At 67.0% G+C, this 112,412-nt stretch carries 106 protein-coding genes and 1 other RNA gene (2 of these 107 running past the window's edge); 65 read left to right on the top strand and 42 right to left on the bottom strand.

Annotated features, from left to right (window positions below):
* The 5 genes from ACAM55_RS20980 to ACAM55_RS20960 all read right to left on the bottom strand — a co-directional run.
* Positions 1-916, bottom strand: partial view of a UxaA family hydrolase gene (locus tag ACAM55_RS20980; RefSeq protein ID WP_369653379.1) — the 5' portion only. Its footprint begins 623 nt before the window's first position; the window shows 916 of its 1,539 coding nt (coding positions 1-916); the start codon lies at positions 914-916; its stop codon lies off the left edge, out of view.
* A 25-nt stretch (positions 917-941) separates the two neighbouring features.
* Entirely contained in the window at positions 942-2,336 is a 1,395-nt protein-coding gene (locus tag ACAM55_RS20975; RefSeq protein ID WP_369653378.1) for a TRAP transporter large permease, read from the bottom strand.
* 19 nt (positions 2,337-2,355) lie between these two features.
* Positions 2,356-2,913: a TRAP transporter small permease gene (locus ACAM55_RS20970; RefSeq protein WP_369653377.1), complete on the bottom strand. Its 558-nt coding sequence runs from the start codon at positions 2,911-2,913 to the stop codon at positions 2,356-2,358.
* A gap of 126 nt (positions 2,914-3,039) precedes the next feature.
* Positions 3,040-4,035 carry a sialic acid TRAP transporter substrate-binding protein SiaP gene (locus ACAM55_RS20965; RefSeq protein ID WP_369653376.1) on the bottom strand — a complete coding sequence of 332 codons (996 nt, stop codon included), beginning with the start codon at positions 4,033-4,035 and terminating at the stop codon, positions 3,040-3,042.
* 44 nt (positions 4,036-4,079) lie between these two features.
* Positions 4,080-4,787 (bottom strand): FadR/GntR family transcriptional regulator, encoded by a 708-nt coding sequence (locus tag ACAM55_RS20960; RefSeq protein ID WP_369653375.1) that lies wholly within the window; start codon positions 4,785-4,787, stop codon positions 4,080-4,082.
* Between the two features lie 131 nt (positions 4,788-4,918).
* Between ACAM55_RS20960 and ACAM55_RS20955 the strand changes: the two genes are divergently transcribed.
* Genes ACAM55_RS20955 through ACAM55_RS20945 form a run of 3 tightly spaced genes read left to right on the top strand, consistent with a single transcriptional unit; the run spans position 4,919 to position 7,268 of the window.
* Positions 4,919-5,653, top strand: coding sequence for an SDR family oxidoreductase (locus ACAM55_RS20955; protein WP_369653374.1), 735 nt, complete (start codon positions 4,919-4,921; stop codon positions 5,651-5,653).
* Positions 5,650-6,396 carry an SDR family NAD(P)-dependent oxidoreductase gene (locus ACAM55_RS20950; protein WP_369653373.1) on the top strand — a complete coding sequence of 249 codons (747 nt, stop codon included), beginning with the start codon at positions 5,650-5,652 and terminating at the stop codon, positions 6,394-6,396. The genes ACAM55_RS20955 and ACAM55_RS20950 overlap by 4 nt, the downstream gene beginning before the upstream one ends.
* Positions 6,397-6,419: 23 nt before the next feature.
* Complete coding sequence (locus ACAM55_RS20945) at positions 6,420-7,268, top strand: fumarylacetoacetate hydrolase family protein (protein ID WP_369653372.1); 849 nt, start codon at positions 6,420-6,422, stop codon at positions 7,266-7,268.
* Positions 7,269-7,343: 75 nt separating this feature from the next.
* Here the strand turns inward: ACAM55_RS20945 and ACAM55_RS20940 are convergent, their stop codons facing one another.
* Positions 7,344-8,228: a LysR substrate-binding domain-containing protein gene (locus ACAM55_RS20940; protein WP_369656445.1), complete on the bottom strand. Its 885-nt coding sequence runs from the start codon at positions 8,226-8,228 to the stop codon at positions 7,344-7,346.
* Positions 8,229-8,354: 126 nt separating this feature from the next.
* Here ACAM55_RS20940 and ACAM55_RS20935 point away from each other — a divergent pair, with 126 nt between their 5' ends.
* The 12 genes from ACAM55_RS20935 (at position 8,355) to ACAM55_RS20880 (ending at position 21,472) form a co-directional block, all read left to right on the top strand.
* A complete protein-coding gene (locus ACAM55_RS20935; protein ID WP_369653371.1) occupies positions 8,355-9,113 on the top strand; it encodes an SDR family oxidoreductase in 759 nt (252 codons plus the stop codon).
* Positions 9,114-9,240: 127 nt separating this feature from the next.
* Positions 9,241-9,942: a TetR/AcrR family transcriptional regulator gene (locus tag ACAM55_RS20930; RefSeq protein ID WP_369653370.1), complete on the top strand. Its 702-nt coding sequence runs from the start codon at positions 9,241-9,243 to the stop codon at positions 9,940-9,942.
* Positions 9,943-10,003: 61 nt separating this feature from the next.
* A complete protein-coding gene (locus ACAM55_RS20925; protein WP_369653369.1) occupies positions 10,004-11,800 on the top strand; it encodes an acyl-CoA dehydrogenase C-terminal domain-containing protein in 1,797 nt (598 codons plus the stop codon).
* 40 nt (positions 11,801-11,840) lie between these two features.
* Entirely contained in the window at positions 11,841-12,284 is a 444-nt protein-coding gene (locus ACAM55_RS20920; protein ID WP_369653368.1) for a DUF2147 domain-containing protein, read from the top strand.
* A gap of 37 nt (positions 12,285-12,321) precedes the next feature.
* On the top strand, positions 12,322-14,721 hold the full coding sequence (locus ACAM55_RS20915) for a 3-hydroxyacyl-CoA dehydrogenase/enoyl-CoA hydratase family protein (RefSeq protein WP_369653367.1): 2,400 nt from the start codon (positions 12,322-12,324) through the stop codon (positions 14,719-14,721).
* 131 nt (positions 14,722-14,852) lie between these two features.
* Positions 14,853-16,049 (top strand): acetyl-CoA C-acyltransferase, encoded by a 1,197-nt coding sequence (locus ACAM55_RS20910; RefSeq protein ID WP_369653366.1) that lies wholly within the window; start codon positions 14,853-14,855, stop codon positions 16,047-16,049.
* Positions 16,050-16,218: 169 nt separating this feature from the next.
* Positions 16,219-17,115 carry an alpha/beta fold hydrolase gene (locus ACAM55_RS20905; RefSeq protein ID WP_369653365.1) on the top strand — a complete coding sequence of 299 codons (897 nt, stop codon included), beginning with the start codon at positions 16,219-16,221 and terminating at the stop codon, positions 17,113-17,115.
* Between the two features lie 28 nt (positions 17,116-17,143).
* The gene (locus tag ACAM55_RS20900; protein ID WP_369653364.1) at positions 17,144-17,974 is read left to right on the top strand and encodes an acyl-CoA thioesterase; all 831 of its coding nucleotides are present in this window, start codon (positions 17,144-17,146) and stop codon (positions 17,972-17,974) included.
* An 11-nt stretch (positions 17,975-17,985) separates the two neighbouring features.
* Complete coding sequence (locus ACAM55_RS20895; protein ID WP_369653363.1) at positions 17,986-18,726, top strand: SDR family oxidoreductase; 741 nt, start codon at positions 17,986-17,988, stop codon at positions 18,724-18,726.
* 40 nt (positions 18,727-18,766) lie between these two features.
* Positions 18,767-19,360, top strand: coding sequence for a 2-hydroxychromene-2-carboxylate isomerase (locus tag ACAM55_RS20890; RefSeq protein WP_369653362.1), 594 nt, complete (start codon positions 18,767-18,769; stop codon positions 19,358-19,360).
* A 37-nt stretch (positions 19,361-19,397) separates the two neighbouring features.
* Positions 19,398-20,162, top strand: a complete 765-nt coding sequence (locus ACAM55_RS20885; protein ID WP_369653361.1) for an enoyl-CoA hydratase — start codon at positions 19,398-19,400, stop codon at positions 20,160-20,162.
* Positions 20,163-20,320: 158 nt separating this feature from the next.
* Positions 20,321-21,472, top strand: coding sequence for an ABC transporter substrate-binding protein (locus tag ACAM55_RS20880; RefSeq protein WP_369653360.1), 1,152 nt, complete (start codon positions 20,321-20,323; stop codon positions 21,470-21,472).
* Positions 21,473-21,482: 10 nt separating this feature from the next.
* Here the strand turns inward: ACAM55_RS20880 and ACAM55_RS20875 are convergent, their stop codons facing one another.
* Positions 21,483-21,908: an acyl-CoA thioesterase gene (locus ACAM55_RS20875; RefSeq protein ID WP_012745975.1), complete on the bottom strand. Its 426-nt coding sequence runs from the start codon at positions 21,906-21,908 to the stop codon at positions 21,483-21,485.
* A 42-nt stretch (positions 21,909-21,950) separates the two neighbouring features.
* Between ACAM55_RS20875 and ACAM55_RS20870 the strand changes: the two genes are divergently transcribed.
* Both ACAM55_RS20870 and ACAM55_RS20865 read left to right on the top strand, forming a co-directional pair.
* Positions 21,951-23,786 (top strand): ABC transporter ATP-binding protein/permease, encoded by a 1,836-nt coding sequence (locus tag ACAM55_RS20870; protein ID WP_369656444.1) that lies wholly within the window; start codon positions 21,951-21,953, stop codon positions 23,784-23,786.
* A 44-nt stretch (positions 23,787-23,830) separates the two neighbouring features.
* Positions 23,831-24,769, top strand: coding sequence for a 2-hydroxyacid dehydrogenase (locus ACAM55_RS20865; RefSeq protein WP_369653359.1), 939 nt, complete (start codon positions 23,831-23,833; stop codon positions 24,767-24,769).
* Between the two features lie 114 nt (positions 24,770-24,883).
* Here ACAM55_RS20865 and ACAM55_RS20860 read toward each other — a convergent pair whose 3' ends face one another.
* Entirely contained in the window at positions 24,884-26,326 is a 1,443-nt protein-coding gene (locus ACAM55_RS20860; RefSeq protein WP_369653358.1) for an amidase, read from the bottom strand.
* Between the two features lie 61 nt (positions 26,327-26,387).
* Between ACAM55_RS20860 and ACAM55_RS20855 the strand changes: the two genes are divergently transcribed.
* The 6 genes from ACAM55_RS20855 (at position 26,388) to ACAM55_RS20830 (ending at position 32,421) form a co-directional block, all read left to right on the top strand.
* The gene (locus ACAM55_RS20855; RefSeq protein ID WP_369653357.1) at positions 26,388-27,374 is read left to right on the top strand and encodes a LysR substrate-binding domain-containing protein; all 987 of its coding nucleotides are present in this window, start codon (positions 26,388-26,390) and stop codon (positions 27,372-27,374) included.
* 189 nt (positions 27,375-27,563) lie between these two features.
* Positions 27,564-29,015 carry an aspartate ammonia-lyase gene (locus ACAM55_RS20850; RefSeq protein WP_369653356.1) on the top strand — a complete coding sequence of 484 codons (1,452 nt, stop codon included), beginning with the start codon at positions 27,564-27,566 and terminating at the stop codon, positions 29,013-29,015.
* A gap of 173 nt (positions 29,016-29,188) precedes the next feature.
* Entirely contained in the window at positions 29,189-30,091 is a 903-nt protein-coding gene (locus tag ACAM55_RS20845; protein ID WP_369653355.1) for an amino acid ABC transporter substrate-binding protein, read from the top strand.
* A gap of 132 nt (positions 30,092-30,223) precedes the next feature.
* A complete protein-coding gene (locus ACAM55_RS20840; protein WP_369653354.1) occupies positions 30,224-30,955 on the top strand; it encodes an amino acid ABC transporter permease in 732 nt (243 codons plus the stop codon).
* Between the two features lies 1 nt (position 30,956).
* Positions 30,957-31,646, top strand: coding sequence for an amino acid ABC transporter permease (locus ACAM55_RS20835; protein ID WP_369653353.1), 690 nt, complete (start codon positions 30,957-30,959; stop codon positions 31,644-31,646).
* A gap of 37 nt (positions 31,647-31,683) precedes the next feature.
* On the top strand, positions 31,684-32,421 hold the full coding sequence (locus ACAM55_RS20830; RefSeq protein WP_018903696.1) for an amino acid ABC transporter ATP-binding protein: 738 nt from the start codon (positions 31,684-31,686) through the stop codon (positions 32,419-32,421).
* A 59-nt stretch (positions 32,422-32,480) separates the two neighbouring features.
* Here ACAM55_RS20830 and ACAM55_RS20825 read toward each other — a convergent pair whose 3' ends face one another.
* From ACAM55_RS20825 to ACAM55_RS20765, 13 genes are all read right to left on the bottom strand, one after another.
* Positions 32,481-33,419 (bottom strand): nucleoside hydrolase, encoded by a 939-nt coding sequence (locus ACAM55_RS20825; protein WP_369653352.1) that lies wholly within the window; start codon positions 33,417-33,419, stop codon positions 32,481-32,483.
* Between the two features lie 47 nt (positions 33,420-33,466).
* Entirely contained in the window at positions 33,467-34,504 is a 1,038-nt protein-coding gene (locus tag ACAM55_RS20820; protein WP_369653351.1) for a DctP family TRAP transporter solute-binding subunit, read from the bottom strand.
* A 34-nt stretch (positions 34,505-34,538) separates the two neighbouring features.
* Positions 34,539-35,837, bottom strand: a complete 1,299-nt coding sequence (locus tag ACAM55_RS20815) for a TRAP transporter large permease (RefSeq protein WP_369653350.1) — start codon at positions 35,835-35,837, stop codon at positions 34,539-34,541.
* Positions 35,834-36,415 carry a TRAP transporter small permease gene (locus ACAM55_RS20810; RefSeq protein ID WP_369653349.1) on the bottom strand — a complete coding sequence of 194 codons (582 nt, stop codon included), beginning with the start codon at positions 36,413-36,415 and terminating at the stop codon, positions 35,834-35,836. The genes ACAM55_RS20815 and ACAM55_RS20810 overlap by 4 nt, the downstream gene beginning before the upstream one ends.
* A gap of 119 nt (positions 36,416-36,534) precedes the next feature.
* The gene (locus ACAM55_RS20805) at positions 36,535-37,539 is read right to left on the bottom strand and encodes a Bug family tripartite tricarboxylate transporter substrate binding protein (RefSeq protein ID WP_369653348.1); all 1,005 of its coding nucleotides are present in this window, start codon (positions 37,537-37,539) and stop codon (positions 36,535-36,537) included.
* A 55-nt stretch (positions 37,540-37,594) separates the two neighbouring features.
* Entirely contained in the window at positions 37,595-39,550 is a 1,956-nt protein-coding gene (locus ACAM55_RS20800; protein WP_369653347.1) for an acyl-CoA synthetase, read from the bottom strand.
* Positions 39,551-39,597: 47 nt separating this feature from the next.
* Positions 39,598-40,599 carry a Bug family tripartite tricarboxylate transporter substrate binding protein gene (locus tag ACAM55_RS20795; RefSeq protein ID WP_369656443.1) on the bottom strand — a complete coding sequence of 334 codons (1,002 nt, stop codon included), beginning with the start codon at positions 40,597-40,599 and terminating at the stop codon, positions 39,598-39,600.
* A 33-nt stretch (positions 40,600-40,632) separates the two neighbouring features.
* Positions 40,633-41,841, bottom strand: a complete 1,209-nt coding sequence (locus ACAM55_RS20790) for a CaiB/BaiF CoA transferase family protein (protein WP_369653346.1) — start codon at positions 41,839-41,841, stop codon at positions 40,633-40,635.
* Between the two features lie 76 nt (positions 41,842-41,917).
* Positions 41,918-42,733, bottom strand: a complete 816-nt coding sequence (locus tag ACAM55_RS20785; protein ID WP_369653345.1) for an oxepin-CoA hydrolase, alternative type — start codon at positions 42,731-42,733, stop codon at positions 41,918-41,920.
* Positions 42,730-43,872: an acyl-CoA dehydrogenase family protein gene (locus ACAM55_RS20780; RefSeq protein WP_369653344.1), complete on the bottom strand. Its 1,143-nt coding sequence runs from the start codon at positions 43,870-43,872 to the stop codon at positions 42,730-42,732. Before ACAM55_RS20780 ends, ACAM55_RS20785 begins: the two co-directional genes overlap by 4 nt.
* Positions 43,873-43,885: 13 nt before the next feature.
* On the bottom strand, positions 43,886-45,094 hold the full coding sequence (locus ACAM55_RS20775) for an acyl-CoA dehydrogenase family protein (protein WP_369653343.1): 1,209 nt from the start codon (positions 45,092-45,094) through the stop codon (positions 43,886-43,888).
* Between the two features lie 10 nt (positions 45,095-45,104).
* On the bottom strand, positions 45,105-46,295 hold the full coding sequence (locus ACAM55_RS20770; RefSeq protein ID WP_369653342.1) for an acetyl-CoA C-acyltransferase: 1,191 nt from the start codon (positions 46,293-46,295) through the stop codon (positions 45,105-45,107).
* A 41-nt stretch (positions 46,296-46,336) separates the two neighbouring features.
* Positions 46,337-48,472, bottom strand: a complete 2,136-nt coding sequence (locus tag ACAM55_RS20765) for a 3-hydroxyacyl-CoA dehydrogenase NAD-binding domain-containing protein (protein ID WP_369653341.1) — start codon at positions 48,470-48,472, stop codon at positions 46,337-46,339.
* A 145-nt stretch (positions 48,473-48,617) separates the two neighbouring features.
* Between ACAM55_RS20765 and ACAM55_RS20760 the strand changes: the two genes are divergently transcribed.
* On the top strand, positions 48,618-49,550 hold the full coding sequence (locus tag ACAM55_RS20760; RefSeq protein WP_369653340.1) for a LysR family transcriptional regulator: 933 nt from the start codon (positions 48,618-48,620) through the stop codon (positions 49,548-49,550).
* Here the strand turns inward: ACAM55_RS20760 and ACAM55_RS20755 are convergent.
* Entirely contained in the window at positions 49,535-49,759 is a 225-nt protein-coding gene (locus ACAM55_RS20755; RefSeq protein ID WP_369653339.1) for a hypothetical protein, read from the bottom strand. The genes ACAM55_RS20760 and ACAM55_RS20755 overlap by 16 nt on opposite strands.
* Positions 49,760-49,873: 114 nt before the next feature.
* Here ACAM55_RS20755 and ACAM55_RS20750 point away from each other — a divergent pair, with 114 nt between their 5' ends.
* Entirely contained in the window at positions 49,874-50,491 is a 618-nt protein-coding gene (locus ACAM55_RS20750) for an ureidoglycolate lyase (RefSeq protein WP_369653338.1), read from the top strand.
* Here ACAM55_RS20750 and ACAM55_RS20745 read toward each other — a convergent pair.
* The 7 genes from ACAM55_RS20745 to ACAM55_RS20715 all read right to left on the bottom strand — a co-directional run bounded on the left by ACAM55_RS20745 (position 50,415) and on the right by ACAM55_RS20715 (position 57,640).
* Positions 50,415-50,756 carry a TfoX/Sxy family protein gene (locus ACAM55_RS20745; RefSeq protein WP_369653337.1) on the bottom strand — a complete coding sequence of 114 codons (342 nt, stop codon included), beginning with the start codon at positions 50,754-50,756 and terminating at the stop codon, positions 50,415-50,417. The two genes, ACAM55_RS20750 and ACAM55_RS20745, sit on opposite strands and share 77 nt — an antisense overlap.
* Before the next feature lie 63 nt (positions 50,757-50,819).
* A complete protein-coding gene (locus ACAM55_RS20740) occupies positions 50,820-52,001 on the bottom strand; it encodes an amidase (protein ID WP_369653336.1) in 1,182 nt (393 codons plus the stop codon).
* A 28-nt stretch (positions 52,002-52,029) separates the two neighbouring features.
* The gene (locus tag ACAM55_RS20735; RefSeq protein WP_369656442.1) at positions 52,030-53,019 is read right to left on the bottom strand and encodes an ABC transporter ATP-binding protein; all 990 of its coding nucleotides are present in this window, start codon (positions 53,017-53,019) and stop codon (positions 52,030-52,032) included.
* A 35-nt stretch (positions 53,020-53,054) separates the two neighbouring features.
* A complete protein-coding gene (locus tag ACAM55_RS20730; protein WP_369653335.1) occupies positions 53,055-54,095 on the bottom strand; it encodes an ABC transporter ATP-binding protein in 1,041 nt (346 codons plus the stop codon).
* A gap of 2 nt (positions 54,096-54,097) precedes the next feature.
* On the bottom strand, positions 54,098-55,003 hold the full coding sequence (locus ACAM55_RS20725) for an ABC transporter permease (protein ID WP_369653334.1): 906 nt from the start codon (positions 55,001-55,003) through the stop codon (positions 54,098-54,100).
* Positions 55,004-55,022: 19 nt separating this feature from the next.
* Positions 55,023-55,976, bottom strand: a complete 954-nt coding sequence (locus tag ACAM55_RS20720; protein ID WP_369653333.1) for an ABC transporter permease — start codon at positions 55,974-55,976, stop codon at positions 55,023-55,025.
* A complete protein-coding gene (locus ACAM55_RS20715) occupies positions 55,976-57,640 on the bottom strand; it encodes an ABC transporter substrate-binding protein (RefSeq protein ID WP_369653332.1) in 1,665 nt (554 codons plus the stop codon). Before ACAM55_RS20715 ends, ACAM55_RS20720 begins: the two co-directional genes overlap by 1 nt.
* Positions 57,641-57,824: 184 nt before the next feature.
* On the opposite strand from ACAM55_RS20715, the gene pyrC reads away from it, so the two are divergent.
* From pyrC to htpX, 4 genes are all read left to right on the top strand, one after another.
* On the top strand, positions 57,825-58,856 hold the full coding sequence (gene pyrC / locus ACAM55_RS20710; RefSeq protein ID WP_369653331.1) for a dihydroorotase: 1,032 nt from the start codon (positions 57,825-57,827) through the stop codon (positions 58,854-58,856).
* Between the two features lie 160 nt (positions 58,857-59,016).
* Positions 59,017-59,814, top strand: a complete 798-nt coding sequence (locus ACAM55_RS20705; protein ID WP_369653330.1) for an NYN domain-containing protein — start codon at positions 59,017-59,019, stop codon at positions 59,812-59,814.
* Positions 59,811-60,551 carry a DUF3025 domain-containing protein gene (locus tag ACAM55_RS20700; RefSeq protein ID WP_369653329.1) on the top strand — a complete coding sequence of 247 codons (741 nt, stop codon included), beginning with the start codon at positions 59,811-59,813 and terminating at the stop codon, positions 60,549-60,551. The genes ACAM55_RS20705 and ACAM55_RS20700 overlap by 4 nt, the downstream gene beginning before the upstream one ends.
* A 153-nt stretch (positions 60,552-60,704) precedes the next feature.
* Positions 60,705-61,577 (top strand): protease HtpX, encoded by an 873-nt coding sequence (htpX, locus tag ACAM55_RS20695; RefSeq protein ID WP_369653328.1) that lies wholly within the window; start codon positions 60,705-60,707, stop codon positions 61,575-61,577.
* A gap of 79 nt (positions 61,578-61,656) precedes the next feature.
* On the opposite strand, the gene ACAM55_RS20690 is transcribed toward htpX, so the two are convergent.
* From ACAM55_RS20690 to cysK, 6 genes are all read right to left on the bottom strand, one after another.
* Positions 61,657-62,202, bottom strand: a complete 546-nt coding sequence (locus ACAM55_RS20690; RefSeq protein ID WP_369653327.1) for a hypothetical protein — start codon at positions 62,200-62,202, stop codon at positions 61,657-61,659.
* Positions 62,199-62,642: a hypothetical protein gene (locus ACAM55_RS20685; protein WP_369653326.1), complete on the bottom strand. Its 444-nt coding sequence runs from the start codon at positions 62,640-62,642 to the stop codon at positions 62,199-62,201. The genes ACAM55_RS20690 and ACAM55_RS20685 overlap by 4 nt, the downstream gene beginning before the upstream one ends.
* A gap of 145 nt (positions 62,643-62,787) precedes the next feature.
* Positions 62,788-63,666 (bottom strand): ProQ/FINO family protein, encoded by an 879-nt coding sequence (locus ACAM55_RS20680; RefSeq protein WP_369653325.1) that lies wholly within the window; start codon positions 63,664-63,666, stop codon positions 62,788-62,790.
* 51 nt (positions 63,667-63,717) lie between these two features.
* Positions 63,718-64,341: a flavin reductase family protein gene (locus ACAM55_RS20675; protein ID WP_369653324.1), complete on the bottom strand. Its 624-nt coding sequence runs from the start codon at positions 64,339-64,341 to the stop codon at positions 63,718-63,720.
* 12 nt (positions 64,342-64,353) lie between these two features.
* The gene (locus ACAM55_RS20670) at positions 64,354-65,994 is read right to left on the bottom strand and encodes an NAD(P)/FAD-dependent oxidoreductase (RefSeq protein WP_369653323.1); all 1,641 of its coding nucleotides are present in this window, start codon (positions 65,992-65,994) and stop codon (positions 64,354-64,356) included.
* Between the two features lie 84 nt (positions 65,995-66,078).
* On the bottom strand, positions 66,079-66,999 hold the full coding sequence (gene cysK / locus ACAM55_RS20665) for a cysteine synthase A (RefSeq protein ID WP_369653322.1): 921 nt from the start codon (positions 66,997-66,999) through the stop codon (positions 66,079-66,081).
* Between the two features lie 105 nt (positions 67,000-67,104).
* Here cysK and rnpB point away from each other — a divergent pair.
* Positions 67,105-67,452: RNase P RNA component class A (gene rnpB / locus ACAM55_RS20660), an RNA gene on the top strand.
* 37 nt (positions 67,453-67,489) lie between these two features.
* On the opposite strand, the gene ACAM55_RS20655 is transcribed toward rnpB, so the two are convergent.
* From ACAM55_RS20655 to ACAM55_RS20645, 3 genes are read right to left on the bottom strand one after another with little or no spacing between them, the layout of a single operon-like run.
* On the bottom strand, positions 67,490-68,038 hold the full coding sequence (locus ACAM55_RS20655) for a hypothetical protein (RefSeq protein WP_369653321.1): 549 nt from the start codon (positions 68,036-68,038) through the stop codon (positions 67,490-67,492).
* Positions 68,039-68,083: 45 nt separating this feature from the next.
* Entirely contained in the window at positions 68,084-68,794 is a 711-nt protein-coding gene (locus ACAM55_RS20650; protein WP_369653320.1) for an RNA pseudouridine synthase, read from the bottom strand.
* Entirely contained in the window at positions 68,791-70,467 is a 1,677-nt protein-coding gene (locus ACAM55_RS20645) for an MBL fold metallo-hydrolase (RefSeq protein ID WP_369653319.1), read from the bottom strand. Before ACAM55_RS20645 ends, ACAM55_RS20650 begins: the two co-directional genes overlap by 4 nt.
* A 119-nt stretch (positions 70,468-70,586) precedes the next feature.
* On the opposite strand from ACAM55_RS20645, the gene ACAM55_RS20640 reads away from it, so the two are divergent.
* Together ACAM55_RS20640 and ACAM55_RS20635 are read left to right on the top strand one after the other, a co-directional pair.
* The gene (locus ACAM55_RS20640) at positions 70,587-71,597 is read left to right on the top strand and encodes a Bug family tripartite tricarboxylate transporter substrate binding protein (RefSeq protein WP_369653318.1); all 1,011 of its coding nucleotides are present in this window, start codon (positions 70,587-70,589) and stop codon (positions 71,595-71,597) included.
* Positions 71,598-71,736: 139 nt separating this feature from the next.
* Positions 71,737-71,970: a hypothetical protein gene (locus ACAM55_RS20635; RefSeq protein WP_369653317.1), complete on the top strand. Its 234-nt coding sequence runs from the start codon at positions 71,737-71,739 to the stop codon at positions 71,968-71,970.
* 71 nt (positions 71,971-72,041) lie between these two features.
* Here the strand turns inward: ACAM55_RS20635 and ACAM55_RS20630 are convergent, their stop codons facing one another.
* Positions 72,042-72,566, bottom strand: a complete 525-nt coding sequence (locus ACAM55_RS20630) for a glycine zipper domain-containing protein (RefSeq protein ID WP_369653316.1) — start codon at positions 72,564-72,566, stop codon at positions 72,042-72,044.
* A gap of 171 nt (positions 72,567-72,737) precedes the next feature.
* Between ACAM55_RS20630 and ACAM55_RS20625 the strand changes: the two genes are divergently transcribed.
* From ACAM55_RS20625 to ACAM55_RS20575, 11 genes are all read left to right on the top strand, one after another.
* Positions 72,738-73,481: a hypothetical protein gene (locus ACAM55_RS20625; protein ID WP_369653315.1), complete on the top strand. Its 744-nt coding sequence runs from the start codon at positions 72,738-72,740 to the stop codon at positions 73,479-73,481.
* Positions 73,482-73,666: 185 nt separating this feature from the next.
* Positions 73,667-75,295 carry a methyl-accepting chemotaxis protein gene (locus ACAM55_RS20620; protein WP_369653314.1) on the top strand — a complete coding sequence of 543 codons (1,629 nt, stop codon included), beginning with the start codon at positions 73,667-73,669 and terminating at the stop codon, positions 75,293-75,295.
* A gap of 19 nt (positions 75,296-75,314) precedes the next feature.
* Positions 75,315-75,779 carry a chemotaxis protein CheW gene (locus ACAM55_RS20615; RefSeq protein WP_369653313.1) on the top strand — a complete coding sequence of 155 codons (465 nt, stop codon included), beginning with the start codon at positions 75,315-75,317 and terminating at the stop codon, positions 75,777-75,779.
* Positions 75,779-77,017: a CheR family methyltransferase gene (locus ACAM55_RS20610; protein ID WP_369653312.1), complete on the top strand. Its 1,239-nt coding sequence runs from the start codon at positions 75,779-75,781 to the stop codon at positions 77,015-77,017. Before ACAM55_RS20615 ends, ACAM55_RS20610 begins: the two co-directional genes overlap by 1 nt.
* Positions 77,018-77,035: 18 nt before the next feature.
* Positions 77,036-77,719, top strand: a complete 684-nt coding sequence (locus tag ACAM55_RS20605) for a chemotaxis protein CheW (RefSeq protein WP_369653311.1) — start codon at positions 77,036-77,038, stop codon at positions 77,717-77,719.
* Positions 77,716-79,953 (top strand): hybrid sensor histidine kinase/response regulator, encoded by a 2,238-nt coding sequence (locus ACAM55_RS20600; protein WP_369653310.1) that lies wholly within the window; start codon positions 77,716-77,718, stop codon positions 79,951-79,953. Before ACAM55_RS20605 ends, ACAM55_RS20600 begins: the two co-directional genes overlap by 4 nt.
* The gene (locus tag ACAM55_RS20595; protein WP_369653309.1) at positions 79,950-80,990 is read left to right on the top strand and encodes a chemotaxis response regulator protein-glutamate methylesterase; all 1,041 of its coding nucleotides are present in this window, start codon (positions 79,950-79,952) and stop codon (positions 80,988-80,990) included. Before ACAM55_RS20600 ends, ACAM55_RS20595 begins: the two co-directional genes overlap by 4 nt.
* Before the next feature lie 62 nt (positions 80,991-81,052).
* The gene (locus tag ACAM55_RS20590; protein ID WP_369656441.1) at positions 81,053-82,024 is read left to right on the top strand and encodes a diguanylate cyclase; all 972 of its coding nucleotides are present in this window, start codon (positions 81,053-81,055) and stop codon (positions 82,022-82,024) included.
* Between the two features lie 77 nt (positions 82,025-82,101).
* The gene (locus ACAM55_RS20585; RefSeq protein WP_369653308.1) at positions 82,102-84,453 is read left to right on the top strand and encodes a phosphocholine-specific phospholipase C; all 2,352 of its coding nucleotides are present in this window, start codon (positions 82,102-82,104) and stop codon (positions 84,451-84,453) included.
* Positions 84,454-84,660: 207 nt separating this feature from the next.
* Entirely contained in the window at positions 84,661-85,605 is a 945-nt protein-coding gene (locus tag ACAM55_RS20580; protein ID WP_369653307.1) for an AraC family transcriptional regulator N-terminal domain-containing protein, read from the top strand.
* A 136-nt stretch (positions 85,606-85,741) separates the two neighbouring features.
* Positions 85,742-86,032, top strand: a complete 291-nt coding sequence (locus tag ACAM55_RS20575; RefSeq protein WP_369653306.1) for a putative quinol monooxygenase — start codon at positions 85,742-85,744, stop codon at positions 86,030-86,032.
* Positions 86,033-86,048: 16 nt separating this feature from the next.
* On the opposite strand, the gene ACAM55_RS20570 is transcribed toward ACAM55_RS20575, so the two are convergent.
* Complete coding sequence (locus ACAM55_RS20570) at positions 86,049-86,615, bottom strand: hypothetical protein (RefSeq protein ID WP_369653305.1); 567 nt, start codon at positions 86,613-86,615, stop codon at positions 86,049-86,051.
* Positions 86,616-86,846: 231 nt separating this feature from the next.
* Here ACAM55_RS20570 and ACAM55_RS20565 point away from each other — a divergent pair, with 231 nt between their 5' ends.
* The 8 genes from ACAM55_RS20565 (at position 86,847) to ACAM55_RS20530 (ending at position 93,478) form a co-directional block, all read left to right on the top strand.
* Positions 86,847-87,221, top strand: a complete 375-nt coding sequence (locus tag ACAM55_RS20565) for an I78 family peptidase inhibitor (RefSeq protein WP_369653304.1) — start codon at positions 86,847-86,849, stop codon at positions 87,219-87,221.
* A 22-nt stretch (positions 87,222-87,243) separates the two neighbouring features.
* A complete protein-coding gene (locus tag ACAM55_RS20560) occupies positions 87,244-87,903 on the top strand; it encodes a 2-hydroxychromene-2-carboxylate isomerase (RefSeq protein WP_369653303.1) in 660 nt (219 codons plus the stop codon).
* Positions 87,904-87,910: 7 nt separating this feature from the next.
* A complete protein-coding gene (gene dapF, locus ACAM55_RS20555) occupies positions 87,911-88,795 on the top strand; it encodes a diaminopimelate epimerase (RefSeq protein ID WP_369653302.1) in 885 nt (294 codons plus the stop codon).
* Positions 88,792-89,490 carry a DUF484 family protein gene (locus ACAM55_RS20550; protein ID WP_369653301.1) on the top strand — a complete coding sequence of 233 codons (699 nt, stop codon included), beginning with the start codon at positions 88,792-88,794 and terminating at the stop codon, positions 89,488-89,490. Before dapF ends, ACAM55_RS20550 begins: the two co-directional genes overlap by 4 nt.
* Complete coding sequence (locus tag ACAM55_RS20545; RefSeq protein WP_369653300.1) at positions 89,487-90,122, top strand: YdcF family protein; 636 nt, start codon at positions 89,487-89,489, stop codon at positions 90,120-90,122. The genes ACAM55_RS20550 and ACAM55_RS20545 overlap by 4 nt, the downstream gene beginning before the upstream one ends.
* Positions 90,106-91,131 (top strand): tyrosine recombinase XerC, encoded by a 1,026-nt coding sequence (locus tag ACAM55_RS20540; RefSeq protein ID WP_369653299.1) that lies wholly within the window; start codon positions 90,106-90,108, stop codon positions 91,129-91,131. The genes ACAM55_RS20545 and ACAM55_RS20540 overlap by 17 nt, the downstream gene beginning before the upstream one ends.
* The gene (locus ACAM55_RS20535; RefSeq protein WP_369653298.1) at positions 91,128-92,348 is read left to right on the top strand and encodes a class I SAM-dependent rRNA methyltransferase; all 1,221 of its coding nucleotides are present in this window, start codon (positions 91,128-91,130) and stop codon (positions 92,346-92,348) included. Before ACAM55_RS20540 ends, ACAM55_RS20535 begins: the two co-directional genes overlap by 4 nt.
* Positions 92,349-92,431: 83 nt before the next feature.
* Positions 92,432-93,478 carry a GTP-binding protein gene (locus ACAM55_RS20530; protein WP_369653297.1) on the top strand — a complete coding sequence of 349 codons (1,047 nt, stop codon included), beginning with the start codon at positions 92,432-92,434 and terminating at the stop codon, positions 93,476-93,478.
* 48 nt (positions 93,479-93,526) lie between these two features.
* Here the strand turns inward: ACAM55_RS20530 and ACAM55_RS20525 are convergent, their stop codons facing one another.
* Both ACAM55_RS20525 and ACAM55_RS20520 read right to left on the bottom strand, forming a co-directional pair.
* Positions 93,527-94,996: a YdgA family protein gene (locus ACAM55_RS20525; RefSeq protein WP_369653296.1), complete on the bottom strand. Its 1,470-nt coding sequence runs from the start codon at positions 94,994-94,996 to the stop codon at positions 93,527-93,529.
* Positions 94,997-95,261: 265 nt separating this feature from the next.
* A complete protein-coding gene (locus ACAM55_RS20520) occupies positions 95,262-95,738 on the bottom strand; it encodes a hypothetical protein (RefSeq protein WP_369653295.1) in 477 nt (158 codons plus the stop codon).
* Positions 95,739-95,751: 13 nt separating this feature from the next.
* Between ACAM55_RS20520 and dksA the strand changes: the two genes are divergently transcribed.
* The 14 genes from dksA to murG form a co-directional block, all read left to right on the top strand.
* A complete protein-coding gene (gene dksA, locus ACAM55_RS20515) occupies positions 95,752-96,375 on the top strand; it encodes an RNA polymerase-binding protein DksA (protein ID WP_369653294.1) in 624 nt (207 codons plus the stop codon).
* Positions 96,376-96,423: 48 nt separating this feature from the next.
* Positions 96,424-98,124 (top strand): STAS domain-containing protein, encoded by a 1,701-nt coding sequence (locus ACAM55_RS20510; protein WP_369653293.1) that lies wholly within the window; start codon positions 96,424-96,426, stop codon positions 98,122-98,124.
* 59 nt (positions 98,125-98,183) lie between these two features.
* On the top strand, positions 98,184-98,729 hold the full coding sequence (hslV, locus tag ACAM55_RS20505; RefSeq protein ID WP_026283873.1) for an ATP-dependent protease subunit HslV: 546 nt from the start codon (positions 98,184-98,186) through the stop codon (positions 98,727-98,729).
* 2 nt (positions 98,730-98,731) lie between these two features.
* Positions 98,732-100,060, top strand: a complete 1,329-nt coding sequence (gene hslU, locus ACAM55_RS20500) for an ATP-dependent protease ATPase subunit HslU (RefSeq protein WP_369653292.1) — start codon at positions 98,732-98,734, stop codon at positions 100,058-100,060.
* Positions 100,061-100,328: 268 nt separating this feature from the next.
* A complete protein-coding gene (gene mraZ, locus ACAM55_RS20495) occupies positions 100,329-100,757 on the top strand; it encodes a division/cell wall cluster transcriptional repressor MraZ (RefSeq protein WP_281147916.1) in 429 nt (142 codons plus the stop codon).
* Positions 100,758-100,765: 8 nt separating this feature from the next.
* On the top strand, positions 100,766-101,689 hold the full coding sequence (rsmH, locus tag ACAM55_RS20490) for a 16S rRNA (cytosine(1402)-N(4))-methyltransferase RsmH (RefSeq protein ID WP_369653291.1): 924 nt from the start codon (positions 100,766-100,768) through the stop codon (positions 101,687-101,689).
* Between the two features lies 1 nt (position 101,690).
* On the top strand, positions 101,691-102,038 hold the full coding sequence (ftsL, locus tag ACAM55_RS20485; RefSeq protein ID WP_369653290.1) for a cell division protein FtsL: 348 nt from the start codon (positions 101,691-101,693) through the stop codon (positions 102,036-102,038).
* Entirely contained in the window at positions 102,035-103,783 is a 1,749-nt protein-coding gene (locus tag ACAM55_RS20480; RefSeq protein WP_369653289.1) for a peptidoglycan D,D-transpeptidase FtsI family protein, read from the top strand. Before ftsL ends, ACAM55_RS20480 begins: the two co-directional genes overlap by 4 nt.
* 2 nt (positions 103,784-103,785) lie before the next feature.
* Entirely contained in the window at positions 103,786-105,339 is a 1,554-nt protein-coding gene (locus ACAM55_RS20475; protein ID WP_369653288.1) for a Mur ligase family protein, read from the top strand.
* Positions 105,336-106,790 (top strand): UDP-N-acetylmuramoyl-tripeptide--D-alanyl-D-alanine ligase, encoded by a 1,455-nt coding sequence (murF, locus tag ACAM55_RS20470; RefSeq protein WP_369653287.1) that lies wholly within the window; start codon positions 105,336-105,338, stop codon positions 106,788-106,790. Before ACAM55_RS20475 ends, murF begins: the two co-directional genes overlap by 4 nt.
* A gap of 15 nt (positions 106,791-106,805) precedes the next feature.
* On the top strand, positions 106,806-107,984 hold the full coding sequence (gene mraY / locus ACAM55_RS20465) for a phospho-N-acetylmuramoyl-pentapeptide-transferase (RefSeq protein ID WP_093021885.1): 1,179 nt from the start codon (positions 106,806-106,808) through the stop codon (positions 107,982-107,984).
* Between the two features lie 7 nt (positions 107,985-107,991).
* Positions 107,992-110,112 (top strand): UDP-N-acetylmuramoyl-L-alanine--D-glutamate ligase, encoded by a 2,121-nt coding sequence (murD, locus tag ACAM55_RS20460; protein ID WP_369653286.1) that lies wholly within the window; start codon positions 107,992-107,994, stop codon positions 110,110-110,112.
* Complete coding sequence (gene ftsW / locus ACAM55_RS20455) at positions 110,109-111,407, top strand: putative lipid II flippase FtsW (RefSeq protein ID WP_369653285.1); 1,299 nt, start codon at positions 110,109-110,111, stop codon at positions 111,405-111,407. Before murD ends, ftsW begins: the two co-directional genes overlap by 4 nt.
* Positions 111,404-112,412, top strand: partial view of an undecaprenyldiphospho-muramoylpentapeptide beta-N-acetylglucosaminyltransferase gene (gene murG / locus ACAM55_RS20450; protein ID WP_369653284.1) — the 5' portion only. Its footprint extends 56 nt past the window's final position; 1,009 of the gene's 1,065 nt are visible here — the first part of the coding sequence; the start codon lies at positions 111,404-111,406; its stop codon lies off the right edge, out of view. The genes ftsW and murG overlap by 4 nt, the downstream gene beginning before the upstream one ends.

Below are 112,412 nucleotides of genomic sequence, written 5' to 3'. Positions count from 1 at the left end.
CCGTGCCGCCATGCGCCACCAGCAGGTCGACCGCCGCGCCCAGCGCCGGATTGGCGCTGATGCCGGAGTACCCGTCCGAGCCGCCGCACTGCAGCCCGATCGTGATGTGCGCCGCGCTGCACGGCTCGCGCTTCACCGCATTGGCGCGCGGCAGCATCTCGTTGATCAGCGCGATGCCTTTCTCCACCGTCTTGCGCGTGCCGCCGGTGTCCTGGATGTTGAAGGTGCGGAAGTTCTCGCCCTCGGCCAGGTGGCCGGTTGCGAGCCAGGCATTGATCTGGTTCGCCTCGCAGCCCAGGCCCACCACCAGCACGCCCGCGAAGTTCGGGTGCGTGGCGTAGCCCGTGAGCGTGCGCTCCAGGATCTGCATGCCCATGCCCTGCGTGTCCATGCCGCAGCCCGTGCCGTGGGTGAGCGCCACGATGCCGTCGACGTTCGGGTAGGCCGCCAGTGCCGATGGATTGGTCTTGCGCGAGAAATGGTCGGCAATGGCGCGCGCCGCGGTGGCCGAGCAATTCACGCTGGTGAGCACGCCGATGTAGTTGCGCGTCGCCACGCGGCCGTCGGCGCGCCTGATGCCCATGAACGTGGCCTCGCGCTTCGCGGGCGCCGGCTTCACGTCGGCGCCGAACGCGTAGTCGCGCACAAAACCTTCCGTGACGGCGCCCTTGTCCGGGCCCATGTCGAGGTTGTGCGTGTGCACGTGCTCGCCGGCCGCGATGGCCTTGCTCGCAAAGCCGATGATCTGGTTGTAGCGGCGCACCGGTTCGCCGGCGGCAATGTCATGCGTCGCCACCTTGTGCCCGGCGGGAATCAGGCCGCGCACGGCGAAGTCTTCGACCTTGGCGCCGCCGACCAGCTGGCTGCGCGCGATCACGACATCGTCGGCCGGATGCAGGCGAATGAAGGGATTCATCGTGGAACTCGTGTTGTGTTGGGGATTAGAAGAACATTCTGGGCAACCAGAGTACCAATGACGGTACGTAGGTGATCACGACCAATGCCAGCAGCAGCGGAATCAGCCACGGCAGGATCGCCATCGTCGTGCGCTCGAAGCTCAGGCCCGCCACGCGCGCCAGCACGAACAGCACCATGCCCATCGGCGGATGCAGCAGCCCGATCATGAGGTTCAGCACCATCACCAGGCCGAAGTGGATCGGGTTCACGCCCAGCTGGGTTGCAATCGGCAGCAGGATCGGAACCAGGATGGTGATGGCGGCCGTGGGCTCCAGGAAGCAGCCCACGAACAGCATCAGCAGGTTGGCCAGCAGCAGGAACACCCAGGCTTCCTTGGTGAAGCCCAGCACCCAGCTCGCAATGTCGGTGGTCACGCCGGTGGCGGTGAGCATCCAGCCGAAGATGGACGCGGCGGCCACGATGAAAAGCACGGTGGACGTGGTCTCGATGGTGTCGAGGCAGACCTTGACGAACATCTTCCACGACAGCGTCTTGTACCAGCCGAAGCCGAGAATCATGGCCCACACGCACGCGGCAATGGCGCCCTCGGTGGGCGTGAACAGGCCGGTGCTCATGCCGCCGATCAGCAGCACCGGCGTCATGATGGGCAGCAGCGCTTCGAACTTGAAGATCTTGTCGAGCACGAACAGCGACGCCAGGCCCGCAAACACGGTGAGCTGCGGCGGCGTGCCCAGCTTGGCCACCAGGAGCCACAGCAGGAGCGGCCAGGCGATCACCACGGCCAGCTCGCACATGGCCTTGAAGAAGCGCGTGCTCGAAAACTTGACGTCGCCGCCCCAGCCGTTGCGATGGGCGAAGTAGGCCACCGTCAGCATCATCAGGATGGCCAGCAGCGCGCCGGGCAGGACCCCCGCAAGGAACAGCGCCCCCACCGACACGTTGGCCATCATCCCGTAGATCACGAACGGCAAACTGGGCGGAATGATCGGGCCCAGCGTGGCCGAGGCGGCCGTCACGCCGACCGCGAACTCGGTCGAATAGCCGTGCTCCTTCATGGCCTTGATCTCGATCGTGCCCAGGCCCGCGGCATCGGCAATGGCCGTGCCGCTCATGCCCGCGAAGATCACCGAGCCGAGCACGTTCACATGCCCCAGCCCGCCCTTGAGCCAACCGACCAGCGCCAGCGCGAAGTTGTAGATGCGGGTGGTGATGCCCGCGTTGTTCATCAGGTTGCCCGCAAGGATGAAGAAGGGCACCGCCAGCAAAGGGAAGCTGTCGATCCCGCTCACCATGCGGTGGATGACCACGAACGGCGGCAGGCTGCCGCTCGCCAGGATGTAGGCCAGCGAGGCGCCGGCCATGGCCACGGCCACCGGAATGCCGCCCGCCATGAAGACCAGGAAGAATATTTTCAGCATGCGGATGTTCTCGGGGGGCTCAGCGGTCGGCGAGGGTGGATTCGGGGCGTTCGAGCACGCTGTAGTTGCGCTTCCAGTGAGTGCGCGCCACCTGGATCGAGCGCCAGGTCATTGCCACGAAGCCCAGAAGGCACAGGCCGTAGACGATGTTCATCGGTGCGTCGACGATGGTCATGCGCGTGGTGTTGCCGATCTTCAGCATCATCTGCACGGTCATGACCACGGCGGCGGCGAAGAAGGCGGTGCGCAGCACGTCGACCGCACGCGACATCCATCGGCCCATGGCCGCCGGCATGTGGCGATAGAAGAAATCGACCTGGATCTGGTTGTTCTTCGCCACGCCGATGGCCGCGCCGATGAAGACCACGGCAATCAGCATGTAGCGCGCAACCTCCTCGGTCCACGCGGCCGAGTCGTTCATCACGTAGCGCGTGACGAACTGGTAGAACACCGTGAGCCCGAGCATCCAGAAGATCGCGAGCGCGATCCAGCCTTCGGCGATGGTCGGCGAAAGGTCGACCACCTCGTCTTCCGCGTGGAAGTGACCTTCGTCGTCAATGATTTTTTGTTCGGTCATGCCAAGTCTCGTGAAAGGGTGCGGGCCCATTCCAGGAACACCGCGGAACCGGCTTTGCCGGGCCGCTGGTGTTGCCCCCTGCAAGGGGGTGGGCGAAGCGACACGAAGTGCGCGCAGACTGGGGGTTTACTTGATGCTCACGATGCGGTCGTAATCCTGCTGGCGGTAGCCGTGATCCGTCGGCTTGGTGTTCTTCAGCACCGCTTCGCGGAACGCGGCCTTGTCCACCGTGATCACGTTGTTGCCCTTCTTCTTGAATTCTTCGGTCAGGCGGGCCTCCGAGGCGATGATGTCGCGGCCGGTCTTTTCGGCGGCTTCCTGCATCACCTCGGTGAAGATCTTCTTCTCGTCGGCCGACAGCTTGCCCCACAGCTGGCCGGAGGTCACCGTCAGCAGCGAGTCGATGATGTGGCCCGTGAGCGAGATGTTCTTCTGCACCTCGAAGAACTTCTTGGCCTCGATGGTGGGCAGCGGGTTTTCTTGCGCATCGACCGTGTTGTTCTGCAGCGCAAGGTAGACCTCGGCGAACGCGATGGGCGTGGCGTTGGCGCCCAGCGCCTTGGGAAAGGCCAGGTAAGCGGGTGCGTCGGGCACGCGGATCTTCAAGCCCTTCATGTCTTCGGGCTTGGTCACCGGCTTGGCGGCGCTCGACGTGACATGGCGCGCACCGTAGTAGTTGAGCGCCGTGATGTGGTTGCCGCTCTTCTCGTCGTAGCCCTTGGCAAGCTCCTGGAACACGTCGCTCCTGGCGTACTTCAGCAGGTGCTCCGAGTCGCGGAAGATGAACGGAAAGTAGGTCACGGCCAGCGGCTTGTAGGTGTTGCCCGCGAAGCTGGCGCCGGTCAGGACGATGTCGACCGTGCCGAGCGTGAGGCCCTGGTTGATGTCCGACTCCTTGCCGAGGCTCGATGCCGGGAACACCTGGATGTCGTACCTGCCATTGGTGCGCTTCTTGATCTCTTCCGCGGCCCACACCGAGTACTTGTGGAACGGCTCCGAGGTTTCGTACACATGCGCCCACTTGAGCTTGGTCTGCGCGCCGGCGATGCCCGTGGCGCCCAGCGCCGTTGCGGCCAGCGCGCAGGCGGCAATGGCCTTGAGGGTGTTGCGTTTGCTGTTCATCGATTTGTCTCCGTTGTATTGATTTGAAGAAGGATGCTGGCGATTCAGGACGCTTTTGCGCGGCGCCAGCTCGCGCTGAATCGTTGGTGCGAGTTGTCCATGTGGGCGTGCATCGCGGCACGCGCGGCCTCGGCGTCGTGCGCGGCCACCGCGTCGCGAATGGCCTCGTGCTCGGCAATGGCCGAGCGCCAGGAGGCCACCGTTTCGAAGTAGCCGCCCAGCCGCGTGAAGATCGGTCCGTTGCGGGAGTCCCAGAAGTTCTGCACCGTTTCCACCAGCACCATGTTGCCGCTGGCGTTGACGATGGCCAGGTGAAACGCGCGGTCGCCTTCCAGCGGCAGAATTTCGCGGTCGGCAAGGGCGCGCATCGTCTCGATGGCGCGCGTCATCGCATCGACGTCCTTGCGCTTGCCGATGGTGGCTGCAATGGCGGCGGTTTCGCCCTCGATCACGCGGCGCGCGCGAATCAGCTCCAGCGGGCCCCATTCGGTGGGCGCCACCGGCTTGCTCACGCGATGCGACCGGTCGAGCACGTACACGCCCGAACCCGTTCGAACCTCGACCCAGCCCTCGACCTCGAGCGCGATCAGCGCCTCGCGTACCGAAGGCCGGCTCACGCCAAGCTGCTTGGCCAGGTCGCGTTCGGCTGGCAGCCGCGCACCGACCGCGAATTCGCCCTTGCCGATCAGACCTCGGAGCTGGTCGGCAATCTGGCGGTACAGGCGCTGGGGTTCGACGGTCTGGAGCGGCACGGGACGGGCAGGTGTTAAGGGTTGTCCTGAATTGGACAAGTGGTAAGGCCAATTCAGAATACGATCCGTACCGCGCCGTCGCCATCGGGCCAAACCCTGAACGGCCGCTTCCACCTTTCAAGGAGACATGCATGAGACTCAAGGGCAAGACCGCGCTCGTCACGGCGGCCGGACAAGGTATCGGCCACGCGAGCGTGCTCGCCATGGCCGCCGAGGGCGCCCAGGTGTGGGCCACCGACGTCAACGAGAAGCTGCTCGAGCGCTACGCCGGCGTCGCCAACGTGCGCACGGCGAAGCTCGACGTGCTCGACAAGGATGCGATCGGCGCGTTTTTCAAGACTCTTCCCGCGCTCGACGTGCTGTTCAACTGCGCCGGCGTGGTGCACAACGGCACCGCGCTCGACGCCACCGACAAGGACCTGGAGTTCGCGTTCAACCTCAATGTGCGCGCGCAGTTCTGGACCATCCAGGCCGCGCTGCCCGGCATGCTGGCGGCCGGGCGCGGCAGCATCATCAACATGGCGAGCGTCTGCTCGAGCATGAAGGGGCTGCCCAACCGCTTCGTGTACGGCACCACCAAGGCGGCGGTGCTCGGCCTCACCAAGAGCGTGGCGGCCGACTTCGTGACGCGTGGCATCCGCTGCAATGCCGTCTGCCCCGGCACGGTCGATACGCCTTCCCTCGGCGAACGAATCAACGCCAACGAGGACCCCGAGGCGGCGCGCAAGGCGTTCATCGCGCGCCAACCCATGGGGCGGCTCGCGCAGGCCGAAGAAATTGCACCCGTGGTGGTGTTCCTCGCGAGCGACGAATCGGTGTTCGCTACCGGCCAGGCCTTCACGGTCGACGGCGGCCTCACCATATGAACCAGCTCGACTTCGCCGGCCGCCATGCCGTGGTGACCGGTGGCGCGGCGGGCCTGGGCTACGGCATCGCCGAACGGCTGCTGGCCTCGGGCGGCAGCGTCACGCTCTGGGACCGCGACGAGGCCGCGGCCGCCAAGGCCTGCGCGGCGCTGGGTGCCAAGGCCTTCGCGGTGAAGGTCGACGTGGCGCAGCAGCCTTCGGTCGCCGCTGCCGTGGCGGCCACGCTGGCGCATGCGCCGCGCATCGATGCGCTGGTCAACAGCGCCGGCATCACCGGCCCCAACGTCAAGCTGTGGGACTACCCGTTGGAGGACTGGCGGCAGGTGATGGACGTCAACATCAACGGCGTCTTCCTGTGCTGCCGCGAAGTGGTGGCGCAGATGCGAAAGCAAGGCTACGGCCGCATCGTGAACATCGCGTCCGTGGCCGGAAAAGAAGGCAACCCGAACGCCAGCGCCTACAGTGCGAGCAAGGCCGCCGTGATTGCGCTCACCAAGTCGCTGGGCAAGGAGCTGGCCGATACCGGCATCCGCGTCAACTGCGTGACGCCCGCGGCGGTGAAGACCGCCATCTTCGACCAGATGACACCCGAGCACATCGCGTTCATGCTCTCGAAAATTCCCATGGGCCGCTTCGGCACGGTGGAAGAGGTGGCCGCGATGGTCGGCTGGCTCTGCACCGAAGATTGCTCGTTCTCCACCGGCGCCGTGTTCGACCTCTCCGGCGGCCGCTCCACTTACTAACCAGTCTCCCAAGAAAGGACAACATGAAACTCGTTCGCTATGGCAATCCCGGCAAGGAAAAGCCCGGCCTCATCGACGACAACGGCCAGCTGCGCGACCTGAGCGCGCTGGTCAAGGACATCGGGCCCGAGCAGCTCGGCGACGCCGCCATTGCCAAGCTGCGCAAGCAGAAGGTCGATAAGCTGCCGCTGGTCAAGGGCAAGCCGCGCTTCGGCAGCCCGGTGGCCAACGTCGGCAAGTTCATCGCCATCGGCCTGAACTACGCCGACCATGCGGCCGAGTCCGGCCTGCCGATTCCGAAGGAGCCGGTGGTCTTCATGAAGGCGACCAGCTGCATCCAGGGCCCGAACGATCCCGTCATGCTGCCCAAGAACTCGGTCAAGAGCGACTGGGAAGTCGAACTCGGCGTGGTCATTGGCACGCGCGCGCGCTACGTCTCGCAAAAGGATGCGCTCAACTTCGTGGCCGGCTACTGCACCATCAACGACGTGAGCGAGCGCGAGTTCCAGATCGAGCGCGGCGGCACCTGGGACAAGGGCAAGGGCTGCGACACCTTCGGCCCCATCGGCCCCTGGCTGGTGACGCGCGACGAAGTGCCCAATCCGCAGAAGCTGTCGATGTGGCTCGACCTCAACGGCAAGCGCATGCAGACCGGCAGCACCAAGACCATGATCTTCAGCATCGCCAAGATCGTGAGCTACCTGAGCCAGTTCATGACGCTCTTGCCCGGCGACGTCATCACCACCGGCACGCCGCCCGGCGTCGGCCTTGGCATGAAGCCGCCGCTCTACCTGAAGAAGGGCGACGTGATGACGCTGGGCATCGAAGGCCTGGGCGAGCAGCGCCAGGAAGTGGTGCCTTTCAAGCTTTAAGCCAAATAGGCACACAAGAAACGGCGTGGTGGGCGGGAGCCCGCCGCGCCGTTTTTGTTGCGCGCCATGACGCGCTCAGCGCAGGACCCGGATCAGCTCGTCGTACACCAGCCGCACGCGCGCGGGCACCGGCGCGCGCTGCGGGCGGTAGACGTTGATCGGCCATGGCTCCGGTGCGTCGGCCTCCAGCACGGCCACCAGCGCGCCCGTTTGCAGCCATGGTTCGGCCAGCGGCGCAATGAGCTGGCCGAAGCCCACACCGGCCAGCACGGCGGCACATTCGGCATCGATGTCGTCAGTCACGAATGCCGGTGACGTCACGGTGACGACTCGCCGCTTGCTGAACGCCCACGGCCAGGGACGGCCCGAGCTCAGGTCGATCAGCGCGGTGAGTGGCAGCGCCGAAAGCGCATCCAGGCTCTGGGGCGTGCCGACCCTTTCGATGAGCGCCGGTGCGGCCACCACATGCAGCGGCATTTTTCCGACGGCCCGCGCGACGAAGCGCGCGTCGCGCATCGGGCCGACGCGCACTCCGATGTCGATCTGCTCGTCCACCACGTCGGCATGCTGCTCGGACAGGCGCAGGTCGAGCACCAGCCCGGGGTGCGTTGCCAGCAGCGGAGCGAGCGCTTGCGGTATGAGCCGCGCATACATGTGCGGGGCCGTGACCCGCACCGTGCCCGCATGCTGCGACAGCGTGCGCCGGTCTATCTGATGAAACAGCTCGTCGACGCCGCCCACTGCCGTGCGCGCACGCTCCGCCAGCTGCCGCCCGAAGTCGGTGAGCTGCACGCCGCGCGTGCTGCGGTGGAACAGCGGCTCGCCCAGTTCTTCCTCGAGCTCGCGCACCGCGCGCGTCACCACCTGCGGCGAGACGGACAGGCGCGCGGCTGCTTCGCGGAAGTTGGCGGCAGCGGCGGCGGTACAGAACACGCGCAGGGCTTCGAGACGGTTGGCCATGGGTGCTTTCAAGAGGGGGCTTATTCCAGTTTAAGGAATTCTGAAGTCGCAAGAGTTTCATTTACGGGAACGTGTGGATTTTCCACACTGCATGCACTTCTTCTTCAACACCCGAAAGGAATTCCCATGACATCCATTCAAGACAACATCCGCGGCAAGGTTGCCATCGTCACCGGCGCGAGCAGTGGGCTTGGCGAATCGACCGCGCGCCACCTGGCCGCGCGCGGCGCAAAGGTGGTGCTCGCGGCACGCCGCACCGACCGGCTCGACAAGGTGGTCGCCGAAATCCGCGAAGCCGGCGGCGAAGCCATTGCCGTCGCCACCGACGTGGCGAAGCGCGCCGATCTGGACAAACTCGCGGCCGCCACTGTGGAAGCTTTCGGCCGCATCGACGTGCTGGTCAACAACGCCGGCGTGATGCCGCTGTCGCCGATCGAGAAGCTCAAGGTCGACGAGTGGGACCGCACCATCGACGTCAACATCAAGGGCGTGCTCTACGGCATTGCCGCGGTGCTGCCGCGCATGCAGGCGCAGGGCAGCGGTCACATCGTCAACGTGGCGTCCATCGCAGGGCTGAAGGTGTTCACGCCGATCGGCACCGTCTACAGCGCGACCAAGCACGCGGTGCGCGCCATTTCCGAAGGGCTGCGCGTTGAAATGGGCAACAGCGGCGTGCGCGTGACCATCGTGTCCCCCGGCGCGATCGAATCGGAACTGAAGTTCGGCAGCAGCGACGCCGAAAGCGCGGCCGGCGTGAAGGCGTTCTACGAGGCCAACCAGATTCCCGCGGACTCGGTGGCGCGCGCCGTGGTCTACGCTGTGGAGCAGCCTGCGGACGTGGACATCAACGAGGTGGTGCTCCGGCCCGTTTCGCAGGAGTTCTGATCCGGGCGGGGCAGTGGCGGCCCCGCCCCGCATCGATTAACCTTCAACTGCAGAAGGACATTGACAGCCAAAATCGCAAAGCGCCTGCAAAATAGAACGACCGTTCGTTTTATTCGGAGCTTCAACGATGTCCGTCAATGCCGTTCCCGCCAAGCCGGTCCGCGCCGCCCAGAAGGGCCAGCAGACCAAGGCCGTCATCGTCGACGCGGCGCTGGCGCTGGCAGCGCAGATCGGGCTCGAAGGCCTGTCGATCGGCGCCGTGGCCGAAATCACGAAGATGAGCAAGTCGGGCGTGTTCGCCCACTTCGGCTCGCGCGAGGAACTGCAGATCTCGGTGGTGCGCGAGTATCACGCTCGCTTCGAGCAAGAGGTGTTTTTTCCGGCCCTCGAGGCGCCGCGCGGCCTGCCGCGGTTGCGCGCCATGTTCGCCAATTGGATGAAGCGCACCTCGGCTGAAATCGACTCGGGCTGCATCTACATCAGCGGCGCTTCCGAATTCGACGACCGTCCCGGCCCGGTGCGCGATGCGCTGGTGGAGTCGGTCAGCATCTGGCAGGCGGCCGTCCTGCGCGCCATCGTGCAGTCCAAGAGTGAAGGCCATCTGCGCGCCGACGCCGACGAGCGCCAACTCGCTTTCGAGATCCACGGTCTGATCCTCGCGCTGCACTACGAAGCGCGCTTTCTGCAGGTGCCGGGTTCCATTGGCCGCGCCAACGTCGGCTTCGACAACATCCTCGCGCGCAGCGCCACACCTGAAGCGCCGCCGGCCGAAGCAGCCGCCGCCAAGGCCAAGCCTTCCGCTTCCCGCCGGCTCAAGCCGGTGCGCTGAGCCCCCTTTTTTTCGTTCTTCCCTTTTCTTTTTTTCCAGTTTTCGACCAGGAGAGTTCCGGATGCCTACTTACAACCCACCCGTACGCGACATGCAGTTCGTGCTGCACGAAGTGCTCAACGTCGCCGATGAACTCAAGGCGCTTCCGGCCCATGCCGAGACCGATGCCGACACCATCAACGCTGTGATCGAAGAGGCCGGCAAGTTCGCCGCCGAGGTGACTTTTCCGCTCAACATCAGCGGCGACGAAGAGGGCTGCAAGCTCGACAAGACCACGCACGAAGTCAAGACGCCGAAGGGCTTCAAGGACGCCTACGCCAAGTACGTCGAAGGCGGCTGGCCCGCGCTGTCGTGCGACCCGGCCTTCGGCGGCCAGGGCTTGCCTTTCGTGGTGAACCAGTGCCTGTTCGAAATGCTCAACAGCGCCAACCAGGCCTGGACCATGTACCCGGGCCTGTCGCACGGCGCGTACGAAGCCCTGGCGGCTCACGGCACCGACGAACAGAAGAAGACCTACCTGCCCAAGCTCACGAGCGGCGAATGGACCGGCACCATGTGCCTGACCGAACCGCACTGCGGCACCGACCTGGGCCTCTTGCGCACCAAGGCCGAGCCGCAGCCTGACGGCACCTATCGCATCACCGGCAGCAAGATCTTCATCTCGGCCGGCGAGCACGACATGACGAGCAACATCATTCACCTGGTGCTGGCCCGCCTGCCCGATGCGCCCAAGGGCAGCAAGGGCATCAGCCTGTTCGTGGTGCCGAAGTTCAAGGTCAAGGCCGACGGCTCGCTCGGCGAGCGCAACCCGATCTTCTGCGCCGGCCTGGAGCACAAGATGGGCATCCACGGCAACGCCACCGCGCAGATCGTGATCGAAGGCGCCACCGGCACGCTGGTGGGCGAGCCCAACAAGGGCCTGGCCGCGATGTTCGTGATGATGAACGCCGCGCGCCTGGGCGTGGGCAACCAGTCGCTCGGCCTGACCGAAGTGGCCTACCAGAATGCGCTGGCCTACGCCAAGGACCGCACGCAGATGCGTTCGCTCTCCGGCGTCAAGGCCAAGGACAAGGAAGCCGACCCGATCATCGTGCACCCCGACGTGCGCAAGATGCTGCTCACCGCCAAGGCTTACGCAGAAGGCGGCCGCGCGCTGCAGATCTTCTGCACGCTGCTGCTCGACAAGGAACACAACCACCCCGACGAGAAGGTGCGCAAGGACTCGGGCGAACTGGTTGCGCTGCTCACGCCCATCGTCAAAGCCTTCATCACCGACAACGGCCACATCGCGACCAATTCGTGCATGCAGGTGTTCGGCGGCCACGGCTTCATCAAGGAATGGGGCATGGAGCAGTTCGTGCGCGACAACCGCATCAACATGATCTATGAAGGCACCAACACCATCCAGTCGCTGGACCTGCTGGGCCGCAAGGTGCTGGGCAACAACGGCGCGTCGCTCAAGAAGTTCGGCAAGCTCGTGGCCAAGCTGGTGGAAGAAGAAGGCGTGAACGAGAAGATGGCCGAGTTCATCAACCCGATCGCGATGCTGGGCGACCAGCTCACCAAGTTCACGACCGAAATCGGCTTCAAGGGCTTCCAGAACCCCGACGAGGTGGGCGCCGCCGCAGTGGACTACCTGCGCGTGGCCGGCCACTTCGTGTTCGGCTACCTGTTCGCCCGCATGGCCCAGGTGGCGCTGCGCGAAATTGCCGCCGGCAACACCGACCCGTTCTATGTTGCCAAGCTGCAGACCGCGCGCTTCTATTTCGCCAAGCTGTTCCCCGAGACCGCGACGCTGATGCGCACCGCGCGAGCCGGCAGCAAGGTGTTGATGGACACCGATGCAGCGCTGGCTTGAGGCCGCTGTCTTCTTTCATCGTCCAACCGGGAGCCCGTTCATGAAATCGATGCTTGCAGCCATCGTCCTCGCCGCCGCCTCGGTCACGGCCATGGCCCAGGGCACGGCCCTGACCCCGGTGGGGCTGTGGCGCAACGTCGACGACAAGACCGGCGAGGCCAAGGCGGAGATCCGCATCGGCGAAGCCAACGGCGCGCTCATCGGCCGCATCGAAAAGTCGCTGAAGAAGGACGGCAAGCCCGACGCGATCTGCGATGAATGCAGCGACGACCGCAAGGGCAAGCCCATCACCGGGCTCGACATCATCCGCGGCGGCAAGAAGGCCGAAGGCAAGGACGTCTGGGAAGGCGGAAAGATCCTCGACCCCGAGAACGGCAAGGAATACCGCGCGAGCTTCACGCCCATCGACGGCGGCAAGAGGCTCGAAGTGCGCGGCTACCTGGGCCCTTTCTGGCGGACCCAGACCTGGAATCGTGTCCAGTAGGCCGCCCGCGTTTTCAATCCAAGAAATACCAATCAACATGTCCCGATTTCAAGTGAAAAAGGTCGCCGTGCTCGGCGCCGGCGTGATGGGCGCGCAGATTGCTGCCCATCTCGTGAACGTGCGCGTGCCGGTGGTGCTGTTCGACCTGGCCGCAAAAGAAGGCCCGAAGAACGGCATCGTCACGCGCGCCATCGACAATCTCAAAAAGCTCAAGCCCGCGCCGCTCGGCGACGTGGCCGACGCGGTGTTGATCGAGCAGGCCAACTACGACGACGATCTTGCCAAGCTCGGCGAATGCGACCTCATCATCGAAGCCATCGCAGAGCGCATGGACTGGAAGCTCGATCTGTACAAGAAGATCGCGCCGCACGTTTCGAAGCACTCGATCCTGGCGTCCAACACCTCGGGCCTGTCGATCACCAAGCTCAGCGAGGCACTGCCCGAAGCGCTGAAGCCGCGCTTCTGCGGCATTCATTTTTTCAACCCGCCGCGCTACATGTTCCTGGTGGAGCTGATCAACACGCCCACCACCGAGCCGCAGGTGCTCGACGACCTCGAGGCTTTTGTCACCAGCACCCTCGGCAAGGGCGTGGTGCGCGCGCACGACACGCCCAACTTCATCGCCAACCGCGTCGGCATCGCCGGCATGCTGGCCACGCTGAAGGAGGTCGAGAAGTTCGGCCTCACGCCCGACGTGGTGGACGACCTCACCGGCAAGAAGCTGGGCCGCGCGAGCTCGGGCACCTTCCGCACCGCCGACGTGGTGGGCCTCGACACCATGGCTCACGTCGTGAAGACGCTGCAGGACAACCTCGACGCCGAGACCGATCCGTTCTACGCCAACTTCGCGACGCCGCCGGTGCTCGCGAAGCTGCTCGAGCTGGGCAACCTGGGCCAGAAGACCAAGGCCGGCTTCTTCAAGAAGGTGGGCCGCGACATCCTGCGTTTCGACCTCCAGAGCGGCGACTACGTGCCGGCCGGCGCCAAGGCCGACGAGGTGTATGGCCGCATGCTCAAGAAGCCCGCGGGCGAACGCCTGAAGCTGCTGCGCGAGAGCGAGGGACCGCAGGGCCAGTTCCTCTGGGCCATCTTGCGCGACAGCTTTCACTACGCCGCCGTGCACCTGGCCAGCATTGCCGAGAGCGCGCGCGACATCGACTTTGCGATGCGCTGGGGCTTCGGCATGAAGCAGGGCCCATTCGAGCTCTGGCAGGAGGCCGGCTGGGCGCAGGTCGCCAAGTGGGTACAGGAAGACATCGACGCCGGCAAGGCGCTGAGCACCGCGCCGCTGCCGAAGTGGGTGTTCGAAGGCCCGGTGGCCAAGGCCGGCGGTGTGCACACGGCCGAAGGCTCATGGAGCGCCTCGCAGAACAAGTTCGTGCCGCAGCGCAGGCTGCCGGTGCACGACCGCCAGCTGTTCCCCGAGAGCGTGCTTGGTGCCAACGCGACCGATGCCAACACCGCCGGCATCACGATCAGCGACGAAGGCGACGTGCGCGTCTGGACGCTCGACGGCGAGGTGCTCATCGCGAGCATCCATTCGAAGATGCATGCCATCAGCCCCGATGTGGCCGAAGCGCTGGGAGCCGCGGTCGACCTGGCCGAAGCCGAATACAAGGGCCTGGTGATCTGGTCGCCCGACGAGATGTTCTCGGTCGGCGCCGATCTGCAGGCGATGCTGCCGGCCTTCGTGGTCGCGGGCATCGGCGCGGTCGAAGGCGCGGAAGAAGAGCTGCAGAACGTGATGCTCAAGATCCGCTACGCCAGCGTGCCCGTGGTGTCGGCCGTGCGCGGCATGGCGCTGGGCGGCGGTTGCGAACTGGCCGTGTATTCGGCCAAGCGCGTGGCGGCGATGGAAAGCTACATCGGCCTGGTCGAAGTGGGCGTGGGCCTGATCCCGGGCGCGGGCGGCCTGACGTACATCGCACGCCGTGCGGCCGAGAACGCAGCGGCCTCCACCGGCACCGACCTGCTGCCGTTCCTGACCGAAGGCTTCACCGCCGCGGCGATGGCCAAGGTCGGTACCGGCGCGCTCGACTCGAAGAAGCTCGGCTACCTGCTCGATAGCGACGTGATCGTGCCGAACAAGGACGAGCTGCTCTACGTAGCGCTGCAGCAGGCCAAGGCGATGGCCGATGCCGGCTACCGTGCACCGCTGCGCCGCAGCTTCCGTGTGGCGGGCCGAAGTGGCGCCGCGACCATCAAGGGGCAACTCGTCAACATGCGCGACGGCGGTTTCATCAGCGCGCACGACTTCCATATCGCGAGCCTGATCGCCAACGTGGTGACCGGCGGCGACGTGGACGCGGGCTCGCTCGTGACCGAGGAATACCTGATGGCGCTGGAACGCAAGGCGTTCTGCTCGCTCATCGTGCATCCGAAGACGCAGGAGCGGATCATGGGGATGCTGAGCACGGGGAAGCCGGTGCGGAACTGATCAGGCCCAGACCATGAAAGAGGACGCTGGCATGTCTGCTCCCCTCTCCCGCGAGTGGGAGAGGGAGCAAGACAGCCAACCATCGTCGCATCGGACGAATGAGCAAGACAAGATACAAGGACTGAAGAGCCATGAAACAAATCCAAGACGCCTACATCGTCTCCGCCACCCGCACCCCGATCGGCAAGTCGCACCGCGGCTACTTCCGCAACTACCGCCCCGACGACCTGCTCGCGACCACGCTGAAGGCTGCACTCGCCGCCGTGCCTGGCCTCGACCCCAAGGCCATTGAAGACATCATCTGCGGCTGCGCGATTCCCGAATCGCAGCAGGGCCTGAACGTCGCGCGCATCGGCGCGGTGCTGGCGGGCTTGCCCACGAGCATTGGCGGCATCACCGTGAACCGCTTCTGCGCCTCGGGTCTTTCGGCCGTGCAGATGGCGGCGGACCGCATCCGCGTCGGCGAGGCCGACGTGATGATCGCGGCCGGGGTCGAAAGCATGAGCATGGTGCCGATGATGGGCAACTCGCCGTCGCTGTCGCCCTCGATCTTCGAGCGTGAAGGCGACGTGGGCATTGCCTACGGCATGGGCCTCACGGCCGAAAAAGTCGCGCAGCAGTGGAAGGTGAGCCGCGAGGCGCAGGACGAATTTGCGCTCGCCTCGCACAAGAAGGCGCTGGCCGCGCAGAAGGCCGGCAAGTTCACGGACGAGATCACCCCCATCGAAGTGACCGACCGCACGCCGAACCTCGAGACCGGCGAGTCGATCGCGAAGACGCGCACGGTGAATCTCGACGAAGGCGCGCGCCCCGACACCAGCCTCGAAGGCCTGGCCAAGCTGCGTACCGTGTTCGCCGCGCGCGGCACCGTCACGGCTGGCAACAGCTCGCAGACTTCCGACGGCGCGGGCGCGCTCATCCTCGCAAGCGAGAAGGCGGTCAAGCAATACGGCCTCACGCCGCTCGCGCGCTTCGTGAGCTTTGCGAGCAAGGGCGTGCCGCCGCACATCATGGGCATCGGTCCTATCGAGGCCATTCCGGCCGCGCTGCGCTATGCGGGGCTCAAGCACGAGGACATCGACTGGTTCGAACTCAACGAAGCCTTCGCCGCGCAATCGCTCGCCGTCATCAACACGCTGGGACTCGACCCGAGCAAGGTCAACCCGATGGGCGGCGCGATTGCGCTGGGCCATCCGCTCGGCGCCACCGGCGCCATTCGCACGGCCACGGTGGTACATGCGCTGCGGCGCGAGAACCTGAAGTACGGCATGGTCACGATGTGCGTGGGCATGGGGCAGGGAGCAGCGGGCATCTTCGAACGCGTGTAGGGACGCGGCTACTGCGCGGGCGGTCTGCGGCGTTGCGGAGCCCGTCGGAAAATCCTCACGACCCTGAAGGCCGCTCCGGTTTTCCGCCACCCGCGCCTTGCATCTCATCCCGCTCGCTACGCCGGAAAGGTTGCGGTCGATGGTTCGAAAAACGAAGGAGACAACTTCAATGCAGATGCAGCAGCTCCCAGTCGACGATAGCGTGCAATTGGCCGTGCGCCGCTACGAGCCGGCCGGCGAAGCCCGCGCCAGCATCGTCATCGGCGGTGCCATGGGCGTGCGGCAGTCGTTCTACGAACCCTTCGCGCAATGGCTCGCCCATCAGGGCCTGAGCGTCTGGACGTTCGACTACCGCGGCTCGGGCGATTCGCGCAACGGTGCCTCGTTGCGTGGTTTCGAGGCCGACCTGTTCGACTGGGCGCGCGACTATGAAGCAGTGATCGATGCCGCGAAAGCTGCGTTGTCCGGACAGCCGCTCTACCTGCTGGGCCACAGCCTCGGTGCGCAGCTGCCGGGGTTCCTGCAGCGGCCCGAGCAGGTCGACGGCCTCGTCAGCATCGCCGCTGGCAGCGGCTACTGGCGCGAGAACGCGCCAAAGCTCAAGCGCAGCATCCTCTACTTCTGGTTCGTGCTGGTGCCGCTGGTCACTCGGCTGTGCGGCTACTTTCCGGGCCGCAGGCTCAAGAAGGTCGGCGACCTGCCGCGCGGCGTGATCCTGCAGTGGCGGCGCTGGTGCCTGAACCCGCGCTACAGCCTCGGCGCCGAAGGCGAGCGGGCCTTGCAGAGCTACGGGCGCGTGCGCTTTCCGGTGCTCGCGCTGTCGATCACCGACGACGAACTCATGACGCTCGCGGGCACCGAAAGCCTCGTGAGCTTCTACGCGGGCGCGCCGAGCGCGGTCGAGCGCATCGCGCCGGCCGACGTGCAGGCGCGGCGCATCGGCCACTTCGGCTTCTTCCGCGAACAGTTCAAGAGCAGCCTCTGGCCAAGCATGCTTGACAAGCTGCACCGGCTGGCGGCACTTACTGCGGTGCAGCAAGCCAGCGTCCCGCACACGACTGCGTGATGCCATTCACCGGAGGCACACTGCAACCATGAGCACGCACCCATTCGACAAAGCCATCGCGCTGCAACACAGCGACATCCGCGTCGGCCACTTCACCGGCGCCACCAGTCCGGACTACTGGAACATGGTCGGACCCTTTGGCGGCGCCACCGCGGCCATTGCACTGCAGGCGGTGTTGCGGCATCCGGACCTGCTGGGCACGCCCATTGCGCTGACCGTGAACTTTGCGGCCGCGCTCGAAGCCGGTCCGTTCGACGTGCAGGCCACGGCCGTGCGCACCAACCGTTCGACCCAGCACTGGACCGTGCAGATCACACAGGGCAACGCGGGCGGGATGCCGAACATGACGACCACCGCCACCGTGGTCACGGCCGCGCGGCGCGACACCTGGGGCGCAAGCGACATGCCGATGCCCGAGGCGCCCAACCCCGAAACGGTCGAGCGTCTCAGCATCGGGCCGTCGGGCGTCGCCTGGCTCGACCGGTACGAGATGCGGCCGTTCAGCGGCGGCATTCCCGCGAAGTGGGACGACAGCCTGCATCACAGCGAGTCCCGGCTCTGGCTGCGCGACGCGCAGGCGCGGCCGCTCGACTTTTGCTCGCTGGCCGCGATGAGCGACACGTTCTATCCGCGCGTCTGGCTGCGCCGCGCCAAGCATGTGCCGGCGGGCACGGTGTCGATCACCACCTACTTCCATGCCGGGCCGGCGCAGCTGGCCGAGGTCGGCACGGGTTACCTGCTCGGCCGGGCGGTGGGGCAGCAGTTCTTCAACGGCTTCTTCGACCAGACGGCGCATCTGTGGAGCGAGAAGGGCACGTTGCTCGCGACTTCCAATCAGATCGTCTACTACAAAGAATAGCGAGACGCCCCATGCAAAAGACCGCACTCATCGTCGGAGCGGGCGACGCCACCGGCGGGGCCATTGCACGCCGCTTCGCGCGCGAGGGGTTCGCCGCCTGCGTCACGCGGCGCAGCCTCGACAAGCTGCAGCCGCTGATCGCGCAGATCGAGGCCGACGGCGGCCGCGGCCATGCCTTTGCCTGCGACGCGCGCAAGGAAGAAGAAGTGGTCGCGCTCGTCGAGCAGATCGAATCGACCGTGGGCCCGATCGAGGTGATGGTGTTCAACATCGGCGCCAACGTGCCCGAGAGCATCCTGACCGAGACCGCGCGCAAGTACTTCAAGGTGTGGGAGATGGCCTGCTTCTCGGGTTTTCTCAACGGGCGCGAAGTGGGAAAGCGCATGGTGGCGCGAGAACTGCCAAAGGGCGGGCATCGCGGCACGATCATCTTCACCGGCGCCACGGCATCTCTGCGCGGCGCGGCCAACTTCGGCGCCTTCTCGGGCGCGAAGATGGCACTGCGCGCATTGGCGCAGTCGATGGCGCGCGAGCTGGGCCCGCAGGGCATTCACGTGGCGCACGTGGTGGTCGACGGCGCCATCGACACCGAGTTCATCCGCAGCAACTTTCCCGAGCGCTACGCACTGAAGGAAAGCGACGGCATCCTGAACCCCGAGCACATTGCCGACAGCTACTGGATGCTGCATTCGCAGCCGCGCGACGCCTGGACGCACGAGCTGGACCTGCGTCCCTGGTCCGAGAAGTTCTGAGATGCCGGCTCGTTGCCTTGTGCGCAACAAGGAGACACCCATGACCCAATCCGTCGACTTCTATTTCGACTTCGGCAGCCCCGCCGCCTACCTGGCCGCCACGCAACTGCCGCACATATGCGCCGACACCGGCGCGCAACTGGTCTGGAAGCCCATGCTGCTTGGCGGCGTGTTCCAGGCCACGGGCAACCGTTCGCCGGCGGAGATCGTGCTCAAGGCGCCGTACATGACCATCGACCTGCAGCGTTTTGCCAGGCGCTACGGCGTGCCCTTCGTGCACAACCCGCATTTCCCCATCAACACGCTGCTGCTGATGCGCGGCGCCACGGGCATCCAGATGAAGGAGCCGGCGCGCTTCGGCGTTTACGTCGACGCCATTTTCGATGCGATGTGGGTCGAACCGAAGAACATGAACGACCCCGCCATCGTTGGCGCCGTGCTTCAAAATGCGGGCTTCGACGCTGCCGCCTTGCTGGCGCTGGCCGGCTCGCAGGAAGTGAAAGACCGCCTGAAAGCCGTCACGCAAGAGGCGGTGGAGCGCGGCGTGTTCGGCGCGCCCACCATGTTCGTCGGCGACCAGATGTTCTGGGGCCAGGACCGCCTGGATTTCGTGCGCGAAGCCCTCGACGCCTGATCGCTGCCATCACCCGTTTTATCCAAGGACCATTCCCATGACCGACATCCTCGTCCACACCGAAGCCGGTGTGATGACCCTGACCTTCAACCGCGTCGACAAGAAGAACTCGATCACCAGCAGCATGTACGCCGAACTGGCCGACGCACTGGCTGCGGCCGAGAGCGATGCGGCCGTGCGCTGCGTGCTGATCCAGGGCGACCCGACGATCTTCAGCGCGGGCAACGACATCGGCGACTTTCTCAATGCGCCGCCCGCCGGCCAGGATTCGCCGGTGTTCCGCTTCCTGCGCGGCATCGCGACCTTCCCCAAGCCCATCGTCGCGGCCGTCTGCGGCCCGGCCGTGGGCATCGGCACCACGATGCTGTTCCATTGCGACCTGGTCTACGCGGGCGACAACGCGGCCTTCTCGATGCCCTTCGTGAACCTGGGCCTGTGCCCCGAAGCGGCGTCGAGCCTGCTGGTGCCGCAGATGCTGGGCTACCATCGTGCGGCCGAGGCGCTGCTGCTGGGCGAGCCCTTCATGGCCGAGGCCGCGCTCGAAGTGGGCCTGGTCAACCGCATCGTGCCGCCGACCGAAGCCAATGCCATCGCGCAGGTGCAGGCCCGCAAGCTCGCGGCCAAGCCGCTGAGCGCGCTGGTCGAGACCAAGCGCCTGCTGAAGAAGGCCCAGATGCCCGCCGTGCTCGAGCGCATGGGCGAAGAGGGCGCGAGCTTCGGCCGCATGCTGCGCGAACCCGCTGCCAAGGAGGCTTTCGGCGCCTTCATGGAGAAGCGCAAGCCGGATTTCTCGAAGGTCTGATGGATGAGGGGCTCTCCGCGTTGGCCCGAAGACAGTGCCCGCGTACACTGTCCCGCGTGCAAGTCTTCGAGAAAAGATCGCTTGAAACGCCCGTCCAGCCGGCGTGTGAAGCTACTGAAAAAGTAGCAATCGACCTTGCGCGCCGGCGTACGTTGGGGATGCTCGCGGGCACCCTGGCGGCGCCTTCCCTGGCCTTGGCGCGCGTGCGCCCCCTGCGCATCGGGCTCATCGGCTCCTGGTCCGGCCCCTATGCGGGCGGCGGCCGCCAGTTCGATGCCGGCATGTCGGTCTGGCTTGCCGCACACAACCAGCAGATCGCAGGGCGCCCGGTCGAGCTGCTGCGCCGCGACGTGCCGGGCAGTGCGCCCGAGCAGGCACGCCGCCATGCGCAAGACCTGGTCGAGAGCGAACGGGTCGACCTGCTGGCGGGGCTGGACTTCAGCTCCAACGCCTATGCCGTCGGCGCCGTGGCCACGCAGGCCAAGGTGCCTTTGCTCGTGATGAATGCGGCCTCTTCGGGCCTCACGGCGCGCTGTCCTTTTGCGGTGCGGGTGTCGTTCACCATCGCCCAGGTCACGCTGCCGCTGGCAAGCTGGGCGCTCCAGCAAGGCCTGCGCAACGTCTGCACCGTGGTGGCCGACTACGCCTCGGGCGTCGATGCGGAAAGCACCTTTGTCGCGGGCATCACCGCTGGCGGCGGCCAGGTCGGCGCCATGCTCCGGGTGCCGCTCGCTACGCTCGACTATTCGGCCTACATGCTGCGCCTGCGCGAGCTCAAGCCGCAGGCGGTGTTCTTCTTCCTGCCTTCGGGGCAGATGCCGACGACCTTTCTCAAGTTCTGGCGCGACCGCGGCATGGCCGATACCGGCATCCGCCTGCTCGCCACCGGCGACGCCACCGACGACCACTACCTCGAAGGCATCGGCGAACTGGCCGATGGCCTGGTGACCAGCCACCACTATTCATTCGCCCACGAGTCCGCGGCCAACCGCCGCTTCACCGGGGTTTTCGAAACCGAATACGGCAGCCATCTGCGGCCCGGCTATTTCGCCGTGGCAGCCCACGATGCGCTCGCCGCCACCGACGCCGCGATGAGTTCGCCCGCCGCGCGCGGCGGCCTCGGCGGCGAACGGCTGGTGGATGCTTTCCGGGGCCTGAAGCTCGAGAGCCCGCGCGGCCCGATCGAGATCGATGCCTACACCCGGGACATCGTGCAGGCCGTCTATATCCGCCGCACCGAGCGGCGCGACGGGCGCTGGATCAACCGCGAGTTCGAGCGCTTCGAGCGGGTGCGCGACCCGGCGCTGTGAGCCATCGCGCTCAGGGCTGTTGTTCGATGGGCCGCGGCCGGCCGTTGTCGTCGATGGCCACGTAGGTGAAGGTGGCCTGCGTCACCTTGATGTACTCGCCCTGGGCCCGGAAGCGCTCGGCAAAGACCTCGACCGTGACCGTGACCGAGGTGCGCCCGATGCGCACCAGCTTCGAATAGAACGAAAGAATGTCGCCCAGCCGCACCGGCTGCTTGAAGATGAATTCGTTGACAGCCACCGTGGCCTGGCGCCCCTTGGCATAGCGCGCAGGGATGACCGAGCCGGCCAGGTCGCACTGCGCCATGACCCAGCCGCCGAAGATGTCGCCGTTGGCGTTGCAGTCGGCCGGCATGGGGATGACCTTGAGCACCAGCTCCATGTCGGTGGGCAGGCTCTTGAGGGTCGCGGCGGCGGCGGTGCTGGAAATATCGGACATGGGCACAATCTGGAACAAACAAAGCAACCACGATTGTCCCCCATGCGCCGCAGCGGCGAAGCCCTACCTCCTCCTTCCCACCCCGTCGCCGGCCATGCGCCGGCGCGCAGCGACCGCTCCGACTGGGCGACGCTGCGCCGCCTCTTTCCCTATCTCTGGCAATACAAGTGGCGGGTGATCGCCGCGCTCGGCTTCATGGTGGGCGCCAAGGTGGCCAACGTGGGCGTGCCGGTGCTGCTGAAGAACCTGATCGACACGATGACGCCCAAGCCTGACATGGCCCAGGCGCTGCTGATCGTGCCCATCGGGCTGTTGCTGGCCTACGGTCTGCTGCGGTTCTCGACCGCGCTCTTCGGCGAATTGCGCGAGCTGATCTTCGCCAAGGCCACCGAGGGCACGGCGCGGCAGATCGCGCTGGAAGTGTTCGGCCATCTGCATTCGCTGAGCCTGCGCTTCCACCTGGAGCGCCAGACCGGCGGCATGACGCGCGACATCGAGCGCGGCACGCGCGGCGTGCACTCGCTCATCTCGATGTCGCTCTACAGCATCGTGCCGACCCTCATCGAGCTGACGCTGGTGCTGACCATCCTGGGCGTGAAGTTCGATTCGCTGTTCGTCTGGATCACGGCTGCGGCGCTGGTGCTGTACATCACCTTCACGGTGACGGTGACCGAGTGGCGCACCCAGTTCCGCAAGACCATGAACGAGCTCGACTCGATGGCCCAGAGTCGCGCGGTCGATTCGCTCTTGAACTACGAGACGGTCAAGTACTTCAACAACGAGGAGTTCGAGGCGAAGCGCTACGACGCCAGCCTTGACCGCTACCGCAAGGCCGCCATCAAGAGCCAGCGCACGCTGAGCATGCTCAACGCCGGGCAGCAGCTGATCATCGCAATCAGCCTGGTGCTGATGCTGTGGCGCGCCACCTCGGGCGTGGTCGATGGGCGCATGACGCTCGGCGACCTGGTGATGGTCAACGCCTTCATGATCCAGCTCTACATTCCGCTCAACTTCCTGGGCGTGATCTACCGCGAGATCAAGCAGAGCCTGACCGACCTGGACAAGATGTTCGTGCTGATGGAAAAAGAGCGGGAGGTGCGCGATGCGCCCGGTGCGCAGCCCCTGGCAGGCGTCGACTCCACCGTGCGCTTCGAAGACGTGAGCTTTGCGTACGAGCCCGCGCGGCCTATCCTCAAGCACGTGAGCTTCGAGATTCCCGCGGGCAAGACGGTGGCCGTGGTCGGCCCTTCGGGCTCGGGCAAGTCCACGCTGGCGCGGCTGCTCTACCGTTTCTACGACGTGCAGCAGGGCCGCATCACCATCGGCGGCCAGGATATCCGCGAGGTGCAGCAATCGAGCGTGCGGCGCGCCATCGGCATCGTGCCGCAGGACACGGTGCTGTTCAACGACACCGTCGAATACAACATTGCCTACGGCCGCCCCGGTGCGACCCGCGAAGAGGTCGAAGGCGCCGCGCGTGCGGCGCGCATCCACGACTTCATCTCGGCCACGCCCAAGGGCTATGAGACGACCGTGGGCGAGCGCGGCCTCAAGCTCTCGGGCGGAGAAAAGCAACGCGTGGCCATTGCACGCACGCTGCTCAAGAACCCTCCGATCGTGATCTTCGACGAGGCCACCTCGGCGCTCGATTCGGCCAACGAGCGCGCCATTCAATCCGAACTCAAGAGCGCGGCGCAGGGCAAGACCACGCTGGTCATTGCGCACCGCCTGTCGACGGTGGTCGATGCGCACGAGATCCTGGTGCTGGAGTCGGGCGTGATCGTCGAGCGCGGCACGCATGCCGAATTGCTCGCCAGGCAGGGCCCCTACGCGCAGATGTGGGCTTTGCAGAAGAGCGAAGCAGCGGTGCTGCTCTAGCCCGATCATTCGTCCTTTGTTTTTTCCGATCCAGGAGTTCCGACGTGTCGACCAAGATTCCCCTGCTGGTGCTCAGCAGCCTCTCGAGCGCCCACCAGGCCCAGATTGCCGAGGTCTACGACATGACCTATGCCTTCGACGCCACCGCGCGCGCCACCGCAATTGCCGAGCACGGCAAGAAATTCCGCGCGGTGCTGACCATCGGCGTGATCGGCATCACGCCCGAAGAGATCGCGTCCATGCCGTCGCTCGAGCTGATCTGCTGCATGGGCGCGGGCTACGAGGGCATTCCGCTCGAAGTGACGCGTGCACGCGGCATCGTCACGGCCAATGGCGCCGGCACCAACGACGACTGCGTGGCCGACCATGCCTTCGGCATGCTGATCAGCATCGTTCGCGGCTTTCGCCAGCTCGACCGGCTGTGCCGCGAAGGCGTGTGGCGCGAGCAAATCCCGCAGCCGCCGAACGTGTCGGGCAAGAAGCTCGGCATCCTGGGGCTCGGCACCATCGGCCAGAAGATCGCCAGGCGCGCGGCTGCGTTCGACATGGAGATCGGCTATCACAACCGCAAGCCGCGCGAAGGCGCGGCGCACCGCTATTTCGACGACCTGAAGTCGCTCGCCACCTGGGCCGACTTCCTGGTGCTGGCCGCGCCGGGCGGCCCGGCCACGCGCCACCTCGTGAATGCCGAGGTGCTCGACGCGCTCGGCCCGCAGGGCTTTCTGGTCAGCATCGGGCGCGGCAGCGTGGTCGATACCGGGGCGCTGGCCGCTGCGCTGCGCCAGAACCGCATCGCGGGCGCGGGCCTCGACGTGTACGAAAGCGAGCCCAAGCGGCCCGAGCCGCTGGTCGGCCTGGACAACGTGCTGCTCACGCCGCACATGGCGGGCTGGTCGCCGGAGGCCACGCAAAAGTCGGTGGACCGCTTTCTTTCGAATGCCGAAGGGCACTTTGCAGGACGCGGCGTCGTGTCGCCGATCTGAAGGTCTTGCTCCTTCCTCCGCTGGGGGAAGGTTGGGATGGGGCCGGGGCAGGGCGCCCGATGGATGCGCCGCTTGCCCCCACCCCTGCCCTCCCCCGGGAGGGGAGGGAGTCAATCAAGCCAGGGCTGACGGGCGATGAGATGCCCAGCCGCACGCCTGGTCATACGCATGCCCGAGCCGCAGCACGTCGAAGTCCGCATGAATCGGCCCCGCAAGCTGCAGCCCCATCGGCAACCCACCCTCGCCGAAGCCCGCGCGCACGTTCAGCGTCGGCAACCCCGCCAGCGTGAACGGCGTGACGATCTCCATCCAGCGGTGGTACGTGTCGCTCTTCACGCCATCCACTTCGTCGGGCCAATGCAGTTCGGCATCGAACGGAAACACCTGCGCCGTTGGCGCCAGCACGAAATCGAAGCGCTCGAAGAGCTTGAGAAACGCTCGGTACACATTGGAGCGGTAGAGCGAAGCCTGGTACAGCGAGGCCGCGTCGAGATGGCGGCTTTGTTCGATTTCCCATTGCGCCTCGGGCTTGAGCTGCGCAAACAGCTTCGGGTCGCTCAGGTAGGCGCCGAGCTTGCCGCCGACCAGCAATTGGCGCAGCCGCAGCCAGGCGCTCCAGTTGTGCTCGCGCGGCACGTCGAGCGTGCAGGGTTCGACCTCGCAGCCAAGGGTGCGAAAAGTACCCAGCGCGCGTTCGCCCAGTTCGCGGATGCCGGGTGCGAGCGGCAGGCCGGGCCAGATGCTGCCGAGCCAGCCGATGCGCAGGCCCTTCACGTCGGCATCGAGCTGTAGTGCATCGGGCGAGGGCAGCGGCTGCGGCGACGACAGCGGCACGCGCGTGTCGAAGCCCGCCTGCACCGCAAGCAGCCGCGCCGTGTCTTCCACCGTCCGGCCCATCGGGCCTTCGATGCCCAGTTGCTGAAAGAAGAGCTCCTGCTCGGGATCGCCGGGCACGCGTCCGCGCGAGGGCCGCATGCCGATGACGTTGTTGAATGCGGCCGGGTTGCGCAGCGACCCCATCATGTCGCTGCCGTCGGCCACCGGCAGCATGCCAAGGGCCAGCGCCACGGCTGCGCCGCCGCTGCTGCCGCCGGCGCTGCGCTCGGGCGCATAGGCGTTGCGGGTGATGCCGAACACCGTGTTGTAGGTATGCGAACCAAGGCCGAATTCGGGCGTGTTGGTCTTGCCGATCACGATGGCGCCGGCCTGGCGCATGCGCGCGACGTGCAGGCTGTCGGCCCGTGCCGGGGAGCGCGGCGAAAGCGGCGAGCCCATGGAGGTCGGCAGGCCGGCCGCGTGGCTCAGGTCCTTTACCGCCAGGGGAAAACCATGCATCCAGCCGCGCCGTTCGCCACGCGCCAGTTCGGCGTCGCGCTCGCTTGCTTCGGCCAGCAGGGCCTCGGGTTCGCGCAGCGAAACAATGGCGTTGAAGCGCGGATTGAGCGCCTCGATGCGGGCCAGCGAGACCTGCATCAATTGGTGGCAGGACACGCTGCGGGCCGCGATGCGGCGCGAAAGTTCGGTAGCGCTGAGGTCGAGCAGATCGGCTGGAGACATGGCGAATGCGGGAAAAGGAGGGGGAGCCCAGTATGGCGCGACGCTCGCATAATCGCCGCGTATGGAAACAAAGTGGCTAGAAGACTTCATCAGCCTGGCGGAAACGCGCAGCTTCAGCCGCTCGGCCCAACTGAGGCACGTGACGCAGCCCGCGTTCTCCCGCCGCATCCAGGCGCTCGAGGGCTGGGCCGGCACCGACCTGGTCGACCGGAGTTCCTATCCCACGCGCCTCACGCCCGCGGGCCAGACGCTCTACAGCCAGGCGATCGAGATGCTGCAATCGCTGCAGAGCACCCGCGCCATGCTGCGCGGCCATTCGGCGGCCGGGCAGGACGTGATCGAGATCGCGGTGCCCCATACCCTGGCGTTTACCTTCTTCCCGTCGTGGGTGACCAGCCTGCGCGAGCATTTCGGACCCATCAAGAGCCGGCTCATCGCGCTCAACGTGCACGACGCCGTGCTGCGCCTGGTCGAAGGCAGCTGCGACCTCCTGATTGCCTACCACCACCCCTCCCAGCCGCTGCAGCTGGACGCCAACAAGTACGAGATGGTCAGCCTGGGCGAGGAAACCGTGGCGCCCTGGGTCAAGGCCGATGCCGAAGGCGCGCCGCGCTTCCGCCTGCCCGGCCGGCCCGGCCAGCCGCTGCCTTACCTGGGCTACGCGCCCGGCGCCTACCTGGGCCGCGTGGTCGACCAGTTGCTGAAGGAGTCGGGCACCGCCATCCACCTCGACCGGGTCTATGAAACCGATATGGCCGAAGGCCTGAAGGTCATGGCGCTCGAAGGCCATGGCATCGCCTTTCTGCCCCAGAGCGCGGTACGCAAGGAAATCAAGTCGCGCAAGCTCGTGAGCGCGCTGCCGCCCGAAATCGACAGCCTGGAGGCGACGATGGAGATCCGCGCCTACCGCGAGCGGCCTGGCGCACCGGCACCCGTGAAGACCGGTGGCGGCCGCTCCGCGAAGGCTCTGCCCTCCGACAGCTTGCAGCCCAAGCGCACGGCCGACGCGCTGTGGTCGTACCTGGTCAGCGCCCAGCCGCCGCGCTGAGGTCCGATCGATTGACGCGCTGGATTTGTGCGCTGCACAATCTATAAATGCCGCGCATGGCAGCCCCCGCAAACGGCATTGGCGTTGTGGACCGGGCCCAACTACAGTCGCGGCAGTTTTTTGCCGCTGTCACACAGCAATCTTCCGGCACGCGCCACACGCGTGCTTTTTTTTAGCCGAGGAATCTGTATGAGCCCCAATTTCAGGACCGAACACGACTTTCTCGGCGAGAAGCAGATTCCTGCCGTTGCCTACTGGGGCGTGCACACGGCGCGCGCCGTCGAGAACTTCGCCATTTCCGGGACGCGCGTCTCGGCCATGCCCGAGCTGGTGCGCGCGCTGGCCTTCGTCAAGAAGGCGGCCACGCGCGCCAATGCCGACCTCGGCGCCATCGACCGCGACCGCGCGGCCGCGATCATCCTGGCCTGCGAGGACCTCATCGAGGGCAAGCTGCTGGACGAATTCGTGGTCGACGTGATCCAGGGCGGCGCGGGCACGTCGACCAACATGAACGCCAACGAGGTGATCTGCAACCTCGCGCTCGAAAAGCTCGGCCACGAAAAAGGCCGCTACGACGTGCTGCACCCCAACGACCACGTCAATGCCTCGCAGAGCACCAACGACGTCTACCCGACGGCGGTGCGGCTGGCGCTGTGGTTTGCCATTGGCCGGCTGCTCGAATCCATGGCCGCGCTGCGCAAGAGCTTCGAGGCCAAGGCGCTCGAGTTCAAGGATATCCTCAAGATCGGGCGCACCCAGCTGCAGGACGCCGTGCCCATGACGCTGGGCCAGGAGTTTTTGACCTACGCCATCATGATCGGCGAAGACGAGGCCCGGCTCGGCGAGGCGCGCGCGCTCATCGAGGAAATCAACCTCGGCGCCACCGCCATCGGTACCGGCATCAACGCGCCCCACGGCTATGCCAACCTCGCCTGCCAGTACCTGGCCGAGCAGACCGGCGTGCCGCTCAAGCAGTCGGCCAACCTCATCGAGGCCACGCAGGACACCGGCGCCTTCGTGCAGCTGTCGGGCGTGCTCAAGCGCGTGGCCACCAAGCTCAGCAAGACCTGCAACGACCTGCGCCTGCTGTCGAGCGGGCCGCAGGCGGGTTTCGGCGAGATCCGCCTGCCGGCGCGCCAGGCTGGCTCGTCGATCATGCCGGGCAAGGTCAATCCGGTGATCCCGGAGGTGATGAACCAGGTGGCGTTCGAGGTCATTGGCAACGACATCACCGTCACCATGGCGTCCGAGGCCGGCCAGCTGCAGCTCAATGCCTTCGAGCCGATCATGGGATGGAGCCTGTTCAAGAGCATCCAGCACCTGAGCAATGCCTGCACCACGCTGCGCAAGAACTGCATCGACGGCATCGAGGCGAACCGCGAGTTCCTGGCCAAGCGGGTGCGGGAGTCGGTCACGCTCGTCACCGCGCTCAATCCGCTGATCGGCTATGAAAAGGCGGCGCTGATTGCCAAGACCGCGCTGGCCACCGGCGGGCCCATCGATCTGGTGGCCGAATCGCTCGGCATCATGACGCGCGCCGAGATGGAGGCGCTGCTCGTGCCCGAAAACCTGACCCAGCCCGTGCGCCTGTCCGTGCCGGTGCCGCCGGCTGCCGAGCCCTCGGGCACAAAGGCTGCTTAGTGAAAGTCGGACAATGCCGAAGGGTTCAACTGCACCATGACAGCGCTTCGGTGCGCGCGACCGGTGCGATCGTCACTGAGAATGCACCGGGTTGGTCCGGGTATTCCCGATGCCGTGAATGTCTAGAATTTCGTTGTATCTGTATCTCTTAGTCACCCTCAGGAGTTTTCCACATGAACAAGCAAGTATTGGCATTGGCAATCGCGGCGCTGGCCGCAGGCAGCGCCTTTGCGCAGGCCAATGACACCCTGGCCAAGATCAAGGCCTCGGGCAGCATCACCGAGGGTGTGCGCGAGTCCTCCGGCCTGTCGTACACGCTGGGCAACGGCCAGTACACCGGCTTCCACTACGACGTCTGTGCCAACATCATCCGCGACATCCAGAAGCACCTGGGCCTCGCCAAGCTGGAAACCAAGTACCAGCCCGTGACCTCGCAAAACCGCGTGCCGCTGGTGCAGAACGGCACGGTCGACCTCGAGTGCGGTTCCACCACCAACAACGCCACGCGCCAGAAGGACGTCGCCTTCGCAGTGACCACCTACGTCGAGGAAGTGCGCATCGCGGTCAAGGCCAACTCGGGCATCACCTCGATCAAGGACCTCAACGGCAAGACCGTGGCCACGACCACCGGCACCACGTCGGTCCAGACCCTGCGCAAGAACGAGCGCGCCGGCGGCATCGACTTCAAGGAACTCTATGGCAAGGACCACTCCGACAGCTTCCTGCTGCTCGAATCGGGCCGCGCCGACGCCTTCGTGATGGACGGTTCCATCCTGGCCTCGAACATCGCCAAGTCCAAGTCGCCTGCCGACTACAAGATCGTCGGCGAAGTGCTCAGCGTCGAGCCCATCGCCATCATGATCCGCAAGGACGACCCCGCCTTCAAGAAGGTGGTGGACGACAGCATCAAGGCGCAGATCAAGAACGGCGACCTCGCCAAGCTCTGGGACAAGTGGTTCCTGAAGCCGATTCCCCCGGCCAACGTCACGGTGAACCTGCCGCTGTCCGAAGCCACGAAGTCGGCCTGGGCCAACCCGAACGACAAGCCGATGGAAGACTACGCGGCCAAGAAGTAAACACGGCAAGGTCATCTGCGCAACGCCCGCCGCTCCCGGCGGGCGTTTGTTTTCGCAACGCAACGCGGCGCGCGGGCACGGCCTCTGCAAGCTAGCTAGCAGTCTGGAAATCTGAAAGAAGGAGAGTCCCCGATGGGATCAAACTGGGATTGGCAGGTCTTCTTGCAAGACCCGGGCGGGAAGTACCCGACCTACTGGGAGTGGATGCTGTCCGCATGGGGCTGGACCGTGTCGGTCGCCCTGCTGGCGCTCGTCGTCGCGCTGGTGCTGGGGTCGCTCGTCGGCATCATCCGCACCTTGCCCAACAGCCCGTGGCTGGTGCGTTTCGGCAATGCCTGGGTCGAGCTGTTCCGCAACATCCCCCTGCTGGTGCAGATCTTCCTCTGGTACCACGTCATTCCGGCGCTGGTGCCGGTCATGAAGGGCGTGCCGAGCTTCATCCTGGTGGTGCTGGCATTGGGCTTCTTCACGTCGGCGCGTATTGCCGAACAGGTGCGCTCGGGCATCCAGGCGCTGCCCAAGGGCCAGCGCTATGCGGGCATGGCGGTGGGCTTCACCACGCCGCAGTACTACCGCTACGTGATCTTGCCGATGGCCTACCGCATCATCATTCCGCCGCTCACCAGCGAGACGATGAACATCTTCAAGAACTCGTCGGTGGCGTTCGCCGTGTCGGTGACCGAACTCACGATGTTCGCCATGCAGGCGCAGGAAGAAACCTCGCGCGGCATCGAGGTGTACCTGGCGGTGACGGGGCTCTACGTGATCTCGGCCTTTGCAATCAACCGCATCATGGCTTTCATCGAGAAGAAGACGCGCGTGCCGGGCTTCATCGTCTCGGCCAGCGGCGGCGGGGGACACTGACATGATGAATCTCGACCTGTCGTTCTATAACTGGGACGTCATCAGCAACTTCGTCGTCAAGGGCTTCTACTTCAGCATCATGCTGACGATCGTGGCCACCATTGGGGGCGTGCTCTTCGGCACCGTGCTGGCGCTCATGCGCCTGTCGGGCAAGAAGTGGCTCGACGCGCCGGCCGCCATCTACGTCAACGGCATGCGCAGCATTCCGCTCGTGATGGTGATCCTGTGGTTCTTCCTGCTGGTGCCGGCGTCGTTCTACGCGGCCTTCGGTTCTGTCGGCTCGAACTACCGCTCCGAAATCTCGGCCGTGATCACCTTCATCGCGTTCGAAGCGGCCTACTTCAGCGAGATCATGCGCGCGGGCATCCAGTCGATCCCGCGCGGCCAGGTGTATGCGGGCCAGGCGGTCGGCATGACCTACGGCCAGAACATGCGCCTGATCGTGTTGCCGCAGGCGTTCCGCAACATGCTGCCGGTGCTGCTCACGCAGACCATCATCCTGTTCCAGGACACCTCGCTGGTCTACGCCATCGGTGCCTACGACATGCTCAAGGGCTTCGAGACCGCGGGCAAGAACTTCGGCCGTCCGATCGAGGCCTACCTGCTCGCGGCCGTCGTTTACTTCATCATGTGCTATGTCTTGTCGTGGCTCGTCAAGCGCCTCCACAAGAAGATTGCCATCATTCGCTAATCGAGTGGCTGAACCGGAGAAAGAAATGTCCGAAAAAATGATTGAAATCAAGAACGTGTCCAAGTGGTACGGCCCGGTGCAGGTGCTCAACGATTGTTCGGTGAGCATCTCCAAGGGCGACGTGGTAGTGGTGTGCGGGCCCTCGGGCTCGGGCAAGTCCACCCTCATCAAGACCGTGAACGCGCTGGAGCCTTTCCAGAAGGGCGAGATCACCGTCAACGGTATTCCGTTGCACGACCCCAAGACCAACCTGCCGAAGCTGCGCTCCAAGGTCGGCATGGTGTTCCAGCACTTCGAGCTGTTCCCGCACCTGTCGGTGACCGAGAACCTCACGATCGCCCAGATCAAGGTGCTGGGCCGCAGCCCCGACGAAGCCAAGACCCGCGGCCTCAAGATGCTCGACCGCGTGGGCCTGATGGCGCACAAGGACAAGTTCCCGGGCCAGCTCTCGGGCGGCCAGCAGCAGCGCGTGGCCATTGCCCGTGCGCTCAGCATGGACCCGATCGTGATGCTGTTCGACGAACCCACGTCGGCGCTCGACCCCGAAATGGTCGGCGAAGTGCTCGACGTGATGGTGAGCCTGGCCAAGGACGGTATGACCATGATGGTGGTCACGCACGAAATGGCCTTTGCCCGCAAGGTGGCAAGCCGCGTGATCTTCATCGACGTAGGCGGCAAGATCCTGGAAGACTGCCCGAAGGACGAGTTCTTCAGCCATCCTGAAAATCGACAGCCGCGGACGAAGGACTTCCTGAACAAGATCCTGCAGCACTGATCCGCTGCGGCGCAAGAAGACAAAAGCCACGCTGTTCGCAGCGTGGCTTTTTCATTTGTTCATGGCAGCCGTGCGATGTGATCGGTCAGCAGATCGAAGAAGCCCTGCGCATCGCCGTCCACGATCCAGTTCACGTTGGCAGGGCGCTTCAGGCTGCCGTACCAGTCGGCCACGGTCTGCCCAAAGCCCATCCCTTCGCGGCTGTCGACTTCGACGTTGATCAGCCTGCCACTGAAGAGCAAGGGCTGCAGCAGGTAGGCGATGACGGTGGCGTCGTGCACCGGGCCGCCGGGCATGTCGTAGTGCTGCATCTCCTGCGGCGCATAGGCGCCCAGGATGTCGGCGACGACCTTGCCGGCCTGGTTGCCGATGTTGCACAGCCGCGCGATGCGCTCGTCGCTCGTGAGAATCTTGTGCGTCACGTCGAGCGGCAGCATGGTGATCGGCACGCCGCTCTTCAGCACGGCCTCGGCCGCATGCGGATCGGCGAACACGTTGAATTCCGCCGTGGGCGTGATGTTGCCGCCGTTGAAATGCGCGCCGGCCATGAGCACCAGTTCGCGCAGGCCGCGCACGATGTCGGGGGCTTGCGCGAGGGCGAGTGCCAGGTTGGTTTGCGGTCCTAGCATCGCGAGCGTCACGCTTCGCTCGGGTGCAGCGCGCAGCGTGCGGATCAGGTAGTCGACCGCATGGCCTTCGGCCAGCGGCGCGGCCGGCTCGTGAACCCGGGCGCCGGTGATGCCTTCGCGGCCGTGGATGTTGGCCGCGTAGATGGGTGTGCGTTGCAGCGGACGTTCCGCGCCGGCGTACACCGGAAGGTCCGGCCGGCCGGCCCATTCGCAGGCGAGGCGCGCGTTGCGCGAGGTCTTGGCCAGCGGGACGTTGCCGGCCACCGTGGTCAGCGCCTGAAGCTTCAGCGCTTCAGGCGCCGCCATGGCAAACAGCAGCGCGATCACATCGTCCGCGCCGGGGTCCGTGTCGATGATCAGGGTGTGCATCGCGACATTGTCGCGGCCACCCTGAAATGACGCCGGGCCCTGTTGACTTACTTCTTGCGCGCCGCGATGGCTTTCTCGGCCATTGCCACCAGGTCCGTGCCCACAGTGGTCTTCCACTTGTCGTAGACCGGCCGCGTGGCTTTCACGAAGGCTTCGCGCTCCGTGGGCGTGAGCTGGGTCACGGTCACGCCCATGCCGGCGATGTCTTTCAGCACCGGCTTGTCGGCTTCCACGAGGCCCTTGCGCGCGAGTTCGATCTCCTGCTTGCCGGCGTCGACGGCGGCCTGGCGCACGATGGCCTGGTCGGCCGGCGTCCACGAGGTCCAGATTTCCTTGTTGACCACGAAGACCAGCGGGTCGGCCACGTAGCCCCAGGTGGTGACGAATTTCTGTCCCACGTTCTGCATCTTGAGCACGGTGAACAGGAACAGCGGATTCTCCTGGCCGTCGACCGCGCCGCTGGCGAGCGCGGGCTGGGCGTCGGCCCAGCTCATCTGCGTGGGGTTGGCGCCCAGCGCGGTGAACATGTCGGAATAGATCGGCGAGCCGACCACGCGGATCTTCATGCCTTTCAGGTCTTCGGGCGACCTGATCGGCTTCTTCGAGTTGGTGATCTCGCGGTAGCCGTTTTCGCCCCAGGCGAGCGGCACCACGCCGGCCTTGTCGAGGGTCTTGAACATTTCCTTGCCCACGTCGCCCTGCGTGAGCGCGTCGATGGCCGCATAGTCGGGCATCAGGAAAGGCATAGAGAACAGGTTGAGCTGCTTGACCTGCGGCGACCAGTTGATGGTCGAGCCCACGGCCATGTCGATCACGCCCTGGCGCAGTGCGCTGAACTCGCGGGTCTGGTCACCTTGAATGAGCGACACGCCGGGGTAGAGCTTGATGTTGATGCGGCCCTGGGTGCGCTCCTTCACGAGATCGGCCCAGAGTTTCCCGGCCTGGCCCCAGGGCGTCGGCGGGCCGAGCACCAGCGACATCTTGTATTCGGGCTTGTAGGCGGCCTGCGCCATGGCGCCGGTCGAGAACAGGCCCAGGGCGGTCGCTGCGGCGGCGAAGCCGAGCAGGGTGCGGCGGAATTTCATGGAAGGTCTCCTCTTTGTAGATGGAACGAAATAATCAGTAGCCCAGCTTGCGCGGCAGCCAGAGCGCGAGTTCCGGAAACGCGATGACGAGCACCATCACCACGAACATCGAGAACAGCATCCAGCCCACCCACCGCACGGTTTCTTCCATGCGCACCTTGGCGATGCGGCACGACACCATGAGGTTGACCGCGAGCGGCGGCGTGAACTGGCCGAGCGCGACCTTGAGCGTGAGGATCACACCGAACCACACCGGGTCCCATTTGTAGTACTGCACGATGGGCAGCAGGAGCGGCACGAAGATCAGGAAGATCGACACGCCGTCGAGGAACATGCCCACCGTGATGAGCAGCAGGATCAAGAGCGCCAGGATGCCGTATTCGCCCAGGCCCGAGTTCACGATCGCGCGCGTCACCGGATCGATGATGCCCAGTGTGGAGAGCGAGTACGCGAAGATGCCCGCGAGCGACACCACCAGCAGGATCACCGCCGAGAGCTCGCCCGACTCGCGCAATATGACGAACAGGTCGCGCACCTTGATGGTCCGGTGAATGCACATGCCCACGAAGAGGCCGTAGAACACCGCCACCACCGCGGCTTCGGTCGGCGTGAACCAGCCGGCGCGCATGCCACCCAGAATGAGCACCGGCGCAGCCAGTCCCCAGATCGCTTCGCGCAGGCTCTTCCAGAACGGCGGGCGCGGCAGCGTCGATTCGAGCGCGCCCATCTTGTGCTGGCGAGCCAGCAGCACGGCCGGGATCATCAGCGCCAGTCCGGCCATCACGCCCGGGATCATGCCGGCCGCGAACAGCGCCGGCACCGAGGCGCCGGGCACCAGCACCGAGTAGACGATGAAGGCGACCGAGGGCGGAATCAGGATGTCGGTGGCCGCCGCGGCGCCCACCACGCTGGCCGAGAAGGCCGCCGGGTAGCCCGCGCGCGACATGGCCGCGATCATCACCGCGCCCACGGCGGCGGCATTGGCCGGGCCCGAGCCCGAGATGCCGCCGAGGAACATCGCCACCGCAATGGCCACCAGCGGCAGCATGCCCGGGCCGCGCCCGACGATGGCCACCGCAAAGTTGACGAGCCGCAGCGCCACGCCCGAGCGGTCGAAGATGGAGCCCACCAGCACGAACATCGGAATGGCCAGCAGCGGATATTTGCCGAGACCGGCATAGAAGTTCTGCGGCACGGCCAGCAGGCCGAACCACTGGGCGTCGCTGTTGGCGAGCGCAATGCAGGCGGCTCCGGCCAGGCCCAGCGCGGCGCCGATGGGCACGCCCACCAGCATCATCGCGACGAAGGCGACGAAGAGCAGGGTGGCGATCACGATGCGTCGCCCTTGCCGGTGCGGTTTTCGTTGTCGCCGTATTCCTTGCGGCCGCGGCGGATCATCAGGCCCACCGCGCGCAGCGCGATGGCCAAGGACACGATCGGCAGCCACATCGAATACCACCAGGCCGGCAGCCCGATGCCGGGCGTGGTCTCGTCGAAGCGATAGTCGTCCCACACCATGCGGATGCTGAGCGCGCCGATCAGGCCGAAGAGGATGGCGATCATGAGCGCGCCGAATTGCGCGAGCCGCTTGCGGCGTGCCATCGATCCGCTCTCGGAAAAGTATTCGATGCGGATGTGCCGGTCGCGCGCCACCGCGGCCGAGCCGGCCACCAGCGCCAGCATGATCATCAGGAAAACGGAGAACTCTTCCGTCCACGCAAACGAAGAGTCGGTGAAGTAGCGCACCAGCACGTTGGCAAAGGTGATGAGCGCCAGCGCACCCATGACGATGACGGTGAGCCAGTCTTCGATGGCGAGCGGCACCTTGGTGGGCTCGTCGGCGGCTTCGATGTCTGGGGGAAGGGGGCTGGCGGCGTCCAGCAAAGGGCCGGACTCGTTGGGAGTGGTCATCGAGGGAGAGGGGGAAGCAGCTATGAATGGTAACGATCCATGACCATCCGTTCATCGGGGTTTTCCTAAGCTGCGGTCCGTTCCCCAGTCCCCTCGGCCCCCCTTCGAGGCCCGGCGTGCTACTCGAGCCTGGCGCCCGAATCCTTGATCAGGCGCTCCCAGACGGGGCTTTCCTTCTTGTACACCGCGTTGAAAGCCTCGGGTGAGCTGTCCTTCAAGTCGAAGCCCATGGCCGCCACGCGCGCCTGCACGTCGGGCTGGCGGGTGGCCTTGCCCACTTCCTCGGCGATGCGCTGCACGATGGGCTTGGGCGTTCCGGCCGGCATGGCGATGGCGAGCCAGCCGGTCACGCGGTAGGCCTCGTCCTTCAGCCCCTGCTCGGCCAGCGTGGGTACGTTGGGCAGCGTCGCCATGCGGCGTTCGCCGCTCACGCCGATGGCCTTGAGCTTGCCCGCCTCGATGTGGGGCTTGGCCACCAGCGCGCTCGCGAAGGCCATCTGGATCTGGCCGCCGATCAGGTCCTGCAGCATCGGCGATTCGCCCTTGTAGGCGATGTGGTTCATCTCGGCCTTCTGCGTGAGACTCATGTGCGCACCCGCCAGGTGCGGATAGGCGCCCACGCCGTAGGAGCCGTAAGCCACCTTGCCCTTGTTGGCGACCACATACTTCAGCAGTTCGGGCCCGGTGCTGGCGGGCACGCTGGGGTGTACCACCAGCACCAGTGGTGCAGTGGCGATCTGGTAGACCAGCGTGAGGTCGCGCTGGGTGTCGTAGGGCAGCTTCTCGTACAGGAACTGGTTGGTCAGAAGCGAGTTGCTCAGCGACAGCACGATGGTGTAGCCATCGGCCGGCGCCTTGGCCACGGCATCGGTGCCGATGATCCCGGCGGCGCCGGGCTTGTTGTCGACGATGACGGGCTGGCCCAGCCCCGCCGCCATCTTCTCGCCCAGCACGCGGGCCAGCACGTCGGTCGCGCCGCCGGCTGCAAAGGGCACCACCATGCGGATCGGCTTGTTCGGGTAGGTCTGGGCCCAGCTGGCGCCCGTGGCCGCAAGCGCGAGCGAGGCAATGCCGCAGTGCAGGGCACGGCGGGTGAGCCCGCGAGGGGTGGAAGTTGCGTTCATGCTTTCGATGTCTCCGGATGTCGTTGTGTTGTCTGTCGAAGGAAACGGGGCGTGGCTATTCCACGAGCACCCGCGTCTTGAATGGAAGCGGCTCGAGCGCCGTGCGGACCCGCTCCCGCAGCGATGCGGCGAGCGCGCCCGCGGCCCCCGCATCGATGCGCACCTGTACCAGGCTCTCGCCCTCGCCGTGCACGCGCGGCCGTGCGGCTTCCGCCACGCCGAGCTCGTCGCAGATTTGCGCTACGGTGGTCGCCACCACGCGGCTCGCGGCCATGGCGCGAAGTTCGGGCTTGTAGATCTTGCCGACGTTGGTCATCGGCATGTTCCCGATGACGATCACCGACCGGGGCTTGGCGGGTGCCTCGTCGACGCGTGCGGCGGCGAAGGCCAGCAGCTCGTCCTCGGTGGCCGATGCGCCCGGCACCAGCGTCGCGAAGACCACCGGCAGTTCACCCGCATACGCATCGGGCGCGCCCACCGCCGCGCACAGCTGCACCGCGGGATGCGCGCCCAGCGCGTCCTCGATCACCTTGGGATCGATGTTGTGGCCGCTGCGGATGATCAGGTCCTTCGAGCGGCCGCTGAGGTTGAGCCTTCCGTCGCCATCGATCCAGCCCAGGTCGCCGGTGGCAAGCCAGCCGTCGGCCGTGAAAGCCTTGGCGTTGTCGGCCGGATCGACGAAACCCGAAAACAGGTTGGGCGACTTGAACAGCACCATGCCCTGCTCGCCCGGCGGCAGGTCGCGGTCGCTGGCGTTGCCGTGCTCGTCGAGCGCCACGATGCGCATCTGCATGTAGGGCAGCGGAAACCCGACGCAGCCCGCGGGCCCGTCCACGCCGGGCGGCGTGATGGTCGAGATGCCGGCCATCTCGGTCATGCCCAGGCTCTCGTGCACATGCAGGCCGAACAGGCGCTCGAAGCGCGCGGCCAGTTCCGGCGAGAGCACGGCGGCGCCCGTGCGGCAGTAGCCGATCGATGAAATGTCGGCGCCAGCTAGCGGCACGTTCGCCAGCGCCGCAAGCACCGTGGGCACGGCAGAGAGTGAAGTCGGCCGGTATTTCTCGACCAGCTTCCAGTAGTTGGCGAGCACCTCCTTGTTGCGCAGCAGCGAGGTCGTCGGAATGATCACCTCCATGCCTGCCGAGAGCGACGCCAGCGAGGCGGGCAGCACGCCTGCCACGTGGAACAGCGGATATCCATTGATCGAGATGCCTTGTTCGTTCATGCCCGCGACCTGCACGCTGGCCCACGCGGTGAACACCTGCGCGCCATGGCTGTGGCGCGCGAGCTTCGGGGCGCCGGTGGTGCCGCCGGTATGAAAGTAGGCGGCGATATCGGTGGGCGCGATGTCGCGGCCGCTCACCAGCCGGTCGGCCGGCTGCACGGCGCGCAGTGCGTCGAAGTCGGCCACCCCTTCGGGCAATGCACTCGCCGCCCCCGGCGCTTCGTCATGCGGCGCCACGCGCAGCACGGTCGTGAGCGTGGGCACCTGCCCGCGCAGGCGCATGGCCTTCGACCACATGCCCGACTCGCTGTCGGAGCCGTAGGCGATCAGCACCTTGGCGCGGCCGGCGGTCATCAGCGCCACCAGCTTCTCGTCGGTCAGCAGCGGGTTGAGCGGCTGCACGATGCCCGCCGCCTCGCCGCCCCAGAGCGCGAGGTGGTACTCGAGGCAGCCCGGCAGCAGCACCGCCACCGCGTCCTGCGGACCCACGCCCAGCGCATGCAGCATGTTCGCGGTCCGGTGGATGCGCGCGAGCAACTCGGCGTACGACCAGCGGATCGGCTCGTCGGCCGGGTTGCCGGTGCGCAGGAAGGTCAGCGCGGTCTTGCCGCCGAAGGCCGCGCCCGCGTTGCGGAAGATCTCGTAGGTGTTGCGAACCGTCAGCGCCTGCGCAAGCGGCGTCTCTTCGAGCTTGCGGATGTCGGCGAGGCTGCGGACCGGCAACAGGGGGCGGAATGGCGCACCGGCCCCTTCCTTTTTCTTCTGCTTCTTGTCGTTGCCTGTCATGTCGTCTCCTGATGTTGTCTCTTGTCGGCCGCACGCGAATCGCTGTTTTACTGGTTCGTGATGTTGTTGTCGCGAATGACCTTGCCCCAGCGTTCGAAGTCCTGGCGCATGCGCACGCCGGTCTGCTCGGGCGTGCGATAGGCCGCGAAGGAGCCCACGCTCTCGAGCTTGTCCTGCACTTCCTTGTCGGCCAGCGCGGACTTCAGCTCGGCGCTCATGCGGTCGACCACGTCCTTGGGTGTGCCCGCCGGTGCCAGCAGGCCGCCCCACGAGGTCGCGTCGAAACCGGGGAAGCCCTGCTCGGCCACCGTCTTCACGTCGGGCAGCAGGCTCACGCGCTTGCCCGAGCCGACCGCGATGGCGCGCAGCGTGCCCGAGCGGATGTGCGGCATCACCGCCACCAGGTCGGAGAACATGGCCGGCACCTGCCCGCCGATGAGATCGGTCACGGCCGGCGCGCTGCCGCGGTAGGGCACGTGCTGCACCTCGAACTTGCCGATGTTCTTGAGCTGCTCGGTCGTCAGGTGACCGAAGCTGCCGGCGCCCGCGGTGGTGTAGTTGAGCTTGCCGCCCTCGGCCTTGGCCTTGGCGATCAGGCCTTGCAGGCCGGTCACTTCAGGCAACGATTTCGGATTGACCACCATCACGATCGGGAGGTCGTACACCGTGCCCACCGGAGTGAAGCTCTTGAAGATGTCGTAGGGGGTCTGGCCGTACAGGTGAGCGGCCAGCAGCGTAGGCGTGGCCAGCATCATGAAGGTGTAGCCGTCGGGCGCGGCCTTGGCGGCCACCGCCGCGCCGATGGTGCCCGAGGCGCCGCTGCGGTTGTCGATCAGGATGTTCTGCTTCAGGCCCTGCGACATCTTCTGCGCCACGATGCGCGTGGCGACGTCGGTCGGGCCGCCCGGCGGAAAAGGCACGATCACCGTGATCGGCCTGGACGGCCAGGCCTGCGCGAAGGCGGCGCCCGCCACGAGCGGAAGTGCCAATGCGATGAGTGCACGGCGTGCGGGATTGCGAAGGGAGCGAGAAGAAGAAGGAAATGCCATGGACTTTTTCAAGGGATCAGAAGAGGGGCGCCCTCAGACGACGCCGTTCGCTTTCAGTTGCGCGAGCCTGTCGTTGGAGAGGCCGAGCAGCGACTGCAGCACCTCGTGCGTGCCTTCGCCCAGTTGCGGCGGCGCGCTTCGCACGGGCAGGCGTTCGCCGTCGAAGCGATAGGGCGGCGCCAGCACGTTGACCTTGCCCGCCACCGGATGCGGCTGCTGGGTGACAAGGCCGGCATCGGTGGCGCGCTTGGAGTTCAGCGCTTCGAGCAGGCCGAGCACTTCGCCGCAGGGAATGCCCGATTTGGTCAGCTTCACGAGCAGGTCGGCGCGTTGGCGCCTGGCCAGTTCGGCGTGCAGCTCTGGCAGCAGCACCGCGCGGTTGGCCGAACGCAGGATGTTGGTCTTGAAGCGCTCGTCGGCCGCAAGATCAGGCCGTTCGATCACCTCGGTGCAGAAGCGCGCGAACTGCGCGTTGTTGCCCACGGTGATGACGAGCGGACCGTCGGCCGCATCGAACACGCCATAGGGCACGATCGACGGATGCGAGTTGCCGTAGCGCGGCGGGTCTTCGCCCATCAGCAGCGCCTCGAGGCCGTAGTAGGCGGTGATCATCAGGCCGCAGTCGAACAGCGCCATCTCGACGTGGCGGCCCTTGCCGGTCTTCTCGCGCTGGTACAGCGCGGCCAGGATGGCCTGCGCCGAATACATGCCTGTGAACAGGTCCACGGCCGCCACGCCGAACTTCAGCGGCGGCTGGTTGGCCTCTCCGTTGAGCGCCATCAGGCCGGCTTCGCCCTGCACCACGAGGTCGTAGCCGGGGCGTGCGGCCTCGGGGCCGGTGCGGTCGTAGCCCGAGATCGAGCAGTAGATGAGCCCCGGCTGCTCCTTGCTGAGCTGCTCATAGCCGAGGCCGAGCTTGTCGATGCCGCCGAACTTGAAGTTCTGGATCACCACGTCGCATTGCTTCGCAAGGTCGCGCGCGATCTGCTGGCCTTCGGGCGTCTGCAGGTCGAGCGTGACGGAGCGCTTGTTGCGGTTCACGCTGTTGAAGTAGGCGGTCTCGGTCTTGCCGACACGCAGGCCCCAGTCGCGCGTGTCGTCGCCGCGGCCCGGGTGCTCGACCTTGATGACTTCGGCGCCCATGTCGGCCAGCACCATGCCGCACCAGGGGCCCGCGAGGATGCGGGACAGATCGAGAACGCGCACGCCGGCGAGCGGCAGCGTGGAATTCAGCATGGGCATGAAGGCAACTCCCTGGAAGCGAGAAAGCCCCGCACCGAGTGCGAGGCATGAAGGCGGGTGAATGTGGGCGGCGGCGTCAGGACGACGGGTTCTGCTTCTGGCGGCGCAGCGCGGCGAAATCGGCCGGGCGCTTGCCGAGAAAGGCGCCGATGCCTTCAGCCGCTTCGGCGTCGGCCTGCGACTCGACCATGAACGCTGCCTCGGTTTCGAGCTGCTCTTCGAGCGTGGCGCGATGCGCCTGGCGGCACAGCGTCTTGATGCGTGCGCTCGCGCGCTGCGGACCGTGGGCCACCTTGGCCGCGAGCACAATGGCTTCAGCCAGCGCGGCGCCCTTGTCGGTCAGCCGGTTGACCGCGCCCAGCGCATGCAGGCGCTCGGCCGGCATGCGGTCGCCGGTGAGGCACATCTCGGTCAGCACCTGGCGCGAGACGAACTCCGCGAGGAATGCCGTGGCGCCACCATCGGGCGTGAGGCCGACCTTGACATAGGCGACCGTGTAGAACGCATCGCGCGCCGACACGAGCATGTCGCAGGCCAGCGCCATCGAGAGGCCCGCACCCGCCGCGCCGCCTTCGACCGCCGCGATGACCGGTTTGCCGAAATCGCGGATGTCACGGATCAGGTTGTGCAAACCCTCGAGCTTCTCGCGGCGCTCCGAGGCGGGCAGTTCGCGGCGCTTGGCCAGAAGGTTCAGGTCACCGCCGGAGCAGAAGAAATCGCCCGCGCCGGTGAAGACGACCGCACCGACTTCGGGGTCGTTCGCCGCATCGGCGAGCGCTGCCGAGAGCTCGGCGTACAGCGTCGGCGTGATCGCATTGCGCGCGGCGGGGTTGCTGTTGGTCAGGATACGGACGGCACCTTGCTGCGAGATGAGCACGGTCTTGTCGGTCATGCTGCAATCTCCTTGCCCAGCGCGATATAGCGCTGCAAGTGGTGGTCTTCGTCGCCGAGCTGATGGTCGATCATCACGAGCCGCTTGGCGTAGTGCGGCAGCGGCAGTTCCCAGGTCATGCCGATGCCGCCGTGCATCTGGATGCTCTCTTCCGCCACCAGCGCGCCGATGCGCCCGATGCTGAACTTGGCGGCCGACAGCGCGCGCTCGCGTGCCATGCGGTCCGTGCCGTCGATCGCCGCGGCGGCGTTGATCACAGCCGAGCGGGCCTGTTCGATCTCGAGCAGCAGGTCGGCCATGCGGTGCTGCAGCGCCTGGAAGCTGCCGATCAGGATGCCGAACTGCTTGCGCGTGCGCAGGTAGTCGAGCGTCGCGGTCTTGGCGGCCTCCATCGCGCCCACGGCTTCGGCGCACAGCGCGAGCACGCCGCGGCCGATGGCGCGTTCGAGCGTCGCATGGCCCTGGCCTTCGGTGCCCAGCAGCGCGTCGGTGCCCAGCTTCACGCCGTCGAGCGCAAGTTCGGCGACACGACCGCCGTCGATGGCGGGGCAACCGCGCACCGTGAGGCCTGCCGTCTTCGCGGGCACGAGGAACAGCGAGATGCCCGTGTCGTCGTCCACCTGGCCCGAGGTGCGGGCGGAAACGAGAAACAGGTCGGCCTGCTCGCCTTGCGGCACCACGGCCTTGGCGCCGTGAAGCACCCAGCCGTCGCCGCTGCGTTCGGCGCGGGTCGAGACGCGCGTGCGTTCGTAGTGCGCGTCGGCCTCGTCGTGCGCAAAGGCCGCGACGGCCATGCCGTTGATGATGTCGCCGAGTTTCTCCTTCTGCGCGTCGCTGCCGGCGGCGCTGAGCGCTTCACCGACCATCACCGCGCCCAGCAGCGGCTCGACCACGAGGCCGCGGCCCAGTGCCTCGAAGACCACGGCAATGTCGAAGCCGCCGCCACCGAAGCCGCCATCGGCTTCGGTGAACAGCGCACCGATCACGCCGAGTTCGGCGAACTGCTGGAAGATCTCCTTGCTGAAGCCGTGTTCGGATTTCGCGATGCGGTCACGCGCATCGAAGGCGTACTGCTCGGCGATGAAGCGGTTCAGGCTGTCGGCGAGCATGCGCCGGTCTTCGGTGTGTGCGAAGTTCATGTGCGTGTCTCCTTTACAGCCCGAGGATCATCTTGCTGATGATGTTCTTCTGGATTTCATTGGAACCGCCGAAGATCGACAGCTTGCGGTTGTTGAAGTAGCGCGCTGCGGCTGCCTTCGCGTAGGCCGGACCGAAGGTCTCCCCTTCATAGCCGTCGTGCAGCGCTTCCTCGACGAAGGGCCGTCCGTACACACCCATCGCGCGGCGGGCGAGCGACGAAATCTCCTGCCGGATCTCGGTGCCGCGTATCTTCAGCATCGAGCTCTCCGCGCCCGGCACGCCGCCGCCGGCCACGGCGGCGATCACGCGCAGGTTCGTCGTCTTCATGTTTTCCAGGTCGATCTCGACGCGCGCCAGGCGCGCGGCGAACGCCGGGTCTTGGGCGAGCGGCTTGCCGTTCTTCGTCTGCGTGGCGGCAATGCGCTTGAGCTGCTCGAGCGCGGCCACCGAGAAGCCCACGCCCGCGATGTTGGTGCGCTCGTAGGTCAAGAGGTACTTGGCACAGGTCCAGCCCTTGTTCTCTTCGCCGACGAGGTTCTCGGCCGGCACGCGCACGTCGGAGAAGAACACCTCGTTCACTTCATGCTCGCCGTCCAGCGTGATGATCGGGCGCACTTCGACGCCGGGCGACGTCATGTCGATCAAGAGGAAGCTGATGCCTTCCTGCTTCTTCGCCTCGCGGTTGGTGCGCACCAGGCAGAAGATCATGTTGGCGTGCTGGCCGAGCGTCGTCCAGGTCTTCTGCCCGTTCACGATGTAGTGGTCGCCCTTTGCGTCGATGCCGCGCACGGCCGAGGTCTTCACGGCCGCAAGGTCGGAGCCCGCGCCGGGTTCCGAATAACCCTGGCACCACCAGTCGGAGCCGTCGAGGATGCGCGGCAGCCAATGACGCTTCTGCGCCTCGCTGCCGTACTTGATGAGCACCGGCCCGAGCATGTTCACGCCGAAGGGCACGATGCGCGGCGCGAAGGCCAGTGCGCATTCGTGTTCGAAGATGAACTTCTCCACCGCGGTCCAGCCGGGGCCGCCGTACTGCTCGGGCCAGTGATTGGCGAGCCAGCCGCGCTCGTTGAGGATGGCGTGCCATTCCTCCATGTCGGCCTTGGCGAGGATCTTGCCGCTGCTGACCTTCGCCGAGAGGCGCGCGGGCAGCTTGTCGGCGAGGAAGGCGCGCACTTCGCTGCGGAAGGCTTCTTCTTCGGGGGTGAAGTTCAGGTCCATCGCTGGCTCCTCAATAGATTTCGAACAGGCCCGCGGCGCCCATGCCGCCCGCGATGCACATCGTGACCACGGCGTATTTCGCGCCGCGGCGCTTGCCCTCGATCAGCACGTGGCCCGTGAGGCGCGCGCCGGTCATGCCGAAGGGGTGGCCGATGGAGATCGCGCCGCCGTTCACGTTGAGTCGTTCCGACGGAATGCCCAGCTTGTCCTGGCAGTAGATCGATTGCGAGGCGAAGGCTTCGTTGAGTTCCCAGAGACCGATGTCCTCGACCTTGAGGCCGTGCCGCGCGAGCAGCTTGGGCACCGCGAACACCGGGCCGATGCCCATCTCGTCGGGCTCGCAGCCGGCCACGGCCAGGCCGCGGAACGCACCCATCGGCTTGAGGTTGGCGCGCTCGGCATCCTTGGCTTCCATCAGTACGCAGGCCGACGCGCCATCGGAAAGCTGCGAGGCGTTGCCCGCGGTGATGAACTTGTCCTCGCCCATCACCGGCTTCAGCTTGGCGAGCGCCTCGTAGGTGGTGCCGCGGCGGTTGCAGTTGTCTTCCGTGGCGGTGACTTCGCGGTAGCTGACTTCCTTGGTCTCCTTGTCGGTCACCGCCATGGTGGTGGTGCAAGCGACGATTTCGTCCTTGTAGCGGCCCCCGATCTGCGCCTCTTCGGTCTTGCGCTGGCTCTCGGCCGAGAAGCGGTCCTGCGCCTCGCGGCTGATGCCGTAGCGCTGCGCCACGATGTCGGCGGTTTCGATCATCGCCATGTAGAGCGCGGGTTTGTGCTCGACGATCCACGGGTCCAGGCTGAGGTCGCCGCCGTCGCCAGGGCTGCGGCCGCGGATCTGCGAGATGCTTTCGACGCCGCCCGCGATCATGGCCGGCGCGCCGTCCACCACGATGCGGCCCGCCGCCATTGCAATCGCCTGCAGGCCCGAAGCGCAGAAGCGGTTCACGGTGGTGCCGGCGATGCTGATCGGCAGGCCCGCGCGGATGATGCTCTGGCGCGCGATGTTGCGGCCCGTCGTGCCTTCGGGGTAGCCGCAGCCGAGGATCGCGTCCTCGATCAACGCCGGGTCGAGACCCGAGCGCTCGACCGCCGCGCGCACGGCGAAGGCGGCCAGCGTGGCGCCGGGCGTGATGTTGAACTCGCCGCGGTGCGCCTTGGTGAGCGGGGTGCGGGCGGTGGAAACGATGACGGCTTCGCGCATGGTGATTGGCTCCTTGGTCGACGGACTCGGATGAACTCTGATTACTCGGATTGATTGAGGCTGGAGAAATCGGCGCCGCGTTCGACCAGTTCCACCAGCAGCGGCGAGGGCTGCCAGAACACCGGGTCTTCCTTCGCGAACTCGCGGATGTCGGCCAGCACCTTGGGCAGGCCCACGGTGTCGGCGTACTTCATCGGGCCGCCGCGGTGGCGCGGAAAGCCGTAGCCGTAGAGAAAGGTCACGTCCACGTCGAGCGGACGCAGCGCGATGCGCTGGTGCACGACGTTGGCGCCTTCGTTGACCATCGCGGCCATGTAGCGGCGCATGATTTCTTCCTCGGTGAAGGCGCGCGGCGCAATGCCGGCACGCTCGCGCTCGGCGTCGATGATGGCCAGCACCTCGGGGTCGGGCACGCCGGTGCGTGCGCCTTCGGGATACAGGTAGTAGCCACGCTGCGTCTTCTGGCCGAACCAGCCGCGCTCGCAGATGCGGTCTGCAATCTGCACGTAGCGCGCCTTCGGGTCGCGCGTGGCGGCCTTGCGCTTGCGCGTGGCCCAGCCGATGTCGCCGCCGGCCAGGTCCGACACCTGGAACGGGCCCATCGGGTAGCCGAAGTTGCGCACCGCTTCGTCGATCTGGTAGGGCGAGGCGCCGTCTTCCATCATGTGGTCGGCCGCCTGGCGGTACACGGCCAGGATGCGATTGCCGATGAAGCCGTCGCACACGCCGGCGCGCACCGGCACCTTCTTGAGCTTCTTCGCGAGCTCGAAGCCGGTGGCGACCACGTCGGCGCTGACCTTGGCGGGCACCACGATCTCGAGCAGCTTCATGATGTTGGCGGGCGAGAAGAAGTGCAGGCCCACCACGTCCTGCGGACGCGAGACGCTGGCCGCGATCTCGTCGATGTCCAGGTACGAGGTGTTGGTGGCCAGCACGGCGCCGGGCTTGCACACGCGGTCGAGTTCGGCGAACACGGCCTTCTTCACGCCCATGTCCTCGAACACGGCCTCGACCACGATGTCCACCTGCGCAAGCGCGTCGTAACTCGTGGAGCCCGAGAAGCGCGCCATCACCCCGGCCTTGGCTTCGGGCGTCATGCGGCCCTTCTTGATGAGGCCGTCGTACACCTTCTCGACATGCTGGCGGCCGCGCGCGAGGCTGGGCTCGTCGCGCTCGATCATGGTCACGGGCATGCCCGCGTCGAGCATGGCCACCGCGATGCCCGCGCCCATGGTGCCGCCGCCGACGATGCCGGCCGCATCGAGCGCGCGCGGCTTGGCCGCCTTGGTTTCGGGCGCCTTCAGCACTTCGCGCTCGGCAAAGAAGGCGTGGATCAGTCCCGCGCGCTGCGGGCTGTCGATGCACTGCAGGAACAGCTTGCGCTCGAGCGCCATGCCTTCGTCGAAAGGCAGCGTGAGCGCGGCTTCGACCGCTTCGATGATCTTCATCGGCGAGAACAGGCCGCGGCTCTTCTTGGCGGTGTCGGCGCGCGCGGCTTCAAGGGCGGCGCGGCTGGCTTCCGCGTCGGCCAGGCCGGCAGCCTCGCGCGTGCGGCGCACCGGCGCCTTGGCGGCGGCCAGCTCCTGCGCGTAGGCGAGGCCTTCGGCGCGTGCGTCGGCCTCGTTGCCGAGGCGGTCGACCAAGCCGAGCGACAGCGCTTCCTTCGCGCCCGCATGGCGACCGCTGAGCATTAGTTCGAGTGCGGGCTTCACGCCGATCAGGCGCGGTGCGCGCTGCGTGCCGCCCGAACCCGGCAGGAGGCCGAGTGCCACTTCGGGCAGGCCCAGCTTGGCCGACGGCGCGGCAAGGCGATAGTGCGCCGACAGCGCAATTTCCAGCCCGCCGCCGAGCGCGGCGCCGTGGATCGCCGCGACCACCGGCTTGCTGCAGTTCTCGATCTTCAGGCAGACCTCGGGCAGTGAAGGCGGCTGCGGCGTCTTGCCGAACTCGCGGATGTCGGCGCCGGCGATGAAGTTGCGGCCCGCGCCGACGATCAGCACCGCGGCGGCGCGGCTGTCGGCCTCCGCCGCGTCGATGGCGGCCACGAGGCTGCGGCGCACGTCCACGCCCAGGGCGTTGACGGGCGGGTTGTCGATGGTCACCACGAACACGTCGCCAAGACGTTCGAAGGTGACGGGACCGGAAGACGTGGAGGGGCTGGGAGCTGTGGCGGCCATGTGCTTTGTCTCTTGCGTGGCGAGCCCTGCAACGCGAGGGGCTCGAGGCTCTGGGGTGAACCCCGCATTCTTCGACCGCGTGGCCGCTTTGACAATTGCATAGACGGTTGACAGACTGTCAAAGAATTTTTGACACAATCGCCGAATGGACCTCCAATCGCTCACCCTGCTGGTGGAAATCCTCGATGCGGGCAACCTGAGCGCGGCGGCCCGTCGGCTCAAGATGAGCCGCGCCAACGTCAGCTACCACCTGAACCAGTTGGAGCGCTCGGTCGGCGCGCAACTCGTGCGGCGCACCACCCGCCGCGCCGAGCCGACCGAAATCGGCCTGCGGCTGTACCAGCACGGCGTGGCCATCCAGACCGAACTGCTGGCCGCGCGGGAATCGGTCACCACGCTGGGCGAGGGGTTGCAGGGCCGCGTGCGGTTGAGTGTGCCCAGCGGCTACGGGCAGCTCGTGATGGCCGACTGGCTGATCGATTTCAAGCGGCAGTACCCCGGCATCGTGCTCGATGTGGTGTTCGAGAACCGCATCGAGGACCTGCTGCGCGACGAGGTCGACATCGCCGTTCGCGTGGTGCCCGAGCCGCCGCAGAACCTGGTGGCGCGCGACCTGGGGCCGGTGCGCTATGTGGCCTGCGCGTCACGCGACTACGCAGCGAAACATGCGCTGCCCGTGCAGCTCGACGAACTGCAGGGCGCCCCCGTGGTCACGGCCGCGGTCATCGGCCGCCAGCTGCGGGTGTCGGCCTACCAGGGCGAGGCGCGGCGCGAGGTGATCCTCGAGCCGACGCTGATCTCCGAAAACTTCCTGTTCCTGCGCCAGGCTGTCCTCGCGGGCCTGGGCATCGGCCTCGTGCCCGACTACGTGGTGCAGGAGGACGTGCGCAAGGGCGACGTGGTGACCACGCTCGACGATTGGCGCCTCTCCATCTTCGGCACGCAGATGTTCATGCTCTACATGCCGAACCGGCAGCACACGCGCGCGATCCGCACCTTTATCGATTTCATCCTGGAGCGGGTGCGGGTGCGGGTGCGGGCGCCCGGCACGGAACCGGCCGGTCAGTCGCAGCGGTAGGTGACTTCACCCTGCGGCGCGCGGGCCGTCTTCGGGTCGAGGAAGCGCATGGGTGCACCGAAATTGCGGCAGTACGCCTCCGCATCCTGCGCGCTGGGCGACTTGTACACGCCGTCCCCCATCCGGGTGACGCGAGGCGCCGGTCCCGATGCGCATGCCGCGAGGAGCGCGGCCGGAACGAGCAGGCAGAGGGTGAGAGAGCGTCGCATCGGGAAGGCGCATGGCTGCGCGGAAGAACAAGAAGCCCGCGACTTTAGCGCCTGCGGGCCTGGCGCCGGATGGGACGAGATGACCATCGGCATGTTTTCTGCTGTACTCGCCGCATGAACGATGGTGCTCCCCACGCCCTGCTGCCGCTCGCGGTGCAACCGCTGACAGCGCAAGCTTTCGCGCCCTACGGCACGGTGCTGGCGGCGCCCGCCGGCACAGGCCGCCCGATCAACGGCGGCAATGCACGGCGCTTCGACCTCGTGGCCGACCTGCAGCTTGGCGCCGCGGGTGGCCGGCCGATGCTCGCGCTGTTCCGCGCGCAGGCGCGGCGTTTTCCGCACGAGGTCTCGGAGATGGAGCGCCACGCGCTCGGCAGCCAGACCTTCGTGCCGCTGGGCGAGCGGCGCTTCGTCATCGTCGTGGCACCGGCCGGCGAGCCTCCGGCGGCCGGCGCGCTCGCCGCGTTCATCACCGACGGGTTGCAGGGCGTGACGCTCGCACCCGGCACCTGGCACCACGCGCTGTTGGCCGTGGACGCGGGAGACTTCGTGGTGGTGGAGCGCGCCGGCGATGCGGTCGATTGCGACATCTGCGCGTTGGCGGCGCCGGCGATCGTCGACTGGAACGGCCAGGCGCCCGGGCCCGCCGGTTCTGCTACTTCTTTGCGAGGCTTTGCGCCACCTGAACGGCCTCCCTTGCCAGGGCCGTCAACGCTTCGTGGTCTTCGATGATCTCGATGGGGACCTCGAAGTACTTCCGTACCTGGACCCGCCGGGCCTTCGTGTCGTAGGCAAAGCACTTGCTGCCCAGCTTCTCGTATTTCGGCCGGGTGTCCTTGTCCACGACGAAGTACACCGTGCTGCCCATGATCATCGCGAACTGGGTGGCATTGGCCGACAGCCCCGTTCCGCCAAAGAAGCGGGTCTTGGCGATGCGCGGGATTCCGGAGAGCCGGTCCACGATGAAATCGACGAACTGCAACGAGGCTTCCGACATGATGTGCTGGCGCCAGGCGCCTGATGGAAAGAGCGCAGTGTCGCCGAGTCCGGGCGCGCCGCGTCAGCTTGCGGCAATGTGCTCCGCCATCCGGATCAACGAACGATCCGACCCGGCCGGCCCGAGCAGCGAAATGCCGAGCGGTGCCCCCTCGCGCTGCGCGAGCGGCATCGACAACTGCGGAAAGCCGCTGAGGCCCGCGATGCACAGCATCTGGATCGCGCGGTTGCGGTAGTCCTCCAGCCCGGCCTCGCTCTCGCTGCGCAGCGGCGCGATGTCGGGCATGGTCGGCATCAGCAGTACGCCGTCGCTGCCGAGCAGTTCCGCCAGGTGGCTGCGAAAGGCGGCGCGGAAGGCGCGGCCGGCGGCGATCTGCGCGTCGGTCACGTCGCGCGACCACGCAAAGCGCTCGGCCACGCCCGGGCCCAGCGGCGGTGCGTAGCGTTCGATCAGCGGGCCGTCCGTGAGCCAGGCCTCGTGCGACTGCACGTAGCGGAAGTTCCAGTACATCGCATCGAAGGAGTCGAGCGCGACGGTGGTGCCTTCCGCTTCGCCGAGCACGGCCTGCACGCGCGCGGCAGCATCCGCGAGCGCGGTAGCCGCCGCCGGCACGGCGAGCGACCAGGCGTCTTCGGGGCGCAGCAGCCGCACGCGCTGCGGCAGCGTGGCCGTGTCGTCGCCCAGCAGCACGTCGCCCACGCGCGCGAAGGTGCCGATGTCGCGCGCGAACCAGCCGCAGGTGTCGAGGCTGGGCGCAAGGTCCAGAACGCCCTCGAGGCTCACCCGGCCGTGCGTGGGGCGCAGGCCGTACAACCCGCAGTGGTTGGCCGGCGCGCGCACCGAGCCGCCGGTGTCGGTGCCGAGCGCGAAGTCGCACAGGCCCGAAGACACGGCCGACGCCGAGCCCGACGAGCTGCCGCCCGTGATGCGGTTTTTGGCCGCGCCGTTGACGGGCGCGCCGAAATGCGCGTTGTTGCCGTTCATCGAGAACGCGAGCTCGTCGGTCACGGTCTTGCCGACAAAGCGGGCGCCGGCGTCGAGCAGCTTCTGCACCGTGGGCGCGGTGCGCGTCTTGATGCCCGACATGGCCAGCACGATGGGGCTGCCGCCGCCCGTCGGGTAGCCCGCCACGTCGAACAGGTCCTTGGCGGCAAAACTCAGGCCGGCCAGCGGACCGGTGCCTGCGCGTGCCACGGGCACGTCGGGGTAGGGAACGAAGGCATGCGCGGGGTCGAGTAACGGCATGGCGAAGAATGAATTGGACGAAGGGATTTCAGGCGACCAGAACCGGCGCGATGGCTGCGGCGGCGTCCGTGCGGATGCAGCGCGCGCGGTGGTTCGGCGCGAGCTCCACGGCCGCGGGCTGCGCGGCCCGGCACATGTCGTTCGCGAGCGCGCAGCGCTCGGCAAAGGCGCAGCCCGGCGGAAGGGCCGAGAGATCGGGCGGCGCGCCGCCAATGGTTTCGAGCCGGGTGCCGCGTGCCAGCGCACCGTGGGCGCGGCTCTTGAGCAATGCGATGGTGTAGGGGTGGCGCGGCGAGCGGATCAGCTCGCGGGCGGAGCCTTCCTCGACGATGCGCCCGGCATACATCACGGCGATGCGGTCGGCCACCTCGACCGCCGCGCCGATGTCGTGCGTGACGAAGATCACCGAGAGGCCGAGATCGCGCTGCAGCTCGCGCAGCAGCAGCAGGATCTGGATCTGCACCGTGGCATCGAGCGCGGTGGTCGGCTCGTCGGCCAGCAATAGCTGGGGCCTGCAGGCCAGCGCCAGCGCAATCATGGCGCGTTGCCGCATGCCGCCCGACATCTCGTGCGGATAGGCCGCAAGCCGGCGTTCGGGGCTCGGAATGCGCACCCGCTCGAACAGTGCGAGTGCGCGCTGCCGCGCCTCGGCTTCGGTCACGGCTTCATGGCGGCGGATCGATTCCACGATCTGTGCGCCCACCGAATACACCGGGTCGAGCGCCAGCAAGGGTTCCTGGAAGATCATCGACGCCACCTTGCCGCGGAAATCGAACAGCTCGCGCTGGGGCATCGCGAGCACGTCGCGGCCCGCCACCTGCACCTGGCCGCCCATGCACGTGCGGCGTTCCGGATGCAGGCGCAGCAGCGTGCGCATGGTCACGCTCTTGCCCGAGCCCGATTCGCCGATCAGCGCCACCACTTCGCCGCGCTGCACCTCCAGGCTGACGCCGCTGACGGCATGCACGGGCTTGCGCCCGCCGGAGAAGGTGACGCTGAGGTCGCGCAGGCGGACCATGGGTTCGCCGTCGGGAATGACGTTGCCGTGGGTGCTCATGCCGCTTGCCTCATCGGTTGCTGCGCCAGCGGATGCCCGCTGCCCGCCTCGTGGACCAGGCAGCTCACCGCGTGCTGCAAACCCGTGGCGATGCGTTCGGGAACAACCTGGCTGCACACCGGCGCGGCCAGCGCGCAGCGCGGATGAAAGCGGCAGCCGGTGGGCGGGTTGATGGGGTTCGGCGGGTCGCCGGTCAGCGCGGCTTCCTCGGTGCGGTTGTCGGGGTCCATCGACGGCATCGAGGACAGCAGCGCGCGCGTATACGGATGGGCCGGCGCATCGTAGAGCGCGTCGGCCGGGCCGATCTCGGCCACCTGGCCGAGGTACATCACCATCACGCGGTCGCTCACGTAGCGCACCACGTTGAGGTCGTGGCTGATGAAGACATAGGTCAGGCCGAACTCGGCCTTCAGGTCGAGCAGCAGGTTGATCACCTGCGCTTCCACCGACTTGTCCAGCGCCGACACGGCCTCGTCCAGAATGACCATGCGCGGCTGCAGCGCCAGCGCGCGCGCGATGTTGACGCGCTGGCGCTGGCCGCCCGACAGCTCGTGCGGATAGCGCTCGGCAAAGCGCTGCGGCTCGAGGCCGACGCGCGAAAGCAGGTCGCGCGCGCGGGCCACGGCGTCGCGCCTGGACACGCCGTGCACCTGCGGGCCGAAGGCGATCGAGTCCTCGATGGTGAGGCGCGGGTTGAGCGAGGCGTAGCTGTCCTGGAACACCATCTGCACCTGCCGGCGGAATTCCTTCAGCGGCAGGTCGCGGCTGCCGACCTGGCGACCGTCGAACACCACGTCGCCGCGCGTCGGCTCGAGGAGCTGCATCAAGAGCCGCGCGGTGGTCGACTTGCCGCAGCCCGACTCGCCGACCACGCCGAGCGTCTCGCCCTTCATCACCTCGAAGTCCACGCCGTCCACGGCGCGCACCACGCCGCCGCCACGGCCCAGTGGGTCTTTCTTGAGCGGAAAGTGCTTGACCAGGCCGGTGATGGTGAGAAGCGGCTGTGCGGGGCCGCCGATGTCTTTCAGTGCGTCCATGCCTAGCCCTTGTTGTCCATCGCCGAGCGCAATCCGTCCGACAGGATGTTGAAGGAAATCGACGTGATGAAGATCATCACCCCCGGCAGTGCCGCTACCCAGGGCTGCACGTAGATCGCCGTGCGCAGCGTGTTGAGCATCAGGCCCCATTCGGGTTCGGGCGGCTTCACGCCCAAGCCGAGAAACGAGAGGCCCGAAGCCAGGATCATCGACACCGCGATCAGGCTGGTGGCGTAGACGAAGATCGGCCCGAGCACATTGCCCAGCACGTGCACCCGCACGATGGTGAACGGGCTCGCGCCCGAGGCGCGCGCCGCCTCCACGTAGTCGCGGTTGCGCACCTGGGTGGTCACGCTCTCGGCTACGCGCGCAATCTGCGGAATGAACACGATGGTGAGCGAGATCAGTGAATTGACCACGCCCGCGCCCAGCGTGCCCGACAGCGCAATGGCCAGCAGCACCGAGGGGAAGGCATAGAACACGTCGATGGTGCGCATGATCAGCGTGTTGGTGAGGCCCCCCGCATAGCCGGCAACCAGCCCGATGACCGTGCCGAGCACGAAGGCGCAGAGCACCGGCGTGATGCCAATGAAGAGCGACAGCCGCGCACCGACGATCAGCCGCGAGAGCATGTCGCGCCCCAGCTCGTCGCTGCCCAGAGGCAGCCCCGGGGTACCGATGGGCTTGAGCCGCTTGAGCATCGACGACTGATAGGCGTCGGCCGGTGCGATCCAGGGGCCGATCAGCGCAAGCGCGATCAAGAGCAGCACGACGACGGCCGCGCCAACGGCCACGGGGTCGCGCCGGAAGCGCAGCCAGACCGAAGCCCAGTAGCCGCGGGAGCGTTGCGCCGGCAGCGGCTCGACGGTGGCCGCGACAGGGGAAGAAGAAGCGAGCACGGTGGACATGGCTTTTCCGGTTTCTTCTTCAGGCACGCGCAATGCGCGGATCGAGCAGCGTCTGCAGCACGTCGACCAGCAGGTTGAGCACGACGAAGAACAGCGCCAGCACGAGGATGGTTCCTTGCAGCAGCGGCAGGTCGCGCTGGAAGATGGCCGAGTTCAGCAGAAAGCCGGTGCCGGGCCACGAGAACACGGTCTCTATCAGGATCGAACCGCCCAGCAGGTAGCCCAGCTGCAGGCCCATCACGGCCAGCGCGGTGGGCGCCGCGTTCTTCACCATGTGGCGGAAAACGCCGAAGTGCGTGAGCCCCTTGGCGCGCAAGCCCACGATGAACTCCTGGTCGAGGATGTCGGCCACCAGCGCGCGCACCGTGCGCGCGATGATGCCCATCGGAATGACGGACATCGTGAGCGCCGGCAGCACCAGGAACTGCAAGTGAGCCCAGTCCCAGGCCCAGTCGTCGGAGCCGCTCGGGCCCGCGCCCGTGGCCGGCAGCCACATGAGCTGCGACGAGAACACGATCACCATCACCATGCCGAGCCAATAGTGCGGCACGCTCACGCCCAGCACCGACAGCATCGATGCGAAGCGGTCGACCCACGAGCCGCGGAAGTAGCCCGCGACGAATCCGAACAGGCAGCCCAGCACGAAGCCGATGAAGGTGGCCACCACCGCCAGCCGCAGCGTGTTGCCGACGGCGGTGAGCACCTCCGACGCCACGGCGCGGTTGCTGGCAATGGACACGCCCAGGTCGCCGTGCAGCGCGCGCCAGACCCACATCGCGAACTGCTCGGGCAGCGAACGGTTGAAACCGTAGAGTTCGCGCAGCTGCGCCTGCAGGTCGGCCGAAGCATCGGGTGGCAGGATCGACACCAGCGGATCGCCCGGCGCGATGTGCACGAGCAGGAAGCACACGAGCGCCACACCGATCATGATCGGCACGGCGTAGACGATGCGGCGGATCAGGTAGGCAAACATCAATCCATTGCCATGGTGGCGATGTCGATGAACCAGCTCTTGGGCTGCACCACGTTCTTGATCTTGGCCGAGAGCGCGCGCGGCCCCACGTCGTGCGCGATCCAGACGAAGGGAGCATCGTCCACGATGTAGGTGTGCAGCTTGGCGAGCGCCGCGTCGCGCGCCTTGTCGTCGAAGCTGGTGCGCGCGTCGGCCACGAGCTTGTCGACCTCGGCGTTGCCGTAGTAGCCCCAGTTGTTCGATACCGGCGGAAAGGCCTTGGTGCTCACGAAGCGCACCATCGCGAAGAACGGGTCCATCGCCGCGAAGCTCACGTTGGTGGCGTTGGCGCCGTTGGCCGACGGGTCCTTCGCGCCCTTACGCCAGTTGGTGAAGAGCGTGTTCCATTCGATCACGTCGAACTGCACGTCGAAGAAGCACTGCTTGAGCGACTCCTGCGCGAACTCGTTCATCGGCAGCGGCTGCATCTGGCCCGAGCCGGAAGCGGAGATCTGCACCTTCACCTTGATCGGCTTGGCGGCCGAGTAGCCGGCCTGTGTCATGAGCGCCTGCGCGGCCTTCACGTCGTACCTGATGTCGAAGCCTGGCTTGCCGAACCAGGGGTGGCCCGGCGGCACCGTGCCCTTGGGCTCGGCCATCATGCCGCCGAGCAGCTGCTTCATGCCGCCGCGGTCGATGCACAGGTTGGCGGCCTGGCGCACGCGCTTGTCGAGCCACGGCGAACCTTCGGCGAACGAGAGCTGCCAGGGCCACACGTGCGGCTGCGCGTTCGAATAGATCTTGAAGCCGCGCTGCGTGATCTGCGCCATGGCGTCGGGCGCGGGCGCCTCGATCCAGTCGACCTGGCCGCCGAGCAGCGCGGCGGTGCGCGCATTGGCTTCGGGCATCGGGATCATCACGACCTTGTCGATCCTGGGCACGCGTTTGGCGTCCCAGTAGGTCTTGTTGGCCGCCAGCTCCAGCCGCTCGCGGGCGACGAAGCGCGTGACCTTGAACGGACCCGAGCCGGCGGGCTCGGCGGCGAAGGCGGTCCATGCGGCCTTGGCCTTGTCGGCGGGCGTTGCGCCGGCTGCGGCGTCGAACTTCTTCTGCCACTGCGCCGGCGAGGCCATGAACAGGTTTGTGAGGTTGATCGGCAGGAAGGCATCGGGCTCGCTGGTGGTGAGCTCGACCGTCATGTCGTCGATCTTGCGCGCCGTGCGCAGCGTGGGCATGCGCGAAGCGGTCACGCCCACCTGGCTGGGGTCGAACTGGGGCGCGTCCTTGTCGAGCACCTTCTGCACGTTCCACACTACGGCGTCGGCGTTGAAGGCCGAGCCGTCATGGAACTTGACGCCGGGGCGCAGCTTGAAGACCCACTTGGTCTTGTCCTTGGCGTCGACGGCCCACGAGGTGGCGAGGCCGGCAATCAGCACGCTCGGCGCATCGGCCTTGGACAGGTCCCATTGCGTGAGGGAGTCGTAGATCGGAATGCCGGTGAAGCGGTTGCCCTCAAAGCCCTGGTCGGGCTGGCCCAGCGTGCGCGGAATGTCGGCCGCGGTCATGGCGATGCGCAGGGTTTTTTCCTGTGCGAGCGCAGCGGGCGCGGCAAGAACCAGGGTGGCCAGTGCCACGCAGGCGGCCAGGGGTTTCAGGGACAGGGCGGGGGTAGCGGCACGCTTCACATCAACTCCTAAGGAAAGGACAGACCAAGGCCCGAAGACGAAGGTCAAAAGGCCGAAGCAGCGGTCAAGCACGACATGTGCCAGCCGGCATTCCAGGGCCTTTCCCTGGGGGCGGCGGGCCGCGCGCCGCATCGGTCCGGCGGGAGGGGCGCCCGAGCGGGGCCGATGCGACAATTGCCTTCCCATGACAGACACCCTCACCATCACCCGCCCGGACGACTGGCACCTGCATGTGCGCGATGGCGCCGCCCTCGAAGCCGTGGTGCCGCACAGCGCGCGCCAGTTCGGCCGCGCGCTGGTCATGCCCAACCTGCGGCCCCCCGTGACCACCGCGGCGCAGGCCATGGCCTACCGCGACCGCATCCGCGCCGCGGTGCCGGAAGGCACGGCCTTCGAGCCCGTGATGTCGCTCTACCTGACCGACAAGCTGCCGCCCGAAGAAATCACCCTGGCCGCCGCAGCCGGCGTGCGCGCGCTCAAGCTCTACCCGGCCGGCGCCACCACCAACAGCGATGCCGGCGTGACCGACATCCGCCACACCTACAGGACGCTCGAGGCGATGCAAAAGGACGGCCTGCTGCTGCTGGTGCACGGCGAGGTGACCGACCCGGCCGTCGACCTGTTCGACCGCGAAGCCGTCTTCATCGACCGCGTGATGATTCCGTTGCGCCGCGACTTCCCCGAGCTCAAGGTGGTGTTCGAGCACCTCACCACGAAAGAGGGCGCTCACTACGTGCGCGACGCCAGCCGCTTCACGGCCGCCACCATCACCGCGCACCACCTGCTCTACAACCGCAATGCCATCTTCACCGGCGGCATCCGCCCGCACTACTACTGCCTGCCCGTGCTCAAGCGCGAGACGCACCGCGTGGCGCTGGTCGAGGCGGCCACCAGCGGCAGCGACCGCTTCTTCCTGGGCACCGACAGCGCACCGCACCCGGCCCACCTGAAAGAGCATGCGCTCGGCTGCGCCGGCTGCTACACCGCGCTGACCGCCATCGAGCTCTATGCCGAGGCCTTCGACAGCGTGGGCGCACTCGACAAGCTCGAACGCTTTGCCAGCTTCCACGGCGCCGACTTCTACGGCCTGCCGCGCAACAGCGGCACCATCACGCTGAAGCGCGAAAGCTGGACCGTGCCCGAGACGGTGCCCTACGGCGACGCCACGCTCAAGCCGCTGCGCGGCGGCGAAACAATCGCCTGGAAACTTCTGTGAGTTTTCCATCATGCGATCAGTCGCGTCACGCGCGACACCTGAAGTTGGCACGATCCGGTCGAGAAACACCACGGAACCGACTTTGCCGGACCGTTGGTGTTGCCCCCGGCGAGGGGGAGGGAGAAGCGACACGAAGTGCGCGCAGCCTGGGGGTGAGCCAATGATTCGCGTGATGCTGCTGATCGATGCCGACAACGTCTCGGCCGACGTGATCGAGCAGGCCGTGCAGCGCACCATGGCCGAGCACGGCGCCGTTCATGTGCGCCGCGCTTACTGCAACGCCGAAACCGCACTCAAGCAGCAGGCGCTCTTCAAGCGCCTGTCGGTGCGGCCGATGGTCAATCTCTCGTCCGGCAAGAACAGCACCGACATCGCGCTCGCGGTCGATGCCATCGATCTCGTGATTGCCGAGCGCCCCGACGTGGTGGTGCTGGTGTCTTCCGATTCCGACTTCGCGCCGCTGGTGATCCGCCTGCGCGAAAAGGGCTGCCGCGTGTGCGGCCTCGGCCAGCAGGGCAAGACGGGCGAAGAGACCGTGGCGGTCTACGACGAGTTCACCGACCTGCGGCACCATGGTGCGCCGCTCGCGCCGCCCACTGCACCAGCCAGGAAGGCCGCCGCCAAGGTGGCCGCGAAGCGCGCATCACCCGCCAAGACCGGCACGAGCGCGGCCACGCCGGCCCGTAAGACCGCAGCCAAGACAGCGGCCCGAAAAACGGCCAAGGCCGCCAAGCCGGCGCAGCCGACTTCCGAGGCGGCCGAGTTCATCCTGCAGGCGGCGCCCGCGTTGCGCAGCGGTGCCGACGTGCCGCTCAACGACGTGGCCCAGGCATTGCGCGCGGCCGGTCTGCTCGGCAAGCATGGCAGTTCGCTCAAGCTGTTCGACAAGCTCCCGGCGGAGTTCGCCGTGCTGCAGCACCCCGACCGCATCCGCTGGACCGGAGCCCCCGCGCCTTGAGCCTGGCGGCGATCGACTGGTCGCAGCCGTGGCTCGGGCCTTATCGGGCCATGGGTGAAGCGGCGGCGCATGCTGCACTTCGCACCACCGTTGCCGCGGCGCTGCAGCAGGGCGCCAAGCCGGCTTCCGCGCCCACTTTCGTGCCGCAACTGGACCTGCCCGCGGGCCATGCCTACGAAGCCCACATCTTCCAGACCGGCACCGTGCCGACGCGCGACAACCTGCACGACTTTTTCAACGGGCTGGTCTGGCTGGCGTTTCCCGAAACCAAGCGCCGCCTCAATGCGCTGCAAGCCGCGGAGATCGCCCGCAACGGCGTCACGTCTACGCGCGGTCCGGTGCGCGATGCGCTCACGCTCTTCGACGAGAACGGCGCCGTGCTCGATGCACCCGCCGCGTTGTGGAAGGCGCTGGCCGCGCGCGACTGGCACACCCTTTTCGTGACGCAACGCGCACTGTGGTCCGAGGCGCGCCTGCTCGTGTTCGGCCATGCGCTGCTCGAGAAACTCACCACCCCGCGAAAACCGATCACCGCACATGTGCTGCTGCTGCCGCCGCCGGACGCCGGCGGACCGGCGGCGCTGGACGACCGGGCGCTGGCACGCAGCCTCGATCCGCAAAACCTTGCGCGCAAACCTTTCGTTCCGCTGCCGGTGCTCGGCGTGCCGGGCTGGTGCGCAGACAACGCCGCGGCAGATTTCTACGACGATCCGAAGGTCTTCAGGCCCGGTCCGTAGAACTTTTGCTCCTATCATTGCTCTACTCGCAAGCCGCGGTGCGGCCTCCTTCAGAACCCAAACAACACAGGACGAGCGCCATTTTCTGCACGGCTTGAAGAGGGCCACCCGGTCCTCATCTATGCGGCAGCATTCCCCCACGGAGAATTCAACTTGAAACGTATCCTTCTGTTCGTTTTGACCAATGTCATGGTCGTTGCAGTGCTCGGCATCGTCGCCAGCCTGCTCGGCGTCAACCGCTTTCTGACGGCCAACGGGCTGAACCTCACGGCGCTGCTCGGCTTTGCGCTGATCATGGGCTTTGGCGGCGCGATCATTTCGCTGCTGATCAGCAAGCCCATGGCCAAATGGACGACCAAGCTGCACATGATCGACAACCCCCAGTCGCCCGACGAGGCCTGGATCGTCGGCACGGTGCGCAAGTTCGCCGACAAGGCCGGCATCGGCATGCCCGAGGTCGGCATCTTCGAGGGCGAGCCCAATGCCTTCGCCACCGGCGCGTTCAAGAACTCGTCGCTGGTGGCGGTGTCCACCGGCCTGCTGCAGGGCATGACGCGCGAAGAAGTCGAAGCCGTCATCGGCCACGAGGTGGCGCACATCGCCAACGGCGACATGGTCACCATGACGCTGATCCAGGGCGTGATGAACACCTTCGTCGTCTTCCTGTCGCGCGTGATCGGCTATGCGGTCGACAGCTTCCTGCGCCGCGGCGACGACCGCTCGTCGGGCCCCGGCATCGGCTACTACGTGAGCACCATCGTGCTCGACATCGTGCTGGGTTTTGCCGCCGCCATCGTGGTGGCGTGGTTCTCGCGCCAGCGCGAATTCCGCGCCGACGCCGGCTCGGCCGCGCTCATGGGCCAGAAGCAGCCGATGATGAACGCGCTCGCCCGCCTTGGCGGCCTGCCTGCCGGCGAGCTGCCCAAGGCGGTGGAAGCCATGGGCATCACGGGCAGCATCGGCAAGCTCTTTGCCACGCACCCGCCGATCGAAGAGCGCATTGCGGCGCTGCAGAACGCGCGCTGAGCACTGCGCAGAGGCACAAGAAAAAGGGGCTGGTGATTCACCAGCCCCTTTTTCTTTCACCGAACGGTCTGTCGTTCGATCAGAGATTGAGCGCCGCGACGGCTTCCAGGCCCTGCTTGATGTTGTTGCGTGCGGCGCCTTCCACCGACATGCGCAGGCGGGTCGTGCCGACGAGCGAATCGAACGCGCCACCCGTGTAGGTCGACTTGATGACCTGGCGCATCGCCACCGACTTGTCTGAGGCTTTGATGAGCGACCAGCCCGCCTCCATGTCGACCGTGAACGCGGCGCCGAATGTGGGCTTGGTCAGCTTGACGATCGAGACCGAGAGCTCGTAGTCGCCGTTCTTGCCCTTAACGACTTCCTTGAACAGGGTCGATTGCGTCACCGCCTTCTCGATGGCTGCAGCCAGGTCCTCGTTGGAGATATCCGAGCTCCACAGCGGGTTCGTTTCATTGCCGCCACCGGTTTTCACCGACAGCGAGTAGGGCAGCTTCTTGCTCGAGGCGATGCTGGTGGGCGTCATGGCCTCGCGGTTGGCCGATGAAGCGCAGCCCGCGAGCACGACGACGATGGAAAGAACGGCCAGGGCGCCTGCGCGGCGAAGGGTGGTGGTGCTGATCATTTGGATTTTTCCGATTCTTTGAAGATGTTGCCGACCACCTCGTCGACCATTTCCGGCGGCGAGAGGCGTGTGAGGGAGGAGTGGAGCGAATTGCCGGTGGCCAACGGAAAGTCGGACTTCGGCTCGCGGACCGTGACGGTGAGCTCGATCAGGTACATCGTGATGTCCCACATCCACTTGTCGACGTACGTCACGACTGCATCGACCTTCTCGGGCGACTTGGCATCCTCCGACACCTCGTACCCGCGTTTTCGCAGATTGCTCGCGATCAGTTTCTGGATCGTGCCGTCTTCACCCTCAAGCTTCCTGACCTGCACCACGCGCAGCTTGTCGAGATTCGCCGAGGGGTCGACGGTGGCTGTTGCGCGGTTGACGGCGCAGCCGCTCGCGAACACGGAAACAGCCACGGCTGCGAGAAGCAGCCGGATGACTCTTTTCAAATTAACTTCTCCTCCGCCCGAAATGGGCCGGAGAAATGTAACTGTAAATGTATGAAAACGTATTCCGAGCGCCGATTGCAGCGAAAAATTTCGCTGCGCCCCGGTCAAACTGCACAGTTGCGGCGTACCAGGCGCTTCGGGGCGTTCAATTGCTGGTGGCGGCGGGCTGGTCGGACCCGGTAGCGTCCGGTGCCGCTTCGGCGGCAGGCGCGGCGGTCTCGGCCGCAGCCAGTGCCCGCTTGTTGTCGTCACGCGCCCGCTGCAGCGTGCGCGCCACCTCGTCGGCATCCATGCCGTACATCTCGGCAAATTCATGCTCGCTGCTGCGGCCGCTGGCCTCGAAGGCGCGCAACAGCGCCTCGCGCTTGGCGGCCTGGCGGGCCAGTTCGGCCAGGGCTTCGTCGAGCACGGCATTGGTTTCTTCGTCGCGCGAGCGCACCAGCACGGCGTAGGCTTCGCGGTCGAGGCCCGAGGCTTCCACGGCCCGGGCGATGCGCGCCACCAGTTGCGGGCGCAGGTCTTCGCCGGAACGCTGCGCGCGGCGGCGGTGGAGTTCGAGGATGGCGTGGTGCACATGCTCCGGCGCAACGGGTTCCACCACGTTGCCATCGAGATCGTGGCGCGCAAGGCCTGCGGCCACCGCTTCGAGGTAGCGCGTGGAGCGCGCGTGCAGGCCCAGCGCCACCTTCAGGTCGTCCTTCTTGAAGTCGTCCGGGTGCTTTTCGAGCAGGTCCTGGAACACGCCGAGCTTGAGCGGCAGGAAGCGTGCGCCGAACATGTTCGGATAGAGCTCGAACAGTTTCTCCAGCGCGGGATGCACCTTGCGCGAGCGCGCCGGCTGTTGCTGCTGCTGCGCCGCCTGCCTGGGCTTCTGTTTTTGCTGCTGCTGGCGTGGCTGCCGCGGCGGGCGAGGCGACCGGGGCGGGCGCCCATCGGCGCTCGGTGGCTGCTGCGGGGCGGCGCCCTCGGCTTCCGCCGGCTGGACTTCCTGGATTTCTTCTTGGGGCGTGGCGGTGTCGGTCATCGGTCGGTTCTTGTCAGGTTGGCAGCGGCGGAAAAATTGGATTCCACGCGCTCAGCGCGGGCGGAACATCTTGAAGAGATTGTCGGGGCTGATCTCGAAATAATCGGCGGGACCGCCTCCGCGCAGGATGGGCTGCGCCGCGGCGGTGTCGTAGATGCCGTTCTTCAGCAGGTGCCGGGCAATGTGCACGCCCACCACTTCGCCAAGAATCAGCCAGGTGGGCACCGGCACGCCATCGACACCTTCGAGCTGCAGCAGCTGCGTGAGCCGGCATTCGAAGGACACCGGGCTCTCGGCCACGCGCGGCACCGCGATGTGGCGCGAAGCCGCGGGCGTGAGGCCCGCGAGTTCGAACTCGTTCACCTCGGGCGGCACGGCCGCGCACGACTGGTTCATCTGCTCGGCCAGCGGCCGGGTGGCCAGGTTCCAGCCAAACTCGCCCGTCTGGCGGATGTTGTGCAGGCTGTCCTTGGCGCCGATGCTCGCAAAGCCGACGATGGGCGGCGTGTAGTTGAAGGCGTTGAAAAAGCTGTAGGGCGCGAGGTTGAGCACGCCGTTCTCGTCCTGCGACGAGATCCATCCGATCGGCCGCGGCCCCACCATCGCGTTGAATGGATCGTGCGGCAGGCCGTGGCCCTTGGCGGGCTCGTAGAAGTGGAAATCGTCGTTCGGCATGGCAGTGGCTCCTCAGGCCCCCGCGACGCTGCGCGCCACGGCTTCGGCCACCTTGATGCCGTCCACGCCGGCCGACAGGATGCCGCCCGCGTAGCTCGCACCTTCGCCGGCCGGGTACAGCCCGCGCACGTTGAGGCTCTGGAAATCGTCGCCGCGCGTGATGCGGATCGGCGACGAGGTGCGCGTTTCCACGCCCGTCAGCACTGCGTCGTGCAGGTCGAAGCCCTTGATCTTGCGGCCGAAGGCGGGAAAGGCTTCGCGCATCGCCTCGATGGCGTAGGCGGGCAGCGCCTGGTGCAGGTCGGTGGGCGTGACGCCGGGCTTGTACGACGGCATCACGCTGCCGAGCGCAGTCGAGGGCTTGCCGGCGATGAAGTCGCCCACCAGCTGGCCCGGCGCGCGGTAGTCGCCACCGCCTAGCACGAATGCGTTCGACTCGAGCTCGCGCTGCAGTGCGATGCCGGCGAGCGCGTCGCCCGCGGTCTCGGCCGACCAGCCGGGAAAGTCGCGCGGATCGATGCCCACCACGATGCCTGCGTTGGCGTTGCGCTCGTTGCGCGAATACTGGCTCATGCCGTTGGTGACCACGCGGCCCGGCTCGCTGGTGGCCGCCACCACGGTGCCGCCCGGGCACATGCAGAAGCTGTAGACCGAGCGGCCGTTGCTCGCGTGGTGTACCAGCTTGTAGTCGGCCGCGCCGAGCAGCGGATGGCCCGCATGGCGGCCCCAGCGTGCACGGTCGATCAGGCCCTGCGGATGCTCGACGCGAAAGCCGATGGAGAAGGGCTTGGCCTCGATGTGAACGCCGCGCTCGTGCAGCATGGCGAAGGTGTCGCGCGAGCTGTGGCCGAGCGCCATCACCACGTGGTCGGCCCGCAGCTCGCTGCTCTGGCCGGTGGCCTGGTCGAGCACGGTGAGGCCGCGAAGCTGGCCGTTTTCGATCTGCACGTCGGTCACGCGCTGTTCGAAGCGGATCTCGCCGCCCAGCGACACGATCTGCTCGCGGATGTTCTCCACCACCTTCACCAGCTTGAAGGTGCCGATGTGCGGATGCGCGACGTAAAGAATCTCGGGCGGCGCGCCGGCCTTCACGAACTCTTCCATCACCTTGCGGCCGAGGAAGCGCGGGTCCTTGATCTGGCTGTAGAGCTTGCCGTCGGAAAAAGTGCCCGCACCGCCCTCGCCGAACTGCACGTTCGATTCGGGGTTGAGCACGCTCTTGCGCCACAGGCCCCAGGTGTCGCGGGTGCGCTGGCGCACGGTCTTGCCGCGCTCGAGCACGATGGGCTTGAAGCCCATCTTCGCGAGCATCAGCGCCGCGAAGATGCCGCAGGGGCCAAAGCCGATCACGACGGGCCGGGGCGCGCCCTCGGGCGCCTGCGCCGGCGGCGTGTAGCGCATGTCGGGCGCGGGCTGGATGTGCGGGTGGCCGGCATGCCTGGCGAGCAGCGCGGCTTCGAGCTTCGCATCGCTCAATTGCACGTCGACGATGTAGACCTGCAGCAGCTGCGGCTTGCGCGCATCGAAGCTGCGCTTGAACACCTTGAACTCGCGCACGCTGGAAACCGGCGTGTCGAGGGCGGTGGCAATGGCGTGGGGGAGGGCCGCGTCGTCGTGGTCGAGCGGCAGTTTGATTTCGGAAATTCTCAGCATGTCGGTGGGGCTTGTGGTTATCAAGCAGGCCGCTGATTTTACGCGCCCAAGGCGCTATGAAAGAGATAGCTGGTGATGGCGGGTTCAGGCTGGGAGGAAACCGTCGACCGAGAGGTAGCGCTCGCCGGTGTCGTAGTTGAAGCCCAGCACCACCGCGTCGGGCGGCAGCGTGGGCAGCTTCTGCGCAATGGCCGTGAGCGTGGCGCCGGAGGAGATGCCCACCAGCATGCCTTCCTCGACCGCGCAGCGGCGGGCCATTTCGCGCGCGGGCTCGGCGTCCACCTGCAGCACGCCGTCCAGCAGCGAGGTGTCGAGGTTCTTCGGGATGAAGCCAGCGCCAATGCCCTGGATCGGGTGCGGCGAGGGCGCGCCGCCCGAGATCACCGGCGAGGCCACCGGCTCCACCGCAAACACCTGCAGCTTCGGCCACTTCTTCTTGAGCACCTTGGCCACGCCGGTGATGTGGCCGCCGGTGCCCACACCCGTGATCAGCACGTCGATGCCGTCAGGAAAATCGGCCGCGATTTCCTCGGCCGTGGTGCGCATGTGCACGTCGACGTTGGCCGGGTTGTTGAACTGCTGCGGCATCCACGCGCCCGGCGTGCCGGCCACGATTTCTTCGGCGCGGGCAATGGAGGCCTTCATCCCGCCGGCGCGCGGCGTCAGGTCGAACGTTGCGCCATACGCGAGCATGAGGCGGCGGCGCTCCATCGACATGCTGTCGGGCATCACCAGGATCAGCTTGTAGCCCTTGACTGCCGCAACCATCGCCAGGCCGATGCCCGTGTTGCCCGAGGTGGGCTCGACGATGGTGCCGCCGGGCTTCAGCGCACCCGATCTTTCGGCATCTTCGACCATCGACAGCGCGATGCGGTCCTTGATGGAGCCACCCGGATTGGCGCGCTCGGACTTGATCCACACCTGCTGCTTCGCATTGCCGAACAGGCGGTTGATGCGGATGTGCGGCGTGTTGCCGATGGTCTGCAGGATGTTCTGGGCTTTCATTGATTGGATCTCCTTGGGCTTTGTTGGGGCAGGGCAGGTCGGTCGAGCCGCCATTGTGGAACGGGCTGCGCGGATGCGAGGGGATCAGGCGATAATTCCCTCCGTGAAGCACGCCAGACCGCCGCTGGTGCAAGCCCGAAAGGGGCGACGCCGCAAGGCGCCGCGTCGAAAGACCGCACTGGAGGAACGTCCGGACTGCACAGGACAGCGCAGGAGTTAACGACTCTCCACCGTGAGGTGAGGATCAGAGCAACAGAGACGAGCCGATTCAGTTCGGGTGAAACGGGCAATCTCTGCGCGCAGCAACACCAAGTAGGCCAGTATCGAGGTGGTTCCGCTGAGCTGGCGGGTAGGTGGCATCGAGCCGTTTGGCGACAAACGGCCCAGAGTAATGGCGGTCACGTTGGGGGCAACCCCAACGCACAGAATCCGGCTTATCGGCGGGCTTCACACTTTTTCTTTCCCTGGCGGCATCGCGCCGCCAGCGGGCTCAGCGCGTGAACAGCCAGCCGCCCTTGGGTTGGCGCGTCAGCTCATGGCGCCTCACGGAGCGCTCTTCGCCGTCGTCGCCCACGTAGACCACGTCGAAGCGCAGCAGCTTGGGCGATACCATTTTCCAGTTCTGGATGCGCTTGACGGTCACGCAGGCCGTCTTGTCGTGGTACTGCATTTCGGCCATGGGGCCGCCCGGGAAGCTGCCGCTGTCGAACAGCCGGCCCGGCGCCGCGAAGGGGTTGAGCACGGCGCCGTTGCGCGCGGTGATGCAGCCTTCGGTCCGCACGAATGACTCGATCGTGGGCGCCGCGCTGCGCACGATCCTGGCCACGGCCGGCGTGGGCGGGTTGGTGGCGATCTCCTCGCGAATGCGTTCCACCTGCTCTTCCGTGATCGGTGCGAGCCCGCTCGGCGACACCACCGGCGGCGGCACCGCGGGCGGTGGCTGCATGGATGCCGGCAGCAGTGGTGCCAGATAGCTGCAACCCGCCAGCGCCAGGGTAACGGTGCCCGCGAGTGCGGCGGTCCTGGGTCGGAACTTCATGGCTTTTGCCTCCTTTTCGTCAATAGCCTTTTTGTTGTTCTCTCGTCAGAAGCGTTCGTGCGGCGAAAGATAGCGCCACTGCCCGGGCTCCAGCCCGGCCAGCGGCACGCGGCCGATGCGGATGCGCCGCATCGCAAGAATGCGCAGGCCCGCTTCGTCGCACAGGTGCGCGATCTGCCCGGGCCGCGCGCCCTTGAGCGCAAAGCGCAGGCCGGTCTGGTCGTCGGCCTGTCGGCCGATGCTCACGCGCGCGGGTGAGCGTTCGAAGCGCACCAGCTGCTCGGGGCTGACCGTGCCCGCCACGTCGACCATCACTTCATGTTCGAGCACGCCCGCGTCTTCCTGCAACTTGCGCTCGATGCGCCATTCCTGCGTGTAGACGACGAGCCCGCTGGCGCCGGTTTCCAGCGGCGTCATGCAGCGCTGTGCCTTGGCATGCGCCGGCAGGAAGCGCATGCCCGCGCGTTCGGGCTCGTGGTGGTTGGCGGCCACCAGCAGCCGGTGGGCGGTGTCGGTCGCCATGCCGGCGGGCTTGTGCAGCAGCAGGGTGACGGGCACCACCGGCTCGGGCTTGGCGCCGGGCTCGATCTCGACCTTCTGATGGTCTTGCACGCGCGACTGCGGCAGCAGCGCCGGCACGCCGTCGACGCGCACCGCGCCGTTCTCGATGAGCAGTTCGGCCTCGCGGCGCGAGCAGCCTGCGAGCGCGGCCACGCGCTTGGCAAGGCGAATGCCTTCTTCGCCGGGGCCGTTCATGGGGCGCAAGCCAGTTGCCGGATGCGCGCGACGTGCGCCGCCAGCGAGCGGGCCGCCACCGGCCACATGCGCTCGGGCACGTCGTCGTAGGCAAGGGGCAGCCAGTCTTCCGGGGTGCCTTGGGGGAGTTTCTTCATGGCGGATGCAATCTTGGCTTCGCGCTTCAGGCGATGCGCTTTCAGCTGCGCAATGGCGGCGCGTGCGCTGCTGATGACGTAGCCGTGCGCGGGTAGGATGAATTCGATGCCGCCCGCTTCGCAGGCCGCGTCGAGCTTGTCCAGCGAATCGAGATAGGCGTTCATATCGCCGTCCGGCGGATCGATCACGGTGGTGCTGCCGTTCAGGATGTGGTCGCCGGAGAACAGCAGCCCGTCTTCCTCCAGCACCAGGCACAGGTGGTTGGCGGCGTGGCCCGGCGTGTGGATGGCGCGCAGCGTATGGGTGATGCCCGCGCCTTCGGCCGTGGTGCCCGAGAGCGCCAGGCGCTCGCCGCCCTGCAGTTCGCGCTCGGCGGTAAAGCGTGCCGACGAGCGCGCCGTGGGCGCCGAAGACAGCCCGAGGATCGGCGGCTTCGTCTCCTTGCACAGCGCCTGCAGCGGCGCCGCGCCGGGCGAATGGTCGGCATGCGAATGGGTGCACACGATCATGCGGATATCGCCTTGCGTGGCACGCCAGAGCCGGCCGATATGCTCGGCGTCGTTCGGTCCCGGGTCGATCACTAGGTAACCCGTGGCCGCGTCGCCCACGATGTAGCTGTTGGTGCCCGGTCCGGTCATGGCGCCGGGGTTGGGCGCCGTGAGGCGCTGCACGTTCTTGAGCAGCGGCACCGGGCGCTCGCTCTGCCAGTCGAGCGCGTGCAGCATCTGTCCGTCGGGGCACACCAGCGCGAGCTCGCCAAAGGGCGAATCGCTTTCCATGTAGCGCGCTTCCTGTCCGCGGAGCAAACCTGCGCGCGGGCAGCTGGTCCACAGCGGTTTCTCGGCGCCGTCCCTCGGAGCGCAGGCTTGCAGCACCGCATCGACGTTCGGGTAGGCCGCCAGCCGCTGCAGCGTGCGCACGGTCGGAAAGATCATGAAGAAGCTGCCCGCCGCGTGGCGCGCCAACGCATCGGCCGGCCGCACCCAGCAGGGCTCGAACTGCTCGCTCTCGTCGGCCGCGGGCGCCTGGCCCTCGGGCATGCGCGCCACCAGAAAAGGCACGTCGAAGCGCTTGGGCAGGTCGCGGTCGGTGATCCAGTGCGCCAGGCTGAACACCTGGTCGGCCGCGAGCACCAGCTGGCGCTCTTCGCATTGCGCGACGAACGAAATGGGCGACGTGGTGCTGCGATCCATCGTCGCGATGTCTTCCATCCGCACGGGGCTGCCATCGGCATGGCGCGCGAGCAGCACGCCAAGCTCCTCGAAGCCTTCGCGGATGGCCGTGATGGCCTGCGTCAGCTGGATGCCGCTTTGGGTGGGGCGGTGGGCGGCGATGCGCTTGGCGGCCTCGTCGGCTTCGTCGATATGGCCGCCGGGAAATACATAGGCGCCTGGCGCAAAGCTTGCAGTGTCGGAGCGGCGCGTCATCAGCACTTCGATGCCGGCTTCGGAATCGCGCAGCAGCAGCACGGTGGCTGCCGCGCGCACGGGCACGGGCTCGCGTGCGGGGTGTAGTTGTTGGGTGGGGCGGACCATGCGGCGATTATGGAGAGGTGATGCGGTGTGCCGGCGTTGCGCATAAGCTCATTCCCGATCGGGCATGAACCGCGCGCCACAATCCCGGGCTGCAACGCCCGCATCGAGGAAAGACAGTCATGACCCATTCTCCCTTTTCGCATTCCTTCAAGCACAACCTGCTCGCGGCCGGCGCCGCCCTGTGCGCAGCCTTGTCGTCCAGCGCCTTTGCGCAGGCCGACTGGCCGCAGCAGCCGGTCACGCTGATCATGGGTTTTCCGGCCGGCTCGGGCGTGGACGTGGTGGCCCGCGCCATCCAGGAGCCGTTGTCCAGGCAGCTCGGAAAGCCGGTCATCATCGACTACAAGTCGGGCGCCGCCGGCAACATTGCCAGCGAGTACGTGGCGCATGCCAGGCCCGACGGCTACACGCTCTCGTTTGGCACCGCGGCCACGCACGGCAGCAACGCCGCGCTCTACAAGAAGCTGCCGTTCGACGTGGAGGCCGACTTCGTGCCGGTGGCCCCGGTGCTCGACGTTTCGAACGTGCTCACCATCAACCCGGACGTGATCAACGCGCGGACATTGAAGGAGTTCGTCGATCTCGTCAAGGCCAACCCAGGCAAGTACAACTATGCGTCTACAGGCAACGGCGCGGGCACGCACATGGCCTTTGCCGAATTCAATTCGCGCCTCGGCTTAAGCATGGTGCACGTGCCCTACAAGGGCGGGCCAGAGGCCATCACGTCGGTGGTGCGCGGCGAGACCTGCTGCATCATGAACCAGGTGCAGACGGTGCTGCCGCACTACAAGGCCGGCAAGGTGCGCCTCCTGGGCGTGACCACCGCCGCGCCGGTGGCGGCCGTGAAAGAGGTGCCCACCATTGCCTCGAGCGGCCTCGCGGGCACCAAGGGCTTCGACAGCTCGATCTGGTTCGGCATCTTCGCGCCGAAGGGCACCGATGCACACATCGTCGACAAGCTCAACGCCGCCGTGAAGACGGTGCTCGAGCAGCCCGAGATCCGCGAGCGCTTCGAAAGCCAGGGCAACACCGTGCGCATCGAGTCGCCCGTGCAGTTCAAGAAGACCGTGCACGACAACCGCGTGAAGTGGGCCGAGGTGGCGAAGGCCGCGAACATCAGCATCGACTGAGGGGCGGAAGACAGCAAGCAGATCGCGGATAGAACTTCCGGCAGGCAGCAGGGCCGTTGGCAGAAAGGTCTTGGGCGGATTCCGGCCGCCAGGCCGTATGCTGGCGTGGCCGTCCCACTGGACGGCGAAAGGGCCCGAATTGGACACAGACCTGGGTCTGGAATGCAACCCGAGGCTGCCGGCGGGCTGGGCGTTCGAACTTCGCCTGCACCGCGACCTGGCGGGCGACTTCATCGGCACCGGGCTGCTCCGGTTGCGTGGCGTGGACATGTGCTATCTCACGCTGGCGAGCCTGGACAACGAACGCGCCGAGGCCTTGCGGCGCGTCAAGAGCCGCGTCGAAGCGTGGCTGGCCGAATGGCATTCGCGGTGAGCCGGCGCCGGCCCTGAAGAAACGGCCCTTTCGGGCCGTCTTGTTCTTCTTTCTCCTGCACCGTTCGCGGCTCAGAGTCCGTCGCGGTCCGAGTCGCCAGGTACGGCGCGTTCCACGCTGTCGCTCACGCGCTGCCATGCGTCGCGCGTCGCGTGCTTGGCGCGCTCCCACTCCAGCGAAGAGCGGCCGCGGGCCGTGCCCCAATCGCGGCTTAATTCGGGCTCGACGTCCTCGAACCTGCGATTCGGGTAGCGCGAATAGGCATCGACACCGTAGCGGTACGCCGGTGCATAGTCGTCGTAGCTCGATCCGCCCGTCACGTAAGAACGTCCGGCGTAGTTGTCGCGCCAGTACGCATCCTCGACGTCGGGATCGATCTTCGCCATGCGCCGGCCGGCCAGGGCCCCGGCTGCCGCGCCTACTGCAGCGCCTACTGCAGCGCCTACAGGGCCCGTCATGCCGCCCACCGCCGCGCCTGCGGCCGCGCCGCCCGCCACACCACCGATAGTGCCGCCGATCACGGCCCCGGCGCCGGTCGCGGCCGCATGCGAATCGTCCTTGTCGCCGGGCCTGCGGGTGTCTTTGAGATCAACCATTGAATGTCTCCTTAACGTGTTGAAGGGAAACCAAAGTTGTACTCGCAGCCCTTTGGCCGACAGCGCCAATGCGCTTGTCGGCATGAAGGGGGCGGGCGGTACGGCGTGACAGTGCGCACCTACAGCGGCGGGCAGCAGCGCCGCGCCGACTTGGCTTACTACACTCGCCGAATGAGCCCTTCCACCCCACCGCAGCGCGTGCGGGATCGCCTCGTCTCCTGTTTCCGGAGCGGCGATGCCATACGCAGCCGGAGCGTGAGCGACGTGGTGCTGTCGGGCACGGTCGACGTGCCGGTGCCCCCCGCGAGGCTGGTGGCCGATTGGGAACGCGAGATCTCGTCGCACCTGGGCCTGGAACCCGGAGACGTCGAGGCATTGCCCCTGGCCCGGGCGCGTGCGCGCTGGCCGGACTACAAGGCCTGCGTGCAGGCGGTGGCCGATTGGACGCGCGCGCTCGGCCTCGGCGAGGTGCTTGCCTCCAGCGACGTCGCCCTCATGGCCTGCCGCGGCGCAAGGTACCACCACGACGGCGCGCAATATGGCGCCGCGGCCTTCTGCAATCTCTTCGTGAGCGAAGACAAGGGGCTGGACGTGCACTTTCCCTGTACCGGCCATCGGATTCCTCTTGTGCGGGGCACGGTTCTTGTCTTTGACACGTGCCAGCCTCATGCGGTGGTCCGGCGTGGCAGTGGCAGTGGTTTTCGTGCGGACGACTTCGGGCCCGGGCAGGACTGCAGCCAGCTGTTCCTGACCTGGGAGCTTTCCATCGAAGACGCCCGCGTGGCGCGCGCGCTTCAGGTCGCCTTCGAAGTCGGCGCGCCAACGTCGGCGCAGTCGAACGAAGAGCAGGTCTGGGTGAACGGCGAACGTGCCAGCGTATGCCCGGAGTCCGGCTGGTGGTGCCGGGCCGGCTGAGCGTCGGCCCCCACACTGCGGTGCGGCCTTGCCAGGGTGGTCGGTTGGCCGCAACACGAAGCATAAAGACTGCTGCCTAAAACCCCAGCTTGACAACGGCTTGGCCTGCGCCCAATGTCGCGACGCATTCTTGCCAACCGACCGGATTTGGCGAGCGCGATGGATGGCCCCATGCCACGAACCTGATGAACACCTGGACCATACGACAGCGCATTCTCGCCAGCTTCGCCGCCGTGCTGGCACTGATGATCGTCATGGGCGCGGTCGCCTACGGCTGCCTCGCGCGCGTGGCCGGGGACGCGACCGTCATCCAGAAGGATGCGGTGCCGGGGATGGCGGCCAGCAGCCAGCTGAAGGCTGCCTGGCTCGACAATTTCGCGCTCACGCAGAAGCACGTTCTCGAAACCGAAGATGCCGAGATGCGCAGTGTCGACGCGCAGTTGCAGGTCAACCGGGCCAGTCTGGAGAAGCTGTCCCGCAGCTATGAGACCACCATCTTCACGGCCAAGGACCGGGAGAACTTCGACGCCTTCCTGAATCTTCGCGCCCCCTACTTGCGTGTGCAGGAGGATGTCCTGCGGTTGAGCACGGAGAACAAGAACCAAGAGGCTCGGGCACTGCTGCACAACCAACTCGATCCGCAGTTCGCGAAGCTCCGCACCGCCCTCCAGGTCGTCGCCGACTTCAACGCGTCGAATGGCGAGGAGGCGGCCCGGCAGATCATGGGGGCGGTGACGACCGCCAACGTGGCCATCGTGGTCAGTGTTGCCGCAGCCCTCTTGCTGGCGCTGGCGCTCGGCTACGCGCTGCTGCAGTCGATCACCCGGCCGCTGGGCCGCTTGCTCACGGCCGCCGATGCGATCAGCACCGGCGACTTCACCCAGCGCCTGGACCTGGAGCGGCGCGACGAGTTCGGCACCCTGGCGCAGGGTTTCAATCGCATGACGGAGCAGCTGACGGTGCTGTTCGGCCAGGTGCAGAAGTCCGGCATCCAGGTCAACACCTCGGCGACCGAGATCGCCGCCACGTCCAAGGAACAGCAAGCCACCGCCAGCGAGATCGCCGCCACCACCACCGAGATCGGCGCGACGTCGCGGGAGATTTCCGCCACCTCGCGCGAGCTGGTGAGGACCATGAGCGAGGTGTCGGAGGTGGCCGAGGAAACGGCCACGCTGGCGGGCGGCGGGCAGGAAGGCCTGCTGCGCATGGGAGAGACCATGCACAAGGTGATGGAAGCCGTCGGGTCGATCAACGCCAAGCTCGCCGTGCTGAGCGAAAAGGCCGGCAACATCAACCAGGTCGTCACCACCATCACCAAGGTGGCGGACCAGACCAACCTGCTGTCGCTCAATGCGGCCATCGAGGCCGAGAAGGCCGGCGAATTCGGGCGCGGCTTTGGCGTGGTCGCCACGGAGATCCGCCGGCTCGCCGACCAGACGGCCGTGGCCACCTACGACATCGAGCAGATGGTCAAGGAGATCCAGTCGGCGGTGTCGGCCGGCGTCATGGGCATGGACAAGTTTTCGGAGGAGGTGCGCCGCGGCATGCAGGAGGTGCAGCAGGTCGGCACGCAGCTGTCGCAGATCATCGCGCAGGTGCAGGCGCTGGCGCCGCGTTTCGTGGCGGTCAGCGAGGGCGTGCAGGCGCAGGCCACCGGCGCCGAGCAGATCAGCCAGGCACTCACGCAGTTGAGCGAAGCCGCCCAGCAGACCGTCGACTCGCTGCGCCAGTCCGGCCAGGCGATCGACGGCCTGCACCTGGCCGCCGGCGGCCTGCGCAGCGGAGTCTCGCGCTTCAAACTGGCGGAGGCGTGAGGCAGCGAGGGCCGGCCAGATGCTGTTCCTCCTCTTTCAACTCGGCACTGAACGCTACGCGCTCGACGCGGGCCAGGTCGTCGCCGTGCTGCCGCGGCTCGGCTTGAAAGAGATCCCCCACGCGCCCCCGGCAGTGGCCGGCCTGTGCCACTACCGCGGGAGCCCGGCGCCGGTGATCGATCTCGGCCAACTGGCGCTCGGCCGCCCCTGTGCGGACCGCCTGAGCACGCGCATCGTGCTCGTGCATTTTCCCGACCCGACCGACGGGCCCCACCTGCTGGGCCTGCTGGCCGAACGCGTGACCGAAACGCTGCGGCGCGACGAGGGCGACTTCGTTCCGGCCGGCGTCAGCATCGATGCGGCGTCCTACCTGGGCCCGGTCACGGCCGACGCGCGCGGGTTGATCCAGCGCATCGAGGTGCAACGCCTGCTGCCGCCGCCGCTGCAGGCGCTGTTGTTCAAAAAAGAGGCGATGCCAGCGTGATGGACGTCGCCCCGTTCGAGCAGCTGCTGAAGCAGGCGATGGGCCTGGACGCCGCCTCGATCGGCTCGGCCGTCGTCCAGCGCGCGGTGCAGGAGCGGCTGGCCGCCTGCCAGCTGCCGGATGCACAGGCCTACTGGGAGCGGCTCGGCACTTCAGCGCCGGAGTTGCAGGAACTCATCGAGGCCGTGGTGGTACCGGAGACCTGGTTCTTCCGCGATCCGGCGTCCTTCGCGGCGCTGGCGCGCCTGGTTGGCGAGGACGGGCGGCTCCTGCAGGGGCAGACGGATCTGCGCCTGCTGAGCGTGCCGTGCTCGACGGGAGAGGAGCCTTACTCGCTGGCCATGGCGCTGCTGGATGCGGGCTTTCCGCAAAGCGCGCTGCGCATCGACGCCGTGGACATCAGCAACCGCGCGCTGGCGCGGGCGCAGCGTGCGGTGTACGGCCGCAACTCGTTTCGCGGCAGCGACCTGGCGTTTCGCGATCGCTACTTCGTCGCAACTGCAAGTGGCCACAGCCCGGTGGACGAGGTGCGCCGGCCGGTGCGATTCCGGCACGGCAACCTGCTGGACGGCCTCATGGCCGAGGCGGAACTCTACGACGTCATCTTTTGCCGCAACGTGCTGATCTACTTCGATCGCGCCACGCAGGATCGCGCCATCGCGGTGCTGAAGCGGCTGCTCAAGCCGCGCGGCTGGCTGTTCGTCGGCCCTTCGGAAACGGCCTTGCTGTCGGACCACGGCTTCATCTCCGCGAAGCTTCCGCTCGCGTTCGCCTTCCGCAAGGGGCCGGCGGCCGGCAGCGAAACGAAGCCCCGCGCGGCGCCTTCGCTTTTCGTGCCCGTGCGCAAGCCGCCCGCGGTGGCCGCGGCGCCGCTCCCACCCGCCCGGCCCCGGCTGGTCCCCACGCCTGCGGCGCCGGCCGAAGCACCGACCGGCATCGACCGCGCGCGGCGTCTTGCCGACCAGGGGCACCTGGCCGACGCCGCGGCGCATTGCGAGGCGCACCTGCGCCAGCACGGTCCTTCGGCCGAGGTGTTCCACCTGCTCGGCCTGGTGCGCGACGCAAGCGGCAACGCGGAAGATGCCGCCGAGCAATACCGCAAGGCGCTCTACCTGGAGCCTGACCATCACGAAGCGCTGATCCACCTCGCGCTCTTGCTGCGCAAGCGCGGTGACGAGGCCGGTGCGCAGCGCCTGCAGCGGCGCGCGAGCCGGCTGTACCAGGGCGGCGGGGCCTGACCGATGGACGCCGCACCGATGCTTGCTGAAGGCTCCGGGCATGCCGCCATCGACGATTGCTGGAATCGCATCGGCGTGCAGGGCGATGGCACCTGCCCGCAACTCAAGCAGCACGTGCACTGCAACCGGTGTCCCGTCCATGGCGCCGCCGCGCTGGCCCTGCTGGATCGGGAGGCGCCGCCCGAGTACCTCGCCGAGTGCACACGCCACATGGCACAGGCCCCCAAGGCCGGCCAGGCCGATGTGGACTCGGCGATCGTCTTTCGCATCGGGACCGAATGGCTGGCCCTGCCGACGCAGGTCTTGCTGGAAGTTGCGGCCCTGCCTGCGATCCATTCGCTGCCCGGGCGGCGCGGAGGCATCGTGCAGGGCGTGGCCAATGTGCGCGGCGAACTGCTGGTCTGCGTGCTGCTCGGCAGCATGCTCGGCCTGGTGCGCGCTGCGGAGGGCGGACACGCGCGCCAGCGCGAGGCATTGCGGCGCCTGGTGGTGATCGGCCTCGACGGCCAGCGGCTCGGCTTTGCAGTGGACGAAATGCACGGCATTGCGCGCTTCGATCCCGCCACGTTGAAGGAGGTGCCGGCCACCGTTGCGCGCGCCACCGCCCCTTACTCGAAGGCGATCCTCGCGTGGCATGAGCACTCGGTGGGCCTGCTCGACGAGCAATTGCTGTTCTACACACTTCACCGGAGCCTGGCGTGACCGCCCAAGATCTCAGCGAACTGTCGATGCTGGAGCTGTTCCGCGTCGAGGTCGAGAACCAGGCGCCCTTGCTGACGGCGGGGCTGCTCGCCCTGGAGCGGGACCCGGAGGCGGCCGATCAGCTCGAGGCCTGCATGCGCGCCGCCCATTCGCTCAAGGGCGCCGCACGCATCGTCGACATCGCCGCCGCGGTCGGCGTGGCCCACGCCATGGAAGACTGCTTCGTCGCCGCGCAGGAAGGCCGGCTGCGATTGCGCCAGGGCCACATCGACCTGCTGCTCGGCGGCGTGGACCTGCTCGCGCGCTTTGCCCATTCCCCGGAGATGGAGCCCCTCGACTCGCCGCAGGTGAAGGCATTCGTCCAGGCGCTGGAAATCGCGATGCAGGACGACGGCAAGAGCGATCCGGCGCCGGAAGCGGTGGAGCCCGCATCGGAGGAGGCCCTTTTGAGGGCGCCTGCCGCCATGCCCGGAGGCACCGCCCCGGACCGTGTCGTGCGCGTCAGCGCCGACAACCTGAACCGGCTGCTCGGCCTGGCCGGCGAATCGCTGGTGGCCGCGCGCTGGCTCCGGCCCTTCGCCGACTCGCTGCTGCGGCTCAAGCGGCTGCAGCACGAGGCCGTGCAAAGGCTCGACGCGCTCCACGACCACGCCGCGGCGACGGCATCTGCGGAAGAGCGCGCCCGGATTGAACTGCACGAGATCAAGCGGCGCGTCGTCGAGTGCGAGCAGCTGCTGGCGGAGGGGCTCGCCGACGTGGAGACTTTCGAGCGGCGCTCGGCGGACCTGTCGCGCCGGCTGTACGACGAGGCGGTGGCCTGTCGCATGCGGCCCTTCGCCGACGGTGTGCACGCCACGCCGCGCATGCTGCGCGACCTCGGCCGCTCGCTCGGCAAGCAGGTCCGGCTCGAGATCGTCGGTGCCGCGACGCCGGTGGACCGCGACGTGCTCGAGAGGCTGGACGCCCCGCTGGGCCACCTGTTGCGCAATGCGATCGACCACGGCATCGAGTCGCCCGAGCAGCGCCTTGCCGCGGGCAAGCCGGCGGAAGGCGTCGTCCGGCTCGAAGCGCGCCACAGCGCCGGGGCGCTCGAAATCTCCGTCTCCGACGACGGACGGGGCATCTCCCTCGACGCGATGCGCCGCGCCGTGGTCGAGCGCAATCACACCAAGGCCGAGCTTGCGGCCGAGCTGTCGGAGGCCGAGCTGCTGGAGTTCCTGTTCCTGCCCGGCTTCACGCTCAGCAATCGCGTCACCGACATGTCGGGCCGTGGCGTGGGGCTGGACGCCGTGCAGGACATGGTGAAGCAGGTGCGCGGCAGCGTGCGCGTGTCGACGCAGGCCGGGCAGGGCACGCGTTTTCAGCTGCAATTGCCGCTCACCCTCTCGGTCGTGCGCACCTTGCTTGCGGACATCGGCGGCGAGCCTTATGCCTTCCCGCTGGCGCGCATCGTCCGCGCCTCGAAAGTCGCGCCGGGGCAGGTCGAACTGCTCGAAGGCCGGCAGCACATCGAGGTCGACGGGCGGCGCATCGGGCTCGTGACCGCGCACCAGATCCTGCAGGTGCAGGAGCCCCAGGCCGCCGGCGGCGACCTGGCGGTGGTCGTCATCGGCGACCACGGCGAGACCTATGGCGTGGTGGTGGACCGCTTCCTGGGCGAGCGTGAGCTCGTGGTGCACGCGCTCGATCCGCGCCTGGGCAAGATCAAGGACATCAGTGCCGGTGCGTTGATGGAAGACGGCTCGCCGGTGCTCATCATCGACGTCGAGGACATGATCCGCTCCGTGCAGAAGCTCATCGCATCCGGCCATCTGAGCCAGGCCCAGCCGGGCCATGCCGCCGTCGATGGAAGAAGGCGCAAGCGCGTGCTGGTGGTCGACGACTCGCTGACGGTGCGCGAACTCGAACGCAAGCTGCTTGCGCAGCACGGCTACGAGGTCGAGGTTGCCGTCGACGGCATGGACGGCTGGAACGCCGTGCGCACCGGCCACTTCGACCTGCTGGTGACCGACGTCGACATGCCGCGCCTGGACGGCATCGAACTGGTGGCCCTGGTCAAGAAGAACCCCAACCTGAAGTCCCTGCCGGTCATGATCATGTCGTACAAGGACCGCGCCGAAGATCACCGCCGCGGACTGGAGGCCGGCGCCGACCACTACCTGACCAAGGGCAGCTTTCACGACGAGACGCTGCTCCAGGCGGTGGTCGACCTGATCGGCGAGGCCGTCGCATGAAGATCGCCATCGTCAACGACCTGCCGATGGCGGTGGAGGCCCTGCGGCGCGTGCTGGCGCTGCGGCCGGAGCACCACGTGGTCTGGGTGGCCGGGAACGGCGCGCAGGCCGTGCAGCGCTGCGCCGAATTGAAGCCGGACCTCATCCTCATGGACCTGCTGATGCCCGAAATGGACGGCATCGAAGCCACGCGCCGCATCATGTCCGCGACCCCGTGCGCCATCCTGCTCGTCACCGCCGACATGGGCGCCAACACCGCCCGCATCTTCGAGGCGATGGGCCACGGGGCGCTCGACGTCGTCGATGCGCCGGCCATCGGGAACGATGATCCGCGGGCCGGTGCTGCGGCCGTGCTGGCAAAGATCGAGATCATCGCCCGGCTGATCGGCGACCGCAGCCCGTCCACTGTCGGCGGCGCGCGGGTTGCAGCGGAACCTGGAGCGCGCCGGCCGGAACGCCTGGTCGCCATCGGCGCGTCGGCGGGCGGCCCGGCGGCGCTGGCCACGCTGCTGCGCGGCCTGCCGGCGGACTTTCCCGCTGCCATCGTCATCGTCCAGCATGTCGACGAACAGTTTGCCGCCGGCATGGCGCACTGGCTGGCGCAGCATTCGGCGCTGCCGGTCGAGCTGGCCCGCGAAGGCGATCGGCCATCGCCCGGCAGGGTGCTGCTTGCTGCGACCAACGACCATCTGCGGCTGGTCGCGCGCGAGCGGCTCGCCTACACGCGCGCGCCGCAGAGCTATGTGTACCGCCCGTCGGTCGACGTGTTCTTTCACAGTGCCTGCGCGCTGTGGCGCGGCGAGGTCGTCGGTGTGCTGCTGACCGGCATGGGGCGCGACGGTGCGCACGGCCTGAAAGCCTTGCGCGACAAAGGCCACTACACCATTGCTCAGGACCAGGCCAGCAGTGCCGTCTATGGCATGCCCAAGGCGGCGGTTGCGATGGATGCCGCGGTCGATGTGCTTCCGATCGAAGCGATTGCGGCGCAGCTGTGCCATGTTCTTTCCACCCAGACCGAACCCGGGGGGTCACCATGATCGAAACCGAATCGCAGGACGGCGGCGTGCCAGGAGCGCCCGCTGGCAAGGCCTACCGGGTCATGGTGCTGCTGGTGGACGACCAGGCGATGGTCGGCGAGGCGGTGCGGCGCGCGCTGCTGAATCAGCCGAACATCGATTTCCACTACTGCTCCGATCCGGCCGAAGCGCTCGCGGTGGCCGAGCAGGTCCGGGCGACGGTGATCCTGCAGGACCTGGTCATGCCCACCATCGACGGCTTGACGCTGGTTCGCCGGTACCGCGCCAATCCGGCCACCGCGGACATACCGATCGTGGTGCTGTCGACCAAGGAAGACCCGGCGGCCAAGGGCGACGCCTTTGCGGCCGGCGCCAACGACTACCTCGTCAAGCTGCCGAGCCAGGTCGAACTGATCGCGCGCATCCGCTACCACTCGAGGGCGTACCTGAATCAGCTGGAGCGCGACGAAGCCTATCGTGCACTGCGCGAGAGCCAGCGGCAGTTGATGGAAAAGAACATCGAGCTGCAGCGAATGACCCATTCGGACGGGCTCACCGGGGTCTGCAACCGGCGCCGTTTCGATGAATACATCCAGGAGGAATGGAGCCGGGCGCTGCGCGACCAGAGCGCTCTCTCCGTGCTCATGATCGACATCGACGACTTCAAGCAATACAACGACACCTACGGCCACCTGGCCGGCGACGAGGTCTTGAAGAAGGTGGCGAACACCTTGCAACTGAATGTCAGCCGATCGACCGATCTCGTCGCCCGCTTCGGCGGCGAGGAGTTCGCGCTCATCATGAGGACCACGCCCCAGGAGGGCGCTCTCGCCGTGGCCAGGAGGCTTCGCATGTCGGTGGAGGGCATGGGGCTGGTGCATGGCCGTTCCTCGGTGGCCGGGTACCTGACGGTGAGCGTGGGTGGCGCATCCATGGTTCCTTCGCGCGGCGGCTCCTTTCTCGATCTCATCGAAGCCGCCGACAAGGCGCTCTACGAGGCCAAGCGAGCCGGCAAGAACCAGGAGGCGATGTACGAGGGCGCGGGCGGTCCGTAACGGCGTCATCGCCGCTACATCGCGGTGTCACAGCCGCTTCGTACGCTGGGGGCCGTCGATAGGAACCGGACACCGCCATGACCACACGCCGCAAGTTTCTTCACAGCGCCACCGGCACCGGCATCGCCGCCGCCACGCTGGCGACCTTTCCCCCGAGCATTCGCCGCGCGCTGGCCATTCCGGCGCACCACGAGACCGGCACCATCAAGGACGTGAAGCACGTGGTGCTGCTGATGCAGGAGAACCGCTCCTTCGACAGCTACTTTGGCACCTTCAAGGGCGTGCGCGGCTATGGCGACCGCTTTGCCGTGCCGGCGCCCAACGGCAAGACCATCTTCCACCAGACCTACACCAAGACCACGCCGCCCAGCACCTACACGCCCTACCGCCTCGACGAGACCAAGGGCAACGCGCAGCGCGCGGGCAGCACGCCGCACGGCTGGTCCGATTCTCAGGCCGCCTGGGACCATGGCCGCATGTTCAAGTGGCCCGACGTGAAGAACCTGCTGTCGATGGGCTACTACGACACCGCCGAAGTGCCGTTCCAGCGCGCGCTGGCCGAGGCCTTCACGCTGTGCGACCACTACCACTGCGGCATGCACACCGGCACCATTGCCAACCGCCTGTTCTACTGGAGCGGCACCAACGGGCCCAACGGCACCAGCCCCGTCGACGGCAGCAAGGTGCAACTGGCGGTGCTGAACAACCAGTTCAACGCCGGCAACGACATTGGCGCCTCCACCGAAGGCTGGACCTGGACCACCTATGCCGACCGGCTCGAGAAAGCCGGCGTGAAATGGAAGGTCTACCAGAGCCTGATCGACAACTTCGGCTGCAACGAGATGATGAGCTTTCGCCACTGGCGAACTGCGGTCGAGCAGATGCCGGCGGCGCGCCGCCCGGTGTATGTGCCGGCGACCGACATCACGCAGCCGGTGACCGCGGCCGGGCCTTTCTACGACGCGGCCATCGACGACCCGCTCAGCCCGCTGGCCAAGGGCTTCGGCAACACCATGCCGTACGGCTTTCTCGAGACCTTTCGTGAAGACATCCGCAACGGCACCTTGCCCGCGGTGTCGTGGATCATTTCGCCTTCGGCCTACAGCGAGCACCCGGGACCGTCGAGCCCGGCCAAGGGCGGCTGGTATGTGCAGGAAGTGCTGGACGCGCTGACCTCCAACCCCGAGGTCTGGAGCAAGACCGTGCTGCTCATCAACTTCGACGAGAACGACGGCTTCTTCGACCACCTGCCTTCGCCCGCGGTGCCGTCGCGCAACCCCGACGGCTCGCTGGCCGGCGCCACCACGCTGGCCGAGGCCGACGTGGCCGTCGAATATCACAACTACACGCCGGCCACGCCCAAGCAGCCCGCCATGGACGGCCGGCCCTACGGCCCCGGCCCGCGCGTGCCGATGTGGGTGGTCTCGCCGTGGAGCCGCGGCGGCTGGGTCAACTCGCAAGTCTGCGACCACACCTCGACGCTGATGTTCCTGGAAAAGTGCTTCGGCGTGGCCGAGCCGCAGATCAGCAAATACCGCCGCGCCGTGTGCAGCGACCTGACCAGCGCCTTCAACTTCGAGCGTCCCAACGACGAGCCGCTGCCCGCCCTGGCCGGGCGCAAGACCAAGGCCGAAGCCGATGCGCTCACTGCAGCGCAGCAGGCGCTGCCGGGCATCGTGCCGTCGCCCGACGCCGCCTTGCCGGCACAGGCCACCGGCGTGCGCCCCTCGCGTGCGCTGCCCTACGAGCTGCACGCCAGCGCGCGCAGCGATTCGCTCAACGGCCGCGTGCAGCTGCTGTTTGCCAACAGCGGCAAGGCTGCCGCCGTGTTCCACGTCTACGACAAGCTGAACCTGGCGGACCGCCTGCCGCGCCGCTATGCGGTCGAGCCCGGCAAGCAACTCGACGGCTATTGGAGCGCCATGACCGACAACGCCGGGCTGTACGACCTGTGGGTGCTCGGCCCCAACGGCTTTCACCGCCAGTTCAAGGGCGACCTGAACCGGCTGCGCGCCGGAGGTGCGCCCGCGCCCGAAATTCGGGTCGCCTACGACTCGCGTCGCGGCGACGTCTATTTGCAGATGCGCAACGACGGCCAGCGCGATTGCCGCTTCACCGTGCAGTCGAACAGGGCCTATCCGCGCCCCGACGCCTTCCAGGCCGGTGGCAGGGACCGCAACGGCAACAACGAGCAGGCCAACGAAGACAAGGGCGTGTACGGCAACAACCCCGACGGCTCATGGAGCGTGCGCGTCAAGGGCGGCGGCGACACCCACATGCGCTGGAGCCTGGATGCCAGCGGCCAGTGGTACGACTTCGTGGTCACCTGCGATGCCGACGCGTCTTTCTACCGGCGCTTTGCCGGCCGCATCGAGACCGGCCGGCACTCGGTGAGTGATCCGGCCATGGGGCTGCCTGACCGCTTCTGACGAAGCCGGGGCTACGGCAACAGCTTGGCGATGGCGTCGGTGAACGACGGAATATCGGTCTGGGTACGAGTCGTCGGGTAGGTCAAACCGGCGCGCTGCAACGGAACACCTTCAGCGCCCCATAGCGCCAACAACAGCGCACCCCGCCAGCGGGCGCCCGCCGACCGGCTACCCTGCGCATCCCGCTTTCTTCTCCACGACAAGCCGATGCCCGCTCCGCAGGTTGCCGACAACACCAGGCCCGACGAGGCCGCCGTTCCCACCGCCTGGGCCCGCCTGCGCGACATGGTCGCGGCGCGTACCCCTGCGGACGGCCGCACCGACGCGCTGTACCCGGGCCTGCGCTGCTACCGGTTCTCGCGCCCGATCCGCTACGAGAAAACCCAGCGCCTCACGCCGGGCGTGGTGGTGGTCCTGCAGGGCCGCAAGACCGCGCACCTCGGTGGCGACCGTCGCTCGCTCGACTACGGCGCCACGCAGTGCCTGGTGCTCGGGGCCGAGGCCGCGTGCCTCGGCACGGTCGTCGGGGCGAGCGCCGAAGCGCCGTACCTCGCCATTCATCTCGATCTGCCGCCCGACGTGCTGGTCAAGTCTTTCGTCGCGCTGGCGGAAAGCGGTACGCTGGCCGAGCCCGCACGCGTGACCGAGACCTTCACCGCCTCGGTGGGGCCGGAGGTGGTCGAGGCCTTCGCCCGCCTGCTGCTGGCGGTCGACGACCCAGTGGACCGCCGCACGCTCGCGCCGCTGGCCGTCGAAGAGATCGTGCTGCGGCTGCTGCGCTCCGAGGCGGCGGCCGCCATTCGCAGCGCGGGCGCGGTCACGAAGGCCGGAGCACGCATACAAACGGCCATTGCCTTCATGCGCCGCCATCTGGGCCGGCCGCTGTCGGTGGCCGAGATCGCCAGCCACGTGCACATGAGCCCTTCGCACTTCGCGCACAGTTTTCGCGAGGTGGCCGGGGTCACGCCGATGCGTTGCATCCGCGACCTGCGCCTGGAAGAGGCGCGCGTGCTGATGCTGGGCGCCGGGCTGCGTCCCGGCGATGCGGCCGCGAAGGTGGGATTCGAGAGCGCGGCGCATTTCAACCGCGCGTTCCGCAGGCGGTTCGAGGCAACGCCCGCGGAGTACGTGCGGCGCGTGCAGTCGGGCTGATGCCGGCGCGGCTGCATTCTTGATTCTTCTTCGCAGCCATGATCAATTTGTTCGCAGCTTCGCGCCTTGGCGCGGGGGAGGGCGCTGGCTAACCTGCCTGCTTCCTTTTTCTTTTGAAGCCAACGGCGAAATTTTCATGGACCCCATCAACGTCATCATCACTTTCGAAGCCAAGCCCGAGGGCGCCTCTGCCTTCGCCGAGCTCATGCATCAGGTCAAGCGGTCTCTGCCGTCGGCGGATGGCTGCCGGGGCGTGCAGCTGTTCGGGCGCAGCGACAACGCCTGCGTGTTCACGCTGGTCGAGTCGTGGGAATCGCGGGGCCATCATCAGGCGCATATCGCGGGCGCGGTGGCGTCGGGGGCTTGGGATGCGCTGGCGGCGCAGCTGGCTTGCGCGCCTGTCAGTTGCTATTGCACGGAGCTTTGAGCCGGTGGCAGGCGCGTCACCGGATCCAGTTCTTTAGGAAATTGCGGCGAAACCCATTGCTGTCGTAGGTGGGTTCCTTGTAGATCGGGTGGGCTGCGATGACCGCAGTCAAGACAATGACATCGGCTCCTCCGACGGCGTAGCCGCCCGCCAGCAGGCCCTTGGCGATGCCTTGCGCAATGGTTCGAATGGGTTGCGACCCGAGGGGCGGCTTTCCCAATGCTTCGAGGTACATGGCTTCGGCAATGTAGGCCGCAGCTTCGTCCTCGTGGCTCGAATGGACGCCGGTGTTCTGGATGTCCAGGTGGGCGTGCGTGCATTCGTGCACCAGATAGGCCTGGTCGCTGGAATTCGAGATCGAGAAGCCGGGCCTGAGATCGAGCGTGTCGAACCCCATGTAGTAGCTGGCGCCAGCGCCCGATTTCACGGCACCGCCAAGCTTGATGGCCTCGCTGTTGATCGCATCGGCCACGTCGTTCTGGTAGGCACTTGGGTACACCTTGAACGACTTGAAGGCGAAATTCAGCCGGGGAATGGTGGTGTCGCGCTTCAGGAAGTTGACGATGTCTGACTTGAGCGTCATGCGAAAGGCTCCAGAGTGAATAAGACAGGCCGGAAGTCTGGCGAGCCCGGCCCGCCGCGGCTATATGCCGTTGGGGGGGTGTTTGAGACATAGGCCGGCAGGCCGCACGAACATGCGGCCAAGAAACCGTCGCCACGTGCCAACGATGCACGAAAGCGATGGTTGCGTGCCTGAGCATCGCGAAATGCAGCGCTACGATGCCTGCATCTGCCGACAAGGAGGAAAGACGCCATGCGCATCAGCCAGCAATCCGGTTTCATCTTCGCGCATGCGCGCAGCGTCATGGCAGCGGCCCTTTGCGCCGCGTCGCTCTTCACGGCCGGCTGCGAAACGAGGCCCCAATTCCGCCCCCTCACTTCCGAGGCGCCTCCGCCGCCGGTCTTCGTGAACGTGCCCAGAGAGGAAGCCTGCCAGGCCGCGCAGGCGCGCTATGCGCTTGGCCAGGCCCTCGATTCCCTGCTGCTGGAGCAAATGCGCACCCGCACCGGCTCCAGGTCCGCGCGCACCGCGCCGGTCGGCACGCCATTGCCGGCACCGGCCGATCCGGGGCGGCTCACTGTCGACGTCGATCCCCAGGGCCGAATAACCGGTGCTCGCTGCGGCTGACGTTATTAACAATAATTCCGTGATGACGAAGACGACCACCTCCACCCGCATCGCGCTCGACTGCTACTACAGCCTTTCCTCGCCCTGGGCCTACCTGGGCGGCCCTCAGCTGCAAGACATCGTGCGCCGCCACCATGTGCGGCTCGCGCTCAAGCCTTATGACTTTCAAGCGGTGGTGCCGCAGACGGGCGGCATTCCGCTGAAGACGCGGCCCGAGCCGCGCCGCACGTACCACGCGCTCGAACTGGCGCGCTGGCGCGATTACCTGGGCATGCCGCTGAACCTGGAGCCCGCCCACTACCCCAAGGGCGCCCCGGTCGATCCGGACTGGAACAAGTACCCGGGCTGGATGGTGATTGCCGCCCAGCTGCAGGGGCTCGATGCGCAGCCGCTCTCGCATGCGCTGCTGCGCGCGCTGTGGGCCGAAGAACGCGACACCTCCGAGGCCCAGGTCCGCATCGCGGTGGCCGAAGAAAACGGCTATGACGGCGCCTCGCTGCAGGCGCTGGAGCAGGCGGCCGAGACGCTGGCGGTGTATCGCGCCAACAGCGCGGAGGCCATCGAGGCCGGCGTGTTCGGCGCGCCCACGTTCATCCTGAATGGCGAACGTTTCTGGGGCCAGGACCGGCTGGCTTTTCTCGACAGGGCCTTGGACCGGCTGCGCCAATCCCGCGGCGGATAATCCGGCCATGCGAATTCGCTTTACCAAGATGCAGGGGGCCGGCAACGATTTTGTCGTGCTCGACGAAACGCGCGGCTCGCTGGGCCTCACGGCCGCGCAATACCGCTTTCTGGCCGACCGTCACTTCGGTGTCGGCGCCGACCAGATCCTCACGGTGCGGCCTCCTTCCAAGGACGCGGCCGAGGGCGTCGACTTTCAGTACGTGATCCACAACGCCGATGGCGGCGAGGTGGAGCAGTGCGGCAATGGCGCGCGCTGCTTCATGCGCTTCGTGCGCGAGCACCACCTGACCGAGAAGGAGACTGTGCGCGTCGAAACGCTGGCCGGCATCATCGAGCCACGCATGGGCGAAGACGGCCGGGTCACGGTCGACATGGGCCCACCGATCTTCGAGCCGGCCCGCGTACCCTTCGACACCGCGGGGCTCGATCCGCAGCCCACGGGGTCGTGGCACACCTGGCACCTGGCGCTTGGCACGCATGCCGATTCAGCCATTGTTTCCGTGGCGGTGCTGTCGATGGGCAATCCGCACGCGGTGCAGGTGGTCGACAACGTCGACACCGCGCCTGTGGCCCGGCAGGGCCCGCAGATCGAGCACCATCCGCGCTTTCCGCAGCGGGTGAATGCCGGCTTCATGCAGGTGGTCGACCGCACGCACGTCAAGCTGCGGGTGTTCGAGCGCGGCGCCGGCGAAACGCTGGCCTGCGGCACCGGCGCCTGCGCGGCGGTGGTGGCGGGCATCCGGCTCGGCTTGCTGGAAAGCCGGGTCGATGTGCAGACGCACGGCGGCGTGCTCACCATTGGCTGGGAGGGCGAGGGGAACCCGGTGCTCATGACCGGGCCGGCCACCACGGTTTTCGAGGGAGACATCGAGGTGCCCGAGCTGCCATGACCCACATCAGAAACAACAAAGACGACGCCATGAACCCGATCACCGAAGACGACATCGCCAACTACCTGGCGAACACGCCCGACTTTTTCGAGCGGCACGCACAGCTGCTGGCACAGGTGCAGCTCACCAGCCCGCACGGCAACCGCGCCGTCAGCCTGCAAGAACGGCAGGCCGAGATGCTGCGCGAGAAGATCAAAGCGCTGGAGCATCGGCTGATGGACATGGTGCGCCACGGCACCGAGAACGTGGTCATTGCCGACCGGCTGCAGCGCTGGACCCGCGGCCTCTTGACCACGCGCGACCCGCGCAGCCTGCCGTACCGCATCGCGGTCGACCTGCAGTCGCTGTTCCTGGTGCCGCAGACGGCCATCAAGGTGTGGGACTGCGGGGCCGACTACCTCAACGAGGCCTATGCCCAGTGGGTGAGCGACGACGTGAAGGCGCTGGCCACCTCGCTCACTTCGCCTTATTGCGGGCTGAATTCGGGCTTCGAGGCGGCCAACTGGCTGCCCGAGCCGGCCGGCGCCGCGTCGATTGCGCTGATTCCGCTGCGGCCCGATGCCGAGTCGCCGGCCTTCGGCCTGCTGGTGCTGGCCTCGCCGGACGCGCAGCGCTTCAACGCTGAAATGGGCACCGACTTTCTCGAGCGCATTGCCGAACTGGCCTCGGGCGCGCTGTCGCGGCTGCGGCCTTGAGCGGCCAGCGCCGGTCCTGGCGGGCCGCGCGGCCCGTGCTGTGGACGGTGCTGGTTGGGGGTCTGCTGGCCTATGTGGCCCTTGCCGCTGTCATCTGGCGGCATGCGGACGAGGCGCTTGCCAATCCACCGCAAAAGCCGGCCGATGCGGCGCTCATCCTGGGCAACCGCGCCTACCTCAAGGGCAAGCCCAACCCGTGTCTCACGGGCCGGGTCGACACCGGCATTGCGCTGGCCAACGCGGGCCGCGTGAAGCAGCTGGTGCTGTCGGGCGGCGTCGACAAGGAAGACGGCCGCATCGAAGCCGAGGTGATGGAGCGCCATGCGCGTGCCCAGGGCTATGCCGGTCCGCTGCTGCTGGAGCCGGCCTCCACGTCGACGCGCCTGAACCTGGCGATGTCCAGCCCGATGCTGAAGGCGGCGGGCGTGCGCGCCGTCATCGTGGTGTCGGAGCCCTACCACCTGTGGCGGGTGGAGCGCCTGGTGCGGGCCAGCGGTTTCGACAGGGAATTCGACGTTCAGTATGCGGCTGCCGACACGAGCTGCTGGCGCCGCTGGGGCATGGTTTTCAAGGGCGCGTTGCGCGAGCCGCTGGCTGTCGTGAACAATGCATTCAATGGCTACCTCTACTGACACGGCGGAAACGGCCGCCACGTCGCCCTGGGTCGAGAATTACCTGGAGCACGTGCGCGTGGAGCGCCGGCTGGCGGCGCGCACGGTCGAGCTCTATGCCATCCACCTCCAGGCGCTCGCGGCCAACGCCGCGGCGGCCGGGCTTTCGCTCGACCGCGTGCAAACGGCGCACATCCGGCGCTGGATGGCGCAACTGCACGGCGCCGGGCGCGAGCCGCGCGGCATTGCGCTGGTGCTGTCTTGCTGGCGCAGCTTCTACCGCTGGCTCGGCAACGAAGGGCTGGTGGGCTTCAACCCGGTGAAGGACGTGCATGCGCCCAAGGCCGCGCGGCCGCTGCCCAAGGCGCTGGCGGTCGACGACGCGGTGCGGCTCGCCGAAATGTACGACCCCGAGGCCGCCCCCTGGACCGAGGCGCGCGACGGCGCGATCGTCGAAGTGCTCTACGGCTGCGGCCTGCGCGTGAGCGAGCTCACCGGCCTCGACGCGCAAGCCAGCAACACGGCCCGCGGCTGGGTCGATCTCGACGCACTGGAAGCCAACGTGCTCGGCAAGGGCAGCAAGCGACGGCTGGTGCCGGTCGGCGGCAAGGCGGCCGAAGCGCTGCGCGACTGGCTCGCGGTGCGCGGCGAATGTCCGGCGCTGGCAACGGCCGGCCTGCGCGACCCCGCGGGCGCGGCGGCGCTCTTCATCAGCAGCAAGGGCGTGCGGATGTCGTCGCAAGCGGTGTGGAAGCTGTTGCGCGAGCGCAGCCTCAAGGCCGGCCTGGCGGCGCCGGTGCATCCGCACATGCTGCGGCACTCGTTTGCGAGCCACGTGCTCCAGTCGAGCAGCGACCTGCGCGCCGTGCAGGAACTGCTGGGTCACGCCAACATCTCCACCACACAGATCTATACCCGGCTGGATTTCCAGCACCTGGCCAAGGCCTATGACGCGGCACATCCGCGCGCGCAGGCGCGCCCCGAGAACGCGCGGGCCAAGCCAAAAAAAGACAGCGACAACAAACAATGAAAACCCTCCGCCTCAAGCCCGGCAAAGAGCGCTCGCTGCAGCGCCGCCACCCCTGGATCTTCGAATCCGCCATTGCACGGGGCGGCGCGGATTCGGGCGAGACGGTGCGCGTCGAATCCCATGACGGCGCCTTCCTGGCCTGGGCTGCGTTCAGCCCGGTTTCCAAGATCCGCGCGCGGGCCTGGAGCTTTGTCGAAACGCAGCGCATCGACGCGGCCTTTCTTGCCTCGGTGTGTGCCCGCGCGGTGGCGGCCCGGTCGCTTTTCGACCTGCAGAGCGACGGTGTCCGGCTGATCCACGGCGAGGCCGATGGGCTCCCGGGCCTGATCGTCGATCGCTATGGCGACACGCTGGTGGCGCAGTTCCTGTCGGCCGGCGTCGAGCGCTGGAAGGCCGCCATTGCCGATGCGCTGCTCGCGGCGACGGGCCTGCAGAAGCTCTACGAGCGCTCCGACGCCAGCGGCCGCGAGCGCGAGGGCCTGAAGCCCGTCACGGGCTGGCTGCGCGGGGAGGGCGCCACCGAAATCACGATTCGCGAGCACGGCTGGAAGCTCTCGCTCGACATTGCAACGGGCCACAAGACCGGCTTCTACCTCGACCAGCGCGACAGCCGCCAACGCTTTGCCGAGCTGGCGCAGCATCGGCGCTTTCGGCGCGTGCTCAACTGCTTTTGCTACACCGGCGGCTTCACCGTGGCGGCGCTCGCGGGCCTGCGGGCGGCCGGCGCGGTGGAAGGCGCCGAGCTGGTGTCGGTCGATTCGTCGCAGCCGGCGCTCGAGCGGGCGAGGGCGCACCTGGCGCTGAACGGCTTCGGCGGCGAGGGTTCGGGCGTGAAGGCCGAGTTTCTGGACGCCAACGTCAACACCGTGCTGCGCGAGTTCATCGAGCAGGGCCGCACCTTCGACGCCATCGTGCTCGACCCGCCCAAGTTCGCGCCCACCGCAGCCCATGCCGAGCGTGCCGCCCGTGCCTACAAGGACATCAACCGCCTCGCGCTCAAGCTGCTGGAGCCCGGTGGGGTGCTGCTGACTTTTTCCTGCTCAGGCGGCATCAGCGCCGACCTTTTTCACAAGATCGTGGCTTCGGCCGGCATCGACGCCCAAGTGGACGGCTACATCAGCGAACGATTGGGAGCAGCCCCCGACCACCCGATGACCATCGAGTTTCCGGAGGGCGAATATTTGAAGGGCCTGGTGGTGGTGCGAAAGCCCGCTTGACCCCGCGCCAACGCAACTGAGTGGCATTGGCTAAACTGCCGGCCAATTCTTTTTCTTCCTGTTTTCCGCCTTCGGAGCACACCATGGCCCTCATTCCCGCCACCATCCTCACCGGCTTTCTGGGCTCGGGCAAGACCACGCTGCTCAAGCGCATCCTGACGGAAGCCCACGGCCAGAAGATCGCGGTGATCGAGAACGAGTTCGGCGAAGAGAACATCGACAGCGACATCCTCGTGACCGAGTCGAAGGAGCAGATCGTGCAGATGAGCAACGGCTGCGTCTGCTGCACCATCCGCGAAGACCTGCGCGAAGCCCTGCAGCTTCTGGCCGCCAAGAAGCGCAAGGGTCTGCTCGACTTCGACCGCGTGGTGATCGAAACCACGGGCCTGGCCGACCCCGGCCCGGTGGCGCAGACCTTCTTCATGGACGACGAGATTGCCGAAAGCTACCTGCTCGACTCGATCCTGACGCTGGTCGATGCCAAGCATGCGCCGCAGCAGCTCAACGACCGCCAGGAGGCGCGCCGCCAGGTGGGCTTTGCCGATCAGATCTTCATCAGCAAGAGCGAGCTGGTGTCGGCCGAAGAGACCGAGGCGCTGATTCACCGCCTGAAGCACATGAACCCGCGCGCGCCGCAGCAGAAGGCGCATTTCGGCGACGTGCCGCTGAAGGACATCTTCGACCTGCGCGGCTTCAACCTGAACGCCAAGCTGGACATCGACCCCGACTTCCTGAAGGAAGAAGAGGCGCACGATCATGACCACGCGCATGGCGAAAATTGCGATCATCCCTCGCACAAGCACGAGGGGCACGGCCACCATCATCACACCGATGACGATGTGAAGAGCTTCGTCTACAAGGCCGACCGGCCCTTCGACCCGGCCAAGCTCGAAGACTTCCTGGGCGCCATCGTCAACATCTACGGCCCCCGCATGCTGCGCTACAAGGGCGTGCTGAACATGAAGGGCACCGAGCGCAAGGTGATCTTCCAGGGCGTGCACCAGCTGATGGGCAGCGACCTGGGCCCCGAGTGGGGCAAGGACGAAGATCGCCAGAGCCGCATGGTGTTCATCGGCATCGAGCTGCCGCGCGAAATCCTCGAGCAGGGTCTCGAGCAGTGCCTGGTCTGAGGCCCTGACTTGCTCCTTCCCCCGCCGGGGGAAGGGGGAGGGAGGGGCTTACTTGCCGCCCATGCCGCCCAGCGGCTTGCCGTTGATCTTCAGGCTGCCTTCGCTGTATTCGACCTGGCTCGTGACGTCGGTGCCGTCGCGCTTGACGAAGCCCATTCCCTCGCCTTGCTCGACCAGCCCCGCCACCATCTCGGGCGGCGGCGTCTGGCCGCTCTCGGCGCCGGTGGCGGCAATCTGCTCCAGCCATTGCATCGGCAGGCGCGCATTGGCCTTCAGCACGCCGCGCTTCATCAGCAGCGCCATGCCCGGCGACTGCAGGTCTTCGTCGGTCACGCCGACCATGCCGGCCGTGTAGCTGATCTCGCCGCGCTTGCCGCCGATTTCGACCAGCATCTTTTCCAGGCCGATCTCGGGGTTGTACTTGGCCATGGCCTTGAGGTCGGGCGCCAGCTGGTCCATCAGCTTCTGCATGGCGGCTTGCGAGGCCTTGCCGCCACCCTTGCCGCAGCCGTTGATGGCGCTCGACTGCAGCCAGGCATCGGCCAGCTTCTTGTAGCCGGCGGCGTGGATGCGGCGCCCGCCGCTGCTCATCTCGAACTTGTCGATCTTGGTTTCGCCGATCTTGCCGGCACCCTTGATCGTGCCGGTCGATGCGTAGAGCCCGTCCTTGATGCTGGCATCGGCAAGCATGTCGATGTTCTGCAACAGCACGGTCGGCAGGGCCTTGCCCCCGGCGCCTTCGGCGGTGCCCAGGCCCTTGGGGGCGGCAAACTCGAAGCTTTCGAGCCGGCCTTCGGTCTTGCCGGTGGCCAGGATCCAGCCCGCGCTGTTGTCCATGTCGGCCTTGCCGGTCAGCTTGCCCATTTTCATGGTGGCACCGGTGCGCAGGTCGTTGACGTTCAGCCCGGGCATGGTCAGGTCGTAGTGCACCTGGGTGCGGGCACCGTTCACCTCGATTCGGGCTTGCGCGCCCTGCCAGGTGAACTGGGCCTTGCCCTCGTCGGTCACCTTGGCCGGCGCCACGGTCAGGTCGCTGGTGTAGCCGCCGTCGAAGGCCACCTTGGTGTGTGCCGTCAGCGGCTTGGCCTTGCCGAAGAGCTGTTCTGCCTTGGCCTGGCCTTTCACGTCGAGCACCAGTTCGCTCTCGATGGTGGCCGCGGCCAGCGTGCCGCCGGCAATCGGGCCATGGCGGATGGTGTCGCGGAAGGTGAACCGCACGGGCTTGAACGGCGCGGTGGCCTCGTCCTCTTCGTCGTCACCCTCGGCGGGCTTGACGGCGGGCACCTGTGCCGCGGCATCGGCTGCGCAGCCGAGTTCGAGCGTCACGGTGCTGACTGCGCCGAAGAAGCCCCGTTCGTAGCTGCGGTTGACCACGCGCACCAGGGCGGTCTGCTTCGGCAACTCGTCCAGCGCGGTGTCGTAGCTGGACTTTATTTTTGTGCCGGCCCACCACGTGCTGCCGCCATAGGCAAGCGCAATGGCGGCTGCCAGCGCGCCCAAAACTGCTTTATTGCTCACGATTTCTTCTCTTTTGTATGAATTGTTGGTCGACCCGCACCGTCCCTCGGCGGCTTTGGCGGGCCTTCGTTGCCCCCTCCGGCAACGCTGGCGATGCTACCGGAGGCGGCCCGGTTGCAGGCACATCCCCCTTCATTTCGAGTTCTCTATACAATCGCGCGCCTGTTCCGGCAGCCACGCCCTCGTCCGAACGACGGGATGTGGCTTACGGCACGGGGCGCCGCACGTTTCTGGCGGGCTTTCGGGGGTATAACCCCGGGGTTCGTCACTGCGAGCACTCCGACGAGTGGAGCCCAGGCGGCTTGAAACCCGCAAAAGGCTCCCTTGGGAGGAGACACCCAGTGAAAGCGCGTTCCAGTTCGTTCAAGGAGCCAGTCACCGTGAAGAAACCCGCCGCCAAGGCCACGCCAGCAACCAAGCCCGCCGCTAAGAAAGCGGTGGCTGCAAAGCCGGCTGTACCCGCGGCGAAAAAAACCTCTTCCGCTGCAAAAGCTCCGGCCACGAAAGAAAAAAGCGCTCCAAAGAAGCCAGCAACGCCATCGGCCAAGGCCGCGACCGTTGCAAAGCCCGTCAAGCCTGCAAAGTCCGTTGCGACGCCGGTGGCATCCGCCCCGGCCAAGAGTGCAACCAAAACTGCAGTTGCGGGTCTACCGCCATCCAAAACCGTCGGCCGCACTGCTGCCGTCCCTTCTGCCCCTCCGATCCCAATGAAAAAAACGGCTGCCGCCTCTTCTTCCGCCACGGCGACACCTTCGATGCCCGCTCAGACCGCTGCACCCGCGCCCGCGCGAGGTGGCCGCGTGTCCCGGCTGTCGCAGCTGACCGTGCCTTCCATGCCGCAATCGGTGGCTTCCACCGCTGCCAAGTCTTCGTTCTCGCAGGCGCCTTCCAATGCGTTGGTGCCGCCGCCCCCCGTGGCGGTGAAAAAAGACCCGAAGCTCGCCAACAACTGGAAAACCAAGTCGGTTGAAGAGTTGACCGACGCCGAAGTCATCGCGATGCCCGACACCGAGTACATGAACGAAAAGCAGATGGCGTTCTTCCGCCTGAAGCTGGTCGAGCTCAAGCGCGGCATCCTCGAGAACGCCGGTGAAACCACCGAGCACCTGCGTGAAGACACCGTGGTGGTGCCCGATCCGGCCGACCGCGCCACCATCGAGGAAGAGCACGCGCTCGAACTGCGCACGCGCGACCGTGAGCGCAAGCTGCTGAAGAAGATCGAGCAGTCGATCCAGCGCATCGACGCCGGCGACTACGGCTACTGCGACGAAACCGGCGAGCCCATCGGTGTCGGCCGCCTGCTGGCTCGACCCACCGCCACGCTGTCGCTCGAAGCGCAGCAGCGCCGCGAACTCAAGCAGAAGATGTTCGGGGACTGAGCCGGCAACACAAGAAGAGAGAACCTGATCGCCTCGAAGTTTTTGTCGATGCCAAAGGAAGAGTCGGGCCGCCTGTTTTCCAAGGTGGCAAAGTTCGTCCGCAATCCGCTCAAGGATTGGTCGGAGCTGAATACGACCGCCGATTCCACGCTGCCTGACCAGGCCTACAGCCGGGAAATGCTCAAGGAGATGATCGAGCGGCGCCAGCGCAACGATTTCGTTCGCCGGCGCGAGTTCGACATGCTGCGCAAGCTGCGGCAGCGTGAAGCGGCCGCCCACGCCTTCGAAGGAACGGTCACGCCGTCTTCCTTCAACCTGAACACCACCACCGAAAAATCGGAGGGCCGCGCACTCACGCTCAAGAAGATCGACGAGATCGAAGAGCAGATGTCGCAGCAGTGGTGGAAGGGCCGTGGCCCCAACGGCGAGGTGCTGACCAATGCGCCTCCGGACGCTGGCGCCGAAACCCTGCCGCCGCCGGTGAATGCGGCCGAGCTGGCCAGCTTGCTCGGGGCGCCCTCGGGCCGTGCCGCGCCTGCGCCAGCATCCACGCCTGTGCCCGCTGCCGCTGCGGCACCTGCTTCGGCTCCCGCCCCTGCCGTGCCTGCCAGCACCGTGGTCACCGGTCCGTCGCTGCTTTCGGCGCGGCTGGCGCGAGACGGCGCACTCGAAGAGGCGGTGATCCGCTTCTCGCACGGCGACGATGCCGGCGCCGAGGCCATTCTTCTGCAGGCGCTGGCTTCGGAGAGCGTGGCAGCCGGGGATGAAAGCGACCACGCCACCACCGAGCGCGACGACGCGCGCTGGCACGCCTTGTTCGACCTGTATCGCGCCACCGGCGACGCCACCCGCTTTGCCGCCGCCCGCATGCGCTATGCGCAACGCATGAAGCGCATGGGCCCCGACTGGGTGCCGCTCGACGAACTGGCGCGCAACGTGAAGGCGGTGGCCGCAAGCGAATTCGCTGAATTGGCGCCGGTCGGCGCCGACTGGACCAGCCCGCCGCGCCTGGCGCGCGACGGGCTGGTGAATCTCACGCGGGCGCTCTCGAAGGCCGGTTCGGTCTGGACGCTCGACTGGCGTGCGCTGGCCGCCATCGAGCGCGATGCCGCTGCGCCGCTGCGCGTGCTGTTCGCGCACTGGGCCGATTCACCGGTCCAACTGCGTTTCATGGGCGCCGCCAAGCTGCAGGCCGTGCTGGCCGAGGCCACGCCCAATAGCGAGCGCAGCACCGAAGACGTCTGGTGGCAGCTGCACCTGGCGGCGTTGCGCATGATGAACATGCCCGACGATTTCGAGCTGGTGGCGCTCAACTACTGCATCACCTACGAAGTCTCGCCGCCCGCCTGGGCAGACCCGAAGGGGGAATGCGCCTTGCTGGCCGCTCCTGAGGGAAGCCGCTCGGGCTCCGGCTCCGTGTGGTCGCTGTTGTCGGTCAACGGCGAATCGGAGAGCTTTCCGTCCACCGACAGCGGCTTTGCGGCGCTGGCCGGCGACCTGCGCGGTGAAACGCATTCGAGCCTGCAGCGGCTCGACACCGACCTGCGCAACACGACGGCGCCTGTCATCTCGTGTGCCGCGCTGCTGCGCATGGACCTAGCCGCCGCCGGCACGCTGCTGAGCTGGGTGCGGGCGCGGGACGCCCAGGGCGACCGCGTCCAGTTCGTCGACGCGCACCGGCTGATTGCGGCGCTGTTCGACATTGTCGGCATTGCCGACCACGCGACCGTGGCGGTCCGGAAGAACTAGGCGCAATTCAGAGCAAATCGCGGGGTTGCATTGGCCCCGGCCATCCCCAGATGGCTTCGATGGAACAGTTTCACGGCACCACCATCGTGAGCGTGCGCCGCAAGACCCCCCAAGGCGATCAGGTCGCCATTGGCGGGGACGGGCAGGTCACTCTCGGCAATATCGTCATCAAGGGCACGGCGCGCAAGGTGCGGCGGCTCTATCACGGCAAGGTGCTGGCTGGCTTTGCCGGCGCCACGGCCGACGCCTTCACGCTCTTCGAGCGCTTCGAGGCCAAGCTCGAAAAGCACCAGGGGCACCTGACCCGCGCCGCCGTCGAGCTCACGAAAGACTGGCGCACCGACCGGGTGCTGCGCAAGCTCGAGGCCATGCTGGCCGTGGCCGATGCCACCACCTCGCTCATCATCACCGGTAACGGCGACGTGCTGGAACCCGAAGACGGCGTGATCGCCATCGGCTCGGGGGGCGCCTACGCGCAGTCCGCGGCCAAGGCGCTGATCGACAATACCGACCTCACGGCGGAGCAGATTGTGCGCAAATCGCTCGCGATAGCCGGCGAAATCTGCATTTACACGAACATGAACCACACGGTGGAAGCGCTCTGACCATGTCCATGACCCCCCAGGAAATCGTCTCCGAGCTCGACAACCACATCGTCGGCCAGCCCGCCGCCAAGCGCGCCGTGGCCATTGCGCTGCGCAACCGCTGGCGCCGCCAGCAGGTCGAGGAAAAGCTTCGCGCCGAGATCACGCCCAAGAACATCCTCATGATCGGCCCCACGGGCGTGGGCAAGACCGAGATCGCGCGCCGCCTGGCACGCCTGGCGGATGCGCCGTTCATCAAGGTCGAGGCGACCAAGTTCACAGAGGTGGGCTATGTCGGCAAGGACGTCGACTCGATCATTCGCGACCTGGCCGAGATTGCCGTCAAGCAGACGCGCGAAGCCGAAAGCGCCAAGGTGCGCGCCCGTGCCGAGGACGCCGCCGAAGACCGCATCCTCGACGTGCTGCTGCCGCCCGCGCGCGGCGCCGACGGCACCACGCCGGCGCTCGATGGCCCCAACCCCACCCGGCAGGCCTTTCGCAAGAAGCTGCGGGAGCATCAGCTCGACGACAAGGAGATCGAGCTCGACCTGGCCGAAACCCGTGCCCCGCTCGAGATCATGGGCCCGGCGGGCATGGAGGAAATGACCGAGCAGCTGCGCGGCATGTTCGGCCAACTCGGCGGCGGCAAGCGCAAGACGCGCAAGCTCAAGATCGCCGAGGCCATGCGCCTCCTGATCGACGAGGAAGCCGCCAAGCTGGTCAACGAGGACGAGATCCGCACCCAGGCCATCACCAATGCCGAGCAGAACGGCATCGTCTTCATCGACGAGATCGACAAGGTTGCCACGCGCAGCGAAGCCCAGGGCTCCGACGTGTCGCGCCAGGGCGTGCAGCGTGACCTGCTGCCGCTGGTCGAGGGCACGGCCGTGAGCACCAAGTACGGCGTGGTGCGCACCGACCACATACTGTTCATCGCGAGCGGCGCGTTCCACCTCAGCAAGCCGAGCGACCTGATTCCCGAGATGCAGGGGCGCTTTCCGATCCGCGTGGAGCTGCAGTCGCTCTCGGCGTCGGACTTCGAAAGCATCCTCACGCAGACCCGCGCGTCGCTCGTGAAGCAGTACCAGGCGCTGCTCGCGACCGAAGGCGTGACGCTCGAATTCACGCCCGAAGGCGTCAACCGCCTCGCGGCCATTGCCTTCGAGGTGAACGAGCGCACCGAGAACATCGGCGCCCGCCGCTTGTCCACCGTGATGGAGCGTCTGCTCGATGAGGTAAGCTTCGACGCAGCGCGCATCGAAGGACAGACCATCCGCATCGATGCCGCCTACGTCGACGAGCGCCTTGCGGCACTAAGTCACGACGAAGACCTTTCGCGCTTCATCCTCTGAAGCCGCTTTGCGGCCCCTGTAACGGGGCCGCGCTTCACGCATCACATTCACTGCGTGAGCTAAGTGCTTAATTCTCAACGAAATTCACCGGTTTCCAGGTTTGGAAATCGGCGCTAAGTCGTTGATTCCATTACAAAAAATACCACCAACGGCCAGTTGCGCCTGAAGTGTTTCCTGCTACAGTGCAAAAAAGTGCAGTTAAGTGGGAAAAAGTGCGGGTGGTGCCTCTTTCGGGTGCTGCGGCGCTCCCAACACAGGGGTTCTGGTCGTGTTTCAAGGCGCTTCATCGCTCAGTCTGGATGCCAAGGGGCGGCTCTCCGTGCCGACCCGGCATCGTGACGTCCTGAGCGCGACGGCGAACGGCCAGCTCACGATCACCAAGCATCCGCACGGCTGCCTCATGGTGTTCCCGCGTCCCGAGTGGGAGAAATTCCGCGAGCGCATCGCCGCGCTCCCAATGTCGGCACAGTGGTGGAAGCGCGTGTTCCTCGGCAACGCAATGGACGTCGAGATGGACGGCACCGGCCGCATCCTCGTTTCGCCCGAATTGCGTGCGGCCACGGGCATCACGCGCGAGACGTTGTTGCTGGGCATGGGCAATCACTTCGAGCTCTGGGACAAGGCCACCTACGAAGCCAAGGAGGCCGAGGCCACCCAGGGCGATATGCCCGATGTGTTTCAGGACTTCGCGTTCTGAGGATTCGTGTGAACACTCCATGGATTCATACCACCGTGTTGCTGAACGAAGCGGTGGAAGCCCTTCTTTCAGGCAGCACGGCGGCCACGGGCACCTACGTGGATGCGACCTTCGGTCGCGGAGGGCATGCGCGCGCGATTCTCGCGCGGCTGGCACCGGAAGGCAGGCTGATCGCATTCGACAAGGATGCGGAAGCGGTGGCCGAAGCAGCGCGCATCTCGGATGCGCGTTTTTCCATCCGGCACCAGGGATTCCGTTCGCTGGGCGAATTGCCCGATGCCAGCGTGGCGGGTGTGCTGATGGATCTGGGCGTGAGTTCGCCGCAAATCGACAACCCGGTGCGCGGTTTCAGTTTTCGTTTCGACGGCCCGCTCGACATGCGCATGGACACCACGCGCGGCGAGAGCGTGGCCGAATGGCTGGCAACAGCCGAACTTCAGCAGATTGCAGAGGTGATCCGTGACTATGGCGAAGAACGGTTTGCTGTTCAGATTGCAAAGGCGATTGTTGCTCGCAGACAAGAACGGGGCGCAATTTCAACCACCACCGAACTGGCCGAGCTCGTGGCTGGCACGGTCAAAACCCGCGAGCAGGGCCAGAACCCTGCAACGCGCACATTTCAGGCTTTTCGGATTTTCATCAACGCCGAGCTTGAAGAGCTGCAACAGGCGCTAGAGGCGAGCCTTTCCGTGCTGCAGCCCGGCGGCAGGCTGGCGGTGATCAGCTTCCACTCGCTGGAAGACCGCATCGTGAAGCAGTTCATCGCCAAGCATTCGAAGGAGGTGTACGACCGCCGCGCGCCGTTCGCCGCCCCGAAGGTGATGAAGCTGCGCGCGCTCGAGCGCATCAAGCCTTCGGCCGAAGAGGTGAGCGGCAACCCGCGCTCGCGCAGTGCCATTCTTCGTGTGGCAGAGCGCACAGAAGCTGTTTGACATGGCCCGCCTCAACCTGCTCCTGATGCTCGCGGTGATCGCCTCCGCGCTCTACCTCGTGCACACGCAATACCTGTCGCGCCAGCTCTATACCGAGCTCGACCGCACGCAGCAGGAGGCGCGCCGGCTCGAGCTCGACCGCGACCGGCTGCAGGTGGAGAAGCGCGCCCAGGCTACGCCGCTGCGGGTGGAAAAGCTCGCCAAGGAGCAGCTGCAGATGCGCACCACCACGCCGGCCATCACGCAGTACGTGCGGCCCGACGGCTCGGTGATCCCGGCCGTGGTGGCGCCTCCGCCCGCTCCGCCGGCGGGCCCGGCGACCAAGCCGGCCGCGAGGGCCCAGCGATGAGCCGCCGCAGCGTCCGCTACACCACCAGCCCCTTGCTTGCGAGCAAGACGCCGGTCTGGCGCAGCAAGTTCATCGTCGCCGGCATTGCCTTCGGCTTCGTCGTACTGGCGGGCCGGGCCGCGTACGTGCAGGTCTTCAACAACAGCTTCTTCCAGCGACAGGGCGAGGTGCGCTTTGCACGCACGCTCGAGCTGCCGGCCAACCGCGGACGCATCCTCGACCGCAACGGGCTCATCCTGGCATCGAGCGTGGTGGCACCGAGCATCTGGGCTATTCCGGAAGACGTCGAACGCGACGATCCTGAAGTGCGCGCCAAGCTCAAGCAGGTGGCCAGGCTGCTCGAGATGCCGCAGAAGGACTTCGACAAGAAGCTCGAGGACGAGGACAAGACCTTCGTCTGGATCAAGCGCCAGGTCGACGAGCCCATTGCCAAGCAGATTGCCGCGCTCAACCTCAAGGGCATCTACCAGCGCAAGGAATACAAGCGCCAGTATCCCGAGGGCGAGGCCGCGGCGCACGTGGTGGGCTTCACCAACGTCGAGGACAACGGGCAGGAAGGCATCGAGCTGTCCTTCAACAAGGACCTGGCCGGCAAGGCCGGGTCGCGCCGCGTCATCAAGGACCGCCTGGGCCGCGTGGTCGAGGGCGTGGGCGAGCAGGTGCCGCCGGTCGACGGCAAGGACATCCAGCTCAGCGTCGACAGCAAGGTGCAGTTCTTCGCCTACCAGAAGCTGCGCGACGCCGTGACCGCGCGCAAGGCCAAGGCCGGCAGCGTGGTGGTGCTCGACGCAGTCACCGGCGAAGTGCTGGCGCTGGCGAACTACCCGAGCTACGTGCCCGACAGGCGCCAGAACCTCACCGGCGAACAGCTGCGCAACCGCGCGCTCACCGACACCTTCGAGCCTGGCTCCACCATGAAGCCGATCACCGTCGGCATGGCGCTGGAGGCCGGCCGCGTGAAGCCCTCGACCCTGATCGAGACCGGCCCGGGCCGCTACCAGATCGGCGGCTTCACCATCAGCGACACCCACAACTACGGCACGCTGACGGTCGAGGGCGTGATCCAGAAGTCGAGCAACGTGGGCGCGCTCAAGATCGCGCAGAAGATGTCTCCGCACGAGATGTGGGACACCTACACCGCGCTCGGCTACGGCCAGAAGCCGCAGATCCAGTTCCCCGGCGCCGTGAGCGGCCGGCTGCGCCCCTGGAAGACCTGGAAGCCGGTGGAGCAGGCCACCATGGCCTACGGCTACGGCCTGTCGGCGTCGCTGTTTCAAATGGCACATTCGTACACCGCGTTTGCGCACGACGGCGCCATCATTCCCGTCACCATCCTCAAGAACTCGGAGCCGCCCGCCGGCGTGCGGGTGTTCTCGCCGTCGAATGCGCTGGCGGTCCGCAAGATGTTGCAGATGGCCGCCGGACCGGGCGGCACCGGCACGCGCGCGCAGACCATCGGCTACTCGGTGGGTGGCAAGTCGGGCACGGCGCACAAGCAGGTCGGCAAGGGCTACGCGAGCAACAAGTACCGGGCCTGGTTCACCGGCATGGCGCCGATCGAGAAGCCGCGGATCATCGTGGCCGTGATGATCGACGAGCCGAGCGATGGCCAGTATTTCGGCGGCGTGGCCGCCGCGCCGGTATTCAGCGAAGTGGTGCAGCAGACCCTGCGCATGATGAACGTTCCGCCCGATCTCGCCGTCAAACCCCTGGTGATGACGCAAGGCGTCGACGAGAGTTTCTGAGCATGCTGACACTCACTTCCCCCCAACTCGCCGCGCACTGGCTCAAGGAGCGCGTGCAGGGTGCGTTGCATGCGGACAGCCGGCCGGTGGGCGCGGGCGACGGCTTCATCGCCTGGCCCGGTGCCGCGACCGACGGACGCAAGCACGTTGCGGCGGCGCTTGCGCAGGGCGCCACGGCCTGCCTGGTAGAGCATGACGGCGTCGAGGCTTTCGAATTCCAGGGCGACGACCGCATTGCCAGCTACCCCGGTCTCAAGGCAGCGACCGGTCCGATCGCCTCGGCCTTCTACGACGACCCCTCGACCGCACTCGAGCTGCTGGCCGTGACCGGCACCAACGGCAAGACCTCCACCGCCTGGTGGCTCGCCGAATCGCTTTCCACGCTGGCCGTGCCCGGCGGCGTTCGCCCACTGCAGCTCGACGGCTCCACCGAACGCGGCGTGCCGTCGCCCTGCGCGGTCATGGGCACGCTGGGCATCGGCGTGCCGCCAAAGCTGACGTACACCGGCCTCACCACGCCCGACCCGGTGATGATGCAGCGCGAGTTGCGCACCCTCGTGGAGCGCGGATTCGGCGCCTGCGCCATCGAGGCCTCGTCGATCGGCATTGCCGAACGCCGGCTCGACGGCGCACGCATCGCGGTGGCGGTGTTCACCAATTTCACGCAGGACCATCTCGACTACCACGGCAGCATGGAGGCCTACTGGCAAGCCAAGGCCGAGCTGTTCCGCTGGCCCGGCCTGCGCGCCGCGGTGATCAACATCGACGACGTGCACGGAGCCAGCCTGTGCGCCAACCTGGTCGAAGCCGGCATCGGCGCCCTCGACGTCTGGACCGTCTCGGCCGCCGGCAGCCCGGCGCGGCTGATGGCGCGCGACATCGGCTACGACCCGCAGGGGCTGCAGTTCTCCGTGGCCGAACACGGCACCACGTCCGTGCAGCGCATCTCGACCGGATTGATCGGCCAGTACAACGTGGCCAACCTGCTGGGCGTGCTCGGCACGCTGCGCGCGCTGGGTCTTTCGCTGGCGCAGGCCGCGGCCGCCTGCGCCAACCTCACCAGCGTGCCCGGCCGCATGGAGCGCGTGAGCGCCGCTGCCAATGCGCCGCTGCCGGTGGTCGACTACGCCCACACGCCCGACGCGCTCGACAAGGCATTGGCCGGCCTGCGCCCGCTTGCGCGGCAGCGCGGCGGCGCGCTCTGGTGCCTGTTCGGCTGCGGCGGCGACCGCGATCCGATCAAGCGCCCGATGATGGCTGCGGTGGCCGAGCGCCAGGCCGATCGCGTGATCGTGACCAGCGACAACCCGCGCAGCGAAAACCCCGACGCGATCATCAGTCAGGTGCTGCTCGGCCTCTCGCGCCCCGAAGCCGCCCAGGTGCAGCCCGACCGCGCCGCGGCCATTGCCGACGCCATTGCGCAGGCCGCGCCCGAAGACGTGGTTCTCATTGCCGGCAAGGGCCATGAAGCCTGGCAGGAAATTGCCGGCCAGCGCATCCCGTTCTCCGACCGTACCCATGCGCTCGAAGCGCTCGCGAAGCGAGGTGTGGCATGAACCCATCGACGCCACTCATGCTCACGCTGGCCCAGGTGCAGCAATGGATTCCCGGTGCGCGCCTGGTGGGCGAGCCGACCACGCTCATCACCCGCGTTCACACCGACACGCGCACGCTCGCCAATGGCGACCTGTTCGTGGCGCTCAAGGGCGAACGATTCGACGCCAACGAATTTCTCGCCGATGCCAAGGCGCGCGGCGCCGTTGCGGCCATTGCACATCACGGCTTGCAGGCCGCGGGCCTCGCGGGGCTCGAGGTGCCCGACTCGCTGGCCGCGCTCGGCGCGCTGGCCGCGGGCTGGCGCGCGCAGTTCGATCTGCCGCTGATCGCCGTGACGGGCAGCAACGGCAAGACCACGGTCACGCAGATGATCGCGGCCATCCTGGTCGCGTTCCGGGCCGACCGCGCGCTGGCGACGGCCGGCAACTTCAACAACGAAATCGGCGTTCCGCTCACTTTGCTGCGCCTGCGCGCGAAGCACCAGCATGCGGTGGTCGAGCTGGGCATGAACCACCCCGGAGAGATTGCCCGGCTGGCGGCCATCGCATGCCCGACCATCGCGCTGGTCAACAACGCGCAGCGCGAGCACCTGGAGTTCATGGACACCGTCGAGGCGGTGGCGCGCGAGAACGGCGCGGTGTTCGCCTCGCTGCCCGAAGACGGCACCGCGGTGTTCCCGCACGACGACCTCTTTACTTCGCTGTGGAGCGACATGGCGCATTCCGGCGCCATGCGCCGCTGCATGACTTTCGGCGAGCAGGAAGATGCCGACATTTCGCTGGCCCGGGCCGAATGGCAGCAGGGCGCCTGGCAGGTCCGCATCCGCACGCCGCTGGGCGACATCGATGCGCGACTGCACATCGCGGGCCGGCACAACGTCGTCAATGCGCTGGCGGCCACCGCCTGCGCGCTCGCGGCGGGCGTGTCGCTCGAAACCATCGGCGCGGGCCTCACGGCCTTCGAGCCGGTGAAGGGCCGCTCCAAGGCGAGCGAGGTCGTGCTGCCGGGCGGACATGCGCTCACTCTGGTGGACGACAGCTACAACGCCAACCCCGACTCCGTGCGCGCGGCCATCGACGTGCTCGCGGCCCTGCCGGGCCCGCGCCTGCTGGTGCTCGGCGACATGGGCGAAGTCGGCAATCGCGGACCCGAATTCCATGCCGAGGTCGGCGACTGGGCGCGCCAGCGCGGCGTCGAGACCCTGTACGGCCTGGGTGCCGAAACCGCGCACGGCGTGGCCGCTTTCAATGGCGGCAATCACGGCGGCATTAACGGCGGCGTCAGCGGCCGCCATTTCGACAATGTGGATGCGCTCAACGCCGCGGTGCTGGCGCGGCTGCCGCAGGTTGCCAGCGTGCTCGTCAAGGGATCGCGCTTCATGAAGATGGAGCGGGTGGTGCAAGCCATCGAGCAATCACAACAACAAAAGGAGGCCGGTCATGATGCATGAGCCGCGCAAGACAACATGCTGATGAGCCTGGCCCAATGGCTGCAAACACTCTCGCCCGAATTCGGGTTCTTGCGCGTTTTCCAGTACCTCACGTTCCGTGCGTTGATGGCGGCGCTGACCGCGCTGGTGGTCGGCCTCGTGGCCGGTCCCTACGTGATCCGCCGCCTTGCCGCGCTCAAGATCGGCCAGCCGGTGCGCGGCTACGGCATGGAAACGCACCTGACCAAGAGCGGTACGCCCACCATGGGCGGCGTGCTGGTGCTGTTTGCCATCGCCTTTGCCACCGTGTTGTGGTTCGACGCTTCGAACCGCTTCGTCTGGATCGTGCTGTGGGTGACGCTGGGCTTCGGCGCCATCGGCTGGGTCGACGACTGGCGCAAGGTGGTGCGCAAGGATCCGGAAGGCATGCGCTCGCGCGAGAAGTATTTCTGGCAGTCGGTGGTCGGCCTGATCGCGGGCTTCTACCTGCTCTTCAGCATCTCGGAAAGCTCGAACTGGCGCGTGCTGCAGCTGTTCTTCGCCTGGGTGCAGTCGGGCTTCGATCTCGACTTTCCGCCCAAGATCAACCTGCTGGTGCCCTTCTTCAAAGAGGTGAGCTACCCGCTCGGCGGCATCGGCTTCGTGATCCTGACCTACCTGGTGATCGTGGGCGCGAGCAACGCGGTCAACCTGACCGACGGCCTCGACGGGCTGGCGATCATGCCGGTGGTGATGGTGGGCTCGGCGCTGGGCGTGTTCGCCTACGTCACGGGCAGCGCGGTGTATTCCAAGTACCTGCTGTTTCCCAACATCCCGGGCTCGGGCGAACTGCTGGTGTTCTGCTCGGCCATGGCCGGCGCGGGCCTGGCCTTTCTCTGGTTCAACACCCACCCGGCGCAGGTCTTCATGGGCGACGTGGGCGCGCTCGCGCTCGGCGGCGCGCTGGGCACCATCGCGGTCATCGTGCGCCAGGAGATCGTGTTCTTCATCATGGGCGGCATCTTCGTGGTCGAGGCGATCTCGGTGATGGCCCAGGTCATGTACTTCAAGTACACCAAGAAGCGCTACGGCGAAGGCCGCCGCGTGCTCAAGATGGCGCCGCTGCACCACCACTTCGAGAAAAGCGGCTGGCGCGAGACGCAGGTCGTGGTGCGCTTCTGGATCATCACGATGCTGCTGTGCCTCGTGGGCCTTTCAACGCTGAAGCTGCGGTAACAGGCACATGCGGCATCTGAAAGACCTCCCCGTCCTCGTCCTCGGCCTCGGTGCGTCCGGGCTGGCGATGGCGCGCTGGTGCGCCCGCCACGGCGCGCAGGTGACCGTGGCCGACACGCGCGAGGCGCCCCCAGCACTTGCCACGCTGCGGGCCGAGCTGCCCGAGGTCGCCTTCATCGGCGGTGCGTTCTCGGCCGCGCTGATCGAAGGCACGCCGATCCGTGCGGTGTACCGCTCGCCGGGCCTGTCGCCCGCGACCATCGCGCCGGTGGTCGATGCGGCACGGGCCGTGGGTCTCGCGGTCGGCGGCGAGCTGGATCTCTTCGCGCGTGCGCTGCAGGACTTGCAGACCGTCGAGGTGCCGGTGCAGAAAGCGGAGCCCGAGGCTGAAGCCGTGCCCGCTGCGGAAGCCGTCGAGCCCGAGGCGCAGGCCGCGTTGGACCTGGACGTCGCAGCCGCGGAAGCCGCGCCGGTCGAACCTGAACGGGCCGAAGAAGCCAAGCCGACCCAGGCACCTGAATCGACTGAAGCCGTCGAGCCTGCCTCGGCGACCGAAACACTCGAATCAGTCGAGGCCCCGCCAACGGTCGAACCGGCCGACGCCGAACCCGCGCCTCCCGCCATGGCGGAAGCCGTGCCGCGCGACCCTTCGCTGAGCGTTCCGGTGGCGCAGCCTGCGGAAGAAGCGCCGGCCGCACCGTCGGCAGAGACGCCAGAAAACCCGGAAGCCGCGGTGCCTGCGCCCACCACCGTTTCGCGGCTGCCGAGCACCGGCAAGCCTTACGTTCCTACCGCGGCCAGGGAAGCGGCCGAGTTCGTCGCCAGGATTGCCGAGCTCTCTGCCTCCAACCCGGCCTCCGCGGCCGTCGAGGAAGAGCCCACGCCCCAGCTCCCGCTGGTGCCGATCGAGGAACCGCCGGCACCGAAAGGCTACACCCCCGCGGTGCTCGCCGTCACGGGCACCAACGGCAAGACCACCGTCACAGCGCTGACCGGCCAGCTGGTCGAGCGCGCGGGCAAGAGCGTGGCCGTGGCGGGCAACATCGGCCCCACGCTGCTCGACACGCTGGCCGCGCACATCGACGCCCAGACGCTGCCCGATGTCTGGGTGCTCGAACTCTCTAGCTTCCAGCTCGACGGCGTGCAGGGCTTCGAGCCGACTGCCGCGACGGTGCTCAACCTCACGCAGGACCATCTCGACTGGCATGGCGACATGGCGTCGTATGCATCGGCCAAGGCGCGCATCTTCGGCTCCAAGGGGCTCATGGTGCTCAACCGCGACGATCCGGGCGTGATGGCGATGTTGCCTGCGCCCATCAAGGTGAAGCTGCAGCGCCCGCAGGTCCGTACCCACATCACCTTCGGCAGCGCGATGCCGCTGCGTCCCGGCGACTACGGCATCGAGCGCGTCAACGGCATGGCCTGGCTGGTGCGCGCGCTGGAAGCCGACGAGACGCAGAAGCGCAAGCGCGGCGCCGTCGTCGAAGAGGAGATCTTCTTGCAGCGCCTGTTGCCTGCCGACGCGCTGCGCATCCGCGGACGCCACAACGCCATGAATGCATTGGCGGCGCTGGCGCTGGCCAGCGCCGCCGATTGCCCGCTCGGCCCCATGCTCTACGGCCTGCGCGAATACCGCGGCGAGCCGCATCGCGTCGAGCCGATCGCGCTGGTGGACGATGTCGAATACTTCGACGACAGCAAGGGCACCAACGTGGGCGCCACGGTTGCCGCATTGAGCGGCCTCGGCGAAGACCGCCGCGTGGTCGTCATCCTCGGCGGCGAAGGCAAGGGACAGGACTTCGAGCCGCTCGCCGAGCCCGTGCGCCGGTACGCGCGCGCCGTGGTGCTCATTGGCCGCGACGCACCGCTGATCGAGCATGCGCTGGGCGCCACCGGCGTCTCGCTGATGCATGCCGGCTCCATGGAGGAAGCCGTCAAGCTGGCCGCCGCGCGCGCCAACCCGGGCGATGCCGTGCTGCTGTCACCGGCCTGTGCGAGCTTCGACATGTTCAAGGACTACGAACATCGCGCGGCCGTGTTCCGCGAGGCCGTGCAAGCCCTTGCGGATGAGCCGCGCGAAGCGGCCTCCTCCAACGATGCCGACTTTTCTTCGGGAGACCCGGTTTGAACACCGCAGCCGCCGGCGCCACGCCCAACGCAAAGACCAGCCGCTTCGGCGGCTGGTTCAGGCGCGCGCGCAGCGGCATCGATTCGCTGCCCGTGCACCTGCCGGTGCGGTTGGGCGGCGCCGGCATCACGCAGACCAAGGCCGCGCCGATGCGCGTGCTCGGCTTCGACCAGGCGCTGGTATGGGTCACCGTCGCGCTGCTCACCTGGGGCCTGGTGATGGTGTATTCGGCCTCGATCGCGCTGCCCGACAACCCGCGCTTCGCGCGTGCCGGCTACAGCGCCTCGTTCTTCCTCACCCGGCATGCGGCCTCGGTGGTGTTCGCGTTCATCGCGGCGCTGCTGGCCTTCCAGATTCCGATGAAGACATGGGAGCGCGCCGCGCCCTGGCTCTTCGTCGCCTCGCTGCTGCTGCTGGTGGCGGTGCTCATTCCGCACGTCGGCATCAACGTGAACGGCGCGCGGCGCTGGCTGCCGCTGGGCTTCATGCGCTTCCAGCCGTCGGAGCTGGCCAAGCTCGCGATGGTGCTCTACGCCGCCAGCTACATGGTGCGCAAGATGGAGATCAAGGAGCGCTTCTTCCGCGCCGTGCTGCCGATGGGCATCGCGGTGGTGGTGGTGGGCATGCTGGTGATGGCAGAGCCCGACATGGGCGCCTTCATGGTGATTGCCGTGATCGCCATGGGCATCCTGTTCCTGGGCGGCGTGAACGCGCGCATGTTCTTCGTGATTGCGGCGCTGGTGGTGGTAGCGTTCGGCACCATCGTCGCAACCAGCCCATGGCGGCGCGAGCGCATCTTTGCGTATCTCGATCCGTGGAGCGAGGAGCATGCGCTAGGCAAGGGTTACCAGCTTTCGCACTCGCTGATCGCCATCGGCCGCGGCGAGATCTTTGGCGTGGGCCTGGGCGGCAGCGTCGAGAAACTGCACTGGCTGCCCGAGGCGCATACCGACTTCCTGCTGGCCGTGATCGGCGAAGAGTTCGGCCTCGTCGGCGTGCTGCTGATCATCGGCATGTTCCTCTGGCTGACCCGCCGCATCATGCACATCGGCCGCCAGGCGATTGCGCTGGACCGCGTGTTCTCGGGCCTCGTCGCCCAGGGCGTGGGCGTGTGGATCGGCTTCCAGGCCTTCATCAACATGGGCGTGAACCTTGGCGCGCTGCCGACCAAGGGCCTGACTTTGCCGCTGATGAGCTTCGGTGGCTCGGCCATCCTGATGAACCTGGTGGCACTGGCCGTGGTGCTGCGTATCGACTACGAGAACAGAGTGCTCATGCGGGGAGGCCGCGTATGACCGGGCGCACCGCACTCGTCATGGCCGGCGGCACGGGCGGCCACATCTTTCCGGGGCTCGCGGTCGCCGAGGCGCTGCGCGACCGCGGCTGGCGCGTGCATTGGCTGGGCGCACCCGGCAGCATGGAAGAAAAGCTGGTGCCGCCGCGCGGATTCGCGTTCGAGCCGGTCCAGTTCGGCGGCGTGCGCGGCAAGGGTCCGCTCACGCTGTTCCTGCTGCCGCTGCGGCTTTTGCGCGCCTTCTGGCAGAGCATGGGCGTGGTCCGCCGCGTCAGGCCCGACGTGGTGGTGGGCCTCGGCGGCTACATCACCTTTCCGGGCGGAATGATGAGCGTGCTGCTCAACAAGCCGCTGGTGCTGCACGAACAGAACTCGGTGGCCGGGCTTGCCAACAAGGTGCTGGCGGGCGTGGCCGATCGCGTGTTCACGGCCTTCCCCAACGTGCTGAAGAAGGCGCAGTGGGTGGGCAATCCGTTGCGCGCGGCGTTTACCTCGCAACCCGATCCGGCCGTGCGCTTCGCGGGCCGCACCGGGCCGCTCAAGTTGCTGGTGGTAGGCGGCAGCCTCGGCGCACGCGGCCTCAACACCGTGGTGCCGCAGGCGCTCGCGCGCATCGAGCCGGGCATGCGTCCGCGGGTGCTGCACCAGAGCGGCGCCAAGCAGATCGAAGAGCTGCGCGCCAACTATGCGGCGGCCGGTGTCGAAGGCGAGCTCACGCCGTTCATCGAAGACACCGCGCAGGCCTACGCCGACGCCGACATCATCGTCGCGCGCGCCGGGGCCAGCACCGTCACAGAAATCGCGGCCGTCGGCGCAGCAGCGCTGTTCGTGCCTTTTCCCTCGGCGGTCGACGACCACCAGACCACCAATGCGCGCTTCCTCGTCGACGCGGGCGGCGGCTGGCTGGTGCAGCAGACCGACCTCACACCTGAATTGCTGGCTGACTTGCTACAGAAAACCGAGCGCACCGCGCTGATCGAACGGGCCACCAAGGCCAAAACCATGC

This window comes from Variovorax sp. V213 (assembly GCF_041154455.1).
Taxonomy (GTDB): Bacteria; Pseudomonadota; Gammaproteobacteria; order Burkholderiales; family Burkholderiaceae_C; genus Variovorax.
The sequence above is the reverse complement of the archived record's forward strand: the minus strand, read 5'-3'. Positions and strand labels throughout refer to the sequence as shown.

Excerpts from the sequence above, each read along its gene's own strand:
- ACAM55_RS20975 (WP_369653378.1), bottom strand. The coding sequence starts at position 2,336 with ATGCTGAAAATATTCTTCCTGGTCTTCATGGCGGGCGGCATTCCGGTG.
- ACAM55_RS20970 (WP_369653377.1), bottom strand. The coding sequence starts at position 2,913 with ATGACCGAACAAAAAATCATTGACGACGAAGGTCACTTCCACGCGGAA.
- ACAM55_RS20965 (WP_369653376.1), bottom strand. The coding sequence starts at position 4,035 with ATGAACAGCAAACGCAACACCCTCAAGGCCATTGCCGCCTGCGCGCTG.
- ACAM55_RS20955 (WP_369653374.1), top strand. The coding sequence starts at position 4,919 with ATGAGACTCAAGGGCAAGACCGCGCTCGTCACGGCGGCCGGACAAGGT.
- ACAM55_RS20950 (WP_369653373.1), top strand. The coding sequence starts at position 5,650 with ATGAACCAGCTCGACTTCGCCGGCCGCCATGCCGTGGTGACCGGTGGC.
- ACAM55_RS20945 (WP_369653372.1), top strand. The coding sequence starts at position 6,420 with ATGAAACTCGTTCGCTATGGCAATCCCGGCAAGGAAAAGCCCGGCCTC.
- ACAM55_RS20940 (WP_369656445.1), bottom strand. The coding sequence starts at position 8,228 with ATGGCCAACCGTCTCGAAGCCCTGCGCGTGTTCTGTACCGCCGCCGCT.
- ACAM55_RS20935 (WP_369653371.1), top strand. The coding sequence starts at position 8,355 with ATGACATCCATTCAAGACAACATCCGCGGCAAGGTTGCCATCGTCACC.
- ACAM55_RS20930 (WP_369653370.1), top strand. The coding sequence starts at position 9,241 with ATGTCCGTCAATGCCGTTCCCGCCAAGCCGGTCCGCGCCGCCCAGAAG.
- ACAM55_RS20925 (WP_369653369.1), top strand. The coding sequence starts at position 10,004 with ATGCCTACTTACAACCCACCCGTACGCGACATGCAGTTCGTGCTGCAC.
- ACAM55_RS20920 (WP_369653368.1), top strand. The coding sequence starts at position 11,841 with ATGAAATCGATGCTTGCAGCCATCGTCCTCGCCGCCGCCTCGGTCACG.
- ACAM55_RS20915 (WP_369653367.1), top strand. The coding sequence starts at position 12,322 with ATGTCCCGATTTCAAGTGAAAAAGGTCGCCGTGCTCGGCGCCGGCGTG.
- ACAM55_RS20910 (WP_369653366.1), top strand. The coding sequence starts at position 14,853 with ATGAAACAAATCCAAGACGCCTACATCGTCTCCGCCACCCGCACCCCG.
- ACAM55_RS20905 (WP_369653365.1), top strand. The coding sequence starts at position 16,219 with ATGCAGATGCAGCAGCTCCCAGTCGACGATAGCGTGCAATTGGCCGTG.
- ACAM55_RS20900 (WP_369653364.1), top strand. The coding sequence starts at position 17,144 with ATGAGCACGCACCCATTCGACAAAGCCATCGCGCTGCAACACAGCGAC.
- ACAM55_RS20895 (WP_369653363.1), top strand. The coding sequence starts at position 17,986 with ATGCAAAAGACCGCACTCATCGTCGGAGCGGGCGACGCCACCGGCGGG.
- ACAM55_RS20890 (WP_369653362.1), top strand. The coding sequence starts at position 18,767 with ATGACCCAATCCGTCGACTTCTATTTCGACTTCGGCAGCCCCGCCGCC.
- ACAM55_RS20885 (WP_369653361.1), top strand. The coding sequence starts at position 19,398 with ATGACCGACATCCTCGTCCACACCGAAGCCGGTGTGATGACCCTGACC.
- ACAM55_RS20880 (WP_369653360.1), top strand. The coding sequence starts at position 20,321 with ATGCTCGCGGGCACCCTGGCGGCGCCTTCCCTGGCCTTGGCGCGCGTG.
- ACAM55_RS20875 (WP_012745975.1), bottom strand. The coding sequence starts at position 21,908 with ATGTCCGATATTTCCAGCACCGCCGCCGCCGCGACCCTCAAGAGCCTG.
- ACAM55_RS20870 (WP_369656444.1), top strand. The coding sequence starts at position 21,951 with ATGCGCCGCAGCGGCGAAGCCCTACCTCCTCCTTCCCACCCCGTCGCC.
- ACAM55_RS20860 (WP_369653358.1), bottom strand. The coding sequence starts at position 26,326 with ATGTCTCCAGCCGATCTGCTCGACCTCAGCGCTACCGAACTTTCGCGC.
- ACAM55_RS20855 (WP_369653357.1), top strand. The coding sequence starts at position 26,388 with ATGGAAACAAAGTGGCTAGAAGACTTCATCAGCCTGGCGGAAACGCGC.
- ACAM55_RS20850 (WP_369653356.1), top strand. The coding sequence starts at position 27,564 with ATGAGCCCCAATTTCAGGACCGAACACGACTTTCTCGGCGAGAAGCAG.
- ACAM55_RS20845 (WP_369653355.1), top strand. The coding sequence starts at position 29,189 with ATGAACAAGCAAGTATTGGCATTGGCAATCGCGGCGCTGGCCGCAGGC.
- ACAM55_RS20840 (WP_369653354.1), top strand. The coding sequence starts at position 30,224 with ATGGGATCAAACTGGGATTGGCAGGTCTTCTTGCAAGACCCGGGCGGG.
- ACAM55_RS20835 (WP_369653353.1), top strand. The coding sequence starts at position 30,957 with ATGATGAATCTCGACCTGTCGTTCTATAACTGGGACGTCATCAGCAAC.
- ACAM55_RS20830 (WP_018903696.1), top strand. The coding sequence starts at position 31,684 with ATGATTGAAATCAAGAACGTGTCCAAGTGGTACGGCCCGGTGCAGGTG.
- ACAM55_RS20825 (WP_369653352.1), bottom strand. The coding sequence starts at position 33,419 with ATGCACACCCTGATCATCGACACGGACCCCGGCGCGGACGATGTGATC.
- ACAM55_RS20820 (WP_369653351.1), bottom strand. The coding sequence starts at position 34,504 with ATGAAATTCCGCCGCACCCTGCTCGGCTTCGCCGCCGCAGCGACCGCC.
- ACAM55_RS20810 (WP_369653349.1), bottom strand. The coding sequence starts at position 36,415 with ATGACCACTCCCAACGAGTCCGGCCCTTTGCTGGACGCCGCCAGCCCC.
- ACAM55_RS20805 (WP_369653348.1), bottom strand. The coding sequence starts at position 37,539 with ATGAACGCAACTTCCACCCCTCGCGGGCTCACCCGCCGTGCCCTGCAC.
- ACAM55_RS20800 (WP_369653347.1), bottom strand. The coding sequence starts at position 39,550 with ATGACAGGCAACGACAAGAAGCAGAAGAAAAAGGAAGGGGCCGGTGCG.
- ACAM55_RS20795 (WP_369656443.1), bottom strand. The coding sequence starts at position 40,599 with ATGGCATTTCCTTCTTCTTCTCGCTCCCTTCGCAATCCCGCACGCCGT.
- ACAM55_RS20790 (WP_369653346.1), bottom strand. The coding sequence starts at position 41,841 with ATGCCCATGCTGAATTCCACGCTGCCGCTCGCCGGCGTGCGCGTTCTC.
- ACAM55_RS20785 (WP_369653345.1), bottom strand. The coding sequence starts at position 42,733 with ATGACCGACAAGACCGTGCTCATCTCGCAGCAAGGTGCCGTCCGTATC.
- ACAM55_RS20780 (WP_369653344.1), bottom strand. The coding sequence starts at position 43,872 with ATGAACTTCGCACACACCGAAGACCGGCGCATGCTCGCCGACAGCCTG.
- ACAM55_RS20775 (WP_369653343.1), bottom strand. The coding sequence starts at position 45,094 with ATGGACCTGAACTTCACCCCCGAAGAAGAAGCCTTCCGCAGCGAAGTG.
- ACAM55_RS20770 (WP_369653342.1), bottom strand. The coding sequence starts at position 46,295 with ATGCGCGAAGCCGTCATCGTTTCCACCGCCCGCACCCCGCTCACCAAG.
- ACAM55_RS20765 (WP_369653341.1), bottom strand. The coding sequence starts at position 48,472 with ATGGCCGCCACAGCTCCCAGCCCCTCCACGTCTTCCGGTCCCGTCACC.
- ACAM55_RS20760 (WP_369653340.1), top strand. The coding sequence starts at position 48,618 with ATGGACCTCCAATCGCTCACCCTGCTGGTGGAAATCCTCGATGCGGGC.
- ACAM55_RS20755 (WP_369653339.1), bottom strand. The coding sequence starts at position 49,759 with ATGCGACGCTCTCTCACCCTCTGCCTGCTCGTTCCGGCCGCGCTCCTC.
- ACAM55_RS20750 (WP_369653338.1), top strand. The coding sequence starts at position 49,874 with ATGAACGATGGTGCTCCCCACGCCCTGCTGCCGCTCGCGGTGCAACCG.
- ACAM55_RS20745 (WP_369653337.1), bottom strand. The coding sequence starts at position 50,756 with ATGTCGGAAGCCTCGTTGCAGTTCGTCGATTTCATCGTGGACCGGCTC.
- ACAM55_RS20740 (WP_369653336.1), bottom strand. The coding sequence starts at position 52,001 with ATGCCGTTACTCGACCCCGCGCATGCCTTCGTTCCCTACCCCGACGTG.
- ACAM55_RS20735 (WP_369656442.1), bottom strand. The coding sequence starts at position 53,019 with ATGGTCCGCCTGCGCGACCTCAGCGTCACCTTCTCCGGCGGGCGCAAG.
- ACAM55_RS20730 (WP_369653335.1), bottom strand. The coding sequence starts at position 54,095 with ATGGACGCACTGAAAGACATCGGCGGCCCCGCACAGCCGCTTCTCACC.
- ACAM55_RS20725 (WP_369653334.1), bottom strand. The coding sequence starts at position 55,003 with ATGTCCACCGTGCTCGCTTCTTCTTCCCCTGTCGCGGCCACCGTCGAG.
- ACAM55_RS20720 (WP_369653333.1), bottom strand. The coding sequence starts at position 55,976 with ATGTTTGCCTACCTGATCCGCCGCATCGTCTACGCCGTGCCGATCATG.
- pyrC (WP_369653331.1), top strand. The coding sequence starts at position 57,825 with ATGACAGACACCCTCACCATCACCCGCCCGGACGACTGGCACCTGCAT.
- ACAM55_RS20705 (WP_369653330.1), top strand. The coding sequence starts at position 59,017 with ATGATTCGCGTGATGCTGCTGATCGATGCCGACAACGTCTCGGCCGAC.
- ACAM55_RS20690 (WP_369653327.1), bottom strand. The coding sequence starts at position 62,202 with ATGATCAGCACCACCACCCTTCGCCGCGCAGGCGCCCTGGCCGTTCTT.
- ACAM55_RS20680 (WP_369653325.1), bottom strand. The coding sequence starts at position 63,666 with ATGACCGACACCGCCACGCCCCAAGAAGAAATCCAGGAAGTCCAGCCG.
- ACAM55_RS20675 (WP_369653324.1), bottom strand. The coding sequence starts at position 64,341 with ATGCCGAACGACGATTTCCACTTCTACGAGCCCGCCAAGGGCCACGGC.
- ACAM55_RS20670 (WP_369653323.1), bottom strand. The coding sequence starts at position 65,994 with ATGCTGAGAATTTCCGAAATCAAACTGCCGCTCGACCACGACGACGCG.
- cysK (WP_369653322.1), bottom strand. The coding sequence starts at position 66,999 with ATGAAAGCCCAGAACATCCTGCAGACCATCGGCAACACGCCGCACATC.
- ACAM55_RS20655 (WP_369653321.1), bottom strand. The coding sequence starts at position 68,038 with ATGAAGTTCCGACCCAGGACCGCCGCACTCGCGGGCACCGTTACCCTG.
- ACAM55_RS20650 (WP_369653320.1), bottom strand. The coding sequence starts at position 68,794 with ATGAACGGCCCCGGCGAAGAAGGCATTCGCCTTGCCAAGCGCGTGGCC.
- ACAM55_RS20645 (WP_369653319.1), bottom strand. The coding sequence starts at position 70,467 with ATGGTCCGCCCCACCCAACAACTACACCCCGCACGCGAGCCCGTGCCC.
- ACAM55_RS20640 (WP_369653318.1), top strand. The coding sequence starts at position 70,587 with ATGACCCATTCTCCCTTTTCGCATTCCTTCAAGCACAACCTGCTCGCG.
- ACAM55_RS20630 (WP_369653316.1), bottom strand. The coding sequence starts at position 72,566 with ATGGTTGATCTCAAAGACACCCGCAGGCCCGGCGACAAGGACGATTCG.
- ACAM55_RS20625 (WP_369653315.1), top strand. The coding sequence starts at position 72,738 with ATGAGCCCTTCCACCCCACCGCAGCGCGTGCGGGATCGCCTCGTCTCC.
- ACAM55_RS20620 (WP_369653314.1), top strand. The coding sequence starts at position 73,667 with ATGAACACCTGGACCATACGACAGCGCATTCTCGCCAGCTTCGCCGCC.
- ACAM55_RS20615 (WP_369653313.1), top strand. The coding sequence starts at position 75,315 with ATGCTGTTCCTCCTCTTTCAACTCGGCACTGAACGCTACGCGCTCGAC.
- ACAM55_RS20610 (WP_369653312.1), top strand. The coding sequence starts at position 75,779 with ATGGACGTCGCCCCGTTCGAGCAGCTGCTGAAGCAGGCGATGGGCCTG.
- ACAM55_RS20605 (WP_369653311.1), top strand. The coding sequence starts at position 77,036 with ATGCTTGCTGAAGGCTCCGGGCATGCCGCCATCGACGATTGCTGGAAT.
- ACAM55_RS20595 (WP_369653309.1), top strand. The coding sequence starts at position 79,950 with ATGAAGATCGCCATCGTCAACGACCTGCCGATGGCGGTGGAGGCCCTG.
- ACAM55_RS20590 (WP_369656441.1), top strand. The coding sequence starts at position 81,053 with ATGGTGCTGCTGGTGGACGACCAGGCGATGGTCGGCGAGGCGGTGCGG.
- ACAM55_RS20585 (WP_369653308.1), top strand. The coding sequence starts at position 82,102 with ATGACCACACGCCGCAAGTTTCTTCACAGCGCCACCGGCACCGGCATC.
- ACAM55_RS20580 (WP_369653307.1), top strand. The coding sequence starts at position 84,661 with ATGCCCGCTCCGCAGGTTGCCGACAACACCAGGCCCGACGAGGCCGCC.
- ACAM55_RS20575 (WP_369653306.1), top strand. The coding sequence starts at position 85,742 with ATGGACCCCATCAACGTCATCATCACTTTCGAAGCCAAGCCCGAGGGC.
- ACAM55_RS20570 (WP_369653305.1), bottom strand. The coding sequence starts at position 86,615 with ATGACGCTCAAGTCAGACATCGTCAACTTCCTGAAGCGCGACACCACC.
- ACAM55_RS20565 (WP_369653304.1), top strand. The coding sequence starts at position 86,847 with ATGCGCATCAGCCAGCAATCCGGTTTCATCTTCGCGCATGCGCGCAGC.
- ACAM55_RS20560 (WP_369653303.1), top strand. The coding sequence starts at position 87,244 with ATGACGAAGACGACCACCTCCACCCGCATCGCGCTCGACTGCTACTAC.
- dapF (WP_369653302.1), top strand. The coding sequence starts at position 87,911 with ATGCGAATTCGCTTTACCAAGATGCAGGGGGCCGGCAACGATTTTGTC.
- ACAM55_RS20550 (WP_369653301.1), top strand. The coding sequence starts at position 88,792 with ATGACCCACATCAGAAACAACAAAGACGACGCCATGAACCCGATCACC.
- ACAM55_RS20540 (WP_369653299.1), top strand. The coding sequence starts at position 90,106 with ATGGCTACCTCTACTGACACGGCGGAAACGGCCGCCACGTCGCCCTGG.
- ACAM55_RS20535 (WP_369653298.1), top strand. The coding sequence starts at position 91,128 with ATGAAAACCCTCCGCCTCAAGCCCGGCAAAGAGCGCTCGCTGCAGCGC.
- ACAM55_RS20530 (WP_369653297.1), top strand. The coding sequence starts at position 92,432 with ATGGCCCTCATTCCCGCCACCATCCTCACCGGCTTTCTGGGCTCGGGC.
- dksA (WP_369653294.1), top strand. The coding sequence starts at position 95,752 with ATGCCCGCTCAGACCGCTGCACCCGCGCCCGCGCGAGGTGGCCGCGTG.
- ACAM55_RS20510 (WP_369653293.1), top strand. The coding sequence starts at position 96,424 with ATGCCAAAGGAAGAGTCGGGCCGCCTGTTTTCCAAGGTGGCAAAGTTC.
- hslV (WP_026283873.1), top strand. The coding sequence starts at position 98,184 with ATGGAACAGTTTCACGGCACCACCATCGTGAGCGTGCGCCGCAAGACC.
- hslU (WP_369653292.1), top strand. The coding sequence starts at position 98,732 with ATGTCCATGACCCCCCAGGAAATCGTCTCCGAGCTCGACAACCACATC.
- ftsL (WP_369653290.1), top strand. The coding sequence starts at position 101,691 with ATGGCCCGCCTCAACCTGCTCCTGATGCTCGCGGTGATCGCCTCCGCG.
- ACAM55_RS20480 (WP_369653289.1), top strand. The coding sequence starts at position 102,035 with ATGAGCCGCCGCAGCGTCCGCTACACCACCAGCCCCTTGCTTGCGAGC.
- ACAM55_RS20475 (WP_369653288.1), top strand. The coding sequence starts at position 103,786 with ATGCTGACACTCACTTCCCCCCAACTCGCCGCGCACTGGCTCAAGGAG.
- murF (WP_369653287.1), top strand. The coding sequence starts at position 105,336 with ATGAACCCATCGACGCCACTCATGCTCACGCTGGCCCAGGTGCAGCAA.
- mraY (WP_093021885.1), top strand. The coding sequence starts at position 106,806 with ATGCTGATGAGCCTGGCCCAATGGCTGCAAACACTCTCGCCCGAATTC.
- murD (WP_369653286.1), top strand. The coding sequence starts at position 107,992 with ATGCGGCATCTGAAAGACCTCCCCGTCCTCGTCCTCGGCCTCGGTGCG.